Origin of the sequence: Serratia sp. CY31944, assembly GCF_052169175.1 — a bacterium.
Lineage (GTDB): Bacteria > Pseudomonadota > Gammaproteobacteria > Enterobacterales > Enterobacteriaceae > Serratia > Serratia sarumanii.
This window is the reverse complement of record NZ_JBJNLG010000010.1, coordinates 57,672-172,118: the sequence shown is the minus strand read 5'-3', so window position 1 is coordinate 172,118 and position 114,447 is coordinate 57,672. Positions and strand designations below refer to the sequence as shown.

Sequence of the window (114,447 nt, the reverse complement as noted above, 5' to 3'; positions counted from 1 at the left end):
AGCCGCTGAGCGGCGAGATTGGCCTGGCGAAAGGCATCAAGCTGGGTTACTTCGCCCAGCACCAGCTGGAATTCCTGCGCGCCGACGAATCGCCGCTGCAGCACCTGAGCCGCATCGCACCACGGGTGCTGGAACAGCAGCTGCGCGACTATCTGGGCGGCTTCGGTTTCCAGGGCGACAAGGTCAGCGAAGTGACCGAACGCTTCTCCGGCGGCGAGAAGGCGCGGCTGGTGCTGGCGCTGATCGTCTGGCAGCGCCCTAACCTGCTGCTGCTCGATGAACCAACCAACCACCTGGATCTCGACATGCGCCAGGCGCTGACCGAGGCGCTGATCGATTTCGAAGGCGCGTTGGTGGTGGTCTCGCACGACCGTCACCTGCTGCGCTCCACCACCGACGATCTGTACCTGGTGCACGACGGCCAGGTCGAGCCTTTCGAGGGCGATCTCGACGACTACCAGCAGTGGCTTGTCGACCTGCAGCGCCAGGAAAGCCAGCAGGACGCGCCGGAAAAAGAGAGCGGCGGCAACAGCGCGCAGGCGCGCAAGGATCAAAAACGCCGCGAGGCGGAGTTCCGTACGCAGACCCAACCGCTGCGCAAGCAGATCGCCAAGCTGGAACAGCAGATGGAAAAACTGGGCGCCGAACTGGCGGCGGTGGAGGAACAGCTGGCGGATCCCGCGCTGTACGACATCAGCCGCAAGGCCGAGTTGACCGACTGCCTGCAAAAGCAAAGCCAGGCCAAATCCGCGCTGGAAGAGACGGAAATGACCTGGCTGGATGCGCAGGAACAGCTGGAGCAGTTAACGCAGGCGTTCGAAGCCTAAGCCTCAGGCCTTGTAAACAGGCCTATCCCCCAGAATGGTCGCGCGGTGCATGATGCGCCGCTGCGGCAGATAATCCGCGTTGGCGTAGTGCTGCGTCACGCGGTTATCCCAGATCGCCACGTCATTTTCCTGCCAGCGCCAGCGCACCTGAAACTCCGGTTTGGTGATGTGAGCAAACAGGAAGTTCAGCAAAGCGTCGCTCTCTTTCGGCGCCAGATCGACGATCCGCGTGGTAAACCCTTCATTGACGAACAGCGCCTGCCGGCCGCTGACCGGGTGGGTGCGCACCACCGGATGCAGCAGCGGCGGGTTTTTCTGCACCGCCTGTTGCCAGCGCTGATGCTCCTCTACACTGCCGCGATGTTTGTGTTCCGGGAACGACTTGGTGAAGTCATGCTCCGCACGCAGCCCCGCCAACAGCGTTCTGAACGGTGCCGACAGCGCCTCGTAGGCCGCGATGCCACTGGCCCACAGCGTATCGCCGCCGGTGGAAGGCAAGGTCTTGGCCGCCAGGATCGCCCCCAGCGGCGGGTTGTCGATAAAGGTCACGTCGGTGTGCCAGTTATCGTTGTCCGGCGGGTTGTCGTCGTGGGTATCGAGCACGATGATCTCTTCCACGTCGGTGGCGTGCGGATAGACCGGATGGATATGCAGATCGCCGAAGCGGCCGGCCAGATCGCGCTGCTGCAGCGGGGTGATCGGCTGATTGCGGAAGAACAGCACCTGATGCTTCAGCAAGGCGTGATAAAGCTGCTCAAACTGGCCGTCGCCCAGTGGCCGGGCCAACTCGACGTTTTCCACCAGCGCCCCGATGTAAGGCCCCAGCGGGGTGATATTCAGACGTTCGTTCATTGCTGTACTCCATGCCACGGGGTCAATCGGCGCTGCAGAGCACGCAGCCCCAGCTCCAGCCCAAATGCAATCACCGCAATCACGCCGATGCCGGCCAACACCACGTCGGTCGCCAGAAACTCACCGGCGGATTGCACCATAAATCCCAGGCCGCGCGTGGCGGCGATCAGTTCGGCGGCCACCAGCGTCGACCAGCCGACGCCCAGCCCGATGCGGATGCCGGTCAGGATCTCCGGCAGCGCGCTCGGCAGCACCACGAAACGCAGCACCTGCCAACGCGTGGCGCCCAACGCCCGGGCGGCACGCACCCTCACCTGCGCCACGCTGCGCACGCCGGCCACGGCAGACAGCGTCACCGGCGCGAAGATCGCCAGATAAATCAGTAAGATCTTTGAGGTTTCGCCGATGCCGAACCAAATCACCATCAGCGGCAGATAGGCCAGCGGCGGCACCGGGCGATAGATTTCAATCAGCGGATCGAGAATGCCGCGCACCGTGTCGTTCAGCCCCATGGCAATGCCCACCGGGATGCCGACGATCACCGCCGCCAACAGCGCCACCAGAATGCGCCCCAGGCTGGCCGCCAGGTGTTGCCACAGCGTGGCGTCCATAAAGCCTTGCGGGCTGGCGATGGTGATCAGCTGGTGCAGTACCTGCTGCGGCGCCGGCAAAAACAGCGGGCTGATCAGCTGCAGCGCCGTCACGCCCCACCAGACGATCAACACCGTCAACAGCGTGGCGCCGCTCAGCCAAACGTTGCGCGGCACGCTGAAACGGCGCGTCGCTTTGCCCTGCGGCTGCGCCGCGGCCTTCAGAGTGGAATGCAGGCTCATAGCAAGGCCTCGCGCTGTTGGAAAACTTTGCCCAGCACGTATTCGCGCTGCGCGATAAATTCAGGATCGGACTTGATGGCGCGGCAGGCTTCGCCGTCGGCATAGCGTTGGCCGAAGTTCAGCGACAGCCGCTCCACCACCTGCCCCGGCCCCGGCGACAGCAGCAGCAGTTCGCTGGCGAGGAACACCGCCTCTTCAATATCGTGGGTGATCAGCAGCACCTGCTTGCCGGTATCACGCCAAATGGTCAGCAACAGCTCCTGCATCTGCTCGCGGGTGAACGCGTCCAGGGCGCCGAACGGTTCGTCCAGCAACAACAGCCGCGGATCGGCGGCCAGGGCGCGGGCGATGCCAACGCGTTGGCGCATGCCGCCGGAAAGCTGCCAGATAAAGTGCTGTTCATAGCCCGCCAGCCCCACGCGCTGCAGCATCTGCTCCGCCACCTGGCGGCGCTGCGCCTTGCCGACACCGGCCAGCTGCAGGCCGAACTCGACGTTGTCCACCACGTTACGCCACGGCAGTAAACCCTCATGCTGGAACACCACGCCCCGTTCGGCGCTCGGGCCGTGAACGGGCGTTCCATCCAGCGTGATGCTGCCAGCTGAAGGCTCGATAAACCCGGCGATCAAATTCAGCAGCGTGGTCTTGCCGCAGCCCGACGGGCCGAGCACCACCACCAGTTGCCCGGTGGCAATCTGGAACGACACGTCACGCAGCGCGGGCCGCCCCTGATACTCTGCTGAAAGATGATTGACGTTTAGCATCCTGCTTCCTTACGACTGCGGCGCAGCCTGCACCTGTTTCACAAAGCGGTCGGTCACGTAAGCGCTGTAGTCGCTGTCGACCTGCGGGATCTTGCCCTGCTGCTTGAGGAATTCGGCGGTATCGCGGATCGCCTTGTCCACCGGCTGGCCGAGCTGGGCAACCTGATCCGCCACCGGCAGATAACGGTTTCCCTTCACCAGCTCCGGCACCTGCGCTTCCGGCACGCCGCTCAGGCGCGCCAGCGTGCTGAGATGGCTCGGATCTTTCAGCCACTGCTCCGGCGCCGCCAGGTAGGCCTTTTGCGCCTGTAGGGCGCTGGCGGCAAAGGCGGTCACCACGTCGGGATGTTTCTCGGCAAAGTCTTTGCGCACCACCCACACGTCCAGCGTCGGCGAGCCCCATTCGCCCACCTGCGCGGAGTCGGTCAACACCTTGCCCTGTTTGGCCAGTTCGTTGACCACCGGCGCCCAGACGTAAGCGCCGTCGATGTCGCCGCGCTGCCAGGCGGCGGCGATGGCCGGCGGCTGCAGATTGAGGATCTTCACCTGCTCAGGCTTGATGCCCCAATGCTTGAGCGAGGCCAGCAGGCTGTAATGGGTGGTGGAGATAAACGGCACCGCAATGCGCTTGCCGATCAGATCCTGCGGGCTTTTGATGTCATTCTTCACCACCAGCGCTTCGGAGCTGCCGAGCTGCGAGGCGATGAGGAACACTTCGATGGGGAGTTTCTGGCTGGCGGCCACCGCCAGCGGGCTGGAGCCGATATTGCCGATCTGCACGTCGCCGGAGGCCAGCGCACGCAGCACGCTGGAGCCGCTGTCGAACTTACGCCAGTCGACGGTCGCGCCGGACCGTTTGGCGAAGCTGTTTTCCGCCTGCGCCACCTTGGCCGGCTCCGCCGACGTCTGGTACGCCACGGTCACGTCCACCGCATAAGCGCTGGCCGCGCTGAGCGCCAGCGCCAACAGCGCCGCGTTGCGTAAGGAAAAGAGTTTGCCCGCCATGTTCCGCTCCGTTGATAAAAATCTGTTCAGTTGCTGACAGTTTTATCTGAGCGGTGACGGGCGATAAAAGAATAAAAAAGTCTTCTTTATTACCCTGCGTAATATAAACGCGGATTACAGCGCGATCGTCCCGTGCAGGAACACGTGAGCATAGCCGCCGAGCAGCGTACGATCCCCTTGCAGTTCGCAGAACAGTTCGCCGCCGCGTGCCGAGACCTGCTGCGCCTGCAGCCGATGGCGGCCGAGACGCGCCGTCCAGTAAGGCATCAGCGTGCAGTGCGCGGAGCCGGTAACCGGATCTTCACCGCCGTCGAGCGTGAAATAGCGCGAAACGAAGTCCACGGTGTCACCGGGCGCAGTGACGATCACCGCACACCCGGCCAGCGCGATCAGCGCCGGGATGTCCGGCCGCAGCGCGCGCACCTGCGCCTCGTTTTCCAGCACCACCATCAGCGCTTTCGCCTGCCACACCTCCTGCGGCTGCACGCCCAGCAGCGCCGCGAGGCCCGTCGGCTCAGCCACCTTCTGCGGCGGCCGAGCGGGGAAGTCGAGCACCAGCCGTTCCCCGTCCTGCGCATCGCGCTTGACGAACAGCTCGCCGCCGGCCGAGCGGAAGCGAATATCCTGCAGCGCCGGGTTAACCACGCTGAACATCACATGCGCCGCCGCCAGGGTGCCGTGGCCACAGAGATCGACCTCGCGCTGCGGGGTAAACCAGCGGATGGCGGTCATATCGCCGTCATCCCAGACAAAGCTGGTTTCCGGCAGGCCGATCTCGTTGGCGATCGCCTGCAGCCGCGCCGCCGGCAGCGACTGCGTCAGCAGGCACACCCCGGCCGGGTTGCCGCGCAGCCCTTCGCCGGTAAAGGCAACCACGTGATAATAATTTTCCGCCATCGTTCGCTCCTTAATGCCAGATCAGTAACACACAGGCTGCGGTCAACAACCCCATGGAAACGTTGAAGATAACCCAGGCCTTTTTGCTGCGCAGCAGGCGGCCGATCAGGGTGCCGAACGCCAGCCAGATAATGCCGGCGACGATGTTGACCGCCAAAATGCCCAGCGCGATCGCCGCAATGGACCCGTTGTACTTATCGCCCGCCAGGCTGAAGCTGGCCACCGCCCCCAGCGCCATCAGCCAGGCTTTCGGGTTGAGGAACTGCAGCAGCCAGCCCTGATACAGCCGCACCGGCTGCGGCGGCGCCACGTCGGTTTCCAGTTTTTCATAGGCGGCGGTGGCGACTTTCCACGCCAGCCACAGCAGGTACAGGCTGCCGAGGATTTTCAGGATCAGGTGCAGCGACGGGTAAACCAGGATCAGGCTGCCGACGCCGAAGGCCACCAGCAGCAAAATGCTTTGCATGCCGAGCATGATGCCGATCATCAGCCACAGCGAACGCATAAAGCCGAAGTTGGCGCCGGAAGTGGTCAGCAGCAGGTTATTGGGGCCGGGCGTGATGGCGGCGACCCACAGGAAGCCCAGCATCGAAAGGAATAAACTCGGTTCCATGGCACGGGTGCTCCTCACCCAAGGTGCTTTTTTGCAGTATCATTGTTAATTCTTGGTATTGAAGCTAACAGTGCGCTAGGGATCTCACAATAGCCGCCCACAACATTTTACTCAGCCTATGCCTAACACCTTTCGCCCTCTGACCGGGGCCAGTAACCCGCACCTGCAAACGCTGTTGCCGCGGCTGGTGCGCCGCCGCGTATTATTGAAACCGCATTGGCAGCGGCTGGAATTGCCCGACGGCGATTTCGTCGATCTCGCCTGGAGCGAAGATCCGGCGCAGGCGCGCGACAAACCGCGCGCGGTGCTGTTCCACGGCCTGGAGGGCAGCTTCTACAGCCCCTACGCGCATGGCCTGCTCAACGCCTGGCGCGAGCGCGGCTGGCTCGGCGTGGTGATGCACTTTCGCGGCTGCAGCGGCGTGCCCAATCGCAAGCAGCGCATCTACCACTCCGGTGAAACCGAAGACGCGCGCTTCTTCCTGCGCTGGCTGCGCGACCGCTACGGCGAGGTGCCGACCGCGGCGGTCGGCGTTTCACTCGGCGGCAACATGCTGGCCTGCTATCTGGCGCAGCAAGGCGCCGACAGCCTGCTGCAGGCGGCGGTGGTGGTCTCGGCGCCGCTGATGCTGGAGCCTTGCGCCTACCGCATGGAGCAAGGCTTTTCCCGCGTTTATCAGCGCTACCTGCTGGGGCAGCTGAAACAAAACGCCACCCGCAAGCTGTTGCACTACCCGGACACCCTGCCGCTCAAGCTGTCCCAACTGAACGGTCTGCGGCGCATCCGCGAATTCGACGACGCCATCACCTCGCGCATTCACGGCTTCAGTGACGCCACCGACTATTATCGCCGCTGCAGCGCCCTGCCGCTGTTGCCGGCTGTCCAAACGCCGCTGCTGATCATCCATGCGAAGGACGATCCCTTCATGACCCCTGAGGTGATCCCCGACGTCGCCGGCCTGCCGCGCAATATCGAATATCAGCTGACCGAGTTCGGCGGCCACGTCGGCTTCGTCGGCGGCACGCTGAAAAAACCATACATGTGGCTGGAGCATCGCATTCCGGCCTGGCTTTCCCCTTATCTGGACATCCCGACGTGATCATTCCCTGGCAAGAACTGGCAACCGACACCCTCAACAGCCTGATCGAATCTTTTGTACTGCGCGAAGGCACCGATTACGGCGAGCACGAACGCTCGCTGGAACAGAAGGTGGAGGACGTGCGCCGCCAGCTGAAAAACGGCGAAGTGGTGCTGGTGTGGTCAGAACTGCACGAGAGCGTCAACATCATGCCGCGCGGCCAGTTCCGCGCCGGGCAGGAAGAAATTTAGTGGCGATCGGTTCTATGACTGACGGAAAAAATCAGGTAACAATGGGGCATTGCAAACCAGCGCGCGCCATTTTTTCCCGAGATAGAGAGCGTCAACAAGAGCCACAATAATCCCCTGACGCCGGCGCATTCAACACGGAGTGACAACCACCATGTCTGCCAAACATCCCGTTATCGCGGTGACCGGTTCCAGCGGCGCCGGCACCACCACCACCAGCGTGGCGTTCCGCAAAATATTCCAACAGCTCAACATCCGCGCCGCCGAGCTGGAGGGCGACAGCTTCCACCGCTACACCCGGCCGGAAATGGACGCGGCGATCCGCAAGGCGCGCGATCTGGGCAGACACATCAGCTATTTCGGCCCCGAGGCCAACGACTTCGGCCTGCTGCAGCAGAGCTTCATCGACTACGGCAAGAACGGCACCGGCCGCTCGCGCAAGTATCTGCACACCTACGACGAAGCGGTGCCCTACAATCAGGTGCCGGGTACCTTCACCCCGTGGGAACCGCTGCCGGCGCCGACCGACGTGCTGTTTTACGAGGGGCTGCACGGCGGCGTGGTCACCGAGCACCACGACGTGGCCAACCACGTCGATCTGCTGGTCGGCGTGGTACCGATCGTCAACCTGGAATGGATCCAGAAACTGATCCGCGATACCGGCGAGCGCGGCCACTCCCGCGAAGCGGTAATGGATTCGGTGGTGCGTTCGATGGAAGACTACATCAACTACATCACGCCGCAGTTCTCGCGCACCCACATCAACTTCCAGCGCGTGCCGACGGTGGACACCTCCAACCCGTTCGCCGCCAAGGCGATTCCCTCACTGGACGAAAGCTTCGTGGTGATCCACTTCCGCGGGCTGGATCAAATTGACTTCCCCTATTTGCTGGCGATGCTGCAGGGCTCGTTTATCTCGCACATCAATACGTTAGTGGTGCCGGGCGGCAAGATGGGGCTGGCGATGGAACTGATCATGGCGCCGCTGGTGCAGCGGTTGCTGGAAGGCAAGAAGATCGAATAAACGCGTTGAGCGCGGCGCCGGGCCGCGCTCCGCCTCGATTACGCCGGTTGGCGGATCTCGAAGCTGTGGGTCACCGTGGCGGCCTTGTTGAGCATCAGCGCCACCGAGCAATATTTCTCCGCCGACAGGTTCACCGCACGCTCGACGATCTTGTCGGTCAGGTCCTGGCCGGTAACGATGAAATGCAGGTTGATATGGGTGAACAACCGCGGAGCTTCTTCGCGGCGCTCGGAGGTCAGCTTCACCTCGCAGTCGCGCACGTCGTTGCGCCCTTTTTGCAGGATGGACACCACGTCGATCGCGCTGCAGCCGCCCACCGACATCAGCACCATCTCCATCGGGCTGGGTGCTTTATCGCCGGCGTTGCCGTCCATCAGCACCTGGTGGCCGGAGGCCGATTCACCCAAAAACGTTAACCCTTCCACCCATTTAACTCTTGCCTGCATTCTGGTCACTCCGGTTGATTTCTTAAAATCAGAGTACGCTTTCGCATAGAAACAGGCAACGTAACCTGATGCTAATCATGCTGAAGCGAGACAACACGAGACACCCGCCTTACTCTGTGCTACAAACAGAGCCGCAATAAATCTTTCCGGGACACTGAATTTCAGGGAAACGCCCAGAGAAAGGCTCCTTTACCGGTATGTTAACAGAATGTAGCTTGCAGCGCTTACGGCAAGTTAATATGCTAGAGCGACAGCGTATTTTTATGACACGCCTCAAAACTTGCCGGTAGCCCTCGCTCATGACTGCGGCTACAGGCGGGTTTTACAGGGAACTCTGACCCCTGTGACACAAGGCAGCGATAACAACAGAGGATAACAGCGAATGGTTCTCGGCAAACCGCAAACAGACCCTACTCTCGAATGGTTCCTGTCTCATTGCCATATCCACAAATATCCATCGAAGAGTACGCTGATTCACCAAGGTGAAAAGGCCGAAACGCTTTACTACATCGTGAAAGGCTCCGTCGCGGTGCTGATCAAGGATGAAGAAGGTAAAGAGATGATCCTGTCCTACCTCAACCAGGGGGATTTCATCGGCGAGCTCGGATTGTTCGAAGAAGGCCAGGAGCGCAGCGCCTGGGTTCGCGCGAAAACCGCCTGTGAAGTGGCCGAAATTTCCTACAAGAAATTCCGCCAGCTGATCCAGGTGAACCCGGACATCCTGATGCGTCTGTCCGCCCAAATGGCGAGCCGCCTGCAGGTCACCTCCGAAAAAGTGGGCAACCTCGCCTTCCTGGACGTTACCGGCCGCATCGCGCAAACCCTGCTGAATCTGGCGAAGCAACCCGACGCCATGACTCACCCGGACGGCATGCAGATCAAGATCACCCGCCAGGAGATCGGCCAGATCGTCGGCTGCTCGCGCGAAACCGTTGGCCGTATTCTGAAAATGCTGGAAGATCAAAACCTGATTTCCGCCCACGGCAAAACCATTGTCGTCTACGGCACCCGTTAATCCCTGAAGAAACGGCGCAATCTGCGCCGTTTTTTTATCTGCTCTCTGCCATGTGGCGCCGCCTGATCTACCACCCGGAAATCAACTACGCACTGCGACAAACGCTGGTGTTGTGCCTGCCGGTGCTGTTCGGCTTGTTGATAGGCCAGCTGCAGCTCGGCCTGATGTTCTCTCTGGTGCCCGCCTGCTGCAATATCGCCGGTCTGGACACGCCGCATAAGCGCTTCTTTAAACGGCTGGTGGTTGGCGGCTCGCTGTTCGCCTTCAGCAGCGTGCTGCTGCAACAGGCGCTGCTGTGGCACGTGCCGCTGCCGGCGCTGATGCTGGGCCTGGCGCTGCTGCTCGGCGTCACCGGTGAAATCAGCCCGCTGCACGCCCGGCTGTTGCCAGCGGCGCTGGTGGCCGCCATCTTCGCCCTCAGCACGGCCGGCACGGTGCCTCTCTGGCAGGCGCCGCTGCTGTACGCCATCGGCACCGTCTGGTACGGCTTATTCACCTGGTTCTGGTTCAAGCTGTGGAAAGAGCAGCCGATGCGCGAGACCCTGAGCCAGCTCTACCTGGAACTGGCGGACTATTTCGAAGCCAAATACTCGCTGCTGACCCAGCACACCGATCCGCAAACCGCGCTGCCGCCGCTGCTGGTGCGCCAGCAAAAGGTGATGGATCTGATCAGCCTGTTGTACCAACAGCTTAATTTCCTGCCGCACGCCAACAACCTCGAGCAAAAGCGCCTGCAGCGCGCCTTTCAGGTAGCGATGGACCTGCAGGAGCACATCACCGTCAGCCTGCATCTGCCGGAGGAGGTGCAAAAACTGGTGGAGCAGAGCCAGGCCGAAGCGATCATTCGCCGCAACGCTCAGGTGATCGCCGGCCGGCTGCGTGTAGTGGCGCACGATATTCTCTATCATCAACATTCGAAGCGCTTCTCCATGGCCCACGAGCTGGCGGCGCTGGAAAAAATGGCGGCGCAGCATCCCGATAACCCGGTCGGCCAGTTTTGTTATTACCACTTCAGCCGCATCGCCCGCCTGCTGCGCACCCAGCATCCGCTATACCGCCGCGACCTGATGCCCGGCCAGCACCGCCTGCCGTTTTGGCCGGCGCTGGCCAGCTATCTGTCGTTCAAGTCCACCGCCCTGCGCAACGCCGCGCGGCTGGGCGTGACGCTGGCAGTCGGCAGCAGCCTGGGTGCGGTGTTCAATCTGCCGAAGCCTTACTGGATCCTGCTCACCATCATGCTGGTGAGCCAAAACGGGTATAACGCCACCCGGGTGCGTATTCAGCACCGTGCGCTGGGCACGATTGCCGGGCTTTTGCTGGCGGCCGGGCTGCTGCAGCTGCAGTTGCCGGAAGGCGAAACGCTGAGCATCATGTTGGTGATCACGCTGCTGGCCTACCTGGTTTCGCGCAAGAACTACGGGCTGTCGGTGATTGGCTTTACGGTCACGGCGGTTTACACCCTGCAGCTGCTGGCGCTGAACGGCTCGCATTTTCTGGTGCCGCGCCTGATCGATACGCTGATCGGCTGCGTGTTGGCGTTCGGCGGCACCATTTGGCTGTGGCCGCAGTGGCAAAGCGGGCTGCTGCGCAAGAATGCCCATCAGGCGCTGGAGCACGATCAAACCGCGCTGCGGTTGATGCTGGAACAGCCGGAACCGGACGCCACCGCGTTGGCCTATACCCGCATGCAGGTCAACCAGGCGCACAATGCGCTATTCACCTCGCTCAATCAGGCGATGCAGGAGCCGGGATTCGCGTCGGACTATCTGGCGGACATGCGGCTGTGGGTCACGCATAGCCAGTTCATCGTCGAGCACCTGAACGCCATGACCATTCTGGCGCGCGAACACTACATGCTGACGCCAAAACTGGCGGAAGCGTATCTGCAGGCCTGTGAAATCGCGCTGCAAAGCTGCCAACAGCGGTTGGAATACGACGGCCCGAGCAGCGGCAACAGCGGCATCATGCAGCCGCCGGATCTGCATCCGGAGATGCCCGTTACCGAGATGGAGCGCCATCTGCGGCGCATTCTGTCGCACCTGAGCGTGATGCACACCATTTCTTCGCTGGCCTGGCGCCAGCGCCCGCACCACGGCATTTGGCTCAAGCGCAAACTGCGCGATCAATAAGGGCGCGGCATGCCGCGCCCCGTTATATGCCGCGCGGGCGTCAGGCGTTGATCACATCCTGCACCGCCAGCTCGAACAGCGCCATGCCGGCCTCGATATCCTGCAGCTCCACCACCAGCGACGGCGCGAAGCGGATCACGTTCGGCCCGGCGTTGAGGATCATCAACCCGCGCGCGGCGGCGGCGGTGAGGAAGTCGCGCGCTCTGCCGTGATAATGCGGCGTCAGCTCGGCGCCAATCAGCAACCCCATGCCGCGAATCGCGGTGAAAATACCGTATTTATCGCCGATATGCTGCAAAGCCTGCACATACAGCGCATGACGCTGCTCGATGCCGCTCAGCACCTCCGGCGTATTGATCACGTCCAGCGCCGCCTCCGCCACCGCGCAGGCCAGCGGGTTGCCGCCGTAGGTGGTGCCGTGGGTGCCCACCTGCATCACCGACGCAATGTCTTCGGTAGTCAGCATGGCGCTGACCGGGAAACCGCCGCCCAGCGCCTTGGCGGTGGTGAGAATGTCCGGCGTCACGCCATAATGCATATAGGCGAACAGTTTGCCGCTGCGCCCCATGCCGCTTTGCACTTCGTCGAACACCAGCAGCGCCTGATGTTGGTCGCACAGCTCGCGCACGCCTTTGAGGAAGCCGGCGTCGACCGGCGTAATGCCGCCCTCGCCCTGAATCGGCTCCATCACCACCGCGCAGGTGTGGTCGTCCATCACCGCCTTCACCGCCGCCAAATCGTTGAACGGCACGTGCACGATGTCGGCCGGCTTCGGCCCGAACCCGTCGGAATATTTGGCCTGCCCGCCCACCGACACGGTGAACAGCGTGCGGCCGTGGAACGCGTTATAGAAGGCGATGATTTTGGTTTTGTAAGGGCTGTGGCGGGTGATGGCGTAATGACGCGCCAGTTTGAACGCCGCCTCGTTGGCCTCTGCGCCGGAGTTGGCGAAGAACACCCGATCGGCGAAGGTGGCGTCGATCAGCTTGCTCGCCAGGCGCAGCGCCGGTTCATTGGTGAAGACGTTGCTGGTATGCCACAGGGTTTCGCCCTGGCGTTTGAGCGCCTCGACCAGCGCCGGATGGCAATGCCCCAGCGCCGTCACCGCGATGCCGCCGGAAAAATCGATGTACTCTTTTCCCTGTTGATCCCAGACCCGGCTGCCTTGGCCGCGCACCGGCACAAACTGGGCAGGTGCATAAACAGGCAGGATCACCTGGTCAAAGGTGCTGCGGCTCACTGCGGATTTTTCAGTCATTTTCGGCTCCACCCTGAAGGTTTTTCAGCGCTATCGTAATGTTAGATTGAAAACATAATCACGAAATATGCATAAAAAACCAATCGAGCGCAAACGCAAAACGCCTGGCGAGCGAAAAAAACGCATCGGGATTAACGCTGGAGGAAATTATCCAGCAGCTGATGGCCCTGCTCGCTGAGCACGCTTTCCGGATGGAACTGCACGCCTTCCAGCGCCAAAGTGCGGTGGCGGATGCCCATGATCTCGTCGCGCACGCCGTCGCGTTCGCTCCAGGCGGTCACTTCAAAACAGTCCGGCAGCGTATCGGCTTTCAGCACCAGCGAGTGATAGCGGGTCACGGTCAGCGGATCGCTCAGGCCGCGAAACACGCCGACGCCCAGATGACGAATCGCCGAGGTTTTGCCGTGCATCACCGCGCGGGCGCGCACCACCTCGGCGCCGAACGCCTGCCCCAGCGCCTGGTGCCCCAGGCACACGCCGAGGATCGGCAGCTTGCCGGCGAAATGACGAATGGCGGCCAGCGAGATACCCGCTTCGTTCGGGGTACAGGGGCCAGGGGAAATTACCAGATGCTGCGGCGCCAGCCGCTCGATATCGGCCAGCTGCAGCTCATCGTTGCGCTTCACCAGCACCTCGGCGCCCAATTCGCAGAAGTACTGGTAAAGGTTATAGGTAAAGGAGTCGTAGTTATCGATCAGCAGCAGCATGTTAGGTCCGGCAGAGAAAAATGCCGCCACAGTGTACTGATTTAACCCGCCGCTGCCGACGATAATTTCCGCTTACTTTTTACGGCCGCCGGTGATCGAGCCCAGCACGCCGCGCAGGATCTGGCGGCCGAGATCGCGCGCCATGCTCTTGGCAGCGGTCTGGACGATGCCGTCGCGCTTGCCGCCGCGCGGGCCGGTGGAACCGAACAGCAGCTCGTTCAGGCCGTCCATCAGGCCGCCGCCCGCCTGCTGTTGTTGCTGTTGCGCCTGCGGTTGCTGCCCCTGCTGCGGGGTGCCGACGGTGGCAAAACCGCCCGACGACAGCTTCTCGTAAGCGGACTCGCGGTCAATCATATCCTCATAGCGGCCATACAGCGGCGACTTGTTGATCGCACTGTTCAGCCCTTCCGCGCCGAGCATGCCCATTTTGGATTCCGGCGCGATCACCATCGCCCGCTCCACCACGTTCGGCCGGCCCTTCTCGTCGAGGAATGACACCAGCGCTTCACCCACGCCCAGCTCGGTGATCGCCGTTTCGGCATCGAAGGCCGGGTTGGCGCGCAGGGTTTGCGCCGCCGTCTTCACCGCCTTCTGATCGCGCGGCGTGAAGGCACGCAGCGCATGCTGCACGCGGTTGCCCAGCTGGCCCAGCACGCTGTCCGGGATGTCCAGCGGATTCTGGGTGACAAAGTAAATGCCGACGCCTTTGGAGCGGATCAGGCGCACCACCTGTTCGATCTTGGTCAGCAGCGCCGCCGGCGCATCGTTGAACAGCAGGTGCGCCTCATCGAAGAAGAACACCAGCTTCGGCTGTTCAGGGTCGCCCACTTCCGGCAGGTGCTCGAACAGCTCAGCCAGCAGCCACAGCAGGAACACCGAATACAGCTTCGGCTGATTGATCAGCTTGTCCGCCGCCAGCAGGTTGATCACGCCGTGGCCGTTGGCGTCGGTTTTCATCAGATCGTTGATGTCGAGCATCGGCTCGCCGAAGAACTGGTCGGCGCCCTGCTCTTCCAGCGTCAGCAACCCGCGCTGAATGGCGCCGATCGACGCGGCAGAGATATTGCCGTACTGGGTCTGGAATTGTTTGGCGTTGTCGCCGACGAACTGCATCATGGCGCGCAGATCCTTCATGTCCAGCAACAGCAGCGCGTTGTCATCGGCGATCTTGAACACCAGCTGCAGCACGCCGCTTTGCACCTCGTTCAGATCCAACAGGCGCCCCAGCAGCAGCGGCCCGAGATCGGAAATCGTGGCGCGGATCGGGTGCCCCTTTTCACCGTAAATATCCCACGGGATAATGGTGCAGGCCTGCGGCTGCCAGTCGCTGACGCCGATCGCCGCCAGGCGCGCCTGCAGTTTCTCGGAAGGCACGCCCTCGGCGCCGATGCCGGACAGATCGCCCTTCACGTCCGCCAGGAACACCGGCACGCCGATGCGCGAGAACTGTTCGGCCATTTTCTGCAGCGTCACCGTCTTGCCGGTGCCGGTTGCCCCGGTGATCAGCCCGTGGCGGTTGGCCAACGCCGGCAAAATCACCAGATCCTGCTCCGGTTTTCCGTCTTTCATCGCTTTGGCGATAATCCGTGGTTCACTCATTTTCTGTTCCTTTGACGCTGACGCGGCGCGAAACGCGCCTGTGGATGCAATAAAGCTATAAGCGCCGCGTAACCCCGTCAAGGACAAACAAAATGGGTGCCGTCGGGGCCTGATGAATTCAGATTGCGCTTAGCGTCAAAGCGCCTTTGCTTGAACAATAAAGCACCAGTGCTATAGTGAGCATTACGCTGTATATACGAGGTAAATACCATGTCTGAATCTACCGTGGTAATCCGCGTGGATGAAGAGTTAAAAACCGCTTTCGCCAGCGCGGCAAAGGCCGCCGATCGCACGGCTTCGCAACTGCTGCGTGATTTCATGCGCGAGTTTGTCAGCCGCCAGGCGCAACAGGAAGAGTACGACCAGTGGTTAAAGGAAAAGGTCGAAGTAAGCCGCAAGGCGTTGCGTGAAGGCAAATTCGCCGACGATGAAGAGGTGGCCGCTTATTTCGCCGAACGCAGAGCTAAATCAACGCAATAAAACACAAAAGGACTTTTGTGAAACTGACATGGACGGAACCCGCCATCGCCGATCGTCTGGCGATTTATGAATGGTTGGAACTTAAAAATCCGGCCGCCGCCGCAGAAAATGATGCACAAATCGCTGACGCGGCGGCACGCCTCGTGCATCATCCCGCCATCGGGAAAACGGGGCGGATAGCCGGTACGCGCGAGCTGGTCATCTCCCCGTCCTATTTGCTGGTCTATGAATGGGCGGCTCAACGCGTCATCGTATTGGCCATCGTGCATACTCGCCGTCGGTGGCCGCCGGCATAGTCACCCCCGCAGCCCCAGTTGCTCCTTCAGCGCTTTCAAATAGCGCCGGCTGACCGGCACCGGATCGCCGGCCGACATGATCATCTCCGCCGCGCCTCCCTCTTCGAAGCGGATCTCGCGCACCTGCTCCAGATTGACCAGATACTGCCGATGGCAGCGCACCAGCGGCGTGCGGCTTTCCAGCGTGCGCAGCGTCAGCTCGGTGAAACATTCCATGCCGTCGCTGCGCACCACGAAGACCCCGCTCAGTTTGGAGCGGATCGCCAGCACTTCGTCGAAGCGCAGCAGATAGATGCGGCTGTGGCCGGTGCAGGGAATGTATTTCAGGTAACCGGCGCTCTCTTCCAGCGCCGTCACGTCCTGCGGCGCACTGCGCTGCCGCAGGCGTTGCAGCGTCTTGCTCAGCCGCTTCGGCTCCGCCGGCTTCAACAGGTAGTCGAAGGCGTGCTCCTCGAACGCCTGCACCGCGTATTCGTCGTAGGCAGTCAGAAACACGATGTGCGGCATGCGGTTGGGATCCAGCATGCCGACCATTTCCAGCCCGCTGATGCGCGGCATCTGGATATCGAGAAACACCACGTCCGGCTGCAGCCGGTGGATCTGGCTGATGGCTTCAATGGCGTTGGCGCACTCGCCGATAATCGCGATCCCCGCTTCAGCTTCCAGCAGGTGGCGCAGGTTGTCGCGGGCGGAAGGTTCATCGTCAACAATCAGTGCGTTTAACATCAGGCGGCCCTCTCCATGGGAACATTGAGCGTAATGCGGGTGTAGGCGTCCGGTCGGCAATCCACCTGCACGCCATAGCCTTCGCCGTAGCGCACGCGAATGCGTTTATCCACCAGATTCATCCCCAGCCCGCTGCAGTTCGGTTTCGGCTGAAACAGCCCGGCGTTGTCCGTCACCTGCAGCAGCAGATGCTCCCCTTCGCAGCAGGCGCCGATTTCGATGCGGCCCACGCCCAGCAGATGCGAGGTGCCATGCTTGATGGCGTTCTCGACGATCGGCTGCAGCGAGAACGCCGGCAGCCGCACCGCCAACAGAGCCTCCGGCAGCGATACCGCGATCTCCAGCCGATCGGCGAAGCGCGCTTTCTCGATCTGCAGGTAGGCATTCACGTGTTCAATCTCGTCCGCCAGGCTGACTTCGTCATCGGAACGTTTGAGGTTTTTACGAAAGAAGGTCGAGAGAGACTGCACCAGATCGCAGGCGCGTTCGCCATCGCGGCGGATCACCGCCACCAGGGTATTCAAGGCATTGAACAGGAAATGCGGATTGACCTGCGCATGCAGCAACTTGATCTCCGACTGCGCCAGCAGCTGCTTGTGGCGCTCGTACTGTCCGGCCATGATCTGCGCCGACAGCAGGCTGGCGATGCCTTCGCCCAGCGTACGGTTGATGGTGCTGAACAGCTGGCTTTTCGGCTCATACAGCTTGATGGTGCCGATCACCCGCTGATTTTCGCCGCGCAGCGGGATCACCAGCGTCGAACCCAGCTTGCAGGCAGGATTGATCGAGCAGCAGTAAGAGAGCTGATTGCCGTCGGCGTACACCACCTCGTTGTTGTCGATGGCGCGATGCGAATGCACCGAGGCGATCGGCGTGCCCGGCAGGTGGTGGTCGTCGCCGATGCCGATAAACGCCAGCAGCTTGTCGCGATCGGTGATCGCCACCGCGCCGATGCCCAGCTCCTGATAGATCACCCGGGCGACCTTCATGCTGTTCTCCTGATCGAAGCCCTGCCGCAGGATGCCCTCGGTGCGCTCGGCGATCTTCAGCGCCTTGGAAGAGAAGGCGCTGGTGTATTTTTCGAACATCGCGCGCCGATCCAGCAGGATTTGCATGAACATCGCCGCGCCGACGGTATTGGCGATCATCATCGGCAGCGCGATGTGCTCCACCAACTGCAACGCTTCGTCGTAGGGGCGCGCCACCGCCAGGATGATCGCCATCTGCAGCACTTCCGCCACCAGCGCCACGCCGCCGACAAACAGCGGATTGAACAGCAGCTCGATGCGCCCGCGGCGCATGGCGATGCTGTGTACGATGCCGCCGACCAGGCCTTCCGACACCGTGGAGATCGCGCAGGCCACGTCGGTCATGCCGCCGAGCGTATAGCGGTGCAGGCCGCCGGTCAGCCCGACCAGAAAGCCCACCGACGGCCCGCCCAGCAGACCGCCCAGGACCGCGCCTATCGCGCGGGTGTTGGCGATCGAATCCTGAATGTGCAGCCCGAAATAGGTGCCCATGATGCAGAACACCGAGAAGATCACGTAGCACAGCAGCTTGTGCGGCAGGCGGATGGTCACCTGCATCAGCGGGATGAACAGCGGGGTTTTGCTCAGCAGATAGGCGATAACGAGATAGACGCACATCTGCTGCAACAGCAACAGCACCTGGTTAAATTCATACATGGCAGCTACTCATCCAGAGACAACAAAGGGCGAACGCCGGATTTCCGGTCTGATTATTGTCTGCCGATTAGAGCATGAGGCGCGGGAGAAAACAGTGATGAAGGCAAGGCTTCGGGAGGAAGGAGCGGCCGACCCCAACGGGATCGGCCAAAAAACTTACGGCAGCACCTTGGCCGACAGAATCACCACCGGTTTGGTCGGCACATTCTGGTAAGGGCCGACGTTGCCGGTCGGCACCTGGGCAATTTTGTCCACCACGTCCATGCCTTTCACCACTTTGCCGAACACCGCGTAGCCGAAGTCACGCTGGCCGTGATCCAGGAAGGCGTTATCCGCCACGTTCAGGAAGAACTGGCTGGTGGCGCTGTCCTTGTCGGCGGTGCGCGCCATCGAGATGGTGCCGCGCAGGTTGCGCAAGCCGTTGTCGGCTTCGTTCTTGATCGGCGCCTTGGTGGATTTTTGCTGCATGTCAGCGGTGAAACCGCCGCCCTGGATCATAAAGCCCGGGATCACGCGATGGAAAATGGTGTTGTTGTAGTACCCGCTGTTCACGTAATCGACGAAGTTCTGGGTGGAAACCGGTGCCTTCTGGCTGTCGAGCGCCAACTCGATATTCCCCGCCGAGGTCGTCAGCATGACGTGGGTCTCACCGGCGGCGAGTGCGGCTGGCGCCATCGCTGTGAGGGAACACAGCGCGACGAAGGTCACTAAAGTACGTTTGAACATTAACGGGTCCTTTCTCTGAGAGACAAACAACGGAAAAGCGCTTTGATTCTAAAGAGCTGTATCGGCAAGTACCAGCCATTTACCTATATTTACCCAATTACGGGACATATCCTAGGCGGCCCTGAATTTTGCTGCGGAAAGTATGGGCGCAGAAGGCTTTTTTGCCAACCGCATCACGCATTTTTTGCCCCGCGCCGCCCTGGGTTGGTTTTTGCGATCTGCCTCCCAGTTTGCACACGGATTGCCGTTACTCTATATAAATGAGAGCGCTCTCATTATAAAAAGAGCGGATACTGAAGCATCCCACGGCGGCGTCGCCGCGCAACCCCTGGAGAAATGACGTGAGTGAACTGATGACTGAAGTCAGCCCCGAGTTTGAAAGCACCATCATGGAACTGCTGGTGTTCTCCGGCAGCGCGCGCAGCAATGCGTTGACGGCGCTGCGGCAAGCGCGCGCCGGTGACTTCGCCGCCGCGGCCAAGCACATGGCTGAGTCCAAAGAGTGGGTGAAGAAAGCACACCTGATCCAGACCGAGCTGATCGGCCTGGACGAAGGCTGCGGCAAACTGGCGATCAACCTGATCACCGTGCATGCGCAGGATCATCTGATGAACGCCATGGTGATCCAGGATCTGGCCGACGACATGATCGAGCTCTATCGCCGTCAGTCGCAGACGGAGGGCCGCCCATGAGCGCACTCAAAATCGCCGTGATCGGCGGCGGCAGCAGCTACACTCCCGAGCTGGTCGATGGGCTGATCCAGCGCATCGAGGAGCTGCCGGTCACCGAGCTGGCGCTGGTGGACGTCGAACCGGGCCGGCAAAAAGTGGAAACCATCGCCGCCCTGACCCGCCGCATGCTGGCGCGCCACGGGCTGGAGCAGGTGAAGGTCAGCGTGCACTTCGCGCTGGACGACGCCATTCGCGGCACCGCCTTCGTGCTGACCCAGTTCCGCGTCGGGCAACTGCCGGCGCGCGCCGCCGACGAACGGCTGGGCCTGAAATACCAGCTGCTCGGCCAGGAGACCACCGGCGTCGGCGGCTTCGCCAAGGCGCTGCGCACCATCCCGGTGATGCTGGACATCGCTCGCCGGGTGGAAAAACTGGCGCCGGACGCCTGGATCATCAACTTCACCAACCCGGCCGGCATCGTCACCGAGGCGGTATCCCGCTTTACCAAAGCGAAGATCATCGGCCTGTGCAACGTGCCGATCAGCATGCATCACATGATCGCCAACATGCTGCAGGCGCCTTACGCCGACGTGCAGCTGCGCTTCGCCGGCCTGAACCACATGGTCTGGGTGCATCAGGTCACGCAGCAGGGGCGCGACGTCACCGCCAAGGTGATCGACATGCTGTGCGACGGCGCGGCGCTGACCATGAACAACATCAAGGAAGAGCCCTGGCAGCCGGACTTCCTGCGCGCGCTCGGCGCCATCCCCTGCCCCTACCACCGCTATTTTTACCAGACCCGCGAGATGCTGGCGGAAGAGATGGCCGCCGCCGGCGAGCGCGGCACCCGCGCCGAGCAGGTGATGCAGGTGGAGAAAGAGCTGTTCGAGCTGTATGCCGATCCGCAGCTGAACACGAAACCGGAGCAGCTCAGCTTCCGCGGCGGTTCTTTCTATTCCGAAGTTGCGCTGGAGCTGATTCGTGCTATCCATAATAATCTCGGCACGCAATTAGTGGTCAACACCGCAAACCGCGGCGCTATCCATGGCCTGCCGGACGATGCTGTGATAGAAATCAACTGTATCGTTGATGCTCAGGGCGCGCACCCGCTGACCTTCGGCCCGCTGCCGGAGCCGATGCAGGCCCTGACGCAGCAGGTGAAAGCCTACGAACGCCTGACCATCGAGGCGGCGGTGCACGGCGATCGCCGCAGCGGGTTGCTGGCACTGATCGCCAACCCGTTGGTGGGCAACGCCAACCTGGCGCAGCCGCTGCTGGAAGAGGTGTTGACGATAAACGCGCCGTATTTGCCGCAGTTCAGGTAAGCGGCTATACGCAGCCAGACAGGGGTTCGGCGCGCCGAACCTATTTTTTTAGCCGTAATTCAGGAGTGGGACGATGGTGACACTGGAAGATGTCGCGGCGCTGGCGGGCGTTTCGCGCGCCACCGTATCGCGCGTGGTGAATGGCGACAGCAATGTCAAGGCGCCGACCCGCGAGAAGGTTGAACGCGCCGTTGCCCAGCTCGGTTACACCCCCAACCCGGCGGCCCGCGCGCTCGCCTCCAGCCACAGCAATACCCTTGGGCTGGTCACCACCTCGTACCGCGGCGGCTTTTTCGGCGCGCTGATGGACTTCGTGCAGACCGAGGCCGAATCCCACGGCAAACAGCTGCTGGTGACCCAGGGCCGCAACAGCGCCGAAAACGAATGGCAGGCGGTGCAGCGGCTATTTAGCCTGCGCTGCGACGGCGTGATCCTGCACGTGCGTTTTCTCAGCGACGATCGGCTGCGCCAATTGGCGGCGGAGCAACGTGATTTCGTGTTGCTCGATCGTCTGGTGCCGGGGCTGGAAGACCGCTGCGTCACCTTCGATCACCCGCTCGCCAGCCGCATGGCGACGCAGCAGCTGCTCGATGCCGGGCACCGGCGCATCGCCTGTATCAGCGGCCCGCGTGAACGCCCGTCGAGCCGCCTGCGGCTGCAGGGATTTGAAGAGGCGATGCAGGCGGCGAATATCGAGCCGGTGGCCTGCCTGGAGGGCGTCTACGATCTGGAAAGCGGTTACCGCTGCGCCGATCGGCTGCTGCGGCAAGCCGCGCAGCCCAGCGCCATCTACTGCTGCAACGAAGAGATGGCGATCGGCGCGCTGCTGGCGATCAACGAACACCGCCTGCGGGTGCCGCAGGATATCTCCTTGATCTGCTACGACAGCGGCGAACGCGCGCCTTTCGTGCGCCCGGCGTTGAGCAGCGTACATTTTCCCATCAGCGAGATGGCCCAATACGCGGCGCGCAGGTTGATCGACCCCGCCACCCCGGCGCACCGGTTTGAGCCGACGATCGTCAACCGTGATTCCGTTGTGACGGTACGCAAATAGATCACAATAATGCACACCGGCCCTTCATGGGTTACATCAAAAAATCGACAGCCATCACAAAAAATCCCGTTGTCTGTGCTAGGATCCGCCCCCTGGTGGCCTGATCGGGACTTTTTTCTGCGTTTGCCAGGAAAAGCCAGCGGCCTTATGCCAGCGTTAAAACCTCTAACAGACATATTCAGGCCTATACAATGAATGACAGTAACCGCATACGGCTTACCTGGATCAGCTTCTTTTCGTACGCGCTGACCGGTGCTTTAGTGATCGTCACAGGGATGGTGATGGGAAACATTGCAGAGTACTTTAACCTGCCGGTTTCCAGCATGAGCAACACCTTTACTTTCCTCAACGCCGGCATTTTGATTTCGATCTTCCTCAATGCCTGGCTGATGGAAATCATCCCGCTGAAGCGTCAACTGATCTTCGGCTTTGTCCTGATGGTGCTGGCGGTCGCCGGGCTGATGCTCGGCAAGAGCCTGACCATGTTCTCGCTGTGCATGTTTATCCTCGGCGTGGTTAGCGGTATCACCATGTCGATCGGCACCTTCCTGATCACCCACATGTATGCCGGCCGCCAGCGCGGTTCGCGCCTGTTGTTCACCGACTCCTTCTTCAGCATGGCCGGGATGATCTTCCCGATCGTCGCCGCGATGCTGCTGGCCCGCCATATCGGCTGGTACTGGGTTTATGCCTGCATCGGCCTGCTGTACGTGGGGATCTTCGTGCTGACCCTGTGCTCCGAATTCCCGGTGCTGGGCAAGAAAGGCGCCGACGCCGGCCAGCCGGTCGAGAAAGAAAAATGGGGCATCGGCGTGCTGTTCCTGTCGATCGCCGCGCTGTGCTACATCCTCGGCCAGCTGGGCTTCATTCAGTGGGTGCCTGAGTACGCCACCAAGTCGTTCAACATGGACATCGGCCAGGCCGGTAAGCTGGTGAGCGACTTCTGGACCTCTTACATGGTCGGTATGTGGGTGTTCAGCTTCATCCTGCGCTTCTTCGATCTGCAGCGCATCGTGACCGTGCTGGCCGCACTGGCTACCGGCGCGATGTACCTGTTCGTCAGCACCGACAACCCGGAGCACCTGGGCTACTACATCATGGCCCTGGGCTTCGTTTCCAGCGCCATCTACACCACGCTGATCACCCTCGGCTCGCTGCAGACCAAGGTCTCCTCGCCGAAGCTGGTCAACTTTATCCTGACCTGCGGCACCATCGGCACCATGCTGACCTTCGTGGTTACCGGCCCGATCGTGGCGAAAGGCGGCGCGCACGCGGCGCTGACCACCGCCAACGGCCTGTATTTGGCGGTGTTCGTGATGTGCCTGCTGCTGGGCTTCGTGACCAAGCACCGCAGCCACGGCCACGTGACGCACTGATTTCTTCGCATCAAAGACATCAGGGGCGCCCGCAAGGCGCCCTTTTTTTGCGCCTTAGCGCCGAAAATCCACCGTTTCATCCTGCTGCAGATGCAGCGTGGTTTCCGCCGGCCGCGTTTCGGCGATCACCGCCCCCTGGCGGATCGAGTAGCGCACCGGCGTCTGGCGGCGCACCGCGTCGAAGCCGCTTTCCGCCGGCAGGATCACCAGGTTGGCGCTGTTGCCGGCCGCCAGGCCGTAGTCGCTCAGGTTAAGGGTGCGCGCGCTGTGGCTGGTGATCAGCTTCAGCCCGTCGTCGATCTGGCCATAGCCCATCAGCTGGCACACGTGCAGCCCCATATGCAGCACCTGCAGCATGTTGGCGGTGCCGAGCGGATACCAGGGATCGAACACGTCGTCGTGGCCGAAGCAGACGTTGATCTCCGCCTCCAGCATCTCCTTCACCCGCGTTACGCCGCGCCGTTTCGGGTAGCTGTCGAAACGGCCCTGCAGGTGAATGTTCACCAGCGGATTGGCGACGAAGTTGATGCCGGACATTTTCAGCAGGCGGAACAGCCGCGAGGCGTAAGCGCCGTTGTAAGAGTGCATCGCCGTGGTGTGGCTGGCGGTGACTTTCGCCCCCATCTCCAGCTTCAGCGCCAGCGCCGCCACGGTCTCGACGAAGCGCGATTGCTCGTCGTCGATCTCATCGCAGTGCACATCCACCAGCCGATCGTATTTTTGCGCCAGCGCAAACGCCTTATGCAGCGACTCCACGCCGTACTCGCGGGTGAATTCGAAATGCGGAATGGCGCCCACCACGTCGGCCCCCAGCCGCAGCGCCTCTTCAAGCAGCGCTTCGCCGTTGGGGTAGGAAAGGATCCCCTCCTGCGGGAAGGCGACAATCTGCAGCGTCACCCAGGGCGCCACCTCCTGTTTCACCTCCAGCATGGCGCGCAGCGCGGTCAGCGTGGGATCGGAAACGTCGACGTGGGTGCGCACATACTGCACGCCGTTGGCGATCTGCCACTTGAGCGTTTGCCAGGCGCGCTGTTTGACGTCTTCATGGGTCAGCAACGCTTTGCGTTCGGCCCAGCGCTCAATGCCCTCGAACAGCGTGCCGGACTGGTTCCAGGCCGGCTGACCGGCGGTTTGCGTGGTATCCAGGTGAATATGCGGTTCGACGAACGCCGGCAGCGCCAGCCCGCCCTGCGCATCCAACACGTCGCTGCGCCACTCCTGCCCTTCCGGCTGCGGCACCAGATGCGCGATGCGCCCCTGCTCAATCGCCAGTTGCCACAATCCTTCATGCCCGCTTAAACGCAGGTTATCGATAAACTTCAATGGACGTTTCGCCACCCTTCACCTCTGCCGTTGCGCTGGTTTTCTTCATCATACTGGCAGCGGATCGCGCTGACAAAGTCACCGTTGCCTGCCTACCCCCTGCGTTTACTCCCTGCGGGGTAGTTTGCATGCAAACTGACTCGCTTCAGCTAAAGGTGAATAAAATCCGCAACTTATCAAAAAACGTGAAAAATCATCCATATACCACATTAGAGGTATATGAGAGCGTGATTGATTTGCATCAATAAATTGCCCATCGGGAGAGATAAGGTAAGCCTAGGAAACCAGAATTTTGAGGCAATAATGAGCAGAGTCAAACTTGCCGTCGTCGGCAATGGCATGGTCGGCCACCGGTTCATCGAAGATCTGTTGGATAAAGCAGACAAAGACCAGTTCGAAATCACCGTATTTTGCGAAGAGCCGCGCATCGCTTACGATCGCGTGCACCTCTCTTCCTACTTCTCGCACCACACCGCCGAAGAGCTGTCGCTGGTACGCGAAGGCTTTTACGAAAAACACGGCGTGAAGGTGCTGGTCGGCGAGCGCGCCATCACCATCAATCGCGACGAGAAGGTCATCCACTCCAACACCGGCCGCACCGTCTATTACGACAAGCTGATCATGGCCACCGGTTCCTATCCGTGGATCCCGCCGATTAAAGGTTCGGATAGCCAGGACTGCTTCGTTTACCGCACCATCGAAGACCTGAACGCCATCGAAGCCTGCGCGCGCCGCAGCAAACGCGGTGCGGTGGTCGGCGGCGGGCTGTTGGGGCTGGAAGCCGCCGGCGCGCTGAAAAGTCTGGGGGTGGAAACACACGTGATCGAGTTCGCCCCGATGCTGATGGCCGAACAGCTCGACCCGATGGGCGGTGACCAGCTGCGCCGCAAGATCGAGCGCATGGGCGTCAAAGTACACACCGGCAAAAATACCCAGGAGATCGTCAACGGCGGCGGCACCGCGCGCAAAACCATGCATTTCGCCGACGGCAGCCTGCTGGAAGTGGATTTCATCGTGTTCTCCACCGGCATCCGCGCCCAGGACAAGCTGGCGCGCCAGTGCGGGCTGGAGATTGGCCGCCGCGGCGGCATCGCCATCAACGACAGCTGTCAGACGTCGGATCCGGACGTCTACGCCATCGGTGAGTGCGCCGCCTGGCGCGATCGCACCTTCGGCCTGGTGGCGCCGGGTTACAAAATGGCGCAGGTGGCCGTCGATCACTTGCTGGGCCGCGAAAACGGCTTCCAGGGCGCCGACATGAGCGCCAAGCTGAAGCTGCTGGGCGTGGACGTCGGCGGCATCGGCGATGCTCACGGCCGCACCGAGGGCGCCCGCAGCTACGTTTATCTGGATGAAAGCAAAGAAGTCTACAAACGCATCGTGGTCAGCGCCGACAACAAAACCCTGCTCGGCGCGGTGCTGGTGGGCGACACCAGCGATTACGGCAACCTGCTGCAGCTGGCGTTGAACGGCATCGAGCTGCCGGAAAACCCGGACGGCCTGATCCTGCCGGCTCATGCGGGCAGCAAACCGGCCATCGGCGTGGATTCGCTGCCGGAAAGCGCGCAGATCTGCTCCTGCTTCGACGTCAGCAAAGGCGACATCATCCAGGCGGTCAACAAAGGCTGCCACACCGTGGCGGCGCTGAAGGCCGAAACCAAGGCCGGCACCGGCTGCGGCGGCTGCATCCCGCTGCTCACCCAGGTGTTGAACGCCGAGCTGAGCAAGCAAGGCATCGAGGTCAACCATCACCTGTGCGAACACTTCGCCTACTCGCGCCAGGAGCTGTTCCACCTGATCCGCGTCGAAGGCATCAAGTCGTTCGAGGCGCTGCTGGCCAAATACGGCAAAGGCTACGGCTGCGAAGTGTGTAAGCCGACCGTCGGCTCGCTGCTGGCTTCTTGCTGGAACGAATACATCCTCAAGCCGCAGCATACGCCGCTGCAGGATACCAACGACAACTTCCTCGGCAATATCCAGAAAGACGGCACCTACTCGGTGATCCCGCGCTCCGCCGGCGGCGAAATCACCCCGGACGGCCTGCTGGCCATCGGCCAGATCGCCAAGGAGTATAACCTCTACACCAAAATGACCGGTTCGCAGCGCATCGGCATGTTCGGCGCGCAGAAAGACGATCTGCCGGCCATCTGGCGCAAGCTGCTCGCCGCCGGCTTTGAAACCGGCCACGCGTATGCCAAGGCGCTGCGCATGGCGAAAACCTGCGTCGGCAGCACCTGGTGCCGCTACGGCGTCGGCGACAGCGTCGGCTTCGGCGTCACGCTGGAGCATCGCTACAAAGGCATCCGCACCCCGCACAAAATGAAGTTCGGCGTCTCGGGCTGCACCCGTGAATGCGCCGAAGCGCAGGGCAAGGACGTCGGCATCATCGCCACCGAGAACGGCTGGAACCTGTACGTCTGCGGCAACGGCGGCATGAAACCGCGCCACGCCGATCTGCTGGCCGCCGACCTCGATCGCGAGACCCTGGTGCGCTACCTCGACCGCTTCATGATGTTCTATATCCGCACCGCCGATAAGCTGCAACGCACCTCGGTGTGGCTGGAGAGCCTGGAAGGCGGCATCGATTACCTGCGCAAGGTGATCATCGACGACAAGCTCGGCATCAACGACCAGCTGGAAGCGGAGATCGCCCGCCTGCGCGATGCGGTGATCTGCGAGTGGAAAGAGACCGTCGAGCACCCGGAAACGCAGCTGCGCTTCGCCCACTTCGTCAACAGCCCGCTGCGCGATCCGAACGTGCAGGTGGTGGCCGAACGCGACCAGCACCGCCCGGCGCGCCCTGACGAGCGCATTCCCGTCACCCTGATCGATACCGAGGAGAGCCACGCATGAGCCAGTGGATTACCGTTTTTCCCGTCGCCGACATTCTGCCCGGCACCGGCGTGTGCGCCCTGATCGGCGATCGGCAGGTGGCGGTGTTCCGCCCCTATGCCGACGAGCAGGTGTTCGCCATCAGCAATATCGACCCTTTCGCCCAGGCCAGCGTGCTGTCGCGCGGCCTGATCGCCGAGCATCAGGGCGAGCTGTGGGTCGCCAGCCCGCTGAAGAAACAGCATTTCCGCCTGTACGACGGCCACTGTCTGGAAGACGACAGCCGTTCCGTCGCCAGCTTCGCCAGCCGGGTGGTCGACGGCATCGTGCAAGTCGCGGCATAACCTTTCGGGAGGCAACATGTTTACCGACACGATCAACAAATGCGCCGCCAACGCGGCGCGCATCGTCCGCCTGGCGAAGGAGAGCCCGCTCGGCTTTTGGATCAGCTCGGCGATGGCGGGCGCCTACGTCGGCCTCGGCATCATCCTGATCTTCACCCTCGGCAACCTGGTCGACCCAAGCGTGCGGCCGCTGGTGATGGGCGCCACCTTCGGCATCGCGCTGACGCTGGTGATCATCGCCGGTTCCGAGCTGTTCACCGGCCATACGATGTTCCTGACGCTCGGCGTCAAGGCCGGCACCATCCGCCAAAGCCAAATGTGGGCGGTGCTGCCGCAAACCTGGCTCGGCAACCTGCTCGGCTCGGTGCTGGTGGCGCTGATGTATTACTACGGCGGCGGCAGCCTGCTGCCGGTGGATACCAGCCTGGTGCACAGCGCCGCGCTGGCGAAAACCACCGCGCCGGCCGAAGTGCTGTTCTTCAAGGGCGTATTGTGCAACTGGCTGGTCTGCCTGGCGATTTGGATGGCGATCCGCGTCGAAGGCGCCGCCAAATTCATCGCCATCTGGTGGTGCCTGCTGGCCTTTATCGCCTCGGGTTACGAACACTCCGTCGCCAACATGACGCTGTTCGCCCTCTCCTGGTTCGGCAACCACAGCGAGGCCTACACCCTCGCCGGCATTGGCCACAACCTGCTGTGGGTGACGCTGGGCAACATCCTGTCCGGCTCGGTGCTGATGGGCCTGGGGTATTGGTACGCTACGCCGCGCGCCGAACGCCCGCAGGCGGCGAAAGCCGCCGCACGTCAGACCGCCTGAGTTTTCGGGGGCGCATTTCGCCCCCACACTGATTCTCCCGAGGAGTGCCGATGGACTACCTGCCGATTTTCTGCCAACTGCAACACAAAGCCTGCCTGCTGGTGGGCGGCGGCGAGATCGCCGAACGCAAGGCGCGCCTGCTGCTGGACGCCGGCGCGGCGCTGACCGTCAACGCCCTGGCATTCAGCCCACAGTTCCACCACTGGGCTGAAAAAGGCCTGCTGACGCTGGCCGAGGGCGAATTCAGCCCGGCCCTGCTGGCGGAAAAATGGCTGGTGATCGCCGCTACCGACCGGCTGGAAGTCAACGCACTGGTGTATCAGTGCGCCAACCAGCAGCGGGTGTTCTGCAACGTGGTGGACGATCCAAAACGCGCCAGCTTTATCATGCCGTCGATCATCGACCGTTCGCCGATCATGGTGGCGGTGTCCTCCGGCGGCAAAGCGCCGGTGCTGGCGCGGCTGCTGCGCGAGAAGCTGGAAGCGATGCTGCCGCAGCACCTCGGCAAGCTGGCCCAGCTGGGCGGCTCGCTGCGGCAGCGGGTAAAACAACGCTTCAGCAGCCTCGGCGCGCGCCGTCGCTTCTGGGAACGGTTATTCGCCCACGATCGGCTGGCGCAGTCGCTGGCCAACGACGACGCCGCGCTGGCCGAACGCCAGCTCGAGCAGCTGTTCAGCGAACGGCCGGAAGATCGCGGTGAAGTGGTGCTGGTGGGCGCCGGGCCGGGCGATGCCGGCTTGCTGACGCTGAAAGGGCTGCAGCAGATCCAGCAGGCCGACGTGGTGGTTTATGACCGGCTGGTCTCCGAAGAGATCATGACGCTGGTGCGCCGCGACGCCGAACGCATCTTCGTCGGCAAACGCGCCGGCCACCACTGCGTGCCGCAAGAGCAAATCAACCAAATCCTGCTGCAGCAGGCGCTGCAAGGCAAACGCGTGGTGCGCCTGAAGGGCGGCGATCCCTTTATCTTCGGCCGCGGCGGCGAAGAGCTGGAGACGCTGGCGGACGCCAACGTGCCGTTCTCGGTGGTGCCGGGCATTACCGCCGCCTCCGGCTGTTCCGCCTACAGCGGCATCCCGCTCACCCACCGCGACCATGCGCAGAGCGTGCGCCTGGTGACCGGCCACGCCAAGGCCGACGGCGGATTGGACTGGGCGACGCTGGCCGCCGGGCAGCAGACGCTGGTGTTCTATATGGGGCTAACGCAGGCAGCGGAGATCCAGCGCCAGCTGATCGCACACGGCTTGCCGGCCGCCACACCGGTAGCGCTGGTGGAAAACGGCACGTCCTGCCGCCAGCGGGTGATCGAAGGCGAGCTCGGCCAACTGGGCGCCTTGTCCCTGCAGGCCGCCAGCCCCAGCCTGATCATCGTCGGCAGCGTGGTCAGCCTGCGCAGCAAGCTCAATTGGTTCGCCAGCGAGGAACCGCCCGCCGGCCTGGCGCAAATGGCGTGATACCGACGTAAAAAAAGCGGCCTTTGGCCGCTTTTTCTATTCGCGCCGGCGTTACGCCTGCGGCGGTACGAAACCGACGGCCTGATAGACCTTCGCCAGGGTTTCCTGCGCGCGCGCGCGGGCCTTGGCGGCGCCGTCGCGCATCACCTGCTGCAGATAGGCTTCGTCGTTGCGGAAGCGGTGGTAGCGCTCCTGCAGCTCACCCAGCATGCCGGAGACGGCTTCCGCCACCGCGCCTTTCAGGTGGCCGTACATCTGGCCTTCGAACTCGGCTTCCAGCTGCGCGATGCTCTTGCCGGTCACGCCGGCGAGGATATCCAGCAGGTTGGAGACGCCCGCCTTGTTGACCACGTCGTAACGCACGACTGGCGGCTCTTCCGAGTCGGTCATTGCGCGTTTGATCTTCTTGGTCACCGCTTTCGGATCTTCCAGCAGGCCGATCACGTTGTTGCGGTTGTCGTCCGACTTGGACATCTTCTTGGTCGGCTCCTGCAGCGACATGACGCGCGCGCCGGATTTAGGAATGAACGGCTCAGGCACTTTGAACACGTCGCCGTACAGCGCGTTAAAACGCTGGCCTACGTCGCGGCTCAGTTCCAGATGCTGTTTCTGGTCTTCGCCCACCGGCACCTGATTGGTTTGATACAGCAGGATATCGGCCGCCATCAGCACCGGATAGCTGAACAGCCCGGCGTTGATGTTCTCCGCGTAGCGCGCGGATTTGTCCTTGAACTGCGTCATGCGGCTCAGTTCGCCGAAATAGGTGTAACAGTTCAGCACCCAGCTCAGCTGCGTGTGCTCAGGCACGTGCGACTGCACGAAGATGGTGCTTTTTTCCGGATCGATACCGCAGGCCAGGTACAGCGCCAGCGTATCCAGCGTGGCCTTGCGCAGCTTCTCGGCGTCCTGGCGCACGGTGATGGCATGCAGATCGACGATGCAGTAGATGCAGTCGTAGTCGTCCTGCATCTGCACCCACTGACGCAGCGCACCCATGTAGTTGCCGATGGTCAGTTCGCCGGACGGCTGCGCGCCGCTAAATACGATGGGCTTACTCATGTTTAAATTTCCTGATTCTCTAAAGATGACAGCCCAAGAGCGGGCAACAAATCGGCGAAGCGCTCCAACACCCGATCGGGGTGGCTCAGGGCGATCGATTCGCCGTAGTTATAACCGTAGGTAAAGCCGACGCTCGGGCAACCGGCACCCTGCGCGGCTTGAATATCGTTGCGCGAGTCGCCGACGAACAGCAGTTCATGCGCCCGCAGCCCAAGCTTGCCGAGCACCAGGTACAGCGGCGCCGGATGCGGTTTCTTTTCCGTCACGTCGTCGCCGCCGATCACCAGCGAGAAATAGTCGCCAATGCCCAGCGCCGCCAGCAGCGGTGCCACGAACGGCGTCGGCTTGTTGGTCACCAATGCCATCGGGTAACCGTGCGCGGCCAGCCGGGCCAGCGTCTCTTGCACCTGCGGGAACAGGCGGCTGCCGCTGTCGACGGTCTGCGCGTAGAAATGGTCGAAGCGTTCACGCAGCCGGCTGCACTGCTCCGGCGTGCCTTCCGCTTCCGCCCAGCGCAGCGCGCGTTGCACCAGCACGTCGGCGCCGTTGCCGATCCAGGTGCCGACCCGTTCTTCACCCGCTTGCGGCAGGCCCGTCTCTTCCAGCGCCATATCGATGGCGGCTGCCAGACCCGGCGCGCTGTCGACCAGCGTGCCGTCCAGATCGAAGGCCAATGCGCGGATCGCGCCGAAATCAGCCATGGGTAACCTTCGCCAGCTCGCTGCGCATCTCGTCGATCACCTTGCGGTAGTCCGGCTGGCCAAAGATGGCGGAACCGGCGACGAACATATCGGCGCCCGCGGCGGCGATTTCGGCGATGTTGTCCACCTTCACCCCGCCGTCGACTTCCAGGCGGATATCGCGGCCGCTGTCGTCAATCAGCTTGCGCACCTGGCGCAGCTTGTCCAGAGTGCCGTGAATGAACGACTGGCCACCGAAGCCCGGGTTAACCGACATCAGCAGGATCACGTCGATTTTATCCATCACGTAATCGAGGTAGCTCAGCGGCGTGGCCGGGTTGAACACCAGGCCGGCTTTACAGCCGTGCTCTTTGATCAGCTGAATGGTGCGATCGACATGCTCGGAAGCTTCGGGGTGGAAAGAGATATAAGACGCGCCGGCCTTGGCGAAATCAGGCACGATGCGATCCACCGGCTTGACCATCAGGTGCACGTCAATCGGTGCGGTAATGCCGTAGTTGCGCAGCGCTTCGCACACCATCGGGCCGATGGTCAGATTGGGCACGTAGTGGTTGTCCATCACGTCGAAGTGCACCACGTCGCCGCCTGCGGCCAGCACGTTGGCGGTATCTTCACCTAACCGGGCAAAATCTGCCGACAGAATGGACGGGGCAATCAAAAACTTTTTCATCCGCTTCTCCAAACGTAGGGTCGAGTTGTTATGCGCCGGGGTGCCCCCGGCTTAGCGATACAGCGCCAAAAGCTCGTTCACTTTGCTGCGGCCGAGAATGTTGCGGCTGATCGTGCGGCGCGCTTTCACCACATACAGCGCGGCATGCTGGTACCAGTCGCGCGTCAGCTCGGTATCGTGATTGGAGATCAATACCGGTACCTGGCTCTCTACCGAGAGCTGGTGCGCCAGATGCGCCAGGCTCTGCTGATCGGCGATGCTGAAGCTGTTGGTGTGGTAGGCGGTGAAATTCGCCGTCGCCGACAGCGGCGCATAAGGCGGATCGCAATACACCACGGCGCCGGCCACGGCCTTCGCCATGGTATCGCGGTAATGCTCGCAGACAAAAGTGGCATTGCGCGATTTTTCAGCAAACCAGTAGAGCTCTTCTTCCGGGAAGTACGGTTTCTTGTACCGGCCAAACGGCACGTTGAACTCGCCGCGCAGGTTATAGCGGCACAGGCCGTTATAGCAGTGGCGGTTCAGGTACAGGAACAGCAGCGCCCGGCGGTAAGGCTCGGTGCTAGTATTGAACTCTTCTCGCAGCAGGTAAAACTGATCCGAGTTATTGAATTCATCGGCGAAAAGCGTGCGGGCATCGCGCACGAAGTCATCCGTGCGCAGCTTAACGATGTTATACAGGTTGATAAGATCGCTATTGATGTCGGCGAGAATGTAGGCGTCGTAATCCGTATTCAGAAAGACGGATCCCGCACCCACGAAGGGCTCGATTAAGCAGTCTCCCGCCGGCAGATGGCGACGAATCTCATCTACCAGCGGGTATTTTCCACCAGCCCATTTTAAAAAAGCGCGGTTTTTCTTCATGCCGTCAATTAGCTACTTATACAATTCAGAGCGGCGGATTGTACTCTGTTTCAGACAGCACATCAGCGCACAAATTTAAATGATTTATTTTTTAAGATCTTGCTGCACTTGGTGTACAGGTCGGACCCACGGTTTTTTCGCCTGCACATCCGCCGGCAACGAAGCAATGGCGCGCTTCGCTTCTGCGGAAGACGCATAGTTGCCGCTTACCAGCACGTACCACGGTTTGCCGTCACGCTTGGTGGCGTACACCAGGTAGTTCTGCAGCTTCTGCTGTTTGGCGTAGGCGTTCAGCGTATCGGAACGCGAAGCGCTGCTCAGCTGCAAGGTATAGTGGCTGCCTGGCGCAGACTGCAGCGAACTGCCGCTGCTGGCGACCGCTCCCGCTTTCGCGGTGGAAGACGGCTTGGCCGGCGGCGTATACACCGTGGTCGGTGATTTATGCTGCGTCGCGCTCGGCTTGGCGGCGGTTTTCGCCGGCGTTTTATGCTGTTGCTGCGCGGTGCCCTGCACAGGGCGAGTCGTTTCGCGCGCCGCGGCGCCGCTCATCACCGTCGCCGGTGCGGTCGGCAGCGTCGAGGCTGCGCCGGTCATGCCCTGGGTCGCGGCATCCACCTGCCCTTGCTGCTGCGACAGCGCATCCGCCATGTTGCCAGGCAGATCGACGCGCTGCTGCGCACCGCCCTGCTGAGGCTGAGTTTGCGCTTCGGTCGGCGTGCCGGAGATCGGCGGAACGCTGACGTTCTGCGGTTGCTGCGGCTGAGTCGCGCTCACGCCGTTGTTGTCATGGGTATCCGTGGTGCCGCCCGGCACGCCGTTATTGGCGGTAGTCAGCGACGAAGAACCGGACAGGTTGATATCGCGGGCCGCGCCGTTTTGCGCGCCGCTATCCTGAGCCGCTTCATGCTTGGTCGGCGCCTTCAAGGCGGAACCGATGCCGATAATCAGCAGCAACAGCACCAAAATGCCGATGCCGATCATCAAATGCTGGCGCGAAACGGCGAAGCGCGGCGCGGCGGCCGGCTTGCGCGAACGCGTAGGACGACGATCGCTGCTATCAGGTCTGAGATCGTCTTCCGGTTTAAACTCGTCCATCTGAAACCCTCCAACTAGAGGCAAAAGCCCACCACCGTAGACCTACCGTGGCACGGGCAGATTAACCCGATGATGGCAAAGCGACACCCGTCGTGCTCTGCTCACTGTATTAATATAGATGCAAATGGCGGCTAAGCCACTGTTACTTAGTCCGATTTAATTACGCTGCTGCTCAGGCAGGCAGGCGGCGATCGACGCCAACACCAGCTCATGCCCTACGCCGCCGCGCACTTCCGCCGCACCTATCGCGGTCGGCAGCACCAGACGCAGTTCACCCGCCAGCACTTTCTTGTCGCGCAGCATGTGCGGCAGATAGGATTCCGGCGTCATTTCCTGCGGCCCGCAGACCGGCAAGCCGGCGCGCAGCAGCAGCGCTTTGATGCGTTCGATATCTTCAACCGAGAACTGGCCGAGACGGCGCGCGGTTTCCGCCGCCATCACCATGCCCGCAGCCACCGCTTCGCCGTGCAGCCATACGCCGTAGCCCATTTCGGCTTCGATGGCGTGGCCGTAAGTATGGCCCAGATTCAGCAAGGCGCGCAGGCCGCTTTCGCGTTCGTCGGCGGCCACGACCTCGGCCTTCAGCTCGCAGCAGCGGCGGATACAGTACGCCAACGCCTGCATATCCAGCGCCATCAGCGCATCGATGTTGTTTTCCAACCAGACGAAGAACTCGCGATCGAGGATGATCCCGTATTTGATGACTTCAGCCAGGCCGGAAGAGAGTTCACGCGTCGGCAACGTTTTCAGGCAATCCAGATCAACCACCACCGAAGCGGGTTGATAGAAAGCGCCGATCATATTTTTGCCGAGCGGGTGGTTGACGGCGGTTTTGCCGCCTACGGAGGAGTCCACCTGCGACAACAGCGTGGTGGGAACCTGAATAAAGCGCACGCCGCGTTGATAGCACGCGGCGGCGAAGCCGGTCAGATCGCCGACCACGCCCCCGCCGAGGGCGATCAGCGTGGTATCGCGCCCGTGCGGTTTTTCAAGCAGCGCCGAAAACACCTGCTCCAACACCGCCAGAGATTTGTACTGCTCACCATCGGGAAGGATCACCTGATCCACCACGACGCCCCCCTGCTCCAGCACCTGCCGGACACGCTCCAGATAAAGCGGCGCCAGGGTCTGGTTGGTGACCAACATCGCTTGCTCACCCGCCTTCAACGGCATAAAAGAAGCCGGATCGTTAAACAATCCGGCGGCGATGGTAATCGGGTAGCTGCGCTCCCCAAGCGTTACAGTAATTCTCTCCATGTCGCGCTCAGTTCTCTGTATGGTGCGGCGGTGGTTGATCCCCGCAACCGCGGGGAACACAAATCAGTTTTCCGCATTGGCCGACGGCGAACGCGAAAATCGGCAATCAGTTGCTTTCCAGCATGTTGATGATCTGGTTGGCAACCACTTTAGCGCTCTGATCGTCGGTGCGGATGGTGACATCGGCAATCTCTTCATACAACGGATTGCGCTCTTTCGCCAAGGCTTCCAGCACTTCACGCGGCGGAGAATCAACCTGCAGCAGCGGGCGTTTTTTATCACGCTGGGTACGAGCCAGCTGCTTCTCGATCGTGGTTTCCAGATAGACCACCACGCCGCGCGCGGACAGACGGTTGCGCGTTTCGCGCGACTTCACCGAACCGCCGCCGGTCGCCAACACAATCCCTTGTTTTTCCGTCAGTTCATTAATGACTTTTTCTTCACGATCGCGGAAACCTTCTTCCCCTTCCACGTCGAATACCCAGCCCACGTCAGCTCCGGTACGTCGCTCAATTTCTTGATCGGAGTCGAAGAACTCCATATTGAGTTGCTGAGCTAACTGACGGCCAATAGTGCTTTTGCCGGCACCCATAGGCCCAACCAGAAAGATATTGCGTTTCTCTGCCATGTTTTTCGGTATTACTAAGACAATTCGTTAATGTTAACCCGCCCCGCCAATCAAATCAGCGGCGGGACCTAAACTGAAACCTCATGAGCGATAGTGCGAGATCAGACGAAAAATTATCTCAACACTCTTGGTAGTTTGGCAACCGAATAAATCGCAATCCACGCCGCGGGAGGGAAACCATATGTTTTTAACGGCGTCTTGACGCTAACAAAAAACCTCGGTGCTCAATTCGGTAACCCTTGTAAGCTAAATCGGCCGCAGCGTCAAACGCAGATCCCCCCAAGGGGATAAAAAAGTGTATCTGCTCATCAACTTTAGGAGATTTGCCGCCCGGCCGACAGGCAGCCGCTTATCCCTTAATCAGGGTCGGCGTAATGAAGATCACCAGCTCGCGTTTTTTCTGTTGCGCGCCGCTTTGCCGGAACAAGCCCCCCAGCAGTGGTGCATCGCCCAATCCCGGCACCTTGTCCGCCGTCTTGCCGCTATGCCGTTGAAAAATGCCACCGAGCACCAGGGTTTCGCCGTTTTTCACCGTGATCTGCGTCTTAATCTCCTGTTTATCGATGGTCAGCGCTTCCCCCGCGCCCCGGCTGATGGCGCGCCCCGGCATATTTTGGCTGATGTGCAGCGTCAGCGTGATGCGTCCGTCCGGCAACACCTTGGGCGTCACCTCCATGCCCAGCACCGCCTCTTTGAACTCGATCGCGGTCGCACCGCTGGCGCCGCTCGACACTTCGTAAGGGATCTCGGTTCCCTGTTTGATACTGGCGGTTTGCAGATGCGCCGTCAGCAGGCGCGGGCTGGCGATGATCTCCACCTGATTCTCCTGCTCCAGCGCCGTCAGTTCGAGGCTTAGCAAACGCCCGCTGATGCGCGCCAGGTGGAAACCGGCGTTCACCGCGCTGCGCTCCAGCGGCAGGTTGACGCCGAGATTGCCCGGCCGCAGCGGCCGCGTCGGCCTGTCGTCGGGCGCCAATCCCCAACGCACGCCGAGTTCACGCAGGCTTTCGCTGTTGATGGTCACGATATGCGCCGCCAGCTGCACCTGTGCCAGCGGCGCGTCCATTTCCGTCACCCGTTTTTTCAACTGCGCCAGGATTGGCGCGGTGTCGCGCAGCAGCAGCGTATTGGTGCGCTTATCCGCCAGCACGCTGCCACGCTCGCTGAGCAAGGTGCCGCGTTGGTCATTGAGGCTTTCGGCAATCTCCGCCGCATCGCCGTTTTGTAACGTCAGGGTGAGGCTGTGCAGCGGTTGCCGCTGCGCCAGCGCTTCTCGCTGCTGTTTTTTTTCCTGCGCGTCCGGCTCCGGGGCGATCAGCATCACGCCCCCCTCCCGCGTCATCGTCAGCTTGCCCATACGCAGAGTCAGCGCCAGCGCCTGAGGCCAGGGCACATTCTCCAGCCGCAGCGTCAGGTTGCCGCTCGCGCCGGGCGCGGCGATCAGGTTCATCTGCCGATAATCCGCCAGCGCCTGCAGGATGACCGTCACCGGCGCATCCTGAAACTCCAGGGAAACCTGCTGTTTATCCTGCGCCTGCGCGGCGCCGAGCGCCAGGCACCACAGCGCCACGCCCAATCCAGCGCGTCCTTTCATGGTTTGCCATCCTTGTTGTTGTCCATCATGAGCGAGATGTCGCCCTGGCTCGCCGGGCAATCCGGTTCGGCCGCCAGCGCCGTTAACGTCAGGCTGCGCGCCTGCACCTGCGTCACCTGCCAGCGCTCGGCCAGCACCCGCTGCTGCGGCCGCAGGCGTAGCCATTGCCCCGCCGGCGTCACCACCCAGCCATAGCGCAGCGCCGGGTGCCCGATGACGCCTTTCAGTCGCCAGCCCGCCGGCGATGCCTCCGTTTGGGCACAAGCAGGCAGCGGAGGCGGCGCAAACGGATCGCGCGGCTCAGCGCATAAGGCCCACGGCCATAGCAGCCACCACCAACGGCCAGGTCTTTTACTCATCGGCCTGCTCCTCGGCGGCATCCTGTAAAACCAACCGCGCCGTCATGCCCTGCGGCGGTGTCTCCACGCTCAGCTGCTGGAGGCGCAAATCGGCGGGCAGCGCCTCCAGCAGCACCAGCAAACCGGCGTAGTCAATGCGCAAGCTCAGCGTTTGCCGCGGCGGTTTTTCCTGCCGCTGCCAGCGCAACAGGGCGCCCCCCGCTCGTTGCAGCACGCTCGCCAGATCGCCGGTGGCGATCGGCGCAAGCGGCGCCGCAGGGATAGCGGTTTGCGGCACCTCGTCCAGTTGGCGTTGCACCATAGCGATCTGTTGCAACAGGCGCTGTTGCCGCTCCGCCGCGCTTTCCCGCTGACGCCATTCGTCTTGCAGCATCCAGCCGCCGCCCAACAGCGCCAACGCGCCGATGCCCAGCCCTTGCGCCACCAGCAATAGCCAACCCGGCAAGCTCAGCCAGAAGCGCAGCCCGGATGACAAACGGCTATCCATCACGCCCCCAGCGCGCCGCCAGGTGAAAGGAGTACAGGCCGTCTTCGCGTTGCGCCACCTCCGCCAAACGCAGCCGTGGCAACGCAGGCATCCCCGCCAGCCGTCGTTCGAACTGCGTGATGGCCGCAGGAGAGCGGCTCAATCCACGCAGCCGCAGGCCGTTCACCGCATCGCTGTCCAGCGCCGTGAGCCACAGCAGGGGAGGAACGCTGGAGGATAATTGCTGCAGCAGCTGCAAATAACGCCGGTTATGTTGGGCGTTGCTCGCCTGCCGTTCGGCGCGGACGCTGTGCAGCGCTCGCTGCGCCCGCTCTTGCTGCTGCTGGCGGACGAGCAACGTCAATGCCGCCAAATCTTCACCCAGCATCGCCAGCCGCGCCTGCCGCTGCGCCTGTTGATGCCGCAGCTGGCCGGCGATCAGGAACAGTGCCAACAGCAGCGCCGCTACCTGCAACAGCAGCACGCCCAGCCAGAAATAGCCGCGCCGCCGCTCGCGGCGCTGGCGCCAGGGCAGAAAGTTGACCTGATACATCAGCGATCCTCCTCGCGCAGCGCCAGACCACCGGCCAACGCGAACGCCGAAGGATGCGCAGGCAACGGCGGACGCAGCTGCGTGAAGGCGCTGAGCGGCGACCAACCAAGGCAACCGGCGGGCAAGGCTCCCGCCAGCACGCCGCCGGCATAGACCGGCCGATCGTCGCCCACCGGCATCTGGGCTTGCAGCGCCCGCAGCGCCTGCGCGTCATCGTCGCCCGGCGCCAGACCAAAAGCGAACGCGCCGTCGGCCGGCGCCACCCACAGCCATTCTCGTTCGAGACGGTGCATCAGCCCCGCAGCGGGCGGCACGCCTGCCGCCGTCGCCATCATCCGCAGCGCACAGGGGGTGATATCGACCGCTTGCGGATGCAGGCCAGCCTGACGCAGACAATGCAGCCACTGCTGCAGCTCCTGCCGCCGCGCAGCGGTCAACAGCAGCGCCGCCTCATCCGCCGGCGCGGCGCGATAGTCGAGCACCAGCGTCTGGCCGTCGAGCGGGAACTGCTTCAAACCGTGGCCACCGATATAGTCGCTGCGTTCCGGCTCGCGCAGCCGCGCGTCCGGCTTCGTCATGCGCTGCTGCAACACGCGCTGCGCCGGCAGAGCAATGCGTAAGGAAATATGTCGCGGCAGCTGGACGCGCCATTGCCGCAGCGCCCGGACCAGGAATTCGGAAGGTTCCAGGCAGCCATCGCGCAAAACCGCCTGCGGCAGCGCCTGCTGCCACCAGTGGCGCAACTGCCAGCCGTTGCGGCGGCGTTGGGCCGCCACCGCCCGCACGCAGTCGATTTGTATATCCAGCCCTACCTGCCATGCTTGAGGGAACATGTTTCGCAAGCCTCCATAACATCAGATGATAAAAGAACATATCCATGTCGCAGGCTTGCCTTTATACTACCGCGCGGTTGTTTATAAACTGCCCAAATGACTTAGAAATGGGAAATCTCAGGTGAAGTTCGTAAAGTATTTTCTAATCCTTGCAGTATGTTGCATCGTGCTGGGAGCAGCCTCGATTTTTGGCTTGTACAAATATGTCGAGCCACAGCTGCCCGACGTCGCAACGCTGAAAGATGTGCGGCTGCAGATACCGATGCAGGTCTACAGCGCCGATGGCGAACTGATCGCCCAATACGGCGAGAAGCGCCGCATTCCGCTGAAACTGGATCAAATTCCGCCGGTGATGGTGCACGCATTCATCGCCACCGAAGACAGCCGCTTCTATGATCACCACGGCGTCGATCCGGTCGGCATCTTCCGCGCCGCCTCCATCGCGCTGGTCTCCGGCCACGCTTCACAGGGGGCCAGTACCATTACCCAACAGCTGGCGCGTAACTTCTTCTTAAGCCCGGAACGCACCCTGATGCGTAAAATCAAGGAAGCTTTCCTGGCGGTGCGCATCGAGCAGATGCTCACCAAAGATGAAATCCTTGAGCTGTATCTGAACAAGATCTATCTGGGTTACCGCGCCTACGGCGTGGGTGCCGCCGCGCAGGTCTATTTCGGCAAAGACGTCAGCCAGCTGACCCTGAGCGAAATGGCGACCATCGCCGGCCTGCCGAAAGCGCCGTCCACCTTCAACCCGCTCTATTCGCACGATCGCGCCGTTGCCCGTCGCAACGTGGTGCTGTCGCGCATGCTGGACGAACACTACATCACGCAGGCGCAGTACGATCAGGCGCGTTCTGAAGATCTGGTCGCCAATTACCATGCGCCGGAAATCAGCTTCTCCGCGCCGTATCTCTCCGAGATGGTGCGTCAAGAGATGATCAAGCGCTACGGTGAAAACGCCTATACCGACGGTTACAAGGTTTACACCACCGTCACCAAACGGCTGCAGCTGGCGGCGCAGGAGTCGGTGCGCAACAACGTGCTGGCCTATGACATGCGCCACGGCTATCGCGGCCCGTCCAACGTGTTGTGGAAAGTCGGCGAAGCGGCCTGGGATCGCAAACAGATTGTCGACTCGCTGAAAAACCTGCCGAACTACGGCCCGCTGGCGCCGGCGGTAATCACCGCCGCCAACCCGCAGGAAGCGACGGCGATGCTGGCCGACGGCAGCAGCATTGCCCTGCCGATGGCGACCATGCGCTGGGCGCGGCCATATCGCTCAGACACTCAGCAAGGCCCAACGCCGAAACGCGTCACCGACGTGGTACAGGCCGGCCAGCAGGTGTGGGTGCGCAAAGTGAACGACGCCTGGTGGCTGTCGCAGGTGCCGGACGTCAACTCGGCGCTGGTCTCGATCAACCCGAACGACGGCGCGGTGAAAGCGCTGGTCGGCGGCTTCGATTTCAACCAGAGCAAATTCAACCGCGTCACGCAGGCACTGCGCCAGGTAGGTTCGAACATCAAACCGTTCCTGTACACCGCCGCGATGGATAAAGGCCTGACGCTGGCCACCATCCTGAACGACTTGCCGATCACCCGTTGGGATGCCGGCGCCGGCACCGACTGGCGGCCGAAGAACTCGCCGCCGACTTACGACGGCCCGATTCGTCTGCGGCAGGGGCTGGGGCAATCGAAGAACGTGGTGATGGTGCGCGCGATGCGCGCGATGGGCGTCGACTACGCGGCGGAATATCTGCAGCGCTTCGGCTTCCCGGCGCAGAATATCGTGCATACCGAATCGCTGGCGCTGGGTTCCGCCTCCTTCACCCCGATGCAGCTGGTGCGCGGCTACGCGGTGCTGGCGAACGGCGGTTACCTGGTCGATCCGTACTTCATCACCAAAATTGAAGATGACAACGGCAATACGGTGTTCGAAGCCAAACCGAAAGTGGTGTGCAGCAGTTGCAACCTGCCGGTGATCTACGGCGACACCCACCGCTCGGCGGTGCTGTCCGACGACAACATCGAAAACGTCGCCACCTCGCAGGAAGGCAACAACAGCACGGTGCCGATGCCGCAGCTGGAGCAGGTTACCCCGGCTCAGGTACAGCAGGACGGCGACCAACAGTATGCGCCGCACGTCATCAGCACACAGCTGGCCTTCCTGATCCACGACGCGCTGAACAGCAACATCTTCGGCGAACCGGGTTGGATGGGTACCGCCTGGCGCGCCGGGCGCGATCTGAAGCGTCATGACATCGGCGGCAAAACCGGTACCACCAACAGTTCCAAAGACGCCTGGTTCTCCGGCTATGGCCCGGATACCGTGACCTCGGTGTGGATCGGTTTCGACGATCACCGCCGCGATCTGGGCCGGTCGACGGTATCCGGCGCCATCCCGGATCAAATTTCCGGCGGCGAAGGCGGTGCCAAGAGCGCCCAGCCGGCGTGGGACGACTTCATGAAGACCGCGCTGGAAGGCATCCCGGAGCAAAAAGTCACGCCGCCGCCTGGCATCATCAGCGTCACCATCGACAAGAGCAGCGGCAAGCTCTCTGGCGGCGGCGGCGGCAGCCGTTCCGAGTACTTCATCGAAGGAACTCAGCCGACGGACTACCCATCGCGCGATACCGGCACCACGTTGACCGATCCGGGCGGTGAAAGCCACGAGCTGTTCTGATCGAAAAGGGCCAGAGAAATCTGGCCCTTTTTTTGTTCGGCGCGAAGCGTATCAGCGCGAAGCGCGCAAAAACGCCTCGGAGAGGAACAGCGCGCTGACGTTGCGCGCCTCACGGAAATCCGGTTCCGCCAGCAGCGCCATCATGTTGGCGATCGGCCAGCGCACCTGCGGCAGGGGCTCCGGCTCATCCCCTTCCAGGCTCTGCGGATAGAGATCGTGCGCCAGCACGATATTCATTTTGCTGGAAAAGTAGGATGGCGCCATCGTCAGCTTGCTGAGAAAATCAAAGCGCTTCGCGCCGAATCCCACCTCTTCCATCAGCTCGCGGTTGGCCGCCTCCAGCACGCCCTCACCGGGATCAATCAGCCCTTTCGGGAACCCCAGCTCATAGGATTCGGTGCCCACCGCATATTCGCGGATCAGCAGCAGATCATCGCCAATCACCGGCACGATCATTACCGCTTCGCGATCCGAAGGCCGCATGCGCTCATACACCCGCCGAACCCCGTTGCTGAATTCCAAATCGACCGACTCGACGTTGAACAAACGCGAACGCGCGACGGTTTCCACTTTCAGAATTTTAGGTTTTTGCAGGTGTTTATCCATGATTGCCTCAAAAAGGTTACCCAGACGGGGACGGGGCAACCGAAATAATGATTGGCGTAACGCACGGCTCGTAGGCGCTCAAACGCTGACCAAATTCGATCCTGATCACATTGTGCGTTAAGGGCAAGCTCCGCCGCAACGCGCATGAGCAGTAATTTACTTTCTTTTAACAAGCGTAGCCAGCGGCCGGCGATTTTCCGTACTGATTCAGCAAACAGCGTGCAAGAAAATAGGATAATGCCGATATCGACGGCAGAGGCCGGTTGCTAGTATCACGCAGGCAAGAATCAGTGATAAAATGGCCTTGCGTCATGAAGGAATGAGATCCAGAGCGAGAATCTGTTTGTTCCCTCATTAGTTCTGGGTGCCTCCTGGCGGTTTACTCCGTATAATATTCAGCTTTTCATCAGGTTGGCGAAATTCACGGTGTGAGATGGGGATTGCATGAGCACAATAGTGTTGATATTGGCCTTAGTGCTTGTCTGCCTGATTGCCGCTGGCCTGTACCTGTGGTTCAAGGCGCGCAACCCGTCGGCGCTGGCGCACGCGCTGCCGTTTATCAAACCAGCCCACCGCAAGCTGACCGACGAAGAGCGCGCCGCGGTCGAGTTCTATCTCAATCAGCAAAACAAGCTGAGCAACAAGCTGTTGCCCGGCGGCGGCGCTACCTTGCCCGCAGCCAAACTGGCGCTCACCCCGCAAAGCGATAACGTTTATCCCGTCACGCACGCCATCACCCGCTATGGGCTGGCCAGCGACGATCCCAATAAATGGCGCTATTACCTCGACGCTGAAGAGGTGCATCTGCCGCCGTTCTGGGAGCCCTATATCACCGCCGACAACCATGTGGAAGTGATCAGAACCCAGACGCTGCCGCTGGTGATTTCGCTCAACGGGCATTCGCTGAAAGATCATATTCACGACCGGCCGCAGCCGCCGGTGGTGACCGCCGCGCCGACCAAAAACGCGTCCATCCGCAAGGAAGAGAGCGAGCATGTCGAGCTGGTCAATATTCGCAAGGAAACGCCGGAAGAGCATGCGCTGAACCGGCCGAACGGCATCCGTGAAGCCGTCATCATCTCCGTTGCGCTGCTGCTGCTGTTCTTCAGCCTGATAAGCCCGGTACTGGTGATCCCCTGGATGATTTTCGTGGCGGTGCTGATGATCGCCTGGGGATGCTGGAATCTGTTCCGTCGCCCGGCCTCACGCGAGCTGAAGGAGATCCACTGTCTGCGCGGCACGCCGAAGCGCTGGGGCCTGTTCGGCGAATCCGGCCAGGGGCAGATCAGCAACATTTCGCTCGGCATCATCGATCTTATCTACCCGCCGCATTGGCAGCCTTACCTGACGCAGGACCTGGGCAAGACCACCGACGTGGACGTCTACCTCAATCGGCAGGTGGTGCGCCAGGGGCGCTTCCTCTCGCTGCATGACGAAGTGAAGAACTTCCCGCTGCAGCAGTGGGGCCGCAACGCGGTGCTGGTCGCCAGCTCGGCGCTGGTGCTGCTGTTGCTGCTGATCTATATCCCGCTCAACCTGCCGCTGACCCTCAGCATGGCCTGGCTGCAGGGCGCGCAAAAAGTGGAAGTGACCAGCGTACAGGCGCTGGAGGCCACGCCGCTGCGCATCGGCGACACGCTGAAAGTGCGCGGCAGCGGCATGTGCTATGTGCCGCCGCCGGCCAACGGTGGCGGCGCCGCCAATTTCGCGCCGTTCGACTGCTCCGGCATTTATTGGAACAACGCCGCCCCGCTGCCGCAGCCGGAATCGGAAGTCATAGACAAAGCGACGGCCCTGCTGACTACGGTCAACAGCCAGCTGCATCCGAGCGGCGCCGATCAGAAGGTCAACCCGCAGTTGGCCAGCGCCATCGAGAAATCCGGCATGATCCTGTTGGATGACTTCTCTGATATCGTTCTGAAAACACAGGATTTGTGTCAGGCAGAAAATGACTGCGTGCGGTTGAAAAACGCCCTGGTCAACCTGGGTAACGCCAAAAACTGGAGCGGTTTGGTGAAACGCGCCAGGTCCGGCGCGCTGCAAGGCGTCAACGTGCTGCTGCGCCCGGTGAGTGCCGAATCGCTGGACAGCCTGACCAAAGTGGCCACGTCGTCGTTCATCTTCAATGAAACGCGTCTGGCCGCCGCGGCGCTCAACAGCCCGCCGCCGGGCGGTTTCCTGATCCGCAGCGACGAAGGCCGCCAACTGGTCAGCCACCCGCAATCCTCGGCGCCGCAGAGCGAATACAACGCCCTCGACCAGTGGAATGAGCTGCAGCGCCTTTCCACCCTGCTGCTGCATACCCCGTTCCAGGCGCAGGGGGTGATCACCAGCCTCAGCGTCGACGCCAACGGCACCCGCCACGTGGCGCTGCACAGCGAACCGGACATGATCACCCTGTGGCGCTACCTCGGCACCAGCCTGCTGTTGCTGGCGGTGGTCATCAGCCTGGGCTATAACGCCTGGCGGCTGGTGCAGCGTCGGCGCATCAATCAGCACCGCGTCGCCGATATCCAGCGTTACTACGACAGCTGCTTCAATCCGCAGCTCAATCCGATGTCGATGCGGCCGATAGCCTGAACCTGGCGTCGGGGCCTCCGCCCTGTCATCTGCTTATGCTACGCTAACGCTATTATTCTCATCCGCGGACCGCCCGTCGGTTCGCCCGTGGAGTTTTTATGGTTCCCGAGTTTGATTGGCCGCAGATCGATACCGTGCTGCTGGATATGGACGGCACCTTGCTGGATCTGGAGTTCGACAGCCACTTTTGGCTCAGCCTGGTGCCGCAGGCGCTGAGCGAAAGGCGCACCATTCCGTTCGACGAAGCCCGCAATATCATTGAGCGGGAATATCAGGCGGTGCAGCACACCATGAACTGGTATTGCTTCGATTACTGGAGCGAGCGGTTGGATCTGGATATCTACCGCATGACCAGCGAAGTGGGCAGCCGCGCCCGGCTGCGCGAAGACACCGAGCCATTTTTACGGGCGCTGCGCGACGCCGGCCTGCAAACCATCTTGCTGACCAATGCGCATCCGCACAGCCTGGCGGTGAAAATCGAGCATACCGGCCTCGATCGGCACCTTGATTTATTGTTTTCCACCCACACATTTGGTTATCCGAAAGAAGATCAGCGTCTGTGGCAGGCGGTGCAGCAGCACACCGGATTCAATCCGCAGCGCACGCTGTTCGTCGACGACGGCGAGCCGATCCTCGACGCGGCGCGCGCTTTCGGCATTCGTTACTGCCTGGGCGTGCAAAACCCGGACTCCAGCACGGCGGAAAAAAGCTTCCAGCGCCATCCGTCGATGCGCGACTATCGCCTGCTGATACCGGCGCTGGCCAAGGGGGAAGCATGAAGGAAAAAGCGACGCGCGACGACGCGGTCCGGCTGGACAAGTGGCTGTGGGCCGCACGCTTCTACAAGACCCGCGCGCTGGCGCGCGAAATGATCGACGGCGGCAAGGTGCATTACAACGGCCAGCGCGGCAAGCCGAGCAAGATTGTCGAACTCAACGCCGAGCTCAAGCTGCGGCAGGGCAACGAAGAACGAACCGTGATCGTGCTGGCGCTGAGCAGCCAACGCCGCGGCGCCGGCGAGGCGCAGCAAATGTATCAGGAAACCGAAGCCAGCATCGCCAACCGCGAAAAAATGGCGCTGGCGCGCAAGATGAACGCGTTGACCATGCCGCATCCGGACCGCCGTCCGGACAAAAAGGAGCGGCGCGACCTGATGAAATTTAAATTTGGTGAGCCGGAATAACCCCTCACCGCAATGAGAGAAGATTATGTCCAACCATGACCAATTGCACCGTTACCTGTTTGAAAACTACGCGGTGCGCGGCGAGCTGGTTACCGTCAGCGAAACCTATCAGCAGATCCTGAATAATCACGACTACCCGGCGCCGGTGCAAAAGCTGCTGGGCGAGCTGCTGGTCGCCACCAGTCTGCTGACCGCGACCCTGAAGTTCGACGGCGACATCACCGTGCAGCTGCAGGGCGACGGCCCGCTGAAGCTGGCGGTGATCAACGGCAACAACCGCCAGGAGATGCGCGGCGTTGCGCGCACCCAGGCGCCTATCGCCGACGACAGCACCCTGCATCAGATGATCGGCAACGGTGTCATGGTCATCACCATTTCCCCGACGGAAGGCGAGCGCTATCAGGGCGTGGTCGGCCTGGAAGGTGAAACCCTGGCCGAGTGCCTGGAAGCCTACTTCCGCCAGTCCGAACAGCTGCCAACCCGCCTGTTCATCCGCACCGGCGAAGCGGAAGGCCACGCCGCGGCGGCCGGTATGCTGCTGCAGGTGCTGCCGGCGCAGGACGGCAACCTCGATGATTTCGATCATCTGGTGCAACTGACCAACACGGTAAAAAGCGAAGAGCTGTTCGGCCTGCCGGCCAACGAAGTGCTGTACCGCCTGTATCACCAGGAAGAAGTCACCCTGTACGAACCGCAGGACGTGCAGTTCCGTTGCACCTGTTCACGCCAGCGTTGCGCCGACGCACTGCTGACCCTGCCGACCGACGAAGTGGCGGACATGCTGGAGCAGGACGGCAATATCGACATGCACTGCGACTACTGTGGCAGCCACTATGTCTTTGACCCGGTTGATGTTGCCGCCTTGTATGCGGGTAATACCGGCGAAAGCGACAGGTTGCACTAAGTTATACCTCCTTCGGCGGGCGCGCCCGGCGCCCGCCAACGCCCGCCGTTTGCACGTTTGCTTTTTTCCGTGTGCTATCTCTCAGATCGTAACGAAATACCGCCTAAAACGTTAAATATTTGATACCCATCGCTGTTACGCACCGTTAGATCCCTACAATTGCCGCCAGAAATTCTGTGACCAAGGAGTAGTAACATGCGCGTTAAAGGTATAACCCCTCAGGATCTGGCCGCTTACGGCATTCACGACGTTAGCGAAATCGTTCACAACCCGAGCTATGAACTGCTGTTTAAGGAAGAAACAGACCCATCTCTGGAAGGTTTTGAGCGTGGGGTAGTCACCAAGCTGGGTGCCGTCTCCGTCGATACCGGCATCTTCACCGGCCGCTCGCCGAAAGACAAATACATCGTCCGCGACGACATCACCCGCGATACCGTGTGGTGGGCCGATCAGGGCAAAGGCAAAAACGACAACAAACCCCTCAGCCCGGAAGTGTGGGCCGATCTGAAACACCTGGTCACCGAACAGCTTTCCGGCAAGCGCCTGTTCGTGGTGGATACCTTCTGCGGCGCCAACGCCGACTCGCGCCTGAAAGTGCGCTTCATCACCGAGGTGGCCTGGCAGGCGCACTTCGTGAAAAACATGTTCATCCGCCCGAGCGACGAAGAGCTGGCTGACTTCGAGCCGGACTTCGTGGTGATGAACGGCGCCAAATGCACCAACCCGAACTGGCAGCAGCAAGGCTTGAACTCGGAGAACTTCGTCGCCTTCAACCTGACCGAGCGCATGCAGCTGATCGGCGGCACCTGGTACGGCGGCGAAATGAAGAAAGGCATGTTCTCGATGATGAACTACCTGCTGCCGCTGAAAGGCATCGCCTCGATGCACTGCTCGGCCAACGTGGGCGAGAAAGGCGACGTGGCGGTGTTCTTCGGCCTGTCCGGCACCGGCAAAACCACCCTCTCCACCGATCCTAAGCGTCAGCTGATCGGCGATGACGAGCACGGCTGGGACGACGACGGCGTGTTCAACTTCGAAGGCGGCTGCTACGCCAAGACCATCAAGCTGTCTGAAGAAGCCGAGCCGGACATCTACCACGCCATCAAACGCGACGCGCTGCTGGAAAACGTCACCGTGCTGGCCGACGGCAGCATCGACTTCAACGACGGTTCGAAAACCGAGAACACCCGCGTTTCTTACCCGATCTACCATATCCAGAACATCGTCAAGCCGGTGTCCAAGGCGGGTCACGCCACCAAGGTGATCTTCCTGACCGCCGACGCTTTCGGCGTGCTGCCGCCGGTATCGCGTCTGACCGCCAACCAGACTCAGTACCACTTCCTGTCCGGCTTCACCGCCAAGCTGGCCGGCACCGAGCGCGGCGTCACCGAACCGACGCCAACCTTCTCCGCCTGCTTCGGCGCCGCGTTCCTGTCGCTGCACCCGACGCAGTACGCCGAAGTGCTGGTGAAACGCATGCAGGCCGCCGGCGCCCAGGCTTACCTGGTCAACACCGGCTGGAACGGTACCGGCAAGCGCATCTCGATCAAAGATACGCGCGGCATCATCGACGCCATCCTGAGCGGTGAAATCGACAAGGCGGAAACCGTCACCCTGCCGATCTTCGATCTGGCAATGCCGACCGCGCTGCCGGGCGTGAACCCGGAGATCCTCGATCCGCGCAATACCTACGCCAGCCTCGAGCAGTGGCAGGAAAAAGCGCAGGATCTGGCCGAGCGCTTCATCACCAACTTCGACAAATACACCGACACGCCTGCGGGCGCCGCGCTGGTCAGCGCCGGCCCTAAGCTGTAATTCGGTAGCGTTACCTCTTCAGCTAAGGCGCGGATCCCGCGCCTTTTTTTATTTTCAGCGATTGCTTTTTAACCAGCAAGGCGAGAAAATAAGTCAATGCAATCATTGATAGCAAAGGAGGTTTCAATGGCTACTATCACCGTCAGAAATCTGGACGACGAAATCAAAGAGCTGCTGCGTATTTCAGCGGCGAAAAACGGCCATTCCATGGAAGAGGAAGCGCGCATGATCCTGAAACAGGCGCTGGTGAAAAAGCCGCCGCGCTATGGATTGGGTACCTGGATGCATCAGCACTTCGCCGAATTTGGCGGCGTTGAACTGGAGATCCCACCGCGTGACGCCGTGCCACCACGCATCGTCACCTTTGATGATGAAGATGACAACGCATGATCATTCTCGACACCAACGTCATTTCAGAAACGCTGCGCCCCAGCCCGTACTACAACGTCATTAACTGGCTAAATGAAAAGGACAATGACGATCTCTATCTGAGCGCCATTGTCCTGGCCGAACTGTTCAGCGGCGTCACCTGCATGCCTGACGGCAAGCGCCAGCGGGATCTCAAGCTCAAATTGGCGGACGCTCTTGAATTGAAGTTCGAGGGGCAGATATTGCCGTTTGATGGGCTGTGCGCGATGCAATACGCGGAATTGACGGCAAGGAATCGGCTTCTGGGTAAAGCGATGAGCGTGCCGGATGCCCAAATCGCCGCCACCTGCCTGCATTACGGCGCCGCTCTGGCTACCCGCAATACCAAAGACTTCCTCCACTGCGGCATCGAGTTAATCGATCCGTGGCAGGCGCCGACCGGCCGTCGGTTGCATGAGGATGCGGCGGAATACTACGTGATGAGCAGGAAGTCCTGACGGGGCCGCAACGACGCGGCCCGCGCCAAGCGCGTCAGGCGTTTTCCCTGGCGGTTTGATGGCCGTTGGCCGACTCTTTTTTCTCCATCGGCAACGGAATATACGCGCGGATCAAGAGCCCGCCGCGTTCGCTGGTGCCGATTTCCAACTCACCGTCGTGCGCATCGATAATACGCTGCACGATCGCCAGCCCCAGACCGGTGCCGCTGGTGCTGCGCGCGCTGTCACCGCGGACGAACGGCTGCAGCAGGTGCTTCAACTCTTCCGGCTTGATGCCCGGGCCGTCGTCTTCCACCTGGAACCAGCCGCGCTGCAGCTCGCGGCCGCTGCTCACCTTGATCCAGCCGTTGCCGTAACGCGCAGCGTTCACCACCATGTTCACCGCCGCCCTCTTAATCGACAGCGGGTGCACGTTCATCATCAGCTCACCCGGCGACAGCGCGGTTTCAATCACCCGCTCATAGCCGCTTTCCGCCGCGACCACCTCGCCCAAAATGGCGTTCAGATCGCTGCTTTCGGTCGGCATCTCCTGCCCGGTGCGCAGATAATCGATGAACTGCTCGATGATGGCGTTGCACTCTTCGATGTCTTTATTGATCGACTCGGCCAGATAGCCGTCTTCGGCGCTCATCATCTCCGTCGCCAGCCGGATGCGCGTCAACGGCGTGCGCAGATCGTGGCTGACCCCGGCCATCAGCAAGGTGCGGTCATCCGCCAGCTGCTTGACGCCCGACGCCATCTGATTGAATGCGCGAGTCACCGACCGCACTTCGGAAGCGCCATACTCGCGCAGCGGCGGCGGAATAATCCCCTTGCCCACCTGTAGCGCCGCATGTTCCAGCTCCACCAGCGGGCGGTTTTGAATGCGGATAAACAGCCAGGCGCCGCCGATCGCCAGCAGCATGATCGCCAGCGTATAGCGGAACAGCGGAGAGAAGTCGCCCTGGTGGATTTCCGTCAGCGGCACGCGCACCCAGATATCGGGCTGCAGCCAGGTTTTCAGCCACACCACCGGGGAGTTCTTGTTCACCTCCACCCGCACATCGGTCGGCCCGCCGAGCTGCTGCGCCATCTGCTGGCTGAGGAACTGGTAGTGCTGCGCCCAGCGCAGGCCGCTCTCCTCCGCCGCCGAGTTGGTGTAGAGAGAGATGCCCAGTTCGCGGTAAATCTCGCGGCGGAACGCCGGCGGCACTTCCAGCAGCGTGCCGTCCTCCAGCTGCAGCCGATCGGTCATCAGCATACGCACTTCGTAGGCCAATACCTTGTTGAACTGCTGCAGGCTGGGCAGGATGGCGAAGTTCAGCACCACCAGATAGGTCGTCACCAGGCTGACGAACAGCAGGGTGACGATCAACAACAGGGTTCGGGCAAACGAGCTACGCGGTGAAAAGCGCAATCGCCTCATGCCTTGCTGCCGTCCGGGACGAACACGTAGCCGAGACCCCAAACGGTCTGGATATAACGCGGATGCGCCGGATCTTCTTCCACCATGCGGCGCAGGCGAGAGATCTGCACGTCGATGGAGCGCTCCATGGCGCTGTATTCGCGGCCACGCGCCAGGTTCATCAGCTTATCGCGCGACAGCGGTTCACGCGGGTGGCTGACCAGCGCCTTCAGTACCGCGAACTCGCCGCTGGTCAACGGCATCGGTTCGTCTTCGCGGAACATCTCGCGGGTGCCGAGGTTCAGTTTGAATTTACCGAACGCGATCACCGCTTCTTCCTGCGAAGGCGCGCCCGGCAGCTCGTTAGCCTGGCGGCGCAGCACCGCACGAATGCGAGCCAACAGCTCACGCGGGTTGAACGGTTTAGGAATGTAGTCATCGGCGCCGATTTCCAGCCCGACGATGCGATCGACCTCTTCACCTTTGGCGGTGACCATAATGATCGGCATCGGGTTGCTCTGGCTGCGCAGGCGGCGGCAGATGGACAGGCCGTCTTCGCCCGGCAACATCAGATCGAGCACCATCAAATGGAAGGATTCACGGGTCAGCAAGCGATCCATTTGCTCAGCGTTGGCAACGCTGCGAACCTGGAAGCCCTGCTCGGTTAAATAACGTTCCAAAAGTGCGCGCAGGCGCATGTCATCATCGACAACCAGGATCTTATGATTCTCTTGCATGGTATTACTCCCAAAGGCTTTATTGCCTGACTCGAATATTGTTAGAAAACCTTGCCATTTGAGACAGCGTTTAATGGTATGTATTCTAGACGAAATTGTTACAAAGCTTATTCTTTTCCCCATTTATCAACAATTTTCAGTGAATGTCGACGGGGGTTCGTCAAAATATCGCCCTTTATCAGCGCAATGTGGGGCCGCGGCCCAATTTTACGCAATTTCGCCACCGGCAAACCGCACGGTGGCGTTTTGACGGCGAGTCAGGAAGTCTGCAGGAAACGCGCCAGCTGCCGGCGCAGCTGCCGGTTCTCTTGCTGCAGCGCCTCAACTCGATCGAGCAACGTCAGCGCCATGGCGATCCCCGGCCAATCCAGATCCAGCTCGGCCCGCAGCCTGCGCGCACGCTGCAGATGACTCAGCGCCGGGTAGTCGAACTCCCAGCTCGGCTGCGCCGGCTCCAGCGGCACGATCACGCCCAGGCCAACGATCTCGACCAGCTCATCCTCTGAAATCTCCACCCGTTGACACAGTTCCACCACGGTGAAAGTGATCTCTTTCTTCATCATGTGCTTTACTCCCATTCCGCGCGCGGGTTGAACGCCGCCTGTTCAGCCAGTTCTCGCCACAGGGCACTGGCCTTCTCGTTCGGCTTCGGCGGCATCACCACCTTGAGAATGACATACAGGTCACCGGGCTCTTTCTTGCCCGCCAGCCCCTTGCCCTTGACCCGCAGCCGTTTGCCGCTCTGGCTACCGGCCGGCACGGTCAACGCGATTTTGCCGGTCAGCGTCGGCACCTCAATGCTGGCGCCGAGCGCCGCCTCCCAAGGGGCGAGAGGTGCCACGATGCTCAGGTTGTGGCCGTCGATCTCAAACAGCGGGTGCGGCGCGAGGCGGATGACCAGATACAGATCGCCGTTCTGGCCGCCGCCCACGCCGGCCACGCCCTGCCCCTTGAGGCGAATGCGCTCGCCGTCGCCCACCCCGGCCGGGATTTTCACGTTCAGCGTTTTGCTGGCTTCGCTCACCTGCCGCCCCAGCTCGTCGTACACCGGCAGCTTGTAGGAGATCTCGCGGCTTTGGCCATGCAGCGTTTCCTCGAGGAACAGCGGCACCTCCATCTCCAGATCCTGGCCGCGGAAGCCATGCCCGCCGTGCGAATGCGAAGCGGAGCGATGCCCGCCCGCCGCACGCCCGCCGAACATGCTTTCGAAGAAATCGGAGAAGTCTTGCGCGTCGGCGCCGCCGCCGTGCCATGAAGCGCTCTGCTGATAGCCGCCGCGATCGCCGCGCGCCTGGCGGCCAAAATTCGGATCGTTGCGGTGCAGCCGGATCTGATCGTACTCGGCGCGGCGCTCTTCGTCCTTCAGCACCTCATAGGCTTCGGCCAGCTCCTTGAATTTGCTCTCGGCGTCTTCTTCGGTGCTCACGTCAGGGTGATATTTACGCGCCAGCCGGCGGTAGGCCGTTTTGATGGTTTTCAGATCGGCGTTGGGCTCAACGCCCATCGTTGCGTAGTAATCTTTAAATTCCATGCGGTAATACCTTCAATGTGTTGGGTTGTGCGCCAAAATTCCTTGTCTCTCTCGCCAGATATCCTCCTTTCGTCACATTCCTTTTCCGCTATCGCTAAGCATACTCCCGATTGTTAAAAGCTGCGCAAACTGAATAACAACCGTGCGGCAACGCGCAGGCCCGTGCGCCATTTCTAAAGCCCCCCGCATTCACGTACACTGTGGCGGTGGCCCCATAAAGATAAATCACCATGAGAACTCAACTGATAACCCGTGAAGGGTATGACAAGCTCAAGCAAGAGCTGGATTACCTCTGGCGTGAAGAACGCCCCGAGGTGACCAAGAAAGTGACCTGGGCCGCCAGCCTGGGCGACAGAAGCGAAAATGCCGACTACCAGTACAACAAGAAGCGGCTGCGCGAGATCGACCGCCGCGTCCGCTATCTGACCAAATGCCTGGAGCAATTGAAGATCGTCGATTACTCCCCGCAGCAGGAAGGCAAGGTGTTCTTCGGCGCCTGGGTGGAGGTGGAGAACGACGACGGCGAGACCAAACGCTTTCGCATCGTCGGTTACGACGAGATCTTCGGCCGCAAGGATTACATCTCCATCGACGCGCCGATGGCGCGCGCCCTGCTGAAAAAAGAGGTCGGCGACGTCGCCACCGTCAATACGCCGCTGGGCGAGGCGCAGTGGTACGTTAACGAGATAGACTACCCGAAGTAAGCTTTCAGCTTTTTCCGAACCGCCGCCAACGCCGCCGCCTGCGCAGTTCTCCACGCGGCGGCCGCGCGGCGGCGGCCCGCTCCACTGGCATTTTCCCCGATCAATCCGTATAACTGTCCCCTGTTTATTCACCGTTCTCAATACAGATACCAGACCTATGAATGACCCACTGAGCCGCATTATTGCAACAGAACTGCAGGCCCGGCCGGAGCAAGTCGACTCCGCCATCCGTCTGCTGGATGAAGGTAATACCGTGCCCTTTATTGCACGCTATCGTAAGGAAGTCACCGGGGGCCTGGACGACACCCAACTGCGCCAGCTGGAAACCCGCTTGGGTTATCTGCGTGAACTGGAAGATCGTCGTCAGACCATCCTGAAGTCGATCGATGAACAGGGCAAACTGACCGAACAACTGGCGGGGGCGATCAACGCCACGCTGAGCAAGACCGAACTCGAAGACCTCTATCTGCCGTACAAACCGAAGCGCCGCACCCGCGGCCAGATCGCCATCGAGGCCGGTCTGGAACCGCTGGCGGACGCGCTGTGGCAGGATCCGCAAAAGCAGCCGGAACAGCTGGCTGAACGCTACGTCGACGCCGACAAGGGCGTGGCGGACGTCAAAGCCGCCCTCGACGGCGCGCGCTATATCCTGATGGAGCGCTTCGCCGAAGATGCCTCGCTGCTGGCCAAGGTGCGCGACTACCTGTGGAAAAACGCCCATCTGGTGTCCAAAGTGGTCGAGGGCAAGGAAGAAGAAGGCGCCAAGTTCCGCGACTATTTCGATCACCACGAACCGATTTCTCAGGTGCCTTCGCACCGCGCGCTGGCGATGTTCCGCGGCCGCAACGAAGGCGTGCTGCAGCTGGCGCTGAACGCCGATCCGCAGTTTGAGGAAGCGCCGCGCGAAAGCCAGGCGGAGCTGATCATCATCAATCACCTCAACCTGCGCCTGAACAACGCCCCGGCCGACGCCTGGCGCAAGGCGGTGGTCAACTGGACCTGGCGCATCAAGGTGTTGCTGCACCTGGAAACCGAGCTGATGGGCACGGTGCGCGAGCGCGCGGAAGATGAAGCGATCAACGTTTTCGCCCGCAACATGCATGACCTGCTGATGGCCGCGCCGGCCGGCATGCGCGCCACCATGGGCCTCGATCCGGGCCTGCGCACCGGGGTGAAAGTCGCCGTGGTCGACGCGACCGGCAAGCTGGTCGCCACCGACACCGTCTACCCGCACACCGGGCAAGCGGCCAAAGCCGCCGCCATCGTCGCGGCGCTGTGCATCAAACACAACGTGGAGCTGGTGGCCATCGGCAACGGCACCGCTTCGCGTGAAACCGAGCGTTTCTATCTCGACCTGCAAAAGCAGTTCGGCGAGGTCCGGGCGCAGAAAGTGATCGTCAGCGAAGCGGGCGCGTCGGTGTATTCCGCGTCCGAACTGGCGGCGCAGGAGTTCCCGGATCTCGACGTGTCGCTGCGCGGCGCGGTGTCCATCGCCCGTCGTCTGCAGGATCCGCTGGCGGAGCTGGTGAAAATCGACCCGAAATCCATCGGCGTTGGCCAGTATCAGCACGACGTCAGCCAGAGCCAGTTGGCGAAGAAGCTGGACTCGGTGGTGGAAGACTGCGTGAACGCCGTCGGCGTCGATCTGAACACCGCGTCGGTGCCGTTGCTGACCCGCGTGGCCGGCCTGACGCGCATGATGGCGCAGAACATCGTCAACTGGCGCGACGAGAACGGCCGCTTCAGCAACCGTGAACAGCTGCTGAAAGTCAGCCGCCTGGGGCCGAAGGCCTTCGAACAGTGCGCCGGCTTCCTGCGCATCAACCACGGCGACAACCCGCTGGATGCTTCCACCGTTCACCCGGAAGCCTACCCGGTGGTGCAGCGCATCCTGGCCGCCACCGAGCAGGCGCTGCAGGACCTGATGGGCAACGCCTCGGCGGTGCGCAGCCTGAAAGCGGTCGACTTCACCGACGACAAGTTCGGCGTGCCGACGGTCACCGACATCCTGAAAGAGCTGGAGAAGCCGGGCCGCGATCCACGTCCGGAGTTCAAAACCGCCACCTTCGCCGAAGGCGTGGAAACCCTCAACGATCTGCAGGTGGGCATGATCCTGGAAGGGTCGGTCACCAACGTCACCAACTTCGGCGCCTTCGTGGATATCGGCGTGCATCAGGATGGCCTGGTGCACATCTCCTCGCTGGCGGACAAGTTCGTTGAAGATCCGCATACCGTGGTGAAGGCCGGCGACATCGTCAAAGTGAAGGTGATGGAAGTCGATCTGCAGCGTAAACGCATCGCGCTGAGCATGCGCCTGGATGAGCAGCCGGGCGAAGGTTCACCGCGCCGCGGCGGCAACGCGCCTGCACAGACGCGCGACCACGCCAACCGTTCGGCGGGCGGCAACAAGGCCAAACCGCGCAACGCGGCGCCGGCCGGCAACAGCGCCATGGGCGACGCGCTGGCGGCGGCATTCGGCAAGAAACGCTAAGTCAGAACCAACAGGGGGCGGAGCCTGCTCCGCCCTTTCTGATGAATAAAACTTGCGGTATTTCTTGACCCTCCTCAATAAACCGTCATCTTTTTATTTCCCGCGCCCGCGTGACCACCCTCCCATTATTCAGGCAACAACAATCCCTTCTGCAGCCATTTATTAACAACTTCGTTAACACGCATTTTTCATCTCGCGAATTGTGAGAGAAACACAAATGGTTACCGCTCGCATTACGGCGGAATAATGTTATCGAATTGCCTTTCGGTGGAAATAAATAAAGGAAAAAAACCATCTATATTTGCAAACAAGAAAACTCGGCTACAAATACGTAACTGATTTAACTCGCCATTCTCATTTGTTCCCCAGCGCAACCGGTGGTAAAACGTCGTTAATCAAGACAACGTCATCAAAAACTGTCGACGCCATAATAATTGGTTACAATACCCTTACTTTTTGTATTGAACGCGATAATGATAATTACTATTATTTGCGCTCACTTTATTGCATGACCTTATGGATGAATACCGCCGACGGCGTGGCATTTTCGCCGGCAACGTCCAATTATCATCAGCCCGATGCTCATCGGCACCCGGAAGGTTAATCACATGCAGCTCCAACCTAAACGCACATATAAGATTGTCGGCTTTTCCGGTGAAATTGCGCCGGCCTACCGCCAGAAACTGTTATCGCTCGGCATGCTGCCCGGCTCTTCGTTCGACGTGGTGCGCGTCGCACCGCTGGGCGATCCGATAGAAATTAAAACTCGCCGCGTCAGCCTGGTGCTGCGCAGGAAGGATCTGGCGCTGCTGCAGCTCGACGGCCAGCCCTGAGCCGACGCGCTCTCCGTTTGCCGACGCGCCTTTGCGCCGGCGCTGTTCTCCTTGAAGACGACACGCTGAACTATGAAAAAACTCACCATCGGCTTAATCGGTAACCCGAACTCCGGCAAAACCACGCTGTTCAACCAGCTGACCGGCGCACGCCAACGGGTCGGCAACTGGGCGGGCGTGACGGTCGAACGCAAAGAAGGCCATTTCACCACCCCGCAGTCCGACGTACGGCTGGTCGATTTGCCCGGCACCTACTCCCTGACCACCATTTCAGAGCAAACCTCGCTCGACGAGCAGATCGCCTGCCACTACATTTTGAGCGGCGACGCCGATCTGCTGATCAACGTGGTCGACGCCTCCAACCTGGAGCGCAACCTCTACCTGACGCTGCAGCTGCTGGAGCTGGGCATTCCCTGCATCGTGGCGCTGAACATGCTCGACATCGCCAAAAGTCAGCATATCGATATCGACGTCGCCGCGCTGTCGGCGCGCCTCGGCTGCCCGGTAGTGCCGATGATCTCCACCCGCGCCGACGGCATCGGCGTGCTGAAACAGATGATCGACAATCATCACATCAACGAACAGCAGGCGCTGGTGAACTACCCACCGCTGTTGCTGAAAGCGGTCGCCACGCTGAGCGACGCCATGCCGCAAACGCTGCCGGCGGTGCAGCGCCGCTGGCTGGCATTGCAAATGCTGGAAGGCGACATCTACAGTCACCGGCTGGCCGGCCCCGCCGTCGCGCTGTTGCCTGCGGCTGCCCAGGCGTTGCAACAGCAGCAGCAGGAAGACCCGGCGCTGGTGATCGCCGACGCGCGCTACCAGTCCATCGCCGCCCTGTGCGATGAGGTCAGCAACTCGCAGCAGGCGATGCCCAACCGCCTGACCGAACTGCTGGATAAAGTGATCCTCAACCGCTGGCTGGGCGTGCCGATCTTCCTGCTGGTGATGTACCTGATGTTCCTGCTGGCGATCAACATCGGCGGCGCGCTGCAGCCGATCTTCGATATCGGCTCGGCGGCGATCTTCATTCAGGGCATTCAGTGGCTCGGCTACACCCTGCACTTCCCCGACTGGCTGACCGTTTTCCTGGCGCAGGGCGTCGGCGGCGGCATCAATACCGTGCTGCCGCTGGTGCCGCAGATCGGCATGATGTACCTGTTTCTGTCGTTCCTGGAGGATTCCGGCTACATGGCGCGCGCGGCGTTCGTGATGGATCGCCTGATGCAGGCGCTCGGGCTGCCGGGCAAATCCTTCGTGCCGCTGATCGTCGGCTTCGGCTGCAATGTGCCGTCCATCATGGGCGCCCGGACGCTGGATGCCCAGCGCGAGCGCCTGATCACCATCATGATGGCGCCGTTCATGTCCTGCGGCGCCCGTCTGGCGATCTTCGCGGTGTTCGCCGCCGCCTTCTTCGGCCAGGACGGCGCCGGGGTGGTGTTCTCGCTGTACATGCTCGGCATTGCGGTGGCGATCCTCACCGGTCTGGTGCTCAAATACACCCTCATGCGCGGCGAAGCCTCGCCGTTCGTGATGGAGCTGCCGGTCTACCATGTGCCGCACCTGAAAAGCCTGCTGCTGCAAACCTGGCAGCGGCTGAAAGGCTTCGTGCTGCGCGCCGGCAAGGTGATCGTGGTGGCCAGCATATTCATCGGCGGCCTGAACAGCTTCTCGTTCAGCGGCAAGACGGTCGACAACATCAACGACTCCGCGCTGGCCTCGGTCTCCAAGGTGCTGACGCCGCTGCTGCAGCCGATGGGCGTCCACAGCGATAACTGGCAGGCCACCGTCGGGCTGGTGACCGGCGCGATGGCGAAAGAAGTGGTGGTCGGCACGCTGAATACGCTGTACACCGCCGAGCGCATCAACAAAGAGGCGTTCGACGCCGCCAACTTCAACCTGCTCGATGAACTGGGCGGCGCGCTGCACGAAACCTGGGACGGCCTGAAAAATACCTTCAGCCTGAGCGTGCTCTCCAACCCGATCGAAGCCAGTAAGGGCGACGGCGAGATGGGCGTCGGCTCGATGGGCGTGATGAGCAGCAAATTCGGCTCCGGCATCTCCGCCTACAGCTATCTGATCTTCGTGCTGCTGTATGTGCCTTGCGTCTCGGTGATGGGCGCCATCGCCCGTGAATCGAGCCGTGGCTGGATGACCTTCTCTATTCTGTGGGGGCTGAACGTGGCCTACTCGCTGGCGACGCTGTTCTATCAGGCGGCCACCTTCAATCAACACCCGCAGTACAGCCTGACGGCGATCCTGGCGGTGGTGCTGGTGAATCTGCTGGTGCTGTTCGGCCTGCGCCGGGCGCGCAGCCGCGTCACGGTGCGCCTGGGCAACGCCACGCCGGCGGCCTGTTGCCAGAGCGCCAAAGGGAGCTGTCACTGATGGCCGGGCTGCTGCAGGTGCGCGATGCGCTGGCGCTGCGCGGCAGCGCCCAGGCGCAGCAGCTCAGCCACTCGCTGGCGACGCCGCTGCCGCTGGTGCAGGCGATGCTGGATCGATTGACGGCGATGGGAAAAGTGGAACGCATCGAACAGGATGACGGCGCCTGTCTGAGCGGCAGTTGCAAAAGCTGCCCGCAGGGGCAGGGGTGCAGCACGGTGTTCTACCGGCTGAAGGCCTGACGATCAGGGGCGCCATGACGGGCGCCCCTTTGCCGTTCAAGGCTTATTGCTTGTCTTTGTAAACTTCGGCGATGGCGCTGAATTTACCGTGTTCGCGGCCTGCCAGGATCACGTAGTATTGACCGCCCTTTTCGTCCGCCAGTTTGGACAGCTCTTCCTTGGCATCCATCGGTGACGTGGTTTCCGCCGTCGTGGTGACGGTGCCGATCTTCTCGTATTTACCCGGGTTCTTATCCAGATCTTCCTTGGTCAGCAGGGTTGCCGCCATGGAGCCGAAAGACACCGAACCCAGCACTGCCGCTGCAATAATCATCTTCAATGATTTCATGACACTAACCTCTCAATGGATAATTTATCTGTTATGAAAGCCGTCAAGAATCCATGCGTAGTACCGCAGGCTGCCGCGACATCCTCAGGCCTCGTTGCTTTCCCTGACGGGGCCTGTTTCCCAGAGACGAAACGCCAAAATGAAAAGCGCCGCACGCGGTCTTTTCATTTTGCAGCCAACGCATTGACTCACTAAGTATCGAACAGCTTTGTCTTTTATCCACCCGGCGGCGTTTTTTTTAGCGCCCTATCGTGCGATTTCCCACCGGATTCAATGTGCTGCAATAAACGCTTCGATCATCGTCACAAATTCATCGGGATGAGAGATAAACGGCGCATGGGCGGCTTTGGCCACGATCTGCGACGCAGAATGCGGCCAGGCGACATCGAGCAGCTCGGCGACCTTGCGCGGCACCAGCCCGTCCAGATAGCCGTAGATCCGCAGCAGCGGCAGATTCAACTCCGCCAGCGGCACGCGCAGATCGGCGGTGCGCAGGATCTCCAGCCCGCCGTTCAACACCTCGACGCTCGGGGTCGGTTGGCTGAGCACCACCGCTTTCAGCTGGCGCGCATCCTGACGCGCGCTCTCGGTGCCCAGCGTCTGCAACGCCAGAAAACGCTCGACGGTGCGCTGGAAATCCAGACTCAGCTGATGCTGGAAACCGCTCAGCACGTCCGGGCGGATCCCCGGCCACTCATCGCGGGCGGCAAAGCACGGCGAGGAGGCTACGGTGATCAGCCCCTTGACCCGCTCGGGCTGCATCAGCGCCGCCTGGCTGGCCACCAGTCCGCCGAGCGACCAGCCTAGCCACCAGGCCTGCGGCGGGGCGGCCGCCAGCACGATTTCCGTCATCTGCGCCAGCGACAACGCGCCGAACCCCTGGCTGCGGCCATAACCCGGCAGATCGACCAGGTGCAGGCGAAAATGCGGCGCCAGTCGCGTCTGAATGCAACTCCACACTTCGGCGTTCAATCCCCAGCCGTGCAGCAGCACAAGATCGCGTTCGCCCTCACCTATTGTTTGCCAGTACAGCGCTGTCATTGGTTATTGTCCTTTCATGCTTATCTGTCTCGGAGGCTCTATGCTATCAATCCGCAGCCGCTGTTGGCTATGCCGACAGCCGTTGAGTCTGATGCGTCATGGCATCTGCAGCTGCTGCCTGCGCCATCTGCCGGCCCACCCGCCGTGTTGCCCGTGCTGCGGATTGCCCGCCGGGGAAACGCAAATGCCCTGCGGCCGCTGCCTGCAACGGCCGCCACCCTGGCAGCGGCTGGTGTTCGTCGGCGACTACGTTGCGCCCCTCAGCCAATTGGTAAAAAGGTTCAAGTTTCACCGCGCGCCCGAGCTGGCGCCGACGTTGGCACGCCTGATACTGTTGCGGTGGCAGCAGGCGCGCAGAGAGCAGCATCTGAACAGACCCGACCTGATTTTAGCGGTACCCTTACATACATCACGCTGCTGGCGCCGTGGTTATAACCAGAGCGATCTGCTGGCCCGGCCGCTGGCGCGCTGGCTGGGCTGCGCCTATCGGCCCGCCGCTTTGCGCCGGGTGCGCAAGACAGCCCTGCAACAGCGGCTGAGCGCCGGAGCGCGCAGGCGCAATTTGCAGCGCGCTTTCATCTGCACGGTGCCGGTCGCCGGCCGGCATATCGCCCTGGTGGATGACGTGGTGACCACCGGCAGCACCGTCGCGGAGATCGCGGCGCTGTTGCGGCGGCAAGGCGCCGCCTCGGTGCAGATATGGTGCGTTTGCCGCACGTTGTAGTGCCACGGCAATGGGCGTATTATAACCGACTATAGAAGTCAACTATTGAGCTAATGCTATGATCCGTATAACAGATGCTGCACAGGAACACTTTGCCAAACTGCTGGCAAATCAAGAAGAAGGCACCCAAATCCGCGTATTCGTGATCAACCCGGGCACGCCGACGGCCGAATGCGGTGTCTCTTATTGCCCGCCGGACGCGGTAGAAGCGACGGATACCGAACTGAAGTTCGACAAACTGTCCGCCTATGTCGATGAGCTGAGCGCGCCGTATCTGGAAGACGCCGAAATCGACTTCGTGACCGACCAGCTGGGTTCTCAGCTGACGCTGAAAGCGCCAAACGCCAAGATGCGCAAGGTCGATGACGACGCGCCGCTGATGGAGCGCGTGGAATACGTGCTGCAGTCGCAGATCAACCCACAGCTGGCGGGCCACGGCGGCCGCGTGACGCTGATGGAGATCACCGACGACAACATGGCGATCCTGCAGTTCGGCGGCGGCTGTAACGGTTGTTCGATGGTCGACGTCACGCTGAAAGAAGGCATCGAGAAAGAGCTGCTGCAGAAATTCCCGGAGCTGAAAGGCGTGCGCGATTTGACCGAGCACCAGCGCGGCGAGCACTCCTATTACTGATCCCCGGCGCTCGCGCCGCGGTGGATAACACAATGCCGGAAGGGGGAAACCCGTTCCGGCATTGTCGTTTTCAGCCCACCGACACCTTGCGCCGCCGTTTGTCCAAATCCTTCAGCAACCGGTTTATCCGCGGATCGGCGAACATCTCCTCCAGCGTTTCGGTCAGCTTGCGCCGCCAGTTAGGGTATTGATCGCTGGTGCCGGGAATATTGACCGGATCGGCCATGTCCAGCCAGTCTTCCGGCTGCAGGCCGAGCAGGGCGCTGGCGCTGTCGGCGACATAGCGCTGCAGGCCGCGGTTAAGCAGCGGGCTCATGCCGAGCAGCGCCGCCTTCTTGCCCACCTTCTGCGGCACGCAGCCATAGCGATGCAACCCGTCCAGCAGCCCCTGCTTGGCGCGTTCCCGATCGGCGAACAGCGCCCGCAGGATCTCCGCATCCGGGTAAAGGCCCAGCCGGTTGCCGAGCGTCAGATCGTCGCTTTGCCAGTAGCCGCGCAGCGTCGGCAGATCGTGGGTGGTGATGGTCGCCATCGCCTGCACCGGATAGGCCTGCGGCGCGCGGAAATGGTGTTCGCCGTCGCTTTCGAAATACAGCACTTTGTAGGAATAGACGCCGCTGTCGCGCAGCTTGCCGACGATCTCCACCGGCACGGTGCCGAGATCCTCGCCGATCACCATGCAGCGGTGGCGCTGGCTTTCCAGCGCCAGCACCGCCAGCAGATCGTCCACCGGGTATTTGACGTAGGCGCCGCGATCGGCGGTTTCGCCATACGGGATCCACCACAGCCGCAGCAGCGCCATGACGTGATCGATGCGCAGCGCGCCACAGCTGGTCATGTTGGCGCGCAAAAGATCGATGAACGGCTGATAACCGCGCGCCGCCATCACGTGCGGATCCATCGGCGGCAACCCCCAGTTTTGCCCGAGCGGCCCCAGGATGTCCGGCGGCGCGCCGACCGACGCTTTCAGGCAGTACAGTTCGCGGTCACACCAGGTTTCCGCCCCGCCTTCCGCCACCCCGACCGCCAGATCGCGATACAGGCCAATCGGCATCTGCTGCTGCCGGCTCTGTTCGAAACACTGCGCGAACTGCGTGGCCGCCAGCCACTGCAGCCACAGGTAAAAGCGGACCGCGTCCTGATGCTCATCGCAGAACTGCCGCACCGCTTCGCTCTGCCCGCGCCGATAGCGCTCGGGCCAGGCCGGCCACCCCCACTGGCTGGCGTCTTTGGCCGCTAGGTGGGCATGCAGCGCATCGAACGCCGCCTGCTGATACAGGCTTTCGCCGCTCTCAGTCACGAACCGTTCGAACGCCTGACGCTGCGCGTCGTTCGGCTTGCGCGCCTGAAACAGCGGGAACGCCAGCTTCAGCCCCGCCAGCTTCAGCTGCATCACGGCGGTGTAATCCACCCACTCCGCGGCGCGCGCCTTGGCCAGCTGCTTCTGCGTCGCCGGCTTCTGCCACCAGCGCTGCGCCGCGTCGCTGCGCTGGAAATCCTCCACCGCGTTGACGTCGATATACGCCAGATTCAGCCAGCGGCGCGACGAGGGGCTGTAGGGGCTGGCGCTCTCCGGGTTGGCCGGATACAGCGCATGGATCGGATTGAGGCCAACAAAAGCGCCGCCGCGTTCCCCCACCTGCTCCACCATCAGGCGCAGATCGCCGAAATCGCCGATGCCCCAGTTGCGATCGGAACGCAGCGTATACAGCTGAACGCAGGCGCCCCACAGCTTCTTGCCGGTCAGCAAGGCGTCCGGTTCGAAGCAGCGCCTCGGCGCGACGATCACTCGGCATGGCCACTGCCGCGTGCCCTGGCTCAGCGTCAATTGGTGATAGCCCGCCGGCAGATCGCCCGGCAGCGTCAGGGTCTTGCGCGCGCCGACGCGCCCCTGCAGGCATTCGCCGTCTTCACGCTGCAGCGCCCACAGGTACTCGCCTTCGCCCGCCGGGGTCAACGCCAACGGCGCGCCCTGATAGAACACCTTGACCGCCGGTAACGGCGACGCCGCCCCTTCCTGCGCGGCTTCGGCCCGATTCATGGCCGCCAGCAGCTTGCGCTTGGTCTCCGGTTCAATCGCCTGCCGCTTGCCGTGGGCATTGATGAAATCGGCGGCGATCCCCGCCTGTGCCGCCGCCTGATCGATACGCTTGCGATCCATTCGTTCTCCTTAACGTTTGGCTTGCCAGATGCGCTGCTGGTAATCGCGGATCGAACGATCCGAGCTGAACATGCCGACGCGCGCGGTGTTAAGGATAGTCCGCCGCGTCCATTCGTCCCGATCGCGGTACAGTTCATCGACCCGGCTTTGCGCCTGGCAATACGAGGCGAAGTCCGCCAACACCAGATAGGGATCGCCGCCCTCCAGCAGGCTGTGCAGCATCATGTCGAACGCGTGCTTGTCGCCGTGGCTGAACGCGCCGCTCGCCAGCTCGTCCAAAATCGCCTTCAGGTGCTTGTCCTTCTTGCGGTAGCTGAGCGGATCGTAGCCCTTCGCCAGTATCGCCTTCACCTGCTCCACGGTATTGCCGAAGATAAAGATATTGTCTTCGCCCACCTGCTCGGCGATTTCGACGTTGGCGCCGTCCAGCGTGCCGACCGTCAGCGCGCCGTTCAGCGCCAGCTTCATATTGCCGGTGCCGGAGGCCTCTTTACCGGCGGTGGAGATCTGCTCGGAGATATCCGCCGCCGGGATCATCAGTTCGGCCACCGACACGCGGTAGTCGGGAATGAACGCCACTTTCAGGCGATCTTTCACCAGCGGATCGTTATTGATCTTCTCGGCCGCCTGGTTGATCGCGTAGATGATGTTCTTCGCCAGGTAGTAGCCCGGCGCCGCCTTGGCGCCGAACAGGAAGACGCGCGGCACGATGTCCAGATTCGGGTTGTCGCGCAGCTGGCGATACAGCGACAGGATGTGCAGCAGGTTCAGGTGCTGGCGTTTGTACTCGTGCAGACGCTTGATCTGCACGTCGAAAATCGCGTCCGGGTCGAGCGTCAACCCCATCACACCGTGCACGTAATGAGCCAGCGCCACCTTGTTGTCGCGTTTGATCTGCTGATAACGCTGGCGGAACGCCGCGTCGTCGGCGAATTTTTCCAGCCCGCGCAACGCGTCGAGATCGTTCGCCCATTCCACCTTCAGCGTCTCGTCGATCAGGCCCGACAGCGCCGGGTTGCACTGTTTCAGCCAGCGGCGCGGCGTGATGCCGTTGGTGACGTTATGGAATTTGTTCGGCCACAGCTGGTGATATTCCGGGAACAGATCCTTCACCACCAGATCCGAGTGCAGCTGCGCCACGCCGTTGACCGCAAAGCCGCTGACCACGCACAGGTTGGCCATGCGCACCTGCTTGTTGTGGTGCACCGCCAGTTTGGCCCACACCGCCTCGTCGCCCGGCCAGTGCTTATCCACCAGCTTTTTGAACCTGGCGTTGATCTGTTTGATGATGGAGAAATGGCGCGGCAGCAGGCTGCGCACCAGTTTTTCATCCCAGCACTCCAGCGCTTCCGGCATCAGGGTGTGGTTGGTATAGGCGAAAGTGTTGCTGGTGATCGCCCAGGCCGCCTCCCACTCCAGCTGGTGTTCGTCCAGCAGAATGCGCAGCATTTCCGGAATGGCGATGGTCGGGTGGGTGTCGTTCAGCTGGATCACTTCGTACTTCGGCAGCTCTTCAATCTTGCGGCCGGCCTGATGGTGCTTGCGCAAAATGTCCGCCACCGAGCAGGCGCACTGGAAATACTGCTGCATCAGGCGCAGGCGCTTGCCGGCCTGATGGTTGTCGTTCGGGTAGAGCACCTTGGTCAGCTTGTCGGCTTCTACGCCCTGCTTCTCCGCCTGCAGGAATTTGCCGTCGTTGAAATCGCTCAGGTTGAACGGATGCTGATGGGTCGCCTGCCACAGGCGCAGCGGCTGCGCCACGCCGTTGCGATACCCCAGCACCGGCAGATCCCAGGCTTCGCCGCGCAGGGTGAAGGCCGGGCGCCACAGTTCGCGGCCGTCGGCCTGCTTTTCCAGCTTGCCGCCGATGCCCACGTCCACCGCCAGCGCGGCGTTGTGGCGGAACCACGGGTAGCTCTCGCGCTGCCAGTTATCCGGCGCCTCTTGCTGCTGCCCCCCCTGGAACGACTGGCGGAACAGCCCGTACTGATAGTTCAGCCCATACCCGGTGGCCGGTTGCTCCACCGTCGCCATCGAGTCAAGGAAACAGGCCGCCAGCCGCCCCAGCCCGCCGTTGCCCAGCGCCGGATCGGTTTCCTGCTCCAGCAGATCCGCCAGCTTGACGTTCTGCTCCGCCAGCGCCTGCTCGACGGTGTCGTACCAGCCCAGGTTGATCAGGTTGTTCGCCGTCAGCCGGCCGATCAGAAACTCCATCGAGATGTAGTTCACGTGGCGCAGCGGTTTGGCGCTTTTGCGCGGCGCCGGCTGTGCGGCCAGCTGCTCGGCCAGCGCCGCACTGACGGCTTCCCACCATTGATGTTGCGTCATCTGCTGTGCGGAACTGAGGCCGAACCGTTGCCACTGACGGGCAAGCGCCGCCAGAAAAGCATCCTTCTTGAGCGTAGGCTGTGACATAAGGAAAACTCTCTATCCAGTAAGTGGGTCAAATTGCCGCTATCGTGCCGGTGAGAAAGCCTGACGGCATCATCCCGCCTGGGGATTAGCTGGGGAGGAGGATTGGGGCGTAGCTGGAATTGTGATCTCAGGCACTGTTTGACTCCCTTGCAACGATGCAAAAAAGCCCGCCAACGCGTGCGGCGAGCACTGAGAACGTTAGCCATGACGTTAGCACAAGTATTCGCACTGCTGAAGTTTTGTGCATGGCCGGAAATGCGATCTGCAACCGCAACGCCGCGCGCCGACGCCAAACGTAAAAAAGTGTGATCGATAGCAACTTAACTCCAAGCCGATGCGGAAGCTTGTTGCAATACGTTTAGGGTTGGCAGAAGTTAGGGGGAGCTATTAATTACGAACCATAAAATAATTAGCGCCACTCCAATCCCGGCGGGAACCGCGATTTATACCCTGGAATACTATGCTGATCCCATCAAAACTGAGCCGCCCGGTACGGCTGCAAAATACCGTGATCCGCGATCGCCTGCTGGCCAAACTGGCCAGCGCGGGCAACTATCGCCTGACACTGGTCAATTGCCCGGCGGGATACGGAAAAACCACGCTGATCGCCCAATGGGCGGCCGGCAAGGCCGATCTGGGCTGGTATTCGCTGGACGAGAGCGACAACCAACCGGAGCGCTTCGCCAGCTACCTGATCGCCGCGCTGCAGCAGGCCAGCGGCGGCCGCTGCGTCAAGAGCGAGGCGCTGAGCCAGAAACACCAGTACGCCAGCCTGTCGGCACTGTTCGCCCAGCTGTTTATCGAGCTGGCCGACTGGCACCAGCCGCTGTACCTGGTGATCGACGACTACCATCTGATCACCAACGACGCCATTCACGAAGCCATGCGCTTCTTCCTGCGCCATCAGCCGGAAAACCTGACGCTGATCCTGCTCTCGCGCACCCTGCCGCCGCTCGGCATCGCCAATCTGCGGGTGCGCGATCAGCTGCTGGAAATGGGTACGCAGCAGCTGGCGTTTACCCATCAGGAAGCCAAACAATTCTTCGACTGCCGCCTGGCGGCGCCGATGGAACAGCAGGACAGCAGCCGCCTGTGCGACGAAGTCGAAGGCTGGGCCACCGCGCTGCAGCTGATCGCGCTGTCGGCCCGCCAGTCCGCCTCGTCGGCTCAGCTGTCGGCCAAGCGGCTGGCGGGGCTGAACGCCAGCCACCTGTCCGACTATCTGGTGGACGAAGTGCTGGATCACGTCGATGCCGAGGCGCGCGCCTTCCTGCTGCGCTGTTCGGTGCTGCGCTCGATGAACGACGCGCTGATCGTGCGGCTGACCGGCGAAGACAACGGCCAGCAGCGGCTGGAGGAGCTGGAGCGCCAGGGGCTGTTTATCCACCGCATGGACGACACCGGCGAATGGTTCAACTTCCATCCGCTGTTCGCTTCTTTCCTGCGCCAGCGTTGCCAGTGGGAGCTGGCGCTGGAGCTGCCGGGGTTGCACCGCGCCGCCGCCGAGGGCTGGCTGGCGCTAGGGTATCCGGCGGAGGCCATTCACCATGCGCTGGCGGCCAGCGACGTCAGCATGCTGCGCGATATCCTGCTGCAACACGCCTGGTCGCTGTTCCACCACAGCGAACTGGCCTTGCTGGAGGAGTGCCTCAACGCGCTGCCTTATGAGCGCCTGATCCAAAATCCCAAGCTGGCGCTGCTGCAGGCCTGGCTGGCGCAGAGCCAGCACCGCTACGGCGAGGTCAACACTCTGCTGGAGCGCGCCGAGCGCACCATGCGCGAGCAGAAAATCGAGATAGACCAAACGCTGCACGCCGAGTTCGACGCCTTACGCGCCCAGGTGGCGATCAACGCCGGTAAACCGGAAGAGGCCGAGCGGCTGGCGACCGAAGCGTTGAAATTCCTGCCGCTGTCCAGCTATTACAGCCGCATCGTCGCCACCTCGGTGACCGGCGAAGTGCACCACTGCAAGGGCGAACTGGCGCGCGCGCTGCCGATGATGCAGCAAACCGAGCAGATGGCGCGTCGTCATCAGGCCAACCATTACGCGCTCTGGGCGCTGCTGCAGCAGAGCGAAATCCTCATCGCCCAGGGCTTCCTGCAGGCCGCTTACGAAACCCAGGACAAGGCGTTCGAACTGATCCGCGAACAGCACCTGGAACAGCTGCCGATGCACGAGTTCCTGCTGCGCATTCGCGCGCAGATCCTGTGGTCGTGGTCGCGGCTGGACGAGGCGGAAGACGCGGCGCGCACCGGGCTGAAAATCCTGGCGAACTACCAGCCGCAGCAACAGTTGCAGTGCATCGCCATGCTGGCCAAATGCTCGCTGGCGCGCGGCGATCTGGACAACGCCAATACCCATCTGCAGCGCTGCGAAACCCTGCTGCACGGCGCCCACTACCATCGCGACTGGCTGACCAACACCGACAAGTCGCGGGTGATCCACTGGCAGATGACCGGCGACACCGCCGCCGCCGCCCAGTGGCTGCGCCACACCGAAAAGCCCGGCATGGCGGACAACCACTTCACGCAGGGCCAGTGGCGCAACATCGCGCGGGTGCAGATCCTGCTCGGCCAGTATGAAGAGGCCGGCGTGGTGCTGGATGAGCTGAACGAAAACGCCCGCCGCCTGCGGCTGGTGAGCGATCTCAACCGCAACCTGCTGCTCAGCAACCAGCTCTACTGGCTGCAAGAGCGCAAGGGCGAAGCGCAGCAGGCGTTGATCGAAGCGCTGTCGCTGGCCAACCGCACCGGCTTTATCAGCCACTTCGTCATCGAGGGCGAAGCGATGGCGCAGCAGCTGCGCCAGCTGATCCAGCTCAACACGCTGCCGGAGCTGGAACAGCATCGCGCCCAGCGCATCCTGCGCGACATCAACCAGCATCATCGGCACAAGTTCGCGCATTTTGACGAGAATTTCGTCGATAAGCTGCTGACCCACCCGCAGGTGCCGGAGCTGATCCGCACCAGCCCGCTCACCCAGCGCGAATGGCAGGTGCTGGGGCTGATCTATTCTGGCTACAGCAACGACCAGATCGCCGGCGAGTTGGACGTGGCGGCCACCACCATCAAGACGCACATCCGCAACCTGTATCAGAAACTGGGCGTGGCCCATCGCCAGGAAGCGGTGCAGCAAGCGCAGCAGCTGTTGAAGATGATGGGGTACGGCGCCTGAGAGTCAGCGCTGGCCGTAATAGGCGCCGGCGCCATGTTTGCGGCTGAAATGCTTTTCCAGCAGATAGTCATCGATCCGTTTCAGGCCGGGGTTAATATCCCGGCTGATCCACGCCATTTTCGCCACCTCCTCCAACACCACGGCGTTATGCACCGCCTCATCCGGCGTCCTTCCCCAACTGAACGGGCCATGCTGATACGCCAGGATGCCGGGAATGTGCAGCGGTTCACGCCCTTTCAGGGTTTCGATAATCACCCGACCGGTGTTCAGCTCATATTCCCGCGCCACCTCTTCCGCCGTCAGCCCGCGGGTACAAGGAATGTCGCCGGAAAAATAGTCGGCGTGGGTGGTGCCGAGCGCCGGTATCGCTTCACCCGCCTGCGCCCAGGCGGTGGCATGGGTGGAGTGCGTATGCACCACACCGCCGAGTTGGGGGAACGCCCGATACAGCGCCAAATGCGTCGGCGTATCGGACGAAGGCCGCAGTTGCCCCTCGACAACCTCACCTCGCGCATTCACCACCACCATATCCTCAGCCCGCATCGTTTCATAAGGTACGCCGCTGGGTTTGATCACCACCAGCCCACTGGCCCGATCGATGCCGCTGACATTGCCCCAGGTATAGGTCACCAGCCCGTGCTCAGGCAACGCCATATTGGCTCGGTACACCTGACTTTTCAGTTGCTCCAGCATGCTCCCCCCTTATTTCCAACCCGGCCTCGACCATGCGTTCAACCACCCAGGCTCGCGCCTCCCGCACCGCCCGCACCGCCCGCAGCGGATCGTCCGCTTTCTCGCTCCACATCTCGAGCAGATAGGGGCCGCGATAGCCGCTCTGCAACAGCGTTTCGAAACAGCGCACGAAATCGACCACGCCCTCGCCGAACGGCACATTCTTAAACTCCCCCGGCCGCGTATCCTTAACGTGTACCGCCACGATATGTCCGCGCCCGGCCATGAGCTCCATCGGCACATCGTTGTCCCAGGCAGACAAGTTGCCGATGTCCGGGTACAGCTGAAACCACGGGTTATTCAGGTAGTGGGCATAGCCCAGCGCCTTGCTGATCGAGTTCATCAGCGGATAGTCCATGATTTCCATCGCCAGCATGACCTGCGCACGGCTGGCCATCTCCACCGCCTGCGCCAATCCGGCGCGGAACCGGGCGCGGGTCTGCGCAGTTGACTGCTGGTAATAAACGTCATACCCGGCCAGTTGGATCACCCGGATGCCGGTATCCTGCGCCAGCCGAATAGCTTTTCGCACGATCTCCAGTCCCCGGTCGCGCGTGGTGTCGTCTTCACTGCCCAACGGAAAACGCCGGTGGGCGCTGAGGCATAAAGAAGGGATGCGCACACCGCTCGCCGCAACGGCGCTAACCAAGGCGAGCCGCTGTTCAGCGCTCCAGTCCAGCCGCACCAGGCGGCCGTCGCTTTCATCGATCGACATTTCAACGAAATCGAATCCCAACTCACCCGCCAGCTGCAGACGCGTCAGCCAGTCCTCGCCCGGCGGCAACGCTTTCTCATAGATGCCCAACGGCACGGATTTGTGCAACATAACCGCTCCTCAGCCCCACAGCTGGGCAATGACGGATTTAAATTCCCGCGCCGCCGCGACCGGATCGACGGCATCGCGAATGCTGCGTCCGGCGATAAAGACGTGGATGGGAATGCCCTGGAACAGAGGCAAATCCTCCAGCGCCAGTCCGCCGGTGACCGTCACCTTAAAACCCATCTCGCTCAGGCGACGCACCGCGCGGATATCGTCTTCGCTCCATGCGACCCCTGCGGCCTGCGCATCGCGGCTGCGGTGGTACACCACCTGCCCCATTCCCGCTTCACGCCACGCCTGCGCCTGTTCCCAGGTCCAGAACCCCGTCAGTTCGATCTGCACGTCGCCACCGAACTCATGCGCCACCTGCAGGGCGCCCTTGACCGTATTGATGTCGGCACAGCAGATCACCGTGATCCAATCGGCATGCGCCTCGAAGCACATTCGCGCCAAAATCTGACCCGCATCGGCGATTTTTGCGTCCGCCAACACGATGCGATCCGGATACAGCGCTTTCAGATCGCGCACGGCGCGCACGCCTTCCGCCACGCACAAAATAGTGCCAACTTCGATGATGTCGACTTCGGCCGCGATCAGGCGAGTCGTGTCGTAAGCTGCGGCCATGGACAGGTTATCCAGCGCCACCTGCAACATCGGTAACTGCGTGTTCATTGTTTGTCTCCTTCAATCAATTCGCCGCCGTAGACGTTTTGTCGATCAACGCCAATACCTCGCTCGCGTGGCGACAGGCCCGCAAGCGATCGAAGTTCGCCTCATCTTCAAACAGATTCACCACTTGCATGATCCCCACCTCCTGATGCGTTTTGGCGTCCACCGCCGCCAGGGTGATCAAGATGTCTATCGGATCGTTGTCCTCATCGCCGAAACACACCGGCGTTTTCAAGGTGACCAAGGCGAAGCCGGTTTTCAGCACCCCTTCCTCCGGCCGGCCGTGCGGCATCGCCAGGCCCGGCGCCAGCACGAAGTAAGGGCCGTGCCGTTCGACGCCGGCCAAAATGGCGTCGAAATAGCGCGGTTCCACCACCCCGGCAGCCACCAGCAAATCGACGCCCAACCGCACCGCCTGCCGCCAGTCAGCAGCCTCCGCCTGCAGCTGGATGGCGTTGTTTTGCGCCAACGAATCGCTCAGCTTCATCACTCGCTCCTTACTGCTTCAAATCTTGCGGAAAATGCGTGCCGATAACTTCCATCAGCTTCGGGCCGAAGTCCGCCGCCGAGAGCATATTGCGCACCCCAACCACATATTTGTTGCCGCTCACGACGATTTCGTCGGCGACATGGGTGGAAGCAATGATGATGTCGGCCCCGTTCAACTCGGATTTGTATTCCCCCACCGCACAGCTGTTGACCGAATGATTCACACCTTGCTGCGTTAAAAATTGGTCGACTTTCATTTTCATGATCATGGAACTGCCTTGCCCGCAACCGCATACCGCCAGGATTCGTACCGTCATAATCTGCACTCCTATTAACGTGACGCTGGTTCAACCGATTGTTTTTCAGCATCTTCTTCCGCACGCAGGGTGCGTCCGGCGAAGAACATGTACAGCAGGGCGATAACGATCACCACCCCCATAAACCACAGGCCCAGACTCAGCCCCTGCATCAGCGGCGGCGCCAGAATCGACCAGTCCGCCATGCCCATCCAGGCGCTTAGCCCGGTCAGTTTGATGGCCCACACGCAGCCGAAGATCTCTATCACTCCCATCACCAGACAGATCTTCATCGCCGCGCGCCAGCCGCCGAAGTGGTTAGCGAATACGCCGATGGTGGCGTTAGAAAAGAACATGGGAATGAAACCGGGAATGATCATGATGGAAGAGCCGAGCGCCAACAGTATGCCGACGGCGATCAGTTGGCCGATGGTGCCCCACATAAAACCCCACACCACGGCGTTGGGCGCGAAGCTATAAATGGCGGCGCAGTCGATGGCCAGTACCGCGCCGGGGATCAGACGTTGGGATATGCCGTTAAAGGCCTCGGTCAATTCGGCGACGAACATGCGCACGCCCTGCACGATGATGAAAATCGCCACCGCGAACATCAGCCCGGTTTGCAGGATATAAATGCTCCAGTGGGTTTTACCGGCCATCGCCTGCAGAGTGTCCAAGCCGAACGAGCACAGAATGATGCCGAAAAACAGCGTCATCACGATGGCGGTGGACACGATGTTGTCATGGAAAATGTTCAGCCACCCGGGCAGCTTCAGATCTTCCACGCTGTCCTCTTTTTTACCGAGATACGGTGCGGCCTTGTATGCCAGCCACGACGCGAACTGCTGTTGGTGCCCGATCGAGAAGCCGCTGTTTTCCGTTACCGCCTGCGTCGGCTTGAACATCATGTTGGAGGTGATGCCCCAGTACAGTGAAGCCAATAGCGCGCTGCACAATACCGTCGTCCACATGCCGTAACCCAGAATGTAGAAAAATACCGCGATCAGCCCGACCTGCTGAAACATGATGTGGCCGGTGAGCATGATGGTACGAATCCCGGTAATACGCCGCAGCAGTACGTAGAGAATGTTCAGCGCCAATGCCAGCAATACCGCGTAGCCGACCCAGCTGTAGGCGTCCCCCATACGTTCGATGGTGGCCATCATCGAAGCATAGGTGTCCGAAATCGCCCCGTTGATGCCGTATACCTCGGACAACTTCGCCACAACCGGTTTGAACGTGCCGGTCAGGATGCCGGAGCCGGCCTGCAATAACATGAAACCGATAATAGTCTTGATGGTGCCTTTGATGATGACCGCCGCGCTTTTGCGCAGCAACGTGTAACCCAGCAGTGTAACCAGCCCCAGCAGCAGCGGCGCATTGGTCATCACCTGGTTAAAAAAGACGGTGAAGATGGTGTAAAGGGTTTCCATACGGCTCTCCCGGAAAGGTTGGCGTGCAGGTAACGCCCTCACCATATCAATCACCAACAATCACAAAAAGATCATAAATGATTATTTGTGAACAACCTCGCAAGATAAAAATCAATTCCACTAGCATTCAATGAATTAGGCAACATACATTTTATTACCCATTGAATTTAATAGCAGTAACCAGGAGAAGCATAAGCGCCATGGGCAGTGTCGCACGCGAATAAGGCGGCGTTAACGGGAGTTAAGATCGTTGTCAGCTGAAAAAAACGATGCTAGATTCAATCAAAACAAGTCACATAAAATCTTAATGTGATTACTTATGATTTTATTATCACCGACAATGAGGAAAAACCCATGAGTAAAGTCAACGACATCACCCGCGAGTCCTGGATATTGAACACCTTTCCCGAATGGGGCACTTGGCTGAACGAAGAGATAGAGCAGGAGAAAGTCGCGCCCGGCACCTTCGCCATGTGGTGGCTGGGCTGCACCGGCATCTGGCTCAAGTCTGAAGAAGGCGCCAACCTGTGCGTCGATTTTTGGTGTGGCACCGGCAAGCAGAGCCACGCCAACCCGCTGATGAAAACCGGCCACCAAATGCAGCGCATGGCCGGGGTGCGGAAACTGCAGCCGAACCTGCGCACCACCCCATTCGTACTCGACCCGTTCGCCATCACCCAGCTCGACGCCGTGCTGGCCACGCACGATCACAACGACCATATCGATGTGAACGTCGCGGCGGCCGTGTTGCAGAACTGTCCCGAATCCGTCCCGTTTATCGGGCCGAAAAGCTGTGTGGATATCTGGATCGGCTGGGGCGTGCCGCCGGCGCGCTGCATCACCGTCAAACCTGGCGACGTGATAAAAATCAAAGACGTCGAAATTCATGCGCTGGATGCTTTCGATCGCACGGCGCTGATCACATTACCGGTGGAACAAAAGGCCGCGGGCGTACTGCCGGACGGCATGGATCTGCGTGCGGTCAACTACCTGTTCAAAACGCCGGGCGGCAACCTTTATCACAGCGGCGATTCTCACTACTCCAACTATTACGCCAAGCACGGCAACGATCACCACATTGATGTCGCCCTCGGCTCCTATGGCGAGAACCCACGCGGCATTACCGACAAGATGACCAGCGCCGACATCTTGCGCATGGCGGAATCGTTGAACGCCAAGGTCGTGATCCCCTTCCACCACGATATTTGGTCGAATTTCCAGGCAGACCCGCAGGAGATCCGCGTGTTGTGGGACATGAAAAAAGATCGGCTCAAGTACGGTTTCAAACCCTTTATCTGGCAGGTTGGCGGCAAGTTCATCTGGCCGCAGGACAAAGACAATCTGGAATATCACTATCCGCGCGGGTTCGATGATTGTTTCACCCAAGAACCCGACCTGCCCTTCAAGTCTTTCTTGTAATCAACCGGTGTTGCATACTGATGCGCGCTTTTGAACGGCAATGATTCAAATCGTCAAACGGCGCGCATATAATCGAAGGCAACGACGTTCTTCTCACCCTGATGGAGCCCGCATGACAGAGTCCCAACGCCACAATGCCATTCTCGATCTCTTGCATCGCAAGGGGCAAATCTCCGTGGCGGACGTGATCGCGGCGTTTGACATCTCTCCGGCCACCGCGCGCCGGGACATCAACAAACTGAATGAAATTGGCAAATTACGCAAAGTGCGCAACGGCGCCGAAGCCACGCAAACCCCGCGCCCGGCCTGGACGCCGCTTAACATCCACCAAACCCAGCATCTCGACGAAAAAATGCGCATCGCGGCAGCGGCGGCGCAACTCTGTCAGCCGGGCGAAAGCGTGGTGATCAACTGCGGTTCCACCGCATTTCTGCTGGGGCGTGAAATTTGCGGCAAGCCGGTTCAGGTGATCACCAACTACCTGCCGCTGGCCAACTACCTGATCGAACAGGACCATGACAGCGTGGTGATCATGGGTGGCCAGTACAACAAGACTCAGTCGATTACCCTGGCGCCTCAGGACGGCGACGCGACGCTGTACGCCGGGCACTGGATGTTCACCAGCGGTATCGGCCTTACCGCCGAGGGTTTGTATAAAACGGATATGCTGACCGCCATGGCGGAGCAAAAGATGCTCAACTACGTCGGTAAACTGGTGGTGCTGGTCGACAGCAGCAAAGTCGGCCAACGCGCCGGCATGCTGTTCAGCCGCACCGAGCAAATCGCCATGGTGATCACCGGCCGCGCCGCCAATCCGGCGATCGTTGAACAACTGCGTCAACAGGGCGTTGAAGTGCTGCTGGTGTGACAAAACCACACCCTTGCTCTGGTCTTAAACGCCGCAGAGTTGGTTACAATAGCGGCGTCCCCCAATTACGAGGCAGTCAGCAGTATGGAACAGTTCGAAGCGATCAACGTTGAGCAAGCGTACGCCCGCTGGAAAGAGGGCAGCGCCGCCCTGGTCGACATCCGCGATCCGCAAAGTTTTGAAGCCGGGCATACGCCGGGCGCCTTTCACCTCACCAACGCCACCCTGTCGGCCTTTATGCAGCAAAACGACTTCGAGCGGCCGGTAATGGTGATGTGCTACCACGGCAACAGCAGCCGCAGCGCGGCGCAGTACCTGCTGCACCAGGGGTTCGACGCGGTCTACAGCATCGACGGCGGCTTCGAGGCCTGGGCCCGCCAGTATCCGCAAGACGTGGAAACCTCTGCCTGATCCCCTCCGCCCGCCGTGCATCGGCGGGCTTCCCCTTCGATTTTGTGCGCGTTTTCGCGGGTTTTTCGCAGATCCGTTTGCCAGCGCTCAGGATTTCGACGTTATAATCGGCCGTCAGGGTCGCCGGCGGGCAAGCCGCGGCCAAAATCATTCACTTACGACGGAAGAGCAATGGTTAGAGTAATCGCCGTATCCAACCCGCGCCTAGCGCTGGCCTTTGTCGACTATATGGCGACCCAGGGCATCCGGCTTGAGCTGCGCAACAGCGGCGAGGCGGCGGAAATCTGGCTGGCCGACGACGTTCACCTCGAGCAGGTGCAACACGAGCTGCAGCAGTTTCTGACCGATCCGCTCAACCGCCGTTATCAGGCAGCCAGCTGGCAGACCGGCCATACCGACGCCGGCCTGCACTATCAGAGCGAATCCTATCTGCACACCCTGCGCAGCAAGGCCGGGCCGCTGACGCTCGGCGTGATGGTGCTGTGCATCGCGGTCTATATTCTGATGCAGGCGCTGGGTGACGATGCCGTGATGTACTGGCTCTCTTGGCCGCAGGACAGCAGCCAATACACGCAGCTGTGGCGCTGGGTCAGCCATGCGTTCCTGCACTTCTCCCTGCTGCATATTCTGTTTAACCTGATGTGGTGGTGGTATCTCGGCGGCCAGATGGAAAAACGCCTCGGCGCCGGCAAGCTGTTCGTGCTGGCGGTGGTATCGGCCTTCTTCAGCGGCTGGGCGCAATCGCTGTTCAGCGGCGCGCTGTTCGGCGGGCTGTCAGGCGTGGTTTATGCGCTGATGGGCTATGTCTGGCTGTCGGGCGAACGGGCGCCAGAGCGCGGCCTGATGCTGCCGCGCGGGCTGATGGCGTTCTCGGTGCTGTGGCTGGTGGCCGGATATTTCGATATTTTAGGAATGTCGATCGCCAACGCGGCACATGTAGCCGGTTTAGTGTTAGGGTTATTGATGGCATTTTGGGATACGCGTCATCGCGCACACAACGAACAATAACAGCCGGGAGCTGTGCCCAGCGGGCATAGCGGGCGTTTTAGGGGATTATCGTGAAGCAAACACAGCGTCATGACGCAATTATCGAGCTGGTGCGCCTGCAGGGTTACGTCAGCACGGAAGAGCTGGTGGAACATTTTGACGTCAGCCCGCAAACGATTCGCCGCGATTTGAATGACCTGGCCGACCAGAACAAGATCCAGCGTCACCACGGCGGCGCGGCGTTGCCTTCCAGCTCGGTCAACGCTGCCTATAACGATCGCAAGGTGATGTGGTCGGAAGAGAAGGCCCGCATCGCGCAGCGCGTCGCCAGCCAGATCCCGGACGGCGCCACGCTGTTCATCGATATCGGCACCACGCCGGAAGCGGTGGCCCATGCGCTGATGAACCACAAGAACCTGCGCGTGGTCACCAACAACCTCAACGTCGCCACCCTGCTGACCGCCAAGGAAGACTTCCGTCTGATCCTGGCCGGCGGCGAAGTGCGCACCCGCGACGGCGGCATCATGGGCGAAGCCACCCTGGACTTTATCTCCCAATTCCGCCTCGATTACGGCATTCTCGGCATCAGCGGCATCGATATGGACGGCTCGCTGCTCGAATTCGACTATCACGAAGTGCGCACCAAACGCGCGATTATCGAAAATTCCCGCTGCGTAATGCTGGTCACCGACCACTCCAAATTCGGCCGCAACGCCATGGTCAACCTGGGCAACATGAATCTGATCGACTACCTGTTTACCGACCAGTTGCCGCCGCCGAGCGTGATGAAAATCATCGAGCAGTACGACGTGCAGCTGGAGCTGTGCTGATCCGCCGTTAACCCGCGGGGCGCGCCGCCGCCCCGTTTCCCCCCGACGCCCCCTTTTCGACAGCCGTTTGCCCGCCCGCTCCATATCCTTATCATTTATGTGCCTATCATCACCAAACTGTTACCTTTATCACGCCTAAATGTTTTTGTTTGGTTAAGTCTTGGCTTGCTTGTTGGTTTTTGATTACAATCATGAGCGAAAACGAACATGAAAGAGCTATTTCGAACATCTGGAGGAAGATGACGTGGAAACCAAAGACTTGATCGTTATCGGTGGCGGCATCAACGGTGCCGGCATCGCGGCGGATGCTGCCGGGCGCGGGCTGTCGGTACTGCTACTGGAAGCGCAAGACTTGGCCTGTGCTACGTCTTCCGCCAGTTCCAAACTGATCCACGGTGGCCTGCGCTACCTGGAACACTACGAATTCCGTTTGGTGAGCGAAGCGCTGGCCGAACGTGAAGTGCTGCTGAAGCTGGCGCCGCACATCGCGTTCCCAATGCGTTTCCGCCTGCCGCACCAGCCGCACCTGCGCCCGGCCTGGATGATCCGTATCGGCCTGTTCCTGTACGATCACCTGGGCAAACGCACCAGCCTGCCGGGCAGCAAGGGCTTGCGCTTTGGACCAGAGTCGGTGCTGAAGCCTGAATTGAAGCGCGGTTTCGAATATTCCGACTGCTGGGTCGACGATGCTCGCCTGGTGGTGCTGAACGCGCAGGAAGTGGAAAAACGCGGCGGCGAAGTGCGCACCCGCACCAAAGTGACCCGCGCATGGCGTGAAAACGGCATGTGGATGGTGGAAGCGGTCGATATCGACAGCGGCAAAACCTTCACCTGGCGCGCCAAAGGCCTGGTGAACGCCACCGGCCCGTGGGTGAAAAACTTCTTCGACGACGGCCTGAAGCTGAAATCGCCTTACGGCATCCGCCTGATCAAAGGCAGCCACATCGTGGTGCCGCGCGTACACGATCAGCCGCAGTCTTACATTCTGCAGAACGAAGACCACCGCATCGTGTTCGTGATCCCGTGGAATGACGAGTTCTCCATCATCGGCACCACCGACGTGGAGTACAAAGGCGATCCGAAGGACGTGAAGATCGACGAGAACGAAATCGCTTATCTGCTGAAAGTGTACAACGATCACTTCAAGAAGCAGCTGGGCCGCGACGACATCGTCTGGACTTACTCCGGCGTGCGTCCGCTGTGCGACGACGAATCCGATTCGCCGCAGGCGATCACCCGCGATTACACGCTGGACGTGCACGACGAACAAGGCAAGGCGCCGCTGCTGTCGGTCTTCGGCGGCAAGCTGACCACCTACCGCAAGCTGGCCGAACATGCGATGGAAAAACTGGCCCACTACTACCCAGGCTGCGGCCCGGCGTGGACCAAAAACGCCACGCTGCCAGGCGGTGACATCGGCGGCGATCGCGACGGCTACGCGGCCAAACTGCGCCGTGCGCACGGCTGGCTGCCGGAAGCCCTGGCGCGCCGCTATGCCCGCACCTACGGCAGCCAGAGCGAGCTGATCCTGGCCGGCGCCAACGGCCTCGCCGATCTGGGCGAAGATTTCGGCCACGGTCTGTATGAAGCCGAACTGCGCTACCTGACCGAAAAAGAGTGGGTCGTAGAGCTGGCCGACGCCATCTGGCGCCGCACCAAGCTGGGCATGTGGCTGGACGAAGCGCAGCAGGCGCGAGTGAAAGCCTGGCTGGCGGAACACGCGAAAACGAAAACGCTGTCTCTGGCTTCCTGAGCCGCAGCGTAACGAAGAAAGGGCCGGTTATCCGGCCTTTTTCTTTTTCTATTTGCCGTCCACATCGGCAACGTCGCTAAAGGCGCCAGCCGAACCCCGCGCTTTCACCAAACCACCGCATTGCCCGTTCCCGCAGCGCATTGACCAGGGGCGAGTTGCTGCTGGCACGCGGCTCAGCCAGAACAATACGCTGTGGCGGTAACGGTTCTGCAATGGGAAGGATGGCCAATGGCTGTCCATCGTAGCTGTGATCGCCAAAAGGTCGGGTGTAAGCCACGGCGACACCGAAACCGTTGGCCACCAGACCACGCTGCAATTCGAGGGAGTAGGCTTTACTGAGGCGCTGTGGCTGCAGACCGTAGAAGTGAAACAATTCCAGGAAATGTTGTGAGCTGTAGGCTTGATTCGTCAACACCAAAGGGTAGTTACAGAGCTGCCGCAAGCTGACCTCGCCTTGATCAGCCAATGGATGGTCGGCCGGCAACAGTGCATGAGCGGACAGTTCACATAATACGGTGCTGCGTATCCGCTCCGGCAGGCCAAGATCATAGCTGAGCGCCGCGTCCAACGTGCCGTTGCTCAACTGCTTGCTGATTTGGTCGAAACCATATTCACGAATCGAGACACCAATCGCCGGATGACTTTCTTTCAGCCCGCGCAACAGCTGCGGCAGGCAGTAAGGCGCCAAATCCTCAAAACACCCCAGCGTCAGCTCACCGGCCAAGGTTCTGCGCTCGTCGGCCAGGCGTTCCAGCTCGTGCACGCCGGCAACTATCTGCTGGGCCTTGTCCATCGCGTGTCGCCCAAATGGCGTGAGCGTCACCCCTTGTCCCCGCTGGCGCACAAACAGCGCTTTCCCCATAAGCTCTTCCAATTCATTGAGCGCAGCGGAAACCGCCGGCTGCGAGACATTCAAGTGCTCGGCAGCCTGTGTGATATTGCCGTGGCGAGTCACCGCCAGGGCGCAGCGAATATGGCGCAGCGTAATCTTCATAAAAAAACCTGAGGAGCCAGATCGGAACATATTATTTTATTTTTGGAGGGCTCTGACGAATAGTCCAATGGTGGTCGCCGAGATCATGGCGGCCGTCACAAAGGAGCCACTATGAACCAGTCAGTCACCTCTTTGGTCTCAAAGGACGATATCGCTGCTTTCCAACGCGATGGCGCTATTTGCCTGCGTGGTGCGTTCAAAGATTGGATCGAACCTATCGCCGAGGGCATAGCGCGCAATCAGCGTGAGCCGGGGCCATACGCCACTAACGTCGTCGCTACCGGTGAACCGGGCGGTTTCTTCGATGACTACTGCAACTGGGAACGCATTCCCGAATTTGCCGCCGTCGTTCGCGAATCGCCTGCAGCCGGCATCGCGGCGGCGGTCATGCAATCTCCCAGCGCGCAATTCTTTCACGACCATGTGCTGGTCAAGGAACCCGGCACGCAGAAACCGACCCCCTGGCATCAGGACATCCCCTATTATTTTCTCGATGGCGAACAGACCGTCAGTCTGTGGATCCCGGTTGACCCCGTGCGTGAGGCAACCCTGCGCCTGATTGCCGGTTCCCACCAATGGCCGCAATGGGTATTGCCGCTGCGTTGGAAGGACGACGGTAACTTTTACGAGGATGTCAGCCGTTATCGGCCGGTGCCCAACCCGGATATCGAACCCGATATGTCGGTTTTAGAGTGGGAAATGGAGCCTGGCGATGCAGTGCTGTTCGACTTCCGCACCGTACACGGCGCGCGGGGTAACCTTAGCACATCCCGGCGGCGCGTGCTGTCACTGCGCTGGTTAGGCGAAGATGTGCGCTATGCCGAACGCCCGGGGAAAACATCACCGCCCTATCCCTACCATGGTATGCAACCTGGCCAGCGCCTGCGTCCGGATTGGTTCCCTCAGATCTGGCCTGAAACCTAAGCGCGTCCCACCTGCACAATAAAAAAGAGCCTGACAGCGTCTCAGCCGACGATCAGGCCAAACATCGCTGCTGAGGAGAGAGTTATGTCGTTTCACACCATCCTGCCCGAAGTACACGAGCTGATGCCGCCCATGGTGGCGTTGCGCCAGCACCTGCACGCCCATCCTGAATTGAGCGAAGAAGAGTTCGACACCAGTCGTTTGGTCGCGGACAAGCTGCGCGATTGGGGTTATGACGTCCATCACGGCCTGGCGGGAACCGGCGTCGTCGCGTCGCTGCGCAAAGGACAAAGCCAGCGCATTATTGGCCTGCGTGCCGATATGGACGCGTTACCGATCGTCGAAACCAGCGGCCTGCCTTACGCCAGCCGCCACAGTGGCAAAATGCATGCCTGCGGCCACGACGGTCATACCGCGATGCTCTTGGCAGCTGGCCAATGTCTGGCTCAAAGCATCGATTTCGACGGCACCGTGCGTCTTATCTTTCAACCCGCCGAGGAAGGATTCCTGGGAGCGAAGAGAATGGTCGAAGATGGCCTGTTCCAACGCTTCCCCTGCGATGCGGTATTCGCCCTGCACAATTGGCCCGGATTGCCGGTAGGCTGCTTCGGCTTCCTGCCTGGGGCCTTTATGGCCTCGGCCGATACGGTGACGATCCGCATCAACGGCCGGGGCGGCCACGGCGCCATGCCTCACGAAACGGCCGATCCGGTCGTCGCCGCCGCCTCTCTGGTCATGGCATTGCAAACCGTCGTCGCGCGCAATCTGCCGCCGTTGGACATGGGTGTCGTCGGAATAGGGTCAATTCATGGCGGCGGCAGTTCTACGGTAGTGCCAACCTGCGTAGAACTGGCGATCACCGTCAGAGCGCTGAAGGAAGCCACGCGCCGCCTGTTGTTGCAACGCATTGAAGCCCTGGCGCATGCCCAAGCAGCAGCCTTTGGCACAACGGCCGAAGTCACCGTCGATGCCAATGCCTATCCGGTGCTCTACAACCACCCTGAAGAAACCGATCTGGCTCGCTCGGTGGCGCTCTCATGGCTCGGGGAGGATGGCGTGGTTCCCGACATGCAGCCGATGACCTGCAGCGAGGATTTCTCTTTCATGCTGAAGGCCTGCCCCGGCAGCTATCTGATCATGGGCAACGGCCAAGGGACGGAAGGCGGTTGTCCGTTGCACAACCCCGGCTATGACTTCAATGACGCGGCGCTGCCCTATGGGGCCAGTTATTGGGTGAAGCTGGTGAGCACGTACCTCAAACCCGCCGACTGATTCATCGCCTGCACCGTTCATTCAGGCCGGGCACATTCTGCCCGGCAGCTCACCCTGAGCCTCCCTTGTCTGCAAGGAGAACGTCATGACCGCCACTTCCACCCTCTCCGCACCGAGTGCGGGGGCGAACCTGTACGCTTCACGCCGGCGAGTCATCACCGGCACCACAATTGGCAACGCCCTGGAGTTTTTCGACTTCACGGTATTCAGTTTTCTGATGTTGTTTATTGGCCCGCTGTTTTTCCCCGCCGCTTCAGCCTATGGACAGTTGTTGTTGACCACGGGCACGTTCGGCGTCGGTTTCCTTATGCGGCCGATTGGCGCGCTTCTAATCGGCTCTTATTCCGACCGCTTCGGGCGACGCTCGGCGATGGCGCTGACCCTGTTTCTCATGGGATTGGGTTGCGCCATGATGGCTCTGGCGCCAACGTATAAACAAATCGGCATGATGGCGCCTTTAATCATTGTGCTGGCGCGTTTGATACAGGGCTTTGCCGCCGGCGGGGAAGTGGGTGCGGCCACCACCTTACTGGTAGAACATGCGCCGCCTGCGCAAAGAGGGTTTTACGCCAGTTGGCAGTTCGGCAGCCAATCGCTAGGCATTTTTCTTGGCGCCGTCATGGTCGCCGCGCTGGTGGCCGGCCTGGATCAACAGGCGATGAGCGATTGGGGATGGCGGGTGCCGTTTTTCATCGGCATGCTCACCGCACCGGTAGGATGGTATATACGGCGTCATCTGGAAGATACCCTCATCATTGGCTTGCCCACCCAACAGGCCAAACAGCATGCCGCCTGCCGCAGCCCGCTGCGCGAACTGTTCGGACAACACAAACTGACGTTGGTTAAAAGCGTACTGCTGATGCTGGGCGCCATGGTCTCGACCCAAATCATCGCTTTTTATATGCCGGCCTATGCCGCCCGGGTGCTGGGTCTGCCCACCACCTCCAGCCTGCTGGCCAGCGTCGTCGTGGGCATCACCTGTTTTCTGCTCTCGCCACCGGTCGGCTGGCTGGCGGATCGCTATGGGCGCAAACGGGTGATCTTTTACTCGCGGCTGCTGACGCTGGTGGCGATTGTCCCCAGCTTCCAGTGGCTGAACGCCGCGCCCAGCCTTTTCAACCTACTGCTGATCATCGGCCTGTTATCCATGTTGTTAACCCTGCAAACGGTGCCAGGCATTACCATGCTGCCGGAGATGTTTCCCAAATCGATCCGTACCACCGGCATGGCGGCAGCTTACGGCATTGGCGTTTCGGTATTTGGTGGATTCGCGCAGTTCTTCGTGACCTGGTTACTGCAGGTGACCGGTCAGCCCCTCGCACCAGCCTGGTACATGATGGCGACAGTCGCCCTGTCCACGCTGGCGCTGCTGTGGATACGCGATCGTACCGGCGAAGATATCGATCGCATCACGAGTGAGAATTAGCGCCAAAATAAAAACGCGCCCGATAGAATTTATCGGGCGCGTTTGCCAAACGGGTGACATCAATAAAGCATCACAGCTTCACTGGCTGAATGTGCCAGATTTCGTCCGCGTATTCCTGAATGGTGCGATCGGAGGAGAAGTAGCCCATGTTGGCGATATTCAGCACCGCGCGCCGCGTCCACTCGTCCTGATTGAGATACACCTCGTCCACCTTGTCCTGCGTGTCCACATAGCTGCGGTAATCCGCCAACAGCTGATAGTGATCGCCCAGGTTGACCAGCGAGTCGAACAAATTGCCGTAGCGTTTCGGCTCTTCCGGGCTGAACACGCCGGTGGCGATCTGCGTCAGCGCCTGATGCAGTTCTGGGTCTTGCTCATAGTACTGGCGCGGGTTGTAACCGTTGCGACGCAGTTCCTCGACCTGCTCGGCGGTATTGCCGAAGATAAAGATATTCTCCTCCCCTACGTGCTCGCGCATCTCGACGTTGGCGCCGTCCAGCGTACCGATGGTCAGCGCGCCGTTCAGCGCGAACTTCATGTTGCTGGTGCCCGAGGCCTCGGTGCCCGCCAGCGAGATCTGTTCGGACAGATCCGCCGCCGGGATAATGATCTGCGCCAGGCTGACGCCGTAGTTCGGAATGAACACCACCTTCAGTTGGGTATGCACGCGCGGATCGTTGTTGATCACTTTGGCCACGTCGTTGATCAAGCGGATGATCTGCTTGGCGGCATAGTAGGCCGAGGCCGCCTTGCCGGCGAAGATCACCACCCGCGGCACGCGATCGATCTCCGGATCGTCCAGCAGACGGTTATACAGCGTGATGACGTGCAGCACATTGAGCAGCTGCCGTTTGTACTCGTGGATGCGCTTGATCTGCACGTCGAACAGCGCATCCGGGTTGACCACCACGTTGAGCGTTTTGGCGATGTACAGCGCCAGCCGCTCCTTGTTCTGCCGCTTGGCGCGCTGCACCGCCTGCAGGAAACTCGGGTAATCGACGTTGGCTTTGATCTCGCTCAGCTGGCTGAGATCGGTGCGCCAGGTTTGGCCGATGCAGTCGTCCAGCACCGCCGCCAGCGGCGGGTTGGCCAGCGCCAGCCAACGGCGCGGCGTCACCCCGTTGGTTTTGTTGCAGAAACGATTAGGGAACAGCCGGGCGAAGTCGGCGAACAGCGACTGCACCATCAATTCGGAATGCAGGGCGGAAACGCCGTTGACCTTGTGGCTGGCCACCACCGCCAGCCACGCCATGCGCACCCGGCGGCCGTTGGTTTCGTCGATGATCGAGACCCGCGCCAGCAGGTCGTTGTCGCCCGGCGCCACTTCCTGCACCATCTTGAGGAAGTGATCGTTGATTTCGAAAATCAGCTGCAGGTGGCGCGGCAAGATGCGGCCAATCATGTCCAGCGGCCAGGTCTCCAGCGCCTCGCTCATCAGTGTGTGGTTGGTGTAAGAAAACACCTGCTCCACCACTTCCCAGGCGTCGAGCCACTTGAATTTGTGCTCGTCGATCAGCCGGTGCATCAGCTCGGGAATCGACAAGACCGGGTGAGTGTCGTTGAGGTGAATGGCGATCTTGTCCGCCAGGTTGTCGAAGGTTTTGTGCATCAGCCAATGGCGGTTGAGGATGTCCTGCACCGTCGCCGACACCAGGAAATACTCCTGCCGCAGCCGCAGCTCACGCCCGGAGGAGGTCGAGTCGTCCGGATACAGCACGCGCGACACGTTCTCCGAGTGGTTTTTATCCTCCACCGCGGCGAAATAATCGCCCTGGTTGAACTTACCGAGGTTGATCTCGTTACTGGCCTGCGCGCCCCACAGCCGCAGGGTGTTGGTGGCATCGGTGTCGAAACCGGGGATCACCTGATCGTAGGCGATGGCCACGACCTCTTCGGTCTCCAGCCAGCGCGCCTTGGCGCCCTCCTGCTGCACGCGGCCGCCGAAGCGCACCTTGTAGCGGGTGTTGTGGCGCGGAAACTCCCACGGATTACCGTACTCCAGCCAGTAGTCCGGCGACTCCATCTGTTGGCCGTTGACGATGTTCTGCTTGAACATGCCGTACTCGTAGCGAATGCCGTAGCCGCGCCCCGGCAGCGCCAGCGTCGCCAGCGAATCGAGGAAGCAGGCCGCCAGGCGGCCCAGACCGCCGTTGCCGAGGCCAGGGTCGTTCTCTTCTTCCAGCAGTTCACCCAGGCTCAACCCCATTTCGTTCAGCGCGTTGTCGATATCATGATAGATGCCCATCGACAGCAGCGCGTTCGACAGGGTGCGGCCGATCAGGAACTCCATCGACAGGTAATACACCTGCCGCACGTCCTGCGACAGCTGGGCGCGGTTGGAACGCAGCCAGCGTTCAACCATGCGATCGCGCACCGCGAACAGCACGGCGTTCAGCCAGTCGTGCCGGTTGGCGATGGCCGGATCCTTGCCGACGATAAACATCAGCTTATAGGCGATGGAGTGTTTCAGCGCTTCCACACTGACCGTAGGTGAGGTGTAACTAAACGGTGAAGTCATGGCTTTTTAATCCCTTGTAGGGAGCCCAGCCATTCGCCGCGGAATAGCGGGCCCCGCTGAACATGGACGCGGCACGCCGCGCCCCGACAATCAACCCAAACGGCTGCCCGCCGCGCGTCAACCCGAGACGCGAAACGCGGGCTACAAACGTTGATAAAGCGATAAATACTCTTTCGCCGCCACCGGCCAGCCGAAGTCCACGCTCATGGCGTGGCGCTGAACGTGGCGCCAGTGTTTCGGCCGGCTCCACAGCACCATGGCGCGGCGGATGGCGTTGCCCAGCGCGACGGCATCGCAATCGTCGAACACGAAGCCGCTGGCGGTGCCGTCGGCCAGGTTCTCCAGCGCGCAGTCCACCACCGTGTCCGCCAGCCCGCCGGTGCGGCGCACCAGCGGCAGCGTGCCGTATTTCAGGCCGTAGAGCTGCGTCAGGCCGCAGGGCTCGAAGCGGCTCGGCACCAGAATCACGTCGGCGCCGCCGATGATGCGGTGAGAGAAGGATTCGTGATAGCCGATCTGCACCCCAACCTGCTCGGGATAATCGGCGGCGGCGGCCAGAAACGCCTGTTGCAGCACCGCATCGCCGGCGCCCAGCAGCGCCAGCTGCCCGCCCTGCGCCAGCAGCTCAGGCAGTGCCTGCAGCACCAGATCCAGGCCTTTTTGGCTGGTCAATCGGCTCACCACCGCGAACACCGGCAGCGATTCATCCACCTTCAGCCCCATGGCCTTTTGCAGATGCAGCTTGTTTTTGACCTTGCTTTTCAGATCGTCGGCGTCGTAGCGGGCGCTCAGCCGCGGGTCGCGGGCCGGATCCCAAATGTTGTCGTCCACCCCGTTGAGGATGCCGCTCAGCCTGCCCTGCCGCTGCCGCTCCTGCAGCAGCCCCTCCATGCCGTAGCCGAACTCCGGCCGGGTGATCTCGCGCGCATAGGTCGGGCTGACGGCGGTCACGTGGTCGGCATAAAACAGCCCGGCCTTGAGGAACGACATCTGGCCGTAGAACTCCAGGCCATAAACATCGTAAAACGACGCCGGCAGCCACAGCTCGGTCACGTGATGGGCAGAGAACAGCCCTTGATAGGCCAGGTTGTGCACCGTAAACACCGAGCGCGCCGGGTGGCCGTTGGCGGCCAGATAGGCGCAGCTCAGGCCGGCGTGCCAGTCGTGGGCATGTACCAGCTGCGGCCGCCAGTAGCGATCCAGCCCCTTGGCCAGCTCGCAGGCCATCCAGCCCAGCAGCGCAAAGCGGCGGTGGTTGTCGGGATAGGCGTACATGGACTGATCGTGGTACGGGCTGCCCGGCCGGTCATACAGCCAGGGCGCATCGATGAGATAGATGCCCACGCCATGGTAGGTGCCGTAACGCAGGCCGACCCGGCCGGCGAACGAGTCGATTTCCGCCACCAGCGAGGTGTCGGGGATGCCGTTGCGTACGTCAGGGAAAGCGGGCAATAGCACCCGAACATCGGCGCCTTCGGCGATTTGCGCCGCCGGCAGCGCGCCAACCACGTCTGCGAGTCCACCCGTTTTCAGCAGGGGGAACATTTCAGAACATACGTGTAAGACCTGCATTATCACTCCTGAAAGTCGGCCGAAGGCCTCTGGATAAGAAATAAAGCAGGCTTGCCGCTGTTATGCGTGCCGCGTTGCGCAAGCCATCGAACCGTTCATCAGGCGGCAGGCTATCGTTCTGCCGCCCACGTTAACTCACAATTTTGACAACATTTCGCGCGTCACCAGCACGATGCCGCCTTCCGAGCGATAAAAACGCTTGCTGTCCTCATCGGCGTTTTCCCCGATCACCATGCCTTCCGGAATGTGGCAGGCGCGGTCGATGATGCAGCGCCGCAGGCGGCAGGAACGGCCGACGTTCACGTCCGGCAACAATACGGTAGAGTCGATGGTGCAGAACGAGTTCACTCGCACGCGCGGGAACAGCACCGAATGCACCACCACCGAGCCCGAGACGATACAGCCGCCGGACACCAGCGAGTTCATGGTCATGCCGTGGCTGCCGGAGCGATCCTGCACGAACTTGGCCGGCGGCAGCGGCTCCATGTGGGTGCGGATCGGCCAGGCGCGGTCGTACATGTCCAGCTCCGGCGTCACCGACGCCAGATCGAGGTTGGCGCGCCAGTAGGCGTCCAGCGTGCCCACATCGCGCCAGTACGGCGGCAGATCGGGGTTGGAGGTCACGCAGGACAAGGTAAACGGATGCGCCCACGCCGCCTGCTGCGCGGTGATTTTCGGGATCAGATCCTTGCCGAAATCGTGGCTGGAGCCGGGGGTCGACATATCCTCTTCCAGCAGCTGAAACAGGTAGGCGGCATTAAAAATATAGATGCCCATGCTGGCCAGCGACATATCCGGGTTGCCCGGCATCGCCGGCGGATCGGCGGGTTTCTCCAGAAACTCGATGATGCGGTCGCTTTCATCCACCTTCATCACGCCGAATTCGCCGGCTTCGCTGCGCGGCACCGGCAGGCAGGCCACGGTGCACTGGGCGCCCTTCTCGACGTGGTCTATCAGCATGCGCGAGTAATCCATCTTGTAGATGTGGTCGCCCGCCAGGATCACCACGTATTCGGCCTCATAGCGGCGGATGATGTCCAGGTTCTGATACACCGCGTCGGCGGTGCCTTTGTACCAATGCTCGGTGCTGAGGCGCTGCTGGGCCGGCAGCAGATCGACGAACTCGTTCATTTCCTCGTTGAGAAACGACCAGCCGCGCTGAATGTGCTGCACCAGCGTGTGCGACTGGTATTGGGTGATCACGCCGATGCGGCGAATGCCGGAGTTCAGGCAGTTCGACAGGGCGAAATCGATGATGCGGAACTTGCCGCCAAAGTGGACGGCGGGCTTGGCGCGGGTGGAGGTCAAATCTTTCAGACGCGAGCCGCGGCCGCCGGCCAGGATCAGCGCTACGGATTTAATCGGCAGCTGGCGCGCCAACATCAGGGGGTCTTTATTTTCAAACCTAACCATAGCGGACTCCTTTTATTATTTCCGTACCAGAACGCAAAGCGATCGCGCGGCCTGGTGCCAGGCGGGTAACACCGCCCGTGAGTCTTCCTGAGTGAACGGGGCGACAACCTGCCAATCGCCTTCCGGCAACCTCATCTCCACCGTTTGCGGCGTGGCGTTGACCAGCAGCAGCCAGTGCTGCGACAGCAGGATCTGCATGAGCAGATCGCCTTGCTCCCACTGCTGCGCGTCGAGCGGCTGCCCTTGCGCGTTCAGCCACTGCACGTTGCCGTCGCCCTGCTGCCACCAGCGGTCCTGTTGCAACGCGGGGATCTGGCGGCGCAGCGCGATCAGCGCCGCGACGTAATCGGTCAACGCGTCATCCGCCGTGGCCCAATCGAGCCAGGTGGTGGCGTTGTCCTGACAATAGGCGTTGTTGTTCCCCTGCTGGCTGTGTCCCTGTTCATCGCCGGCCAGCAGCATCGGCGTTCCCTGGGACAGCAACAGCGTGGCGAGCATCGCCCGCTGGCTGGCCCTGCGGCGTTGCACAATGGCGTCGTCGGCGACCAGGCCTTCCACGCCGTGGTTGTTGCTGAAATTGCGATCGCTGCCGTCACGGTTGCCTTCGCCGTTCGGCTGGTTGTGTTTCTCGTTGAAGCTGACCACGTCCTGCAGGGTAAAACCGTCATGGGCGGTCAGCATGTTGACGGTGGCGTAAGGCGCCCGCCCACGCTGGTTGTACAGATCGCTGGAGGCGGCGAAACGCCGGGCGAACTGGCCGAGCGACACGCCGCTCTGCAGCCAGAAACGGCGCATGTTGTCGCGATAATGGTCGTTCCATTCGGCGAAGCGGCCGGGGAACGCCCCCACCTGATAGCCGCCGGGGCCAACGTCCCAGGGTTCGGCGATCAGCTTGCAGCGCGACAGCACATCGTCCGCCAGCATCGCCTGGAACAGCGGCGCATCGCGATCGAATCCCGGCGTGCGGCCGAGCACGCTGCCCAGATCGAAGCGGAAACCGTCGACGTGGCACTCCCGCACCCAAAAATGCAGGCAATCCATCACCCAGGCCACGCCCTGCGGCTGATCCAATCGCAGGGTGTTGCCGCAGCCGGTGTCGTTGACGTAGTCCCCTTCCGGCGTCAGCCAGTAGTAGCTCTGGTTGTCGATGCCGCTCAGCGACAGCATCGGCCCGTCCCTGTCCAGCTCGGCGCTGTGGTTGAACACCACGTCGAGGATCACCTCGATGCCGGCTTGGTGCAGCGCCTTGACCGCATCGCGAAATTCGTTCAGCGGCGTGCACTCGGTGCTCAGGCTGGCGTAGCGGTTGTCCGGCGCATAGGGCGCCAGCACGTTATAGCCCCAGTAGTTGATCAGCCCCAGCCGCTGCAGCCGCGGTTCGGAGGTATGTTGCTGCACCGGCAGCAGTTCCAGCGCGGTGATGCCGAGGCGTTTGAAGTGGGCGATCATCACCGGGTGCCCCAGCGCGGCAAAGCTGCCGCGCAGCGCCGGCGGGATCTTCGGGTGCAGCAGCGTCAGGCCGCGCACGTGCGCTTCGTAAATCACCGTCTGCCCCCAGGGCGTGGCGGGCGGGCGATCGTCCTGCCAGTCGTACTGTTCGTCCACCACCACGCATTTCGGCATCAGCTCGGCGCTGTCGTGCGGATCAGGCTGTTCGTAACCGCCGTGCAGGTGCGGGTGATCCGCCACCGGCCCCTCCACCGCGCGCGCGGCCGGATCGAGCGCCAGCTTGTTGGGGTTGAAACGCTGCCCGTTCGCCGGGTCGAACGGGCCGTAGACCCGGTAACCGTAACGTTGCCCCGGCCTGCCGCCCGGCAAATAGCCATGCCAGATATCGCCGCTGCGCGCCGGCAGCGGCAGGCGCACTTCGCGTTGCTGGCCGTCGAACAGGCACAGCTCCACCCGCTCGGCGTGCGCCGAGTACAGGGTAAAGTTGATGCCTTCGCCGTCGTAATGCGCGCCCAGCGGCGCGGCGAGGCCGGCCGTCAGCTCCGTCATGGCGCCTCCCGCAGCAGATAAATGGTCGCCAGCGGCGGCAGCGTCACGCAGATGGAAAAGTCGCGGCCGTGGCTGCCGACCGCTTCGGAAGAGACCCGCCCCTGATTGCCGGCGTTGCTGCCGTGATAGTGGTGCGAATCGGTATTGAGGATCTCGCGATAGTCGCCGGCGCGTGAGAGGCCGATGCGGTAGCGGTAGCGCGGCACCGGGGTAAAGTTGCTGATGGCGATCAGCTCATTGCCCTGCGAATCGTAGCGCGCGAACGCGAACACCGAGTTGTCGTGATCGTCGACCACCAGCCACTCGAAGCCGTCCGGGCGGTAGTCACGCTCGTACAGCGGCGCCTGCTGCCGGTAGCAATGGTTCAGATCGCGCACCAGCCGCTGCACGCCGTTGTGCCAGTTATCCAGCCCCTCCAGCAAATGCCAGTCGAGGCTGGTATCGAAATTCCACTCGCGCCCCTGCGCAAACTCGCAGCCCATAAACAGCAGCTTTTTGCCCGGATGCGCCCACATAAACCCGTAATAGGCGCGCAGGTTGGCGAACTTTTGCCAAGCGTCGCCCGGCATGCGGTCGAGGATCGATTTTTTGCCGTGCACCACTTCATCGTGCGAGATAGGCAACACGAAGTTCTCGGTGTAGGCGTACAGCATGCCGAAGGTCATCTGGTTGTGGTGATACTTGCGGTGCACCGGATCGCACTTCATGTAATTGAGCGTGTCGTGCATCCAGCCGAGGTTCCACTTGTAGTGGAATCCCAGGCCGTTGGCGTCCGGCGGCAGGGTGACGCCGGAATAGTCGGTGGACTCCTCCGCCAATGTCACCGCGCCCGGCTGCGCCTGGCCGATAGTCTGGTTGGTATAACGCAGGAAGGCGATCGCCTCCAGGTTCTCGTTGCCGCCGTAGTAATTCGGCACCCACTCGCCGTCGGCGCGGCTGTAGTCGCGATAAATCATCGACGCCACCGCATCGACCCGCAGCGCGTCGATGCCAAAGCGCTCCAGCCAATACAGCGCGTTGCCCGCCAGGTAGTTGCGCACCTCGTGGCGGCCGTAGTTGTAGATCAGCGTATTCCAGTCCTGGTGGTAGCCTTCGCGCGGATCGGCGTATTCGTACAGCGCGGTGCCGTCGAAGTTCGCCAGGCCGTAGGCGTCACTCGGGAAGTGCCCCGGCACCCAGTCGAGGATCACGTTGATGCCCGCCTCATGCGCCGCCGCCACGAACGCCCTGAAATCGGCCGGCGTGCCGAAGCGCCGGGTCGGCGCATACAGTCCCAGCGGCTGGTAGCCCCAGCTGCCGTCGAACGGGTGCTCGTTGATCGGCAGCAGCTCGATATGGGTAAATCCCATGTCCTTCACATAGTCGATAAGCTGCACCGCCAGCTCGCCGTAGCTGAGCCAGAAATGGTTGTCGGTGTGACGACGCCATGAGCCGAGATGCACCTCGTAGATGGCGATCGGCTGGTCAAAATCGTTGGCGCGGCGGCGCGCCTGCGTCGACGGCACCACCTCCGGCAGCGGCGCCACCAGCGAGGCGGTGTCCGGGCGCATCTGCGCCTCGAAGGCGTAAGGATCGGCTTTCAACTGGGTATTGCCGTAGCAATCGACGATTTCATATTTGTACAGCTGGCCGGCCCGCACGCCGGGCAGGAACAGCTCCCAGATGCCGTTTTCACGCCGCAGACGCATCGGATGGCGGCGGCCGTCCCAGAAGTTGAACTCCCCCACCACCGAGACGCGCTGGGCGTTGGGCGCCCAAACGGCAAAGCTAACGCCGTCGACGTCATCCAACGTGGCGAGGTGAGCTCCCAGGCGTTCATAGGGGCGCAGGTGCGTGCCCTCAGCCAATAGCCAGCTGTCGATGTCCTGCAGCAGCGGGCCGAACCGATAGGGATCGTCGACGGTCTGTTGGTGATCGCGCCAGCTGACCTGCAGCTGATAGCGGAAAGGATTTTTGCGCCGCGGCACCACGGCGCTGAAGAAGCCGCGCGGATCGTCGCAGTTCAACTGCACCAGCCGCCGGCCGGTTTGCTGTTCCACCAGCCAGACTGCGCCAGCGTCCGGCAGCAGCGCGCGCACCTGCAGACCGTTATCGGTCGCATGCATGCCAAGCAGAGCAAAGGGGTCGGCGTAATGGCCGGAGATGATCTGATCAATCACGTCACGATCGGGAAGTACAGGCATAGTCTTCTTCCTTAGATTAACAGCATGATCTAAGCACGGCTTGTTGGTTATTCCTTGGCCGTTTTGGTCATCATGCAATGCATTCGGTATCCAAAGCGTGATTGCGGTCGGTTATTGACCAATCTTTACTCTGCCGACCTGAATTTCGCTCTTTATGCTTATTTTTAGAAATATTTCAGTCATGGTGAAAAATTGTTCGCCCATGCGTTAAGCATAGCCAATGTCTGTTAAAAACTGCTCAGCATTGCTCAGGAAAATTCTTCATTAAGAAAACTGCCAGCCTGGCGGCGCCGGCATGCGGCGGCCGACGAGGAGATATGCGGGGTACAGCTCATTGAAGCAGGGCTTGCGATGACGTTGCCCGACGCGGCAAACAAAAAAGCGGAAAATAAGGCTTTAGGGGGCTGAAAGTAGCCAGCCCCCAGGAAGTGCGGGTTTACAGCAGAATACGCAGCATGCGGCGCAGCGGCTCGGCCGCGCCCCACAGCAGCTGGTCGCCCACGGTGAACGCCGACAGGTACTCCGGCCCCATATTCAGCTTGCGCAGACGGCCGACCGGCGTATTCAGCGTGCCGGTCACCGCCGCCGGCGTCAGTTCGCGCATGGTCAGCTCACGGTCGTTCGGGATCACGCGCACCCAGTCGTTGTGCGTCGCCAGCATCTGCTCGATTTCCGGCAGCGACACGTCTTTTTTCAGCTTCAGGGTGAACGCCTGGCTGTGGCAGCGCAGCGCGCCGACGCGCACGCACAGGCCATCGACCGGGATCACGCTGCCGGTGTTCAGAATCTTGTTGGTTTCCGCCTGGCCTTTCCACTCTTCGCGGCTCTGGCCGTTGTCGAGCTGCTTGTCGATCCACGGGATCAGGCTGCCGGCCAGCGGCACGCCGAAGTTATCGGTCGGCAGTTTGCCGCTGCGGGTGGCCTCGGTCACCTTGCGCTCGATATCCAGAATGGCGGAAGCCGGATCCTGCAGCTCTTTCGCCACGTCGGCATGCAGCATGCCCATCTGGGTCAACAGTTCGCGCATGTGGCGCGCGCCGCCGCCGGAGGCCGCCTGATAAGTGGCGACCGACGCCCACTCCACCAGATCGTTGGCGAACAGGCCGCCGAGCGACATCAGCATCAGGCTGACGGTGCAGTTGCCGCCGACGAAGGTTTTGATGCCGTTGTCCAGGCCCTGCTGAATCACCGCGTGGTTGACCGGATCCAGGATGATGATGGCGTCGTCCTGCATGCGCAGCGAAGAGGCCGCGTCGATCCAGTACCCCTGCCAACCGCTGGCGCGCAGCTTAGGATAAACTTCGTTGGTATAATCGCCGCCCTGACAGGTAATAATGATATCGAGCGCGCTCAGCGCGTCGATGTCATACGCATCCTGCAGCGTGCCCTGCTGGCCGCCGAAGGCCGGCGCGGCGGAACCGTGCTGCGAGGTGGAGAAAAAGACCGGGCGAATGGCATCGAAATCGCGCTCTTCCGTCATGCGTTGCATGAGAACCGAGCCGACCATTCCGCGCCAACCGATGAAACCAACGTTTTTCATAATATCTGTGTCCCGCCCGGATAAGGGCTTATGTAGGTGATAACGAGTTGTGTGCAATATCTCCTCACCTTACAAAATGTCGGCGCGGGCGCAAAGTGAATTTATTCGATGGCTGGGGATTTCTCAGCAATCCTTCTTATAGGCAAGGACGCGGCCGGAAAGGCCGAGGCGTTTTCCCGATCACGAGGTCACCATGACAGAGATGATTTCCGCTACGGTATTGCTGTTTTTAATTATGGATCCGCTGGGCAACCTGCCGATTTTCATGTCGGTGCTCAAGCATCTGGAACCGCGCCGCCGTCGGGTAGTGCTGATCCGCGAGCTGCTGATCGCCCTGCTGCTGATGCTGATCTTCCTGTTCGCCGGCGAGAAAATTCTGGCGTTCCTCAACCTGCGCACCGAAACCGTCTCCATTTCCGGCGGCATCATCCTGTTTCTGATCGCCATCAAGATGATTTTCCCCACGCAGGAGGGCAACAGTTCGGGGCTGTCCGCCGGCGAAGAGCCCTTCCTGGTGCCGCTGGCGATCCCGCTGGTGGCCGGGCCGTCGATTCTGGCGGCGCTGATGCTGCTGTCGCACCAGTATCCGCACCAGCTGCCCCATCTGGTGGCGGCGCTGTTGATCGCCTGGGGCCTCTCTGCGGCCATTTTGCTGATGTCGAACCTGTTCCTGCGCCTGCTGGGCAGCAAAGGCGTCAGCGCGCTGGAACGGTTGATGGGGCTGATTCTGGTGATGCTGTCGACCCAGATGTTCCTGGACGGCGTGAGGGCTTACATGAAGCTGTAGGCGCCTGGCGGCGCCGACGACGGCCCGCGCTCAGCGGGCGGTGATGCGGTTGATGCAGGCGAGCGTGTCGGCGACCACGCCGTCCAGCGGCTGGTTGATGTCGATCGCCTGCACATCCGGCTCCTGCTCGCCCGGCTCTTCCAGCGTGGCGAACTGCGAAACCAGCATCTGCGGTTTGAAGAAGTGGCCCTTGCGCTGTTTCAGGCGCTCCTCAATCACCGTCTTGTCCCCTTTCAGGTAGAGGAAATGCAGGTTGCGATTGCCTTCGCGCAGGCGGTCGCGATAGCTTTTTTTCAGCGCCGAACACACCAGCAGCGACACCGGATTGGTGCGTTGCATGGCGAAGATGGCGTCGTTCAAGGCCGCCAGCCACGGGGCGCGATCGTTGTCGTCCAGCGCGTGCCCGGCGGCCATTTTGTTGATGTTGGCGCGCGGATGCAGGTAATCGCCGTCCAGCATGGCGGCATCGGCCTCGCGGGCGACGGCGCTGGCTACGGCGGATTTGCCGCTGCCGGAGACGCCCATCAGGATAAATACGTGATTCTGCGGATTACTCATTGTGTCATGCCCTTATGGGAACTGGCGCGAGCGCGCCAAATGCGTCCCGACTGATAAAGATACTCTGGAACGCCGACGCCCCGCAGGGCGCCGGATAAAGATTATACGACCGTCGCCAGCAGCAGGCAGCCCACCAGGCCGCACACCGAGATGATGGTTTCCAGCACCGACCAGGATTTGATGGTTTCCATGATGCTCAGGTTGAAGTACTCCTTGAACAGCCAGAAGCCAGGATCATTAACGTGCGAGAAGATAACGCTGCCGGAACCGACCGCAATCACCATCAGCTCAGGGCTGACGCCGGTGGTGGCGATCAGCGGGGCGACGATGCCGCCGGCGGTGATCGCCGCCACGGTGGCGGAACCCAGCGCCAGACGCAGCGCGGCGGCGATCGACCAGGCCATCAGAATCGGCGAAACGTTGCTGCCTTCCATCAGGCCGGCGATGTACTGCTCGACGCCGCTGTCCACCAGCACCTGCTTGAAGGCGCCGCCGCCGCCGATGATCAACAGCATCATGGCGATGATTTTAATCGAATCGGTGATGGTGCCCATCACTTCATCCATGGTGCGGCCGCGGTTCAGGCCGAAGGTGAAGATAGCGATCAGCACGGCGATCAGGGTCGCCATCACCGGGTCGCCGAAGAACTCGGCGAAGCGCAGCAGGCTGTGGCCCTTCGGCAACACCATTTCAGCGACCGCGCGCAGTGCCATCAGGATCACCGGCACCAGCGACGTGGCGACGCTGACGCCAAAGCTCGGCATCTCCGCTTCTGTAAAGGTTTTCGGGTTGTACAGGCCTTCCGGCACCGGCTTGTCGATGCCTTTCAGGAAGCGGGCATAAACCGGGCCGGCCAGGATCACCGTCGGGATCGCCAGCAGCGTGCCGTACAGCAGGGTTTTACCCATATCGGCATGGAAGATGGTGGCGATGGCGGTCGGGCCCGGGTGCGGCGGCAGGAAGCCGTGGGTCACCGACAGCGCGGCGGCCATCGGCACGCCGACGTACAGCAGCGGGATGCGCGCGGAAGCGGCGATGGTGAACACCAGCGGCAGCAGCAGCACGAAGCCCACTTCGTAGAACAGCGCGAAGCCGACGGTGAAGCCGGTCAGCACCACCGCCCATTGAATGTGTTTTCTGCCGAACTTGTCGATCAGCGTGGTGGCGATGCGCTGCGCGCCGCCGCAGTCCGCCAGCAGCTTGCCGAGCATGGCGCCGAAGCCCATGATCAGCGCCAGGCTGCCCAACGTGCCGCCCACGCCGGCCTTGATGGAGCCGATGACTTTATCGACCGGCATGCCCTGTGCGATCCCGACCGCCAGGGCAACCAGCACCAGAGAGATAAAGCCGTTCAGCTTGAAGCGGATCATCAGCAGCAGCAGCAGCGCTACGCCGCCTGCAACAATCACTAATGGCATAATTTTTCTCCAACCTTTTATCGCGACTCTCTTTACGATAGGCGTAAAGCGTGCGGTTGTTTTATTTTTAGGCTCTTTCCCGGTGTTTAAGAAGAGCTGTAGGTGTTGTTGAGTCAGAGGTTCAGTCTTGCAGCAAGATGACCGCACACTCGTTGTTACCGGTATCATGATACCGGTAACAACATGAGCGCCGGAACCGGGTAAGCGGCTAAAATTCGCGTTCTGGGACAGAGATCAAACTTATGCCGGCAACGAGCGGCGGGCTTACAGGCGGGATAACCCGCGCGCCTCAGGGCGCGCTGCAAAAAGAAAGGGTGTTAAAACAGAACGTTAAAATGGCTCAGATACTGCCGCCGGGGATCACGGTGAAACCGACGTCCACCATGCGCGGGCACACCGTTTCGCCGCGCAGCCGGGCCAGCAAGCGCTCGGCGCCGATCTGCCCCATGCGTTCGCGCGGCGTCAGCACGCTGGCCAACTTCGGCACCATCACCTGGCCGATATCATGGCCGTGGAAACCGGCGATCGCCATGTCCTGCGGGATCGACAGCCCCTGCCGCTGGCACTCGAAGGCCGCGCCGATCGCCAGGTCATCGTTGGTGCAGAAGATACTGTCGATCTGCGGATAGTCGCGCTGCGCCTGGCGCAGCAGCTCGCCGCCGGCGGAATAGGAGGAAGAGCGTGCGGTCATGATGCTGTACGGCTCCAGGCCGGATTCGCGCATCGCCTGCTCATACCCCTGCTGTTTGATGATGGTACGTTCATCCTGTCGGGCGCCGAAATAGACCACGTGACGGTGGCCGTGCGCGATGATCTGCTGGGTCATCTGGCGCGCCGCCTCGAAGTTGTTGAAGCCCACCGCCAGATCGATGCACGGCGAGACGCAGTCCATCAGCTCCACCACCGGAATGCCCGCCACCTCGATCATTTTCAGGGTGCGTGGCGTGTGATGGCGTTCAGACAGGATCAGGCCGTCGATATTGTAAGAAAGCAGCGAGGTCAGACGCTCTTCTTCACGCTCCGGCAGGTAGCCATAGTGCGCCAGCATGGTCTGGTAGTTGTGCGCGTCGGTGACGCTTTCGATGCCGCGCAGCACTTCGGCGAACACCTGGTTGGTCAACGACGGCAACAGCACGCCAATCGCCCGGCTGGTGGCGTTGGAGAGGATGTCCGGCGCGCGGTTGGGGATGTAACCCAGCTCATCCAGCGCGACGGCGATTTTTTGCTGCAGGGCGGCAGAAACCTGGTCGGGATTGCGCAGATAACGGCTCACCGTCATCTTGGTCACGCCCACCTTGTCCGCCACATCCTGGAGTACCGGCCGTTTTTTCTTCATTATCAATGAACTGACTAACCGTGAATGGGCAGTCATTTTAGCAAAAAAAACGGCGGGCCGATATTGTCGGTTATGCGACGGCCAACAGAACTCACAGATTCTCCGCGCCAAGCGGAAACCGATAACCGCTACGTGCACTTCATCACACATTCGCCGTAATTTTTGGATCTCTCCACGCTTTTGGTGTATCCCTGACATAAATCTTCACTTAAATGAATATTTAAATGAGCCGCAGTCAATTTATAAAAAAAGAAGGGTTATCGCTGAGCTGTCTGGCGATGTACTTGCTGGGATGCCAACCGGGGGAGCGATTAAAAACGATTGGCGAACTGGCCCGCGACAACGCCCTGTCCATCGGTTTGATGCAGGCGGCGCTCAAGACACTGGAAAACGCAGGCTGCATAACCGTACAACGCAGCGGGCGCAACGGCAGCTTCTTAACCCATGTGGACTATAGGTCGCTGCTGGATTACGCCAACATTTCCCGCGTTGTTTGCGCCATGCCGTTACCCTATACCCGCGAGTACGAGGGGCTCGCCAGCGGATTGAAGCGCGAGTTTTCCGACGTACCGTTCTACTTTGCACATATGCGGGGAGCGGATATTCGCGTGGAATGTTTGCGCAATGGCATTTATGACCTGGCGGTCGTCTCGCGTCTGGCCGCCGAAGAGTATGTAAGCCGGCCGGAAAACGGGGTGAAGATCGCGGCGACGCTTGGAGAGCATTCTTGGGTATCGCATCAAATCATTCGCCGCCGCGGGGATCACGGCGCGGTGCGCAGAGTCGGCGTGGACTGCCGTTCGATGGACCAAAAGCTGCTGACGGATATGATTTATGACCCGGCGGCGGTCGCACGGGTGGAAATTCCTTACCACGACTGCCTGAGCCGGCTCGAAAACGGCACCATCGATGCCGTCGTCTGGAACGTCGAGAACCGCCAGGTGTTGGCTCGCTACGGGCTGGAGGCCATGGCCCTGGAAGGGGATCAACGCGTCGTGCTGGCGACGGAAGCTACCATTTTAATCCGCAGCGATGACCGAAGCACCGGGAAACTGCTGGATACTTTTGTCGATACGCATCGGGTTCGCCAGCATCAGCGCGCCGTGGTGTCAGAAGAGATTGAGCCCAGCTATTGAAGGAGAGATTGTGGAAGAGAAGATGAAGCTGCTTTGCCAGGCCGGAGTGATAGATGAAGATATCTTCCGCGGCATGTTGCAAGTCATTGACGATCTGGAAACGCGCTGGGGGCGCCCGCTGCCCGAGGAACAGGGATGGATGGCCATCGCGCATATGGCGAACGCGCTGATGCGTTCACGGCGCGGCGAAATCATCGCACCGCTGGGCGAGGATTTTCTGCAGGAGATCGCCGCATCGGGTGAACTGCCCCGCCTGCGGCGGCTGAATGATGGGCTGCTGGCAAAGTTCAGCGTACGGCTGCATCCCAACGAGGAAGGTTATCTCTTGGCCAACCTGTTCGGCTTGTCTCCCAAACAGCGGCATTGATTTTTTCGCAACAAATGTTCAAAAAAATGAATATTTAAATGAAGGCCAATCTGATGTTCCGGAAACCGCTGTCTTAAGGAGTTGCCAACCCTATGTTTTTAGATGCGCTACGCAAACAAAATCAGCCGCTGATTGACGCGTCGATCGGGCTGCTGCGCCAGCACAAACTCACGCCGGACACCTGGGTGATCGATGTGGATATGGTGAAACAGAATGCGCGCCGCATTCTGCAAACGGCGGAAGAATATCGTGTGACGCCGTATGTGATGAGCAAGCAGTTCGGCCGCAATCCCTGGCTGACCCAACAAATTATCGACCAGGGGTTCAGCGGAGCGGTGGCGGTGGATTTCCGCGAGGCGCGATGCCTGGCCAATAACGGCGTGCCGCTTCGCCATCTGGGGCATTTAGTGCAAATTCCGGACGGGGAAATCGAGAGCGCGCTGCGATGCCGGCCGGAAGTCATCACGGTTTTCTCATTTGAGAAAGCGCGCAGGATCGCCGAATGCGCCCGGCGTCTCGGCATGCGGCAACGCCTGCTGCTGAAAGTATGCCAGACCGGCGATATCGTCTACCCCGGTCAGGAAGGCGGCTTCCAGCCTGACGAGCTGGTCGATGTCGCGGCGCGCATCGCCGCGCTTGGCGGCGTGGAGATCGTCGGCGTCACGAATTTTCCTTGCGCCCTGGCGTCGGCAACGGCGGGCGAAAGCCTCACCACGCCGAACTTTACCACGCTGGTCAACGCGGCGAAAACGCTGCGCGCGGCGGGCTTTCCTATCGAGCAGGTTAACGCCCCGTCGGCCAATAGCTGCAACACCATCCCTGCGCTTGCCCGCGGCGGCGCGACGCATATTGAACCTGGCCACGCGTTTACCGGCACCATTCCGGCCAATGAATACGGCGATCAACCGGAACGCATCGCCATGCTGTATCTGTCGGAAGTGTCTCATAACGCAGGATCGAACAGCCTGTGCTTCGGCGGCGGCTATTACCGCCGCGGCCGCCTACGGAACGCGCTGGTTTTCGCCGGGGATACCCCCAGCGAGACGCGGACACTGCCGTTCAAATCGGACAATATCGATTACTACCTGGGGCTGGAGGGCAATTTCGCGGTTGGCAGCCCGGTAATAATGTGTTTCCGCACGCAGATCTTCGTCACCCGCAGCGACGTAGCGCTTATCCAGGGCATCAGCGCAGGCCGGCCAACGCTGGCCGGGCTCTACGACAGCCTGGGCAATCCCATCGTCTCGCGGCAATAGCCAAACGCCGTCGGCGTCTTAGCCGCCAATATCAGGGGGAACACAGCATGAACAAATTTGTAGTCCTGGTGATCGACAGCTTTGGCGTCGGCGCCATGGAGGATGTGCCGCAAGTCAGGCCGAACGACGCAGGCGCCAATACCTGCGGCCATATCTTGCAGCAATGTCCCGACCTGCGCCTGCCCGCAATGGAAAGATTGGGCCTGATCAACGCGCTGGGATACCGGGCCAACGTGATGGAGCCCAATCCGCAGGCAAACGTCGGCAAAGCGGCTCTGCAACATGAAGGCGCCGACTCGTTCATGGGGCATCAAGAAATTATGGGAACTCAGCCCAAACAGCCCTTCAGAATGCCGTTCGGCGAAATCATGGATAAAACGGCTGGCGCCCTGCGGAAAGCGGGCTACCGGGTGCAGCGGCTCCCGGTGACGGCGAATACGGCATACCTTTGGGTCAACGACGCCGTGGCCGTCGGCGATAACCTTGAAACCGACCCCGGCCTGGTCTACAACGTGACCGCCAATCTGAACCTGATCGATTACGACACGGTCAGAAAAATCGGCGCCATCGTTAGGCGATGCGCGCCCGTGAGCCGCGTCATTGTCTTCGGCGGAGAAAGCACCAGCAACGAAGCCATCGCCGCAGCGGCGCAAAGCCGGCAAGACATGTACGCCGGCATCGATGCCCCGCGTTCGGGCGTCTACCGGCAAGGCTTCCGGGTCGTTCATTTGGGTTACGGCGTCGATGAGGCCGTACAGGTTCCCGCCTGTCTGCAACGTCAAGGCATCCCGACATCCCTGATAGGGAAAGTGGCGGATATCGTCGCCAATCCCGACGGCGATAACTTCGGCGGGATTGTCGATTCCGCGCAAATCATGGCGCTGACCCTGAGCGAAGCGCAACGACCGGGCCGGCGATTTATCTGCACCAACATTCAGGAAACCGATCTGGCCGGGCATGCGCAGGATGTGGCGCGTTATGCGGAGCGCCTGCAACTGGTGGACGGATATCTGGCGCATCTCATGTCGCTGCTGGATAAGGACGACGCGTTAGTGGTCATGGCCGATCATGGCAACGACCCGACGATCGGGCATTCACAGCACACGCGCGAGTGCGTGCCCCTGCTGGTCTGGCGCCCGGGCGTTACTGGCGTCCGGCTGGGAGATCGGGCCACGCTGTCCGACGTGGGCGCCTCCGTTTGCGACGCCTTCGGCGCTCCCGCACCGCAGAACGGCACCTCTTTTTTCTCGTTATTGCAGGGGAATTCTCATGGCTGATCAGATTGAATGGCTCAACGCCGACGGCTACACCTATGCGCATGAACATCTGCACATCGATCTTTCACCGTTTAAGCATAACGATGACTGTCGCCTCGACAGCTATGCTCTGCTGCGCGATGAAATGGAGGCGTTGATGGCGCGGGGAGTCCGCAACATCGTCGAGGTAACGAACCGCTATATGGGGCGGGATGTCCACTTCATCGCGCGCCTGATGCGCGACACCGGTATCAACGTGCTGCTCTCCACCGGCTACTACCAACAGGATTTCTATCCCGAACACGTCGCCACCCGAGACGCGCAAACGCTGGCCGCCGAAATGATTGCCGAAATTGAATGCGGCATCGACGGCAGCGGCCTGTGCGCTGGCGTGATTGCCGAAATCGGCAGCAGCGAGGGCCGAATCACGCCCGACGAATCAAAAATGTTCCACGCCGCCGCCCTCGCTCACCACGCCACGGGGCGGCCAATCTCCACGCATACCAGCTTCAGCACCATGGGGCCGGAGCAGCTCGCCCTGCTGCAATCTTACGGCGTGCCGGCCGACCGCATCGTGATTGGCCACTGCGATCTGAAAGACAATCTGGAAACTGTCTTGCACCTGATCGATCGGGGAGCGTGGGTGCAGTTCGACACCATTGGCAAAAACAGCTACTACCCGGATGAAAAACGCGTGGCGATGCTGACCGCGCTGTCGCAACGCGGCCTGCTCGAGCGGGTGATGCTGTCGATGGACATCACGCGCCGTTCGCATCTGCGCGGCAACGGCGGCCCCGGCTTCAGCTACCTCATGGACAGTTTCGTTCCGCTGTTGCTGGAGGCGGGGATCGGTCAGCAAGCCGTGACCGCAATGCTGCAACACAACCCAAATCGGTTCTTCAAATAATAAGGTGATAGCCATGAAAAAAATCGGAATTGCAGGTTTACAGCGGGAACAGATCAAACAGGCCATCGAGAGCGCCGCCCCAGGCATTTTTGACGTCAGCATCTTAAGCGACATGGACGCCGCCGCCCGAGTCAAAAACGGCGAACTGGACTATTTCATCGGCGCCTGCAATACCGGCGCCGGCGCTGCGCTGTCCATCGCGATAGCCATCATCGGCTTCAACAAATGCTGCACGATCGCCAAGCCGGGCATTCGTGCGAAAGAAGAGCAAATAACGAAGTGGGTGGCGGAAGGAAAAGTCGCGTTTGGCCTTTCGGTCGAGCACGTCGAACATGCGATCCCGCTGTTGATTCGGCAACTGTCATAAGGAGGCGAAAATGGACCCTATCCTTTCCGTCATTCTGGTGTCCCTGTTGACGGGCATGACGGCGCTGTTATCTCACCGTTCGGCGGCAGTCTTTCATGACGGCATTCGCCCTATCCTTCCGCAACTGGTGGAAGGCCATATGAACCGTCGGGAAGCGGGCAGCATCGCTTTTGGCCTCAGCATAGGGTTCGTGGCCTCCGTCGGTATTTCATTTACCTTGTCCACCGGCTTGCTGAACAGCTGGCTGCTGTTTCTGCCTACCGACATCATCGGCGTGCTGGCCGTCAACGTGTGGCTGGCATTCATTCTCGGCGCCATCTGGGGCATTCTGGTCTTCACCAGCCTGCAGCCCATCAACCAACTCCTGACCTCGCTGCCGGTAGACATCATTGGCGCGCTGGGGGAACTGAGTAACCCGGTCGTGTCGGCCTTCGCGCTCTTTCCCCTGGTCGCCATTTTCTACCAGTTCGGCTGGAAACAGAGCGTGGTCGCGGCCCTGCTGGTGTTGCTGTCGCGCCTGATCGTCGTGCGTTATTTCCCACATCTGTTCCCGGAGTCGATCGAAATCTTCGTCGGTATGGTTTTGCTGTTGGGCATCGCGATTTTCCGCGATCTGAGAGATCGGCGGACTTCCCCAACGGGTGAAGAGGCTTCGGCCCCGTCGATGTTTGAGGAGCGCACACAGCGCATTATCAACAACCTGCCGCTTATTGCCGTAACCGGCGCGCTGATTTCTGCCGTCGCCAGCATGAAGATCTTCGGAGGCTCCGAAGTCTCGATTTATACGCTGGCGAAAGCCTACGCGCCCGGCATCTCGCCCGAAGAATCAGACGCCCTTCTGCACCAGGCGGCGCTGGCCGAATTCATGCGCGGGCTTGGATTCATTCCGCTGATCGCCACTACCGCGCTGGCGACCGGGGTATATGCGGTGGCGGGCTTCACGTTCGTCTTTGTCGTCGGTTACCTTTCCCCCTCGCCCTGGCTTGCCGCACCGGCGGGCGCCATCGTCATCACGCTGGAAATCCTGCTGCTGCGCTATATCGGCAAATGGCTGGGCCGATATCCTTCGGTGCGCAATGCATCCGACAATATCCGCAACGCGATGAATATGCTGATGGAATTCGCCTTGTTGATCGGCTCCACTTTCGCGGCCATCAAAATGGCCGGGTACACGGGCTTCAGCATGGCGGCGGCGCTCTATTTCCTTAACGAAGCGCTCGGCCGCCCGGTGCTGAAAATCGCCGCGCCGGTGGTGGCGGTCATTATCACCGGCATTCTGCTCAATATTTTCGGCTGGATCGGCCTGTTTGTGCCGCAGTGATCAAACCGTCGCCATTACTGAAACAGCGTCATGCCAGGAAGGGAATATATAACGATGGCTATATTCGCTCTGAACATAAAACGAAGCGCCGTTACAGGGCTCGCCCTGATTTGTCTGCAAAACGTGCCGGCGCATGCCGAGTCCATCGCGCCCAACAGCGATACCCGCGAGCGGTGGCGGGTAGACTATTCGGATATCGGCTATCCGAATGTAGGCTTTTCTCCCTACATAGAAGGCTGGATCAACGGTTATCTTACGCCCGCAGACTATCCGGACGGCGCGGCAATCCTGCCGGCCCCGCCGATTGAAGGCAGCGCGGCCTGGAAAGCCGACGTGGAAACCTTTTACCAGCTTCGCAAACTGCGCGATACGCCCCGGGGCAGGTTGGCGGTGGAGGATGCCAATCTGTCCTTCAATGCCATCGGTCGGGCTTTCTCCGCAGCGTTGGGTACGGAGATATCGCGCCAGCGCACGCCGCATACCCACCTTTTGCTGAGCCGCCTGCTCACGGACGCAGGCTATGCTTCCAACGGCGCGAAAAAGGCCCACGCCCGCATTCGCCCCTACTCCGCGCTGCGGGTGGAGAGCTGTACCCCGCAAGAGCACAGTGCGCTCAGCAACGATGGCGGTTCCTATCCCTCCGGGCATGCCGTAACCGGTTTCGTATGGGCGATGACGCTGACGGCCATGGTGCCGCAACGTGCGACGGAGCTCATGCGCAAGGGTTATGAGTTTGGCCGCAGCCGGCTGATTTGCGGCGTACACTGGGCCAGCGATGTCGAAGCCGGCCGCGTGTTGGCGGCCGGTGCCTTTGCTCGATTGCAAGCCAGCGCGGAATATCAGCAGCAATTTCGGGAAGCAAAACGAGAGATAGATCGGCTGTTGCAGCAGCAAACGGAAGAACGCTGACCCTTAGCCCGCGTCGATTCCCCCGCGCTTGCGCGCAGGGGAATCATGCCATTCCGCGGCGACTATGGAAGAGCATTAGGGGTTAAACGGTGTGTCATAGCCTGCGAACTGATAGACATACTGCAAAATCGCCGTGCCGTTTTCATCCGCCCGATTTTCACGATCGACCAGCAGGGCGGTAATGCCCTCCGCGCCGCGCAGATGGGCGCCGCCGAGTAAACCCGACAGCGTGATTTCCACCGCATCCGGCACGCCCGGCGGCGGCGTCAACACGGGATGGCATTCAGACCAACGAATAGTGGTGCCCAAATAATCATTCAGGGTTTTGCCTCTCTCCGCCAGCAAACGCACCATGCCCTCGTACTTATCGACAAAATGATCTTTGGCGACATAGTCCTGTTTATCCGGATCGAGAACATCGTCAAAACTATTAATCCCGTGTTTGCCGGTAAAGGTTCCTTGCCAGGTATTCACATCCGTGACATGCACTTCGCCTTTGCCAGGCAGATTCATGACCTTATCCCGCACGCCGTTGGCCCAATTTGACACCGGCACGTCGGAATAATATTTAGGGAGATGGTTTTCATCATAATGCGTGTAATATCCCAGATCCCAGAAGTCTTGTTCGCTGAGCTGGTAACCGATAAAACCGAGATAGTTCATCGTCGCATACTGCATTTGCTTGAACATCTGAGGATCCGTTGAACCTTGAGTATAGTATTTGCCGATACCCAAACGCTCGAAATATTCTCTTATCGAGACATTGCTTTTGGTTGTCGTGCCATCCTGGGCCCGAATAACCCGGCCGGGATACTCCACATCCTGATAAGATGTCGCGGTTGGATTATCATAATTTTCCGCATAATATTGCGCTTTTTGCGGATCGATCGTGCTTTCGAAAGTGAGTATCGCATTTAAGAAATCATCATAAGTGCCGTTACGTTCATTTTTAATTTTCATCATTTTTCCTCTATCTCCAGGTATGAGATTGTTTTCTGCAATGGCATTCAGCGTGTCGAAAGCCCGTACGCGTGAGCTCGGACGCCCCTCTGTGGCGCGATTGGAAAACCAAAAAATAAACTGACGAAAGAAATTAAAAATATATTTAGCACGCAACCCACTGAGCGGCTATCGTCCAAGTCAAAAATCAGCCACCGTTCTGGCACTCATTTCCGGACCGTTTTATTTACGTATTTCAGCCCGTCAATATTATTTGACCATCAGTTCACAGACGCCCTACCTGAAATTAACATCATGCAAACACAAACAATGGCATTGCCTTTGCAATTAATACGTTATCAGGAAATAATTTATTTATATAATAATTCTAAATCCTTTATTAAATCGCTCGATAAACAGACAGGCTGTAAATATTATTATCAATAATGTAAAGCCAGCTTAATTTAATCTTTGCCGCTCTTATGTCAGGCGTATAAAAATCACACAGCGGCTCCAGAATTAACTTTCTTACTCAAAAGAAGGCAAACACTTTTTGCAGCCTGGCGCGAAGGAAACGCCAGAAAACCGAGGAAATAACCGGGCCATAACAAGAAAACCAACCCGCACTCCAGGCTAAGCCTGAAGCACCAGGTTGGTCATATTGCGCCGCCAGCCGCATCAGCGGAAGGCAACAACTTGATATTTAAAGCTTAATCACACCGGCGGCAGATCGAACAGCAGGATTTCGCTCTCTTCGTCGGCCTGAATCGTCAGACCCGATTCATCCCACACCGCAAACGCGTCGCTGATGCCGGCGGCCTGGCCGTTGACCGAGACCTTGCCGCGCACCACCTGGATCCAAATGCGACGGCCGGCGGCGATTGGGTACTCACCCTGTTCGCCTTTATTCAGCGCCCAACGCGACAACGTCATATCCTGGAACACCTTCAGCGAACCGTCGCGCGCATCCGGCGACAGCACCAGCTGACGGCCCTGCGGCGCGTCGAACATGCGCTGCTCGTAGCGCGGCTCCAGTCCGACCTGATCCGGAATGATCCAAATCTGGTACAGGTGCAGCGGACGATCCTGATTGGCGTTGTACTCGGAGTGACGTACCCCGGTGCCCGCGCTCATGATCTGGAATTCGCCGGCCTGGATCTGCTCCTTGTTGCCCATGCTGTCCTGATGCTCCACCGTGCCGCTCAGCACATAGGTCAGGATTTCCATGTCCTTATGCGGGTGGGTGCCGAAACCCTGCCCGGCGTCGATCACATCTTCGTTGATCACACGCAGCGCCGAGAACCCCATAAAGTTCGGATCGTAGTAGTCGGCAAATGAGAAGGTGTGCCAGCTATCCAGCCAGCCATGATTGGCGTGGCCGCGATCTTCCGCTTTGCGTACATAAATCATATTCAACTCTCCTCAATGTTTTTTTACAGTCTAGTCCTGCGGGCAGAATAAGAAAGCGTAAAAAACTCATGCCTCTGTTCAAAAATTTCGATGGAATGAAACGGCGGATTGGCAACGGATTTGTTGAAGGCGGAAGCGGTTGAAAAAGGGCAAAAAAAAAGCCAGCACCCGAGCTGGCTAAGTAAACACTGGAAGCAATGTGAGCAATGTCGTGCCTTCGCAGCGAGAGTATCGAGGGTTGATGCCCTCCCCGGAACGCATCGCAATAATAATCATTATCATTCGCACCTGTAAAGCGTTTTTTTTGACCCGTTGAAATAATATTGACTCAAGGCAGTAAACGGATAAATTCAGAGGTTATTCAACCGGTAAGCAACAGGAGCAGCGAGATGAGCGAGATCGTGATACGCCACGTGGAAACGACGGATGCGCAAGCCCTGCATCATCTTTATTCTCAGACGCCCGTCTACCGCGATACGCTGCAGCTTCCTCTACCGTCCGTCGAGTCCTGGCAGAAGCGCCTCGCCAATCCCGAACCGGGTACGCATAACCTGGCGGCCTTCATCGACGGGCAGCTTACCGGCCAGTTGGCCGTCATGCTGAATCAGCGCGTGCGCCGCCGCCACGTGGCCACCTTCGGCATCGGCGTCGATCCGCGCTACCACGGCAAAGGCATCGGCAGCCGCCTGATGCAGGCGATGATCGACCTGTGCGACAACTGGGCGGCCATCGAACGCATCGAGCTGACGGTGTTCACCGACAACCCGGCGGCCATCGCGCTGTACCGCAAATTCGGTTTCGAGATAGAGGGCACCAGCCGCGCCTATGCCATGCGCGACGGTGTGCTGGTCGATGCCTACCATATGGCGCGTTTGCGCTCCGGGCAGCCGCACGGCGATGCGTAATCGTCCCCACCCGCAGGGGCCGCTGCGCCGGCCCCTGAACATCAACCGCCGAACCTTTTTACAAGCGCTGGCCGGCCTGACCGCCGCCGTCGGCATATTCTCTCCTCTCACCCCATTAGGTGCCGCTATGCCAACTTCCGCCGCCGGGCGCCCAGGCGCCCGCAACCTGATTACCGATGTGCCGGGCCTGAAGGTCGGCGTGGCGCAGGACAGCCGGGTGCGCACCGGCGCGACGGTTATCCTGCCGGACAGCCCGGCGATCGCCGCCGTGGACGTGCGCGGCGGCGGCCCCGCCACCCGGGAAACCGACGCGCTGGGTGAAGACAATTTGGTGCAGACCGTCGATGCGCTGACGTTCAGCGGCGGCTCGGTTTACGGCCTAGCGGCGGCGGACGGCGTCGCAACCTGGCTGGGGCAACAGGGTAAAGGCTACGCGCTGCGCCCGGCGCCCGGCGTGCCGGTCTCCCCGATCGTGCCCACCGCCTGCCTGTACGATCTGGCCAACGGCGGCGACAAAAACTGGCAGCTCACGCCGCCGTATCGCCAGTTGGGCATCGATGCGGTCGGCAAGGCCGGGCTGGATTTTCCGCTCGGCACCGTCGGCGCCGGCTATGGCGCCATGACCGGCATGGGCAAGCTGAAAGGCGGCCTCGGCTCGGCATCTATCATTGCCGCCAATGGCGCTACCGTCGGCGCGCTGGTGGCGGTCAACAGTTTGGGTGCAGTGGTAGCGCCCGGCACCCGCGCCTTCTGGGCGACGCCCTATGAAATTGACGGTGAATTCGGCAACGGCGGCGCGGCGGCGCTGGCGCAACTGCGCGCCCAGGGCGAAGATTGGATGGAACAAGAGCCGCAGGGCGGCAGAAAGAACACCACCCTGGCCTGTATCGCCACCGATCTGGCGCTGACGCGAGTGGAGTTGAAACGGGTGGCCATCATGGCGCAAGACGGCATGGCGCGCGCTATTCGCCCGCTGCACAGCCCGTTTGACGGCGACGTGGTGTTCGCCCTGTCCACCGGGCAGCGCGAGGTTCAGGGCAGCCGCGAACTGGCGGTGCTGCAAATCGGCGCGCTGGCGGCGGACACCCTGGCCCGGGCGATCGCCCGTGGCGTGCATGCCGCCACG

105 protein-coding genes (2 of these 105 running past the window's edge) are annotated in these 114,447 nt (G+C 61.0%); 52 read left to right on the top strand and 53 right to left on the bottom strand.

Translation table 11 applies throughout. From position 1 onward, the window contains the following. A protein-coding gene (locus ACJ8IN_RS12760; RefSeq protein ID WP_033636266.1) for an ABC transporter ATP-binding protein crosses the window boundary here: on the top strand, positions 1-827 show its 3' portion. 1,087 nt of this gene lie to the left of the window's left edge; the window shows 827 of its 1,914 coding nt (coding positions 1,088-1,914); its start codon lies beyond the left edge, outside the window; the stop codon is at positions 825-827. A gap of 3 nt (positions 828-830) precedes the next feature. On the opposite strand, the gene tauD is transcribed toward ACJ8IN_RS12760, so the two are convergent. From tauD to ACJ8IN_RS12730, 6 genes are all read right to left on the bottom strand, one after another. Then, the gene (gene tauD, locus ACJ8IN_RS12755; protein WP_197847327.1) at positions 831-1,679 is read right to left on the bottom strand and encodes a taurine dioxygenase; all 849 of its coding nucleotides are present in this window, start codon (positions 1,677-1,679) and stop codon (positions 831-833) included. Beyond that, entirely contained in the window at positions 1,676-2,512 is an 837-nt protein-coding gene (tauC, locus tag ACJ8IN_RS12750; RefSeq protein ID WP_033645254.1) for a taurine ABC transporter permease TauC, read from the bottom strand. Before tauC ends, tauD begins: the two co-directional genes overlap by 4 nt. After that, entirely contained in the window at positions 2,509-3,276 is a 768-nt protein-coding gene (tauB, locus tag ACJ8IN_RS12745) for a taurine ABC transporter ATP-binding subunit (protein ID WP_240023417.1), read from the bottom strand. The genes tauC and tauB overlap by 4 nt, the downstream gene beginning before the upstream one ends. A 9-nt stretch (positions 3,277-3,285) precedes the next feature. Continuing rightward, positions 3,286-4,281 carry a taurine ABC transporter substrate-binding protein gene (tauA, locus tag ACJ8IN_RS12740; protein WP_033649304.1) on the bottom strand — a complete coding sequence of 332 codons (996 nt, stop codon included), beginning with the start codon at positions 4,279-4,281 and terminating at the stop codon, positions 3,286-3,288. Positions 4,282-4,395: 114 nt separating this feature from the next. Further along, positions 4,396-5,178, bottom strand: a complete 783-nt coding sequence (locus tag ACJ8IN_RS12735) for a PhzF family phenazine biosynthesis protein (RefSeq protein WP_308326086.1) — start codon at positions 5,176-5,178, stop codon at positions 4,396-4,398. Positions 5,179-5,188: 10 nt separating this feature from the next. Next, complete coding sequence (locus tag ACJ8IN_RS12730) at positions 5,189-5,791, bottom strand: LysE family translocator (protein WP_039569226.1); 603 nt, start codon at positions 5,789-5,791, stop codon at positions 5,189-5,191. Between the two features lie 118 nt (positions 5,792-5,909). Between ACJ8IN_RS12730 and ACJ8IN_RS12725 the strand changes: the two genes are divergently transcribed. From ACJ8IN_RS12725 to ACJ8IN_RS12715, 3 genes are all read left to right on the top strand, one after another. Continuing rightward, positions 5,910-6,890 carry a hydrolase gene (locus ACJ8IN_RS12725; protein ID WP_033649307.1) on the top strand — a complete coding sequence of 327 codons (981 nt, stop codon included), beginning with the start codon at positions 5,910-5,912 and terminating at the stop codon, positions 6,888-6,890. Next, positions 6,887-7,120 carry a YheU family protein gene (locus ACJ8IN_RS12720; protein ID WP_004930376.1) on the top strand — a complete coding sequence of 78 codons (234 nt, stop codon included), beginning with the start codon at positions 6,887-6,889 and terminating at the stop codon, positions 7,118-7,120. The genes ACJ8IN_RS12725 and ACJ8IN_RS12720 overlap by 4 nt, the downstream gene beginning before the upstream one ends. A gap of 151 nt (positions 7,121-7,271) precedes the next feature. After that, positions 7,272-8,141, top strand: coding sequence for a phosphoribulokinase (locus tag ACJ8IN_RS12715; protein ID WP_033636275.1), 870 nt, complete (start codon positions 7,272-7,274; stop codon positions 8,139-8,141). A gap of 38 nt (positions 8,142-8,179) precedes the next feature. Here ACJ8IN_RS12715 and ACJ8IN_RS12710 read toward each other — a convergent pair whose 3' ends face one another. After that, positions 8,180-8,587, bottom strand: coding sequence for an OsmC family protein (locus tag ACJ8IN_RS12710; RefSeq protein ID WP_004930372.1), 408 nt, complete (start codon positions 8,585-8,587; stop codon positions 8,180-8,182). 382 nt (positions 8,588-8,969) lie between these two features. On the opposite strand from ACJ8IN_RS12710, the gene crp reads away from it, so the two are divergent. Next, the gene (gene crp, locus ACJ8IN_RS12705; protein ID WP_004090925.1) at positions 8,970-9,602 is read left to right on the top strand and encodes a cAMP-activated global transcriptional regulator CRP; all 633 of its coding nucleotides are present in this window, start codon (positions 8,970-8,972) and stop codon (positions 9,600-9,602) included. Positions 9,603-9,652: 50 nt separating this feature from the next. Next, positions 9,653-11,731, top strand: coding sequence for a YccS/YhfK family putative transporter (locus tag ACJ8IN_RS12700; protein ID WP_197772260.1), 2,079 nt, complete (start codon positions 9,653-9,655; stop codon positions 11,729-11,731). 40 nt (positions 11,732-11,771) lie between these two features. Here ACJ8IN_RS12700 and argD read toward each other — a convergent pair whose 3' ends face one another. The 3 genes from argD to ACJ8IN_RS12685 form a co-directional block, all read right to left on the bottom strand. Then, positions 11,772-12,989, bottom strand: coding sequence for a bifunctional acetylornithine/succinyldiaminopimelate transaminase (gene argD, locus ACJ8IN_RS12695; RefSeq protein WP_033649310.1), 1,218 nt, complete (start codon positions 12,987-12,989; stop codon positions 11,772-11,774). A gap of 131 nt (positions 12,990-13,120) precedes the next feature. Next, positions 13,121-13,696 (bottom strand): aminodeoxychorismate synthase component II, encoded by a 576-nt coding sequence (locus ACJ8IN_RS12690; RefSeq protein ID WP_033654864.1) that lies wholly within the window; start codon positions 13,694-13,696, stop codon positions 13,121-13,123. Between the two features lie 72 nt (positions 13,697-13,768). Beyond that, positions 13,769-15,295, bottom strand: a complete 1,527-nt coding sequence (locus ACJ8IN_RS12685; protein ID WP_308326087.1) for a helicase HerA-like domain-containing protein — start codon at positions 15,293-15,295, stop codon at positions 13,769-13,771. 210 nt (positions 15,296-15,505) lie between these two features. On the opposite strand from ACJ8IN_RS12685, the gene ACJ8IN_RS12680 reads away from it, so the two are divergent. Together ACJ8IN_RS12680 and ACJ8IN_RS12675 are read left to right on the top strand one after the other, a co-directional pair. After that, a complete protein-coding gene (locus ACJ8IN_RS12680; protein WP_033636282.1) occupies positions 15,506-15,775 on the top strand; it encodes a hypothetical protein in 270 nt (89 codons plus the stop codon). 17 nt (positions 15,776-15,792) lie between these two features. Beyond that, entirely contained in the window at positions 15,793-16,071 is a 279-nt protein-coding gene (locus ACJ8IN_RS12675) for a type II toxin-antitoxin system RelE/ParE family toxin (protein WP_308326088.1), read from the top strand. On the opposite strand, the gene btsR is transcribed toward ACJ8IN_RS12675, so the two are convergent. From btsR to ppiA, 3 genes are all read right to left on the bottom strand, one after another. Next, positions 16,072-16,797, bottom strand: coding sequence for a two-component system response regulator BtsR (btsR, locus tag ACJ8IN_RS12670; RefSeq protein WP_047570270.1), 726 nt, complete (start codon positions 16,795-16,797; stop codon positions 16,072-16,074). Further along, the gene (locus ACJ8IN_RS12665; protein ID WP_033636285.1) at positions 16,797-18,482 is read right to left on the bottom strand and encodes a sensor histidine kinase; all 1,686 of its coding nucleotides are present in this window, start codon (positions 18,480-18,482) and stop codon (positions 16,797-16,799) included. Before ACJ8IN_RS12665 ends, btsR begins: the two co-directional genes overlap by 1 nt. 156 nt (positions 18,483-18,638) lie before the next feature. After that, positions 18,639-19,208, bottom strand: a complete 570-nt coding sequence (gene ppiA, locus ACJ8IN_RS12660; protein ID WP_033636286.1) for a peptidylprolyl isomerase A — start codon at positions 19,206-19,208, stop codon at positions 18,639-18,641. Positions 19,209-19,561: 353 nt separating this feature from the next. Here ppiA and ACJ8IN_RS12655 point away from each other — a divergent pair, with 353 nt between their 5' ends. The 4 genes from ACJ8IN_RS12655 to tsgA all read left to right on the top strand — a co-directional run bounded on the left by ACJ8IN_RS12655 (position 19,562) and on the right by tsgA (position 23,634). Next, positions 19,562-19,900 carry a PTS lactose/cellobiose transporter subunit IIA gene (locus tag ACJ8IN_RS12655; protein WP_033638609.1) on the top strand — a complete coding sequence of 113 codons (339 nt, stop codon included), beginning with the start codon at positions 19,562-19,564 and terminating at the stop codon, positions 19,898-19,900. Then, positions 19,897-21,204, top strand: coding sequence for a 6-phospho-beta-glucosidase (locus ACJ8IN_RS12650; protein ID WP_060428655.1), 1,308 nt, complete (start codon positions 19,897-19,899; stop codon positions 21,202-21,204). The genes ACJ8IN_RS12655 and ACJ8IN_RS12650 overlap by 4 nt, the downstream gene beginning before the upstream one ends. A 73-nt stretch (positions 21,205-21,277) precedes the next feature. Continuing rightward, positions 21,278-22,258, top strand: a complete 981-nt coding sequence (locus ACJ8IN_RS12645; RefSeq protein ID WP_047570266.1) for a LacI family DNA-binding transcriptional regulator — start codon at positions 21,278-21,280, stop codon at positions 22,256-22,258. A gap of 191 nt (positions 22,259-22,449) precedes the next feature. Beyond that, a complete protein-coding gene (tsgA, locus tag ACJ8IN_RS12640; RefSeq protein ID WP_033636290.1) occupies positions 22,450-23,634 on the top strand; it encodes an MFS transporter TsgA in 1,185 nt (394 codons plus the stop codon). Positions 23,635-23,688: 54 nt separating this feature from the next. Here tsgA and ACJ8IN_RS12635 read toward each other — a convergent pair whose 3' ends face one another. Then, on the bottom strand, positions 23,689-24,957 hold the full coding sequence (locus tag ACJ8IN_RS12635; RefSeq protein WP_202637660.1) for a cytosine deaminase: 1,269 nt from the start codon (positions 24,955-24,957) through the stop codon (positions 23,689-23,691). A 303-nt stretch (positions 24,958-25,260) separates the two neighbouring features. Here ACJ8IN_RS12635 and nirB point away from each other — a divergent pair, with 303 nt between their 5' ends. The 4 genes from nirB to cysG are packed head-to-tail and all read left to right on the top strand — an operon-like array spanning position 25,261 to position 30,404. Further along, positions 25,261-27,810 (top strand): nitrite reductase large subunit NirB, encoded by a 2,550-nt coding sequence (nirB, locus tag ACJ8IN_RS12630; RefSeq protein ID WP_033636292.1) that lies wholly within the window; start codon positions 25,261-25,263, stop codon positions 27,808-27,810. Further along, a complete protein-coding gene (gene nirD / locus ACJ8IN_RS12625; protein WP_308326090.1) occupies positions 27,807-28,133 on the top strand; it encodes a nitrite reductase small subunit NirD in 327 nt (108 codons plus the stop codon). The genes nirB and nirD overlap by 4 nt, the downstream gene beginning before the upstream one ends. Before the next feature lie 16 nt (positions 28,134-28,149). Beyond that, a complete protein-coding gene (nirC, locus tag ACJ8IN_RS12620) occupies positions 28,150-28,950 on the top strand; it encodes a nitrite transporter NirC (protein ID WP_033636294.1) in 801 nt (266 codons plus the stop codon). A 50-nt stretch (positions 28,951-29,000) separates the two neighbouring features. Then, a complete protein-coding gene (gene cysG / locus ACJ8IN_RS12615) occupies positions 29,001-30,404 on the top strand; it encodes a siroheme synthase CysG (RefSeq protein WP_033654856.1) in 1,404 nt (467 codons plus the stop codon). Between the two features lie 51 nt (positions 30,405-30,455). Here cysG and trpS read toward each other — a convergent pair whose 3' ends face one another. The 12 genes from trpS to pilM all read right to left on the bottom strand — a co-directional run bounded on the left by trpS (position 30,456) and on the right by pilM (position 40,483). Continuing rightward, positions 30,456-31,463, bottom strand: coding sequence for a tryptophan--tRNA ligase (gene trpS / locus ACJ8IN_RS12610; RefSeq protein WP_025304534.1), 1,008 nt, complete (start codon positions 31,461-31,463; stop codon positions 30,456-30,458). A 2-nt stretch (positions 31,464-31,465) separates the two neighbouring features. Then, on the bottom strand, positions 31,466-32,164 hold the full coding sequence (locus tag ACJ8IN_RS12605) for a phosphoglycolate phosphatase (RefSeq protein ID WP_015379295.1): 699 nt from the start codon (positions 32,162-32,164) through the stop codon (positions 31,466-31,468). Then, positions 32,157-32,834, bottom strand: a complete 678-nt coding sequence (rpe, locus tag ACJ8IN_RS12600; protein WP_004930320.1) for a ribulose-phosphate 3-epimerase — start codon at positions 32,832-32,834, stop codon at positions 32,157-32,159. Before rpe ends, ACJ8IN_RS12605 begins: the two co-directional genes overlap by 8 nt. 51 nt (positions 32,835-32,885) lie before the next feature. After that, positions 32,886-33,698: an adenine-specific DNA-methyltransferase gene (dam, locus tag ACJ8IN_RS12595; RefSeq protein ID WP_004930319.1), complete on the bottom strand. Its 813-nt coding sequence runs from the start codon at positions 33,696-33,698 to the stop codon at positions 32,886-32,888. A gap of 84 nt (positions 33,699-33,782) precedes the next feature. Beyond that, entirely contained in the window at positions 33,783-34,793 is a 1,011-nt protein-coding gene (locus tag ACJ8IN_RS12590; protein WP_033636298.1) for an SPOR domain-containing protein, read from the bottom strand. Positions 34,794-34,949: 156 nt separating this feature from the next. Beyond that, positions 34,950-36,050, bottom strand: a complete 1,101-nt coding sequence (aroB, locus tag ACJ8IN_RS12585) for a 3-dehydroquinate synthase (RefSeq protein ID WP_033636299.1) — start codon at positions 36,048-36,050, stop codon at positions 34,950-34,952. 106 nt (positions 36,051-36,156) lie between these two features. Then, positions 36,157-36,678: a shikimate kinase AroK gene (gene aroK, locus ACJ8IN_RS12580; protein WP_004391482.1), complete on the bottom strand. Its 522-nt coding sequence runs from the start codon at positions 36,676-36,678 to the stop codon at positions 36,157-36,159. A gap of 349 nt (positions 36,679-37,027) precedes the next feature. Further along, positions 37,028-38,272, bottom strand: a complete 1,245-nt coding sequence (gene hofQ / locus ACJ8IN_RS12575; RefSeq protein ID WP_442519499.1) for a DNA uptake porin HofQ — start codon at positions 38,270-38,272, stop codon at positions 37,028-37,030. Continuing rightward, positions 38,269-38,631: a HofP DNA utilization family protein gene (locus tag ACJ8IN_RS12570; RefSeq protein WP_039569179.1), complete on the bottom strand. Its 363-nt coding sequence runs from the start codon at positions 38,629-38,631 to the stop codon at positions 38,269-38,271. Before ACJ8IN_RS12570 ends, hofQ begins: the two co-directional genes overlap by 4 nt. Next, the gene (locus ACJ8IN_RS12565) at positions 38,624-39,118 is read right to left on the bottom strand and encodes a hypothetical protein (RefSeq protein WP_039569176.1); all 495 of its coding nucleotides are present in this window, start codon (positions 39,116-39,118) and stop codon (positions 38,624-38,626) included. The genes ACJ8IN_RS12570 and ACJ8IN_RS12565 overlap by 8 nt, the downstream gene beginning before the upstream one ends. Continuing rightward, a complete protein-coding gene (locus ACJ8IN_RS12560; RefSeq protein WP_060428662.1) occupies positions 39,111-39,650 on the bottom strand; it encodes a PilN domain-containing protein in 540 nt (179 codons plus the stop codon). Before ACJ8IN_RS12560 ends, ACJ8IN_RS12565 begins: the two co-directional genes overlap by 8 nt. Continuing rightward, positions 39,650-40,483, bottom strand: coding sequence for a type IV pilus biogenesis protein PilM (gene pilM, locus ACJ8IN_RS12555; RefSeq protein ID WP_047570245.1), 834 nt, complete (start codon positions 40,481-40,483; stop codon positions 39,650-39,652). Before pilM ends, ACJ8IN_RS12560 begins: the two co-directional genes overlap by 1 nt. Before the next feature lie 121 nt (positions 40,484-40,604). On the opposite strand from pilM, the gene mrcA reads away from it, so the two are divergent. Beyond that, a complete protein-coding gene (gene mrcA, locus ACJ8IN_RS12550) occupies positions 40,605-43,163 on the top strand; it encodes a peptidoglycan glycosyltransferase/peptidoglycan DD-transpeptidase MrcA (RefSeq protein WP_033654851.1) in 2,559 nt (852 codons plus the stop codon). Positions 43,164-43,214: 51 nt separating this feature from the next. Here mrcA and nudE read toward each other — a convergent pair whose 3' ends face one another. Then, positions 43,215-43,769, bottom strand: coding sequence for an ADP compounds hydrolase NudE (gene nudE / locus ACJ8IN_RS12545; protein WP_033636306.1), 555 nt, complete (start codon positions 43,767-43,769; stop codon positions 43,215-43,217). A gap of 444 nt (positions 43,770-44,213) precedes the next feature. On the opposite strand from nudE, the gene ACJ8IN_RS12540 reads away from it, so the two are divergent. The 7 genes from ACJ8IN_RS12540 to ACJ8IN_RS12510 all read left to right on the top strand — a co-directional run bounded on the left by ACJ8IN_RS12540 (position 44,214) and on the right by ACJ8IN_RS12510 (position 51,117). Further along, a complete protein-coding gene (locus tag ACJ8IN_RS12540; RefSeq protein ID WP_308326092.1) occupies positions 44,214-46,349 on the top strand; it encodes an intracellular growth attenuator family protein in 2,136 nt (711 codons plus the stop codon). A gap of 98 nt (positions 46,350-46,447) precedes the next feature. Then, positions 46,448-47,128, top strand: coding sequence for a GMP/IMP nucleotidase (gene yrfG, locus ACJ8IN_RS12535; protein WP_047570242.1), 681 nt, complete (start codon positions 46,448-46,450; stop codon positions 47,126-47,128). Beyond that, positions 47,125-47,532 carry a ribosome-associated heat shock protein Hsp15 gene (gene hslR / locus ACJ8IN_RS12530; RefSeq protein WP_033636309.1) on the top strand — a complete coding sequence of 136 codons (408 nt, stop codon included), beginning with the start codon at positions 47,125-47,127 and terminating at the stop codon, positions 47,530-47,532. Before yrfG ends, hslR begins: the two co-directional genes overlap by 4 nt. Before the next feature lie 25 nt (positions 47,533-47,557). Next, positions 47,558-48,436, top strand: coding sequence for an Hsp33 family molecular chaperone HslO (gene hslO, locus ACJ8IN_RS12525; protein ID WP_033636310.1), 879 nt, complete (start codon positions 47,558-47,560; stop codon positions 48,434-48,436). 195 nt (positions 48,437-48,631) lie between these two features. Continuing rightward, positions 48,632-50,251, top strand: coding sequence for a phosphoenolpyruvate carboxykinase (ATP) (pckA, locus tag ACJ8IN_RS12520; RefSeq protein WP_015379308.1), 1,620 nt, complete (start codon positions 48,632-48,634; stop codon positions 50,249-50,251). A gap of 126 nt (positions 50,252-50,377) precedes the next feature. Beyond that, positions 50,378-50,641 carry a FitA-like ribbon-helix-helix domain-containing protein gene (locus ACJ8IN_RS12515; RefSeq protein ID WP_004930730.1) on the top strand — a complete coding sequence of 88 codons (264 nt, stop codon included), beginning with the start codon at positions 50,378-50,380 and terminating at the stop codon, positions 50,639-50,641. After that, positions 50,638-51,117 carry a type II toxin-antitoxin system VapC family toxin gene (locus ACJ8IN_RS12510; protein ID WP_047570238.1) on the top strand — a complete coding sequence of 160 codons (480 nt, stop codon included), beginning with the start codon at positions 50,638-50,640 and terminating at the stop codon, positions 51,115-51,117. Before ACJ8IN_RS12515 ends, ACJ8IN_RS12510 begins: the two co-directional genes overlap by 4 nt. A gap of 34 nt (positions 51,118-51,151) precedes the next feature. On the opposite strand, the gene envZ is transcribed toward ACJ8IN_RS12510, so the two are convergent. The 4 genes from envZ to cbpA form a co-directional block, all read right to left on the bottom strand. Next, the gene (envZ, locus tag ACJ8IN_RS12505) at positions 51,152-52,522 is read right to left on the bottom strand and encodes a two-component system sensor histidine kinase EnvZ (RefSeq protein WP_033636312.1); all 1,371 of its coding nucleotides are present in this window, start codon (positions 52,520-52,522) and stop codon (positions 51,152-51,154) included. Further along, positions 52,519-53,238 carry an osmolarity response regulator transcription factor OmpR gene (gene ompR / locus ACJ8IN_RS12500; RefSeq protein ID WP_004709363.1) on the bottom strand — a complete coding sequence of 240 codons (720 nt, stop codon included), beginning with the start codon at positions 53,236-53,238 and terminating at the stop codon, positions 52,519-52,521. The genes envZ and ompR overlap by 4 nt, the downstream gene beginning before the upstream one ends. A 257-nt stretch (positions 53,239-53,495) precedes the next feature. Next, positions 53,496-53,801: a chaperone modulator CbpM gene (locus tag ACJ8IN_RS12495; protein ID WP_033636313.1), complete on the bottom strand. Its 306-nt coding sequence runs from the start codon at positions 53,799-53,801 to the stop codon at positions 53,496-53,498. Positions 53,802-53,806: 5 nt separating this feature from the next. Next, positions 53,807-54,769 carry a curved DNA-binding protein gene (gene cbpA / locus ACJ8IN_RS12490; protein ID WP_033636314.1) on the bottom strand — a complete coding sequence of 321 codons (963 nt, stop codon included), beginning with the start codon at positions 54,767-54,769 and terminating at the stop codon, positions 53,807-53,809. 230 nt (positions 54,770-54,999) lie between these two features. Between cbpA and greB the strand changes: the two genes are divergently transcribed. The 5 genes from greB (at position 55,000) to ACJ8IN_RS12465 (ending at position 61,424) form a co-directional block, all read left to right on the top strand. Next, on the top strand, positions 55,000-55,473 hold the full coding sequence (gene greB / locus ACJ8IN_RS12485; RefSeq protein ID WP_033636315.1) for a transcription elongation factor GreB: 474 nt from the start codon (positions 55,000-55,002) through the stop codon (positions 55,471-55,473). Positions 55,474-55,630: 157 nt separating this feature from the next. Beyond that, positions 55,631-57,964 (top strand): Tex family protein, encoded by a 2,334-nt coding sequence (locus ACJ8IN_RS12480; RefSeq protein WP_060424770.1) that lies wholly within the window; start codon positions 55,631-55,633, stop codon positions 57,962-57,964. 608 nt (positions 57,965-58,572) lie between these two features. Next, the gene (gene feoA / locus ACJ8IN_RS12475) at positions 58,573-58,797 is read left to right on the top strand and encodes a ferrous iron transporter A (protein WP_025304553.1); all 225 of its coding nucleotides are present in this window, start codon (positions 58,573-58,575) and stop codon (positions 58,795-58,797) included. Positions 58,798-58,869: 72 nt separating this feature from the next. Further along, positions 58,870-61,185: a Fe(2+) transporter permease subunit FeoB gene (feoB, locus tag ACJ8IN_RS12470; RefSeq protein ID WP_047570221.1), complete on the top strand. Its 2,316-nt coding sequence runs from the start codon at positions 58,870-58,872 to the stop codon at positions 61,183-61,185. Continuing rightward, on the top strand, positions 61,185-61,424 hold the full coding sequence (locus tag ACJ8IN_RS12465) for a FeoC-like transcriptional regulator (protein ID WP_033636318.1): 240 nt from the start codon (positions 61,185-61,187) through the stop codon (positions 61,422-61,424). Before feoB ends, ACJ8IN_RS12465 begins: the two co-directional genes overlap by 1 nt. A 43-nt stretch (positions 61,425-61,467) precedes the next feature. Here the strand turns inward: ACJ8IN_RS12465 and ACJ8IN_RS12460 are convergent, their stop codons facing one another. Both ACJ8IN_RS12460 and bioH read right to left on the bottom strand, forming a co-directional pair. Next, positions 61,468-61,752, bottom strand: coding sequence for a YdgH/BhsA/McbA-like domain containing protein (locus tag ACJ8IN_RS12460; RefSeq protein ID WP_004930765.1), 285 nt, complete (start codon positions 61,750-61,752; stop codon positions 61,468-61,470). Positions 61,753-62,022: 270 nt separating this feature from the next. Beyond that, positions 62,023-62,793 (bottom strand): pimeloyl-ACP methyl ester esterase BioH, encoded by a 771-nt coding sequence (gene bioH, locus ACJ8IN_RS12455; protein ID WP_103773129.1) that lies wholly within the window; start codon positions 62,791-62,793, stop codon positions 62,023-62,025. 40 nt (positions 62,794-62,833) lie between these two features. On the opposite strand from bioH, the gene gntX reads away from it, so the two are divergent. Then, positions 62,834-63,517: a DNA utilization protein GntX gene (gene gntX / locus ACJ8IN_RS12450; RefSeq protein WP_308326093.1), complete on the top strand. Its 684-nt coding sequence runs from the start codon at positions 62,834-62,836 to the stop codon at positions 63,515-63,517. A 58-nt stretch (positions 63,518-63,575) separates the two neighbouring features. Continuing rightward, positions 63,576-64,151 carry a Fe-S biogenesis protein NfuA gene (gene nfuA, locus ACJ8IN_RS12445; RefSeq protein WP_004930777.1) on the top strand — a complete coding sequence of 192 codons (576 nt, stop codon included), beginning with the start codon at positions 63,576-63,578 and terminating at the stop codon, positions 64,149-64,151. 70 nt (positions 64,152-64,221) lie between these two features. Here the strand turns inward: nfuA and malQ are convergent, their stop codons facing one another. Further along, positions 64,222-66,312, bottom strand: coding sequence for a 4-alpha-glucanotransferase (gene malQ, locus ACJ8IN_RS12440; protein WP_197847125.1), 2,091 nt, complete (start codon positions 66,310-66,312; stop codon positions 64,222-64,224). Between the two features lie 9 nt (positions 66,313-66,321). Next, complete coding sequence (gene malP / locus ACJ8IN_RS12435; protein WP_033649338.1) at positions 66,322-68,727, bottom strand: maltodextrin phosphorylase; 2,406 nt, start codon at positions 68,725-68,727, stop codon at positions 66,322-66,324. A 460-nt stretch (positions 68,728-69,187) separates the two neighbouring features. On the opposite strand from malP, the gene malT reads away from it, so the two are divergent. Next, positions 69,188-71,902 (top strand): HTH-type transcriptional regulator MalT, encoded by a 2,715-nt coding sequence (malT, locus tag ACJ8IN_RS12430; RefSeq protein ID WP_033649340.1) that lies wholly within the window; start codon positions 69,188-69,190, stop codon positions 71,900-71,902. 3 nt (positions 71,903-71,905) lie between these two features. On the opposite strand, the gene ACJ8IN_RS12425 is transcribed toward malT, so the two are convergent. From ACJ8IN_RS12425 to ulaA, 6 genes are read right to left on the bottom strand one after another with little or no spacing between them, the layout of a single operon-like run. Next, the gene (locus ACJ8IN_RS12425; RefSeq protein ID WP_033638611.1) at positions 71,906-72,592 is read right to left on the bottom strand and encodes an L-ribulose-5-phosphate 4-epimerase; all 687 of its coding nucleotides are present in this window, start codon (positions 72,590-72,592) and stop codon (positions 71,906-71,908) included. Continuing rightward, entirely contained in the window at positions 72,543-73,460 is a 918-nt protein-coding gene (locus tag ACJ8IN_RS12420; protein WP_308326094.1) for an L-ribulose-5-phosphate 3-epimerase, read from the bottom strand. The genes ACJ8IN_RS12425 and ACJ8IN_RS12420 overlap by 50 nt, the downstream gene beginning before the upstream one ends. Before the next feature lie 9 nt (positions 73,461-73,469). Beyond that, complete coding sequence (locus tag ACJ8IN_RS12415) at positions 73,470-74,126, bottom strand: 3-keto-L-gulonate-6-phosphate decarboxylase UlaD (RefSeq protein WP_308326095.1); 657 nt, start codon at positions 74,124-74,126, stop codon at positions 73,470-73,472. Between the two features lie 16 nt (positions 74,127-74,142). Continuing rightward, on the bottom strand, positions 74,143-74,610 hold the full coding sequence (gene ulaC / locus ACJ8IN_RS12410; RefSeq protein WP_033636326.1) for a PTS ascorbate transporter subunit IIA: 468 nt from the start codon (positions 74,608-74,610) through the stop codon (positions 74,143-74,145). Between the two features lie 10 nt (positions 74,611-74,620). Further along, positions 74,621-74,929, bottom strand: a complete 309-nt coding sequence (ulaB, locus tag ACJ8IN_RS12405; RefSeq protein ID WP_033636327.1) for a PTS ascorbate transporter subunit IIB — start codon at positions 74,927-74,929, stop codon at positions 74,621-74,623. 14 nt (positions 74,930-74,943) lie between these two features. Further along, the gene (ulaA, locus tag ACJ8IN_RS12400; RefSeq protein WP_308326096.1) at positions 74,944-76,341 is read right to left on the bottom strand and encodes a PTS ascorbate transporter subunit IIC; all 1,398 of its coding nucleotides are present in this window, start codon (positions 76,339-76,341) and stop codon (positions 74,944-74,946) included. A gap of 354 nt (positions 76,342-76,695) precedes the next feature. Here ulaA and ulaG point away from each other — a divergent pair, with 354 nt between their 5' ends. The 6 genes from ulaG to glpD all read left to right on the top strand — a co-directional run bounded on the left by ulaG (position 76,696) and on the right by glpD (position 82,609). Further along, positions 76,696-77,760, top strand: coding sequence for an L-ascorbate 6-phosphate lactonase (gene ulaG, locus ACJ8IN_RS12395; RefSeq protein WP_039569257.1), 1,065 nt, complete (start codon positions 76,696-76,698; stop codon positions 77,758-77,760). Between the two features lie 112 nt (positions 77,761-77,872). Next, a complete protein-coding gene (ulaR, locus tag ACJ8IN_RS12390) occupies positions 77,873-78,628 on the top strand; it encodes an HTH-type transcriptional regulator UlaR (RefSeq protein ID WP_033636329.1) in 756 nt (251 codons plus the stop codon). Between the two features lie 84 nt (positions 78,629-78,712). Next, positions 78,713-79,039, top strand: a complete 327-nt coding sequence (gene glpE, locus ACJ8IN_RS12385) for a thiosulfate sulfurtransferase GlpE (RefSeq protein WP_019455180.1) — start codon at positions 78,713-78,715, stop codon at positions 79,037-79,039. A 171-nt stretch (positions 79,040-79,210) separates the two neighbouring features. Then, entirely contained in the window at positions 79,211-80,047 is an 837-nt protein-coding gene (gene glpG, locus ACJ8IN_RS12380; protein ID WP_308326097.1) for a rhomboid family intramembrane serine protease GlpG, read from the top strand. Positions 80,048-80,097: 50 nt separating this feature from the next. Beyond that, entirely contained in the window at positions 80,098-80,856 is a 759-nt protein-coding gene (locus ACJ8IN_RS12375) for a DeoR/GlpR family transcriptional regulator (RefSeq protein ID WP_004930797.1), read from the top strand. A gap of 244 nt (positions 80,857-81,100) precedes the next feature. Beyond that, positions 81,101-82,609: a glycerol-3-phosphate dehydrogenase gene (gene glpD, locus ACJ8IN_RS12370; protein ID WP_060388426.1), complete on the top strand. Its 1,509-nt coding sequence runs from the start codon at positions 81,101-81,103 to the stop codon at positions 82,607-82,609. 76 nt (positions 82,610-82,685) lie between these two features. Here glpD and ACJ8IN_RS12365 read toward each other — a convergent pair whose 3' ends face one another. After that, positions 82,686-83,603, bottom strand: coding sequence for a LysR family transcriptional regulator (locus ACJ8IN_RS12365; protein ID WP_047570204.1), 918 nt, complete (start codon positions 83,601-83,603; stop codon positions 82,686-82,688). 111 nt (positions 83,604-83,714) lie between these two features. Between ACJ8IN_RS12365 and ACJ8IN_RS12360 the strand changes: the two genes are divergently transcribed. The 3 genes from ACJ8IN_RS12360 (at position 83,715) to ACJ8IN_RS12350 (ending at position 87,225) form a co-directional block, all read left to right on the top strand. Continuing rightward, a complete protein-coding gene (locus tag ACJ8IN_RS12360) occupies positions 83,715-84,527 on the top strand; it encodes a phytanoyl-CoA dioxygenase family protein (protein WP_047570203.1) in 813 nt (270 codons plus the stop codon). 84 nt (positions 84,528-84,611) lie between these two features. Beyond that, positions 84,612-85,799 (top strand): M20 aminoacylase family protein, encoded by a 1,188-nt coding sequence (locus ACJ8IN_RS12355; RefSeq protein WP_047570202.1) that lies wholly within the window; start codon positions 84,612-84,614, stop codon positions 85,797-85,799. An 85-nt stretch (positions 85,800-85,884) separates the two neighbouring features. Then, entirely contained in the window at positions 85,885-87,225 is a 1,341-nt protein-coding gene (locus tag ACJ8IN_RS12350; RefSeq protein WP_047570201.1) for an MFS transporter, read from the top strand. Positions 87,226-87,295: 70 nt separating this feature from the next. On the opposite strand, the gene glgP is transcribed toward ACJ8IN_RS12350, so the two are convergent. From glgP to asd, 6 genes are all read right to left on the bottom strand, one after another. Then, positions 87,296-89,743, bottom strand: coding sequence for a glycogen phosphorylase (gene glgP / locus ACJ8IN_RS12345; RefSeq protein ID WP_308326098.1), 2,448 nt, complete (start codon positions 89,741-89,743; stop codon positions 87,296-87,298). 141 nt (positions 89,744-89,884) lie between these two features. After that, on the bottom strand, positions 89,885-91,315 hold the full coding sequence (gene glgA / locus ACJ8IN_RS12340; protein WP_033636333.1) for a glycogen synthase GlgA: 1,431 nt from the start codon (positions 91,313-91,315) through the stop codon (positions 89,885-89,887). A 135-nt stretch (positions 91,316-91,450) separates the two neighbouring features. Continuing rightward, a complete protein-coding gene (glgC, locus tag ACJ8IN_RS12335) occupies positions 91,451-92,728 on the bottom strand; it encodes a glucose-1-phosphate adenylyltransferase (RefSeq protein ID WP_004930810.1) in 1,278 nt (425 codons plus the stop codon). A gap of 15 nt (positions 92,729-92,743) precedes the next feature. Continuing rightward, positions 92,744-94,726, bottom strand: coding sequence for a glycogen debranching protein GlgX (gene glgX / locus ACJ8IN_RS12330; protein WP_308326099.1), 1,983 nt, complete (start codon positions 94,724-94,726; stop codon positions 92,744-92,746). Further along, the gene (glgB, locus tag ACJ8IN_RS12325; protein WP_308326100.1) at positions 94,723-96,909 is read right to left on the bottom strand and encodes a 1,4-alpha-glucan branching protein GlgB; all 2,187 of its coding nucleotides are present in this window, start codon (positions 96,907-96,909) and stop codon (positions 94,723-94,725) included. Before glgB ends, glgX begins: the two co-directional genes overlap by 4 nt. Before the next feature lie 436 nt (positions 96,910-97,345). Further along, entirely contained in the window at positions 97,346-98,449 is a 1,104-nt protein-coding gene (gene asd / locus ACJ8IN_RS12320; protein ID WP_033636337.1) for an aspartate-semialdehyde dehydrogenase, read from the bottom strand. Between the two features lie 193 nt (positions 98,450-98,642). Between asd and ACJ8IN_RS12315 the strand changes: the two genes are divergently transcribed. After that, entirely contained in the window at positions 98,643-99,236 is a 594-nt protein-coding gene (locus ACJ8IN_RS12315; RefSeq protein ID WP_004930825.1) for a YhgN family NAAT transporter, read from the top strand. Between the two features lie 30 nt (positions 99,237-99,266). Here the strand turns inward: ACJ8IN_RS12315 and gntK are convergent, their stop codons facing one another. The 3 genes from gntK to gntR form a co-directional block, all read right to left on the bottom strand. Continuing rightward, the gene (gene gntK / locus ACJ8IN_RS12310; protein WP_033649350.1) at positions 99,267-99,794 is read right to left on the bottom strand and encodes a gluconokinase; all 528 of its coding nucleotides are present in this window, start codon (positions 99,792-99,794) and stop codon (positions 99,267-99,269) included. A gap of 101 nt (positions 99,795-99,895) precedes the next feature. After that, the gene (gntT, locus tag ACJ8IN_RS12305) at positions 99,896-101,212 is read right to left on the bottom strand and encodes a gluconate transporter (protein ID WP_033636339.1); all 1,317 of its coding nucleotides are present in this window, start codon (positions 101,210-101,212) and stop codon (positions 99,896-99,898) included. Between the two features lie 340 nt (positions 101,213-101,552). Next, on the bottom strand, positions 101,553-102,548 hold the full coding sequence (gntR, locus tag ACJ8IN_RS12300; protein ID WP_004930833.1) for a gluconate operon transcriptional repressor GntR: 996 nt from the start codon (positions 102,546-102,548) through the stop codon (positions 101,553-101,555). 224 nt (positions 102,549-102,772) lie between these two features. Here gntR and yhfZ point away from each other — a divergent pair, with 224 nt between their 5' ends. The 8 genes from yhfZ (at position 102,773) to ACJ8IN_RS12260 (ending at position 110,067) form a co-directional block, all read left to right on the top strand. Then, positions 102,773-103,684, top strand: coding sequence for a GntR family transcriptional regulator YhfZ (yhfZ, locus tag ACJ8IN_RS12295; RefSeq protein ID WP_103799418.1), 912 nt, complete (start codon positions 102,773-102,775; stop codon positions 103,682-103,684). A gap of 10 nt (positions 103,685-103,694) precedes the next feature. Further along, positions 103,695-104,051, top strand: coding sequence for a hypothetical protein (locus ACJ8IN_RS12290; protein ID WP_308326101.1), 357 nt, complete (start codon positions 103,695-103,697; stop codon positions 104,049-104,051). A 92-nt stretch (positions 104,052-104,143) separates the two neighbouring features. Next, positions 104,144-105,307 (top strand): YhfX family PLP-dependent enzyme, encoded by a 1,164-nt coding sequence (locus ACJ8IN_RS12285; protein WP_049235331.1) that lies wholly within the window; start codon positions 104,144-104,146, stop codon positions 105,305-105,307. 47 nt (positions 105,308-105,354) lie between these two features. After that, a complete protein-coding gene (locus tag ACJ8IN_RS12280) occupies positions 105,355-106,584 on the top strand; it encodes a phosphopentomutase (protein WP_047570186.1) in 1,230 nt (409 codons plus the stop codon). Beyond that, the gene (locus ACJ8IN_RS12275) at positions 106,577-107,470 is read left to right on the top strand and encodes a phosphotriesterase-related protein (RefSeq protein ID WP_033654454.1); all 894 of its coding nucleotides are present in this window, start codon (positions 106,577-106,579) and stop codon (positions 107,468-107,470) included. Before ACJ8IN_RS12280 ends, ACJ8IN_RS12275 begins: the two co-directional genes overlap by 8 nt. 13 nt (positions 107,471-107,483) lie before the next feature. After that, positions 107,484-107,837: a DUF2620 domain-containing protein gene (locus tag ACJ8IN_RS12270; RefSeq protein WP_033654455.1), complete on the top strand. Its 354-nt coding sequence runs from the start codon at positions 107,484-107,486 to the stop codon at positions 107,835-107,837. Positions 107,838-107,847: 10 nt separating this feature from the next. Next, positions 107,848-109,158, top strand: a complete 1,311-nt coding sequence (locus tag ACJ8IN_RS12265) for a YhfT family protein (protein WP_047570181.1) — start codon at positions 107,848-107,850, stop codon at positions 109,156-109,158. 54 nt (positions 109,159-109,212) lie between these two features. After that, complete coding sequence (locus ACJ8IN_RS12260; protein ID WP_049235329.1) at positions 109,213-110,067, top strand: acid phosphatase; 855 nt, start codon at positions 109,213-109,215, stop codon at positions 110,065-110,067. Between the two features lie 75 nt (positions 110,068-110,142). On the opposite strand, the gene ACJ8IN_RS12255 is transcribed toward ACJ8IN_RS12260, so the two are convergent. Beyond that, positions 110,143-111,030 carry a hypothetical protein gene (locus tag ACJ8IN_RS12255; RefSeq protein WP_041037055.1) on the bottom strand — a complete coding sequence of 296 codons (888 nt, stop codon included), beginning with the start codon at positions 111,028-111,030 and terminating at the stop codon, positions 110,143-110,145. Positions 111,031-111,720: 690 nt separating this feature from the next. After that, positions 111,721-112,416 carry a pirin family protein gene (locus ACJ8IN_RS12250; RefSeq protein WP_033636340.1) on the bottom strand — a complete coding sequence of 232 codons (696 nt, stop codon included), beginning with the start codon at positions 112,414-112,416 and terminating at the stop codon, positions 111,721-111,723. Positions 112,417-112,805: 389 nt separating this feature from the next. On the opposite strand from ACJ8IN_RS12250, the gene ACJ8IN_RS12245 reads away from it, so the two are divergent. After that, positions 112,806-113,321: a GNAT family N-acetyltransferase gene (locus ACJ8IN_RS12245; protein WP_060424955.1), complete on the top strand. Its 516-nt coding sequence runs from the start codon at positions 112,806-112,808 to the stop codon at positions 113,319-113,321. Continuing rightward, positions 113,314-114,447, top strand: the 5' portion of a protein-coding gene (locus tag ACJ8IN_RS12240; protein ID WP_060424954.1) for a P1 family peptidase. 48 nt of this gene lie beyond the right edge of the window; the window shows 1,134 of its 1,182 coding nt (coding positions 1-1,134); the start codon lies at positions 113,314-113,316; its stop codon lies off the right edge, out of view. Before ACJ8IN_RS12245 ends, ACJ8IN_RS12240 begins: the two co-directional genes overlap by 8 nt.

Excerpts from the sequence above, each read along its gene's own strand:
- tauD (WP_197847327.1), bottom strand. The coding sequence starts at position 1,679 with ATGAACGAACGTCTGAATATCACCCCGCTGGGGCCTTACATCGGGGCG.
- tauC (WP_033645254.1), bottom strand. The coding sequence starts at position 2,512 with ATGAGCCTGCATTCCACTCTGAAGGCCGCGGCGCAGCCGCAGGGCAAA.
- tauB (WP_240023417.1), bottom strand. The coding sequence starts at position 3,276 with ATGCTAAACGTCAATCATCTTTCAGCAGAGTATCAGGGGCGGCCCGCG.
- tauA (WP_033649304.1), bottom strand. The coding sequence starts at position 4,281 with ATGGCGGGCAAACTCTTTTCCTTACGCAACGCGGCGCTGTTGGCGCTG.
- ACJ8IN_RS12735 (WP_308326086.1), bottom strand. The coding sequence starts at position 5,178 with ATGGCGGAAAATTATTATCACGTGGTTGCCTTTACCGGCGAAGGGCTG.
- ACJ8IN_RS12730 (WP_039569226.1), bottom strand. The coding sequence starts at position 5,791 with ATGGAACCGAGTTTATTCCTTTCGATGCTGGGCTTCCTGTGGGTCGCC.
- ACJ8IN_RS12725 (WP_033649307.1), top strand. The coding sequence starts at position 5,910 with ATGCCTAACACCTTTCGCCCTCTGACCGGGGCCAGTAACCCGCACCTG.
- ACJ8IN_RS12715 (WP_033636275.1), top strand. The coding sequence starts at position 7,272 with ATGTCTGCCAAACATCCCGTTATCGCGGTGACCGGTTCCAGCGGCGCC.
- ACJ8IN_RS12710 (WP_004930372.1), bottom strand. The coding sequence starts at position 8,587 with ATGCAGGCAAGAGTTAAATGGGTGGAAGGGTTAACGTTTTTGGGTGAA.
- crp (WP_004090925.1), top strand. The coding sequence starts at position 8,970 with ATGGTTCTCGGCAAACCGCAAACAGACCCTACTCTCGAATGGTTCCTG.
- ACJ8IN_RS12700 (WP_197772260.1), top strand. The coding sequence starts at position 9,653 with ATGTGGCGCCGCCTGATCTACCACCCGGAAATCAACTACGCACTGCGA.
- argD (WP_033649310.1), bottom strand. The coding sequence starts at position 12,989 with ATGACTGAAAAATCCGCAGTGAGCCGCAGCACCTTTGACCAGGTGATC.
- ACJ8IN_RS12690 (WP_033654864.1), bottom strand. The coding sequence starts at position 13,696 with ATGCTGCTGCTGATCGATAACTACGACTCCTTTACCTATAACCTTTAC.
- ACJ8IN_RS12685 (WP_308326087.1), bottom strand. The coding sequence starts at position 15,295 with ATGAGTGAACCACGGATTATCGCCAAAGCGATGAAAGACGGAAAACCG.
- ACJ8IN_RS12680 (WP_033636282.1), top strand. The coding sequence starts at position 15,506 with ATGTCTGAATCTACCGTGGTAATCCGCGTGGATGAAGAGTTAAAAACC.
- btsR (WP_047570270.1), bottom strand. The coding sequence starts at position 16,797 with ATGTTAAACGCACTGATTGTTGACGATGAACCTTCCGCCCGCGACAAC.
- ACJ8IN_RS12665 (WP_033636285.1), bottom strand. The coding sequence starts at position 18,482 with ATGTATGAATTTAACCAGGTGCTGTTGCTGTTGCAGCAGATGTGCGTC.
- ppiA (WP_033636286.1), bottom strand. The coding sequence starts at position 19,208 with ATGTTCAAACGTACTTTAGTGACCTTCGTCGCGCTGTGTTCCCTCACA.
- ACJ8IN_RS12655 (WP_033638609.1), top strand. The coding sequence starts at position 19,562 with ATGACTGAAGTCAGCCCCGAGTTTGAAAGCACCATCATGGAACTGCTG.
- ACJ8IN_RS12650 (WP_060428655.1), top strand. The coding sequence starts at position 19,897 with ATGAGCGCACTCAAAATCGCCGTGATCGGCGGCGGCAGCAGCTACACT.
- ACJ8IN_RS12645 (WP_047570266.1), top strand. The coding sequence starts at position 21,278 with ATGGTGACACTGGAAGATGTCGCGGCGCTGGCGGGCGTTTCGCGCGCC.
- tsgA (WP_033636290.1), top strand. The coding sequence starts at position 22,450 with ATGAATGACAGTAACCGCATACGGCTTACCTGGATCAGCTTCTTTTCG.
- nirB (WP_033636292.1), top strand. The coding sequence starts at position 25,261 with ATGAGCAGAGTCAAACTTGCCGTCGTCGGCAATGGCATGGTCGGCCAC.
- nirD (WP_308326090.1), top strand. The coding sequence starts at position 27,807 with ATGAGCCAGTGGATTACCGTTTTTCCCGTCGCCGACATTCTGCCCGGC.
- nirC (WP_033636294.1), top strand. The coding sequence starts at position 28,150 with ATGTTTACCGACACGATCAACAAATGCGCCGCCAACGCGGCGCGCATC.
- cysG (WP_033654856.1), top strand. The coding sequence starts at position 29,001 with ATGGACTACCTGCCGATTTTCTGCCAACTGCAACACAAAGCCTGCCTG.
- trpS (WP_025304534.1), bottom strand. The coding sequence starts at position 31,463 with ATGAGTAAGCCCATCGTATTTAGCGGCGCGCAGCCGTCCGGCGAACTG.
- ACJ8IN_RS12605 (WP_015379295.1), bottom strand. The coding sequence starts at position 32,164 with ATGGCTGATTTCGGCGCGATCCGCGCATTGGCCTTCGATCTGGACGGC.
- rpe (WP_004930320.1), bottom strand. The coding sequence starts at position 32,834 with ATGAAAAAGTTTTTGATTGCCCCGTCCATTCTGTCGGCAGATTTTGCC.
- dam (WP_004930319.1), bottom strand. The coding sequence starts at position 33,698 with ATGAAGAAAAACCGCGCTTTTTTAAAATGGGCTGGTGGAAAATACCCG.
- ACJ8IN_RS12590 (WP_033636298.1), bottom strand. The coding sequence starts at position 34,793 with ATGGACGAGTTTAAACCGGAAGACGATCTCAGACCTGATAGCAGCGAT.
- aroB (WP_033636299.1), bottom strand. The coding sequence starts at position 36,050 with ATGGAGAGAATTACTGTAACGCTTGGGGAGCGCAGCTACCCGATTACC.
- aroK (WP_004391482.1), bottom strand. The coding sequence starts at position 36,678 with ATGGCAGAGAAACGCAATATCTTTCTGGTTGGGCCTATGGGTGCCGGC.
- hofQ (WP_442519499.1), bottom strand. The coding sequence starts at position 38,272 with ATGAAAGGACGCGCTGGATTGGGCGTGGCGCTGTGGTGCCTGGCGCTC.
- ACJ8IN_RS12570 (WP_039569179.1), bottom strand. The coding sequence starts at position 38,631 with ATGAGTAAAAGACCTGGCCGTTGGTGGTGGCTGCTATGGCCGTGGGCC.
- ACJ8IN_RS12565 (WP_039569176.1), bottom strand. The coding sequence starts at position 39,118 with ATGGATAGCCGTTTGTCATCCGGGCTGCGCTTCTGGCTGAGCTTGCCG.
- ACJ8IN_RS12560 (WP_060428662.1), bottom strand. The coding sequence starts at position 39,650 with ATGTATCAGGTCAACTTTCTGCCCTGGCGCCAGCGCCGCGAGCGGCGG.
- pilM (WP_047570245.1), bottom strand. The coding sequence starts at position 40,483 with ATGTTCCCTCAAGCATGGCAGGTAGGGCTGGATATACAAATCGACTGC.
- nudE (WP_033636306.1), bottom strand. The coding sequence starts at position 43,769 with ATGGATAAACACCTGCAAAAACCTAAAATTCTGAAAGTGGAAACCGTC.
- ACJ8IN_RS12540 (WP_308326092.1), top strand. The coding sequence starts at position 44,214 with ATGAGCACAATAGTGTTGATATTGGCCTTAGTGCTTGTCTGCCTGATT.
- yrfG (WP_047570242.1), top strand. The coding sequence starts at position 46,448 with ATGGTTCCCGAGTTTGATTGGCCGCAGATCGATACCGTGCTGCTGGAT.
- hslR (WP_033636309.1), top strand. The coding sequence starts at position 47,125 with ATGAAGGAAAAAGCGACGCGCGACGACGCGGTCCGGCTGGACAAGTGG.
- hslO (WP_033636310.1), top strand. The coding sequence starts at position 47,558 with ATGTCCAACCATGACCAATTGCACCGTTACCTGTTTGAAAACTACGCG.
- pckA (WP_015379308.1), top strand. The coding sequence starts at position 48,632 with ATGCGCGTTAAAGGTATAACCCCTCAGGATCTGGCCGCTTACGGCATT.
- ACJ8IN_RS12515 (WP_004930730.1), top strand. The coding sequence starts at position 50,378 with ATGGCTACTATCACCGTCAGAAATCTGGACGACGAAATCAAAGAGCTG.
- ACJ8IN_RS12510 (WP_047570238.1), top strand. The coding sequence starts at position 50,638 with ATGATCATTCTCGACACCAACGTCATTTCAGAAACGCTGCGCCCCAGC.
- envZ (WP_033636312.1), bottom strand. The coding sequence starts at position 52,522 with ATGAGGCGATTGCGCTTTTCACCGCGTAGCTCGTTTGCCCGAACCCTG.
- ompR (WP_004709363.1), bottom strand. The coding sequence starts at position 53,238 with ATGCAAGAGAATCATAAGATCCTGGTTGTCGATGATGACATGCGCCTG.
- ACJ8IN_RS12495 (WP_033636313.1), bottom strand. The coding sequence starts at position 53,801 with ATGATGAAGAAAGAGATCACTTTCACCGTGGTGGAACTGTGTCAACGG.
- cbpA (WP_033636314.1), bottom strand. The coding sequence starts at position 54,769 with ATGGAATTTAAAGATTACTACGCAACGATGGGCGTTGAGCCCAACGCC.
- greB (WP_033636315.1), top strand. The coding sequence starts at position 55,000 with ATGAGAACTCAACTGATAACCCGTGAAGGGTATGACAAGCTCAAGCAA.
- ACJ8IN_RS12480 (WP_060424770.1), top strand. The coding sequence starts at position 55,631 with ATGAATGACCCACTGAGCCGCATTATTGCAACAGAACTGCAGGCCCGG.
- feoA (WP_025304553.1), top strand. The coding sequence starts at position 58,573 with ATGCAGCTCCAACCTAAACGCACATATAAGATTGTCGGCTTTTCCGGT.
- feoB (WP_047570221.1), top strand. The coding sequence starts at position 58,870 with ATGAAAAAACTCACCATCGGCTTAATCGGTAACCCGAACTCCGGCAAA.
- ACJ8IN_RS12465 (WP_033636318.1), top strand. The coding sequence starts at position 61,185 with ATGGCCGGGCTGCTGCAGGTGCGCGATGCGCTGGCGCTGCGCGGCAGC.
- ACJ8IN_RS12460 (WP_004930765.1), bottom strand. The coding sequence starts at position 61,752 with ATGAAATCATTGAAGATGATTATTGCAGCGGCAGTGCTGGGTTCGGTG.
- bioH (WP_103773129.1), bottom strand. The coding sequence starts at position 62,793 with ATGACAGCGCTGTACTGGCAAACAATAGGTGAGGGCGAACGCGATCTT.
- gntX (WP_308326093.1), top strand. The coding sequence starts at position 62,834 with ATGCTATCAATCCGCAGCCGCTGTTGGCTATGCCGACAGCCGTTGAGT.
- nfuA (WP_004930777.1), top strand. The coding sequence starts at position 63,576 with ATGATCCGTATAACAGATGCTGCACAGGAACACTTTGCCAAACTGCTG.
- malQ (WP_197847125.1), bottom strand. The coding sequence starts at position 66,312 with ATGGATCGCAAGCGTATCGATCAGGCGGCGGCACAGGCGGGGATCGCC.
- malP (WP_033649338.1), bottom strand. The coding sequence starts at position 68,727 with ATGTCACAGCCTACGCTCAAGAAGGATGCTTTTCTGGCGGCGCTTGCC.
- malT (WP_033649340.1), top strand. The coding sequence starts at position 69,188 with ATGCTGATCCCATCAAAACTGAGCCGCCCGGTACGGCTGCAAAATACC.
- ACJ8IN_RS12420 (WP_308326094.1), bottom strand. The coding sequence starts at position 73,460 with ATGTTGCACAAATCCGTGCCGTTGGGCATCTATGAGAAAGCGTTGCCG.
- ACJ8IN_RS12415 (WP_308326095.1), bottom strand. The coding sequence starts at position 74,126 with ATGAACACGCAGTTACCGATGTTGCAGGTGGCGCTGGATAACCTGTCC.
- ulaC (WP_033636326.1), bottom strand. The coding sequence starts at position 74,610 with ATGAAGCTGAGCGATTCGTTGGCGCAAAACAACGCCATCCAGCTGCAG.
- ulaB (WP_033636327.1), bottom strand. The coding sequence starts at position 74,929 with ATGACGGTACGAATCCTGGCGGTATGCGGTTGCGGGCAAGGCAGTTCC.
- ulaA (WP_308326096.1), bottom strand. The coding sequence starts at position 76,341 with ATGGAAACCCTTTACACCATCTTCACCGTCTTTTTTAACCAGGTGATG.
- ulaG (WP_039569257.1), top strand. The coding sequence starts at position 76,696 with ATGAGTAAAGTCAACGACATCACCCGCGAGTCCTGGATATTGAACACC.
- ulaR (WP_033636329.1), top strand. The coding sequence starts at position 77,873 with ATGACAGAGTCCCAACGCCACAATGCCATTCTCGATCTCTTGCATCGC.
- glpE (WP_019455180.1), top strand. The coding sequence starts at position 78,713 with ATGGAACAGTTCGAAGCGATCAACGTTGAGCAAGCGTACGCCCGCTGG.
- glpG (WP_308326097.1), top strand. The coding sequence starts at position 79,211 with ATGGTTAGAGTAATCGCCGTATCCAACCCGCGCCTAGCGCTGGCCTTT.
- ACJ8IN_RS12365 (WP_047570204.1), bottom strand. The coding sequence starts at position 83,603 with ATGAAGATTACGCTGCGCCATATTCGCTGCGCCCTGGCGGTGACTCGC.
- ACJ8IN_RS12360 (WP_047570203.1), top strand. The coding sequence starts at position 83,715 with ATGAACCAGTCAGTCACCTCTTTGGTCTCAAAGGACGATATCGCTGCT.
- ACJ8IN_RS12355 (WP_047570202.1), top strand. The coding sequence starts at position 84,612 with ATGTCGTTTCACACCATCCTGCCCGAAGTACACGAGCTGATGCCGCCC.
- ACJ8IN_RS12350 (WP_047570201.1), top strand. The coding sequence starts at position 85,885 with ATGACCGCCACTTCCACCCTCTCCGCACCGAGTGCGGGGGCGAACCTG.
- glgP (WP_308326098.1), bottom strand. The coding sequence starts at position 89,743 with ATGACTTCACCGTTTAGTTACACCTCACCTACGGTCAGTGTGGAAGCG.
- glgA (WP_033636333.1), bottom strand. The coding sequence starts at position 91,315 with ATGCAGGTCTTACACGTATGTTCTGAAATGTTCCCCCTGCTGAAAACG.
- glgC (WP_004930810.1), bottom strand. The coding sequence starts at position 92,728 with ATGGTTAGGTTTGAAAATAAAGACCCCCTGATGTTGGCGCGCCAGCTG.
- glgX (WP_308326099.1), bottom strand. The coding sequence starts at position 94,726 with ATGACGGAGCTGACGGCCGGCCTCGCCGCGCCGCTGGGCGCGCATTAC.
- glgB (WP_308326100.1), bottom strand. The coding sequence starts at position 96,909 with ATGCCTGTACTTCCCGATCGTGACGTGATTGATCAGATCATCTCCGGC.
- asd (WP_033636337.1), bottom strand. The coding sequence starts at position 98,449 with ATGAAAAACGTTGGTTTCATCGGTTGGCGCGGAATGGTCGGCTCGGTT.
- ACJ8IN_RS12315 (WP_004930825.1), top strand. The coding sequence starts at position 98,643 with ATGACAGAGATGATTTCCGCTACGGTATTGCTGTTTTTAATTATGGAT.
- gntK (WP_033649350.1), bottom strand. The coding sequence starts at position 99,794 with ATGAGTAATCCGCAGAATCACGTATTTATCCTGATGGGCGTCTCCGGC.
- gntT (WP_033636339.1), bottom strand. The coding sequence starts at position 101,212 with ATGCCATTAGTGATTGTTGCAGGCGGCGTAGCGCTGCTGCTGCTGCTG.
- gntR (WP_004930833.1), bottom strand. The coding sequence starts at position 102,548 with ATGAAGAAAAAACGGCCGGTACTCCAGGATGTGGCGGACAAGGTGGGC.
- yhfZ (WP_103799418.1), top strand. The coding sequence starts at position 102,773 with ATGAGCCGCAGTCAATTTATAAAAAAAGAAGGGTTATCGCTGAGCTGT.
- ACJ8IN_RS12285 (WP_049235331.1), top strand. The coding sequence starts at position 104,144 with ATGTTTTTAGATGCGCTACGCAAACAAAATCAGCCGCTGATTGACGCG.
- ACJ8IN_RS12280 (WP_047570186.1), top strand. The coding sequence starts at position 105,355 with ATGAACAAATTTGTAGTCCTGGTGATCGACAGCTTTGGCGTCGGCGCC.
- ACJ8IN_RS12275 (WP_033654454.1), top strand. The coding sequence starts at position 106,577 with ATGGCTGATCAGATTGAATGGCTCAACGCCGACGGCTACACCTATGCG.
- ACJ8IN_RS12270 (WP_033654455.1), top strand. The coding sequence starts at position 107,484 with ATGAAAAAAATCGGAATTGCAGGTTTACAGCGGGAACAGATCAAACAG.
- ACJ8IN_RS12265 (WP_047570181.1), top strand. The coding sequence starts at position 107,848 with ATGGACCCTATCCTTTCCGTCATTCTGGTGTCCCTGTTGACGGGCATG.
- ACJ8IN_RS12260 (WP_049235329.1), top strand. The coding sequence starts at position 109,213 with ATGGCTATATTCGCTCTGAACATAAAACGAAGCGCCGTTACAGGGCTC.
- ACJ8IN_RS12255 (WP_041037055.1), bottom strand. The coding sequence starts at position 111,030 with ATGATGAAAATTAAAAATGAACGTAACGGCACTTATGATGATTTCTTA.
- ACJ8IN_RS12250 (WP_033636340.1), bottom strand. The coding sequence starts at position 112,416 with ATGATTTATGTACGCAAAGCGGAAGATCGCGGCCACGCCAATCATGGC.
- ACJ8IN_RS12245 (WP_060424955.1), top strand. The coding sequence starts at position 112,806 with ATGAGCGAGATCGTGATACGCCACGTGGAAACGACGGATGCGCAAGCC.